The organism is Arthrobacter sp. 10T419, from assembly GCF_056394105.1.
This window is the reverse complement of record NZ_JBFTHF010000001.1, coordinates 277924-390070: the sequence shown is the minus strand read 5'-3', so window position 1 is coordinate 390070 and position 112147 is coordinate 277924. Positions and strand designations below refer to the sequence as shown.

Annotated in this window: 104 protein-coding genes and 1 pseudogene (2 of these 105 running past the window's edge); 45 read left to right on the top strand and 60 right to left on the bottom strand. The window is 68.4% G+C overall.

Annotated elements, in window-relative coordinates:
* Nucleotides 1–128, bottom strand: the 5' portion of a protein-coding gene (gene paaA, locus AC1DBD_RS01865) for a 1,2-phenylacetyl-CoA epoxidase subunit PaaA (RefSeq protein WP_476892031.1). Its footprint begins 916 nt before the window's first position; only the first 128 of its 1044 coding nucleotides appear in the window; its start codon is at nt 126–128; its stop codon lies beyond the left edge, outside the window.
* Between the two features lie 169 nt (nt 129–297).
* On the opposite strand from paaA, the gene AC1DBD_RS01860 reads away from it, so the two are divergent.
* From AC1DBD_RS01860 to AC1DBD_RS01845, 4 genes are all read left to right on the top strand, one after another.
* Nucleotides 298–1359: an LCP family protein gene (locus tag AC1DBD_RS01860; RefSeq protein ID WP_476981307.1), complete on the top strand. Its 1062-nt coding sequence runs from the start codon at nt 298–300 to the stop codon at nt 1357–1359.
* 29 nt (nt 1360–1388) lie between these two features.
* The gene (locus AC1DBD_RS01855) at nt 1389–3605 is read left to right on the top strand and encodes a S9 family peptidase (RefSeq protein ID WP_476981306.1); all 2217 of its coding nucleotides are present in this window, start codon (nt 1389–1391) and stop codon (nt 3603–3605) included.
* A 218-nt stretch (nt 3606–3823) separates the two neighbouring features.
* Nucleotides 3824–4588, top strand: coding sequence for a peptidoglycan-binding protein (locus AC1DBD_RS01850; protein WP_441417832.1), 765 nt, complete (start codon nt 3824–3826; stop codon nt 4586–4588).
* Between the two features lie 7 nt (nt 4589–4595).
* Complete coding sequence (locus tag AC1DBD_RS01845; RefSeq protein WP_476981305.1) at nt 4596–6977, top strand: hypothetical protein; 2382 nt, start codon at nt 4596–4598, stop codon at nt 6975–6977.
* Nucleotides 6978–7174: 197 nt separating this feature from the next.
* On the opposite strand, the gene AC1DBD_RS01840 is transcribed toward AC1DBD_RS01845, so the two are convergent.
* The 3 genes from AC1DBD_RS01840 to pta all read right to left on the bottom strand — a co-directional run bounded on the left by AC1DBD_RS01840 (nt 7175) and on the right by pta (nt 11191).
* Nucleotides 7175–7747 (bottom strand): GNAT family N-acetyltransferase, encoded by a 573-nt coding sequence (locus AC1DBD_RS01840; protein ID WP_476981304.1) that lies wholly within the window; start codon nt 7745–7747, stop codon nt 7175–7177.
* A 124-nt stretch (nt 7748–7871) separates the two neighbouring features.
* On the bottom strand, nt 7872–9041 hold the full coding sequence (locus tag AC1DBD_RS01835; RefSeq protein WP_441416873.1) for an acetate kinase: 1170 nt from the start codon (nt 9039–9041) through the stop codon (nt 7872–7874).
* Between the two features lie 8 nt (nt 9042–9049).
* Complete coding sequence (pta, locus tag AC1DBD_RS01830) at nt 9050–11191, bottom strand: phosphate acetyltransferase (protein ID WP_441416872.1); 2142 nt, start codon at nt 11189–11191, stop codon at nt 9050–9052.
* 91 nt (nt 11192–11282) lie between these two features.
* On the opposite strand from pta, the gene AC1DBD_RS01825 reads away from it, so the two are divergent.
* The 3 genes from AC1DBD_RS01825 (at nt 11283) to AC1DBD_RS01815 (ending at nt 13864) form a co-directional block, all read left to right on the top strand.
* Nucleotides 11283–11804 carry a hotdog fold thioesterase gene (locus AC1DBD_RS01825; protein ID WP_441416871.1) on the top strand — a complete coding sequence of 174 codons (522 nt, stop codon included), beginning with the start codon at nt 11283–11285 and terminating at the stop codon, nt 11802–11804.
* Nucleotides 11805–11818: 14 nt separating this feature from the next.
* Nucleotides 11819–13156 (top strand): phenylacetate--CoA ligase PaaK, encoded by a 1338-nt coding sequence (paaK, locus tag AC1DBD_RS01820; RefSeq protein ID WP_441416870.1) that lies wholly within the window; start codon nt 11819–11821, stop codon nt 13154–13156.
* A 96-nt stretch (nt 13157–13252) separates the two neighbouring features.
* A complete protein-coding gene (locus AC1DBD_RS01815) occupies nt 13253–13864 on the top strand; it encodes a TetR/AcrR family transcriptional regulator (protein WP_441416869.1) in 612 nt (203 codons plus the stop codon).
* A gap of 70 nt (nt 13865–13934) precedes the next feature.
* Here the strand turns inward: AC1DBD_RS01815 and AC1DBD_RS01810 are convergent, their stop codons facing one another.
* The 4 genes from AC1DBD_RS01810 to paaZ all read right to left on the bottom strand — a co-directional run bounded on the left by AC1DBD_RS01810 (nt 13935) and on the right by paaZ (nt 17509).
* Entirely contained in the window at nt 13935–14306 is a 372-nt protein-coding gene (locus tag AC1DBD_RS01810; protein WP_476892026.1) for a hypothetical protein, read from the bottom strand.
* Nucleotides 14303–14644, bottom strand: a complete 342-nt coding sequence (locus tag AC1DBD_RS01805; RefSeq protein WP_476892025.1) for a hypothetical protein — start codon at nt 14642–14644, stop codon at nt 14303–14305. Before AC1DBD_RS01805 ends, AC1DBD_RS01810 begins: the two co-directional genes overlap by 4 nt.
* 205 nt (nt 14645–14849) lie before the next feature.
* Nucleotides 14850–15257, bottom strand: a complete 408-nt coding sequence (locus AC1DBD_RS01800; RefSeq protein WP_476892024.1) for a VOC family protein — start codon at nt 15255–15257, stop codon at nt 14850–14852.
* Between the two features lie 140 nt (nt 15258–15397).
* Nucleotides 15398–17509: a phenylacetic acid degradation bifunctional protein PaaZ gene (gene paaZ, locus AC1DBD_RS01795; protein ID WP_476892023.1), complete on the bottom strand. Its 2112-nt coding sequence runs from the start codon at nt 17507–17509 to the stop codon at nt 15398–15400.
* Between the two features lie 161 nt (nt 17510–17670).
* On the opposite strand from paaZ, the gene AC1DBD_RS01790 reads away from it, so the two are divergent.
* Together AC1DBD_RS01790 and AC1DBD_RS01785 are read left to right on the top strand one after the other, a co-directional pair.
* Nucleotides 17671–18099, top strand: coding sequence for a PaaI family thioesterase (locus tag AC1DBD_RS01790; protein ID WP_441416864.1), 429 nt, complete (start codon nt 17671–17673; stop codon nt 18097–18099).
* A gap of 112 nt (nt 18100–18211) precedes the next feature.
* Complete coding sequence (locus AC1DBD_RS01785) at nt 18212–18937, top strand: DUF4397 domain-containing protein (protein WP_441416863.1); 726 nt, start codon at nt 18212–18214, stop codon at nt 18935–18937.
* A gap of 36 nt (nt 18938–18973) precedes the next feature.
* On the opposite strand, the gene AC1DBD_RS01780 is transcribed toward AC1DBD_RS01785, so the two are convergent.
* Genes AC1DBD_RS01780 through AC1DBD_RS01760 form a run of 5 tightly spaced genes read right to left on the bottom strand, consistent with a single transcriptional unit; the run spans nt 18974 to nt 24726 of the window.
* A complete protein-coding gene (locus AC1DBD_RS01780) occupies nt 18974–20026 on the bottom strand; it encodes a LacI family DNA-binding transcriptional regulator (RefSeq protein ID WP_441416862.1) in 1053 nt (350 codons plus the stop codon).
* 43 nt (nt 20027–20069) lie between these two features.
* Nucleotides 20070–21521: a glycoside hydrolase family 1 protein gene (locus tag AC1DBD_RS01775; RefSeq protein ID WP_476981303.1), complete on the bottom strand. Its 1452-nt coding sequence runs from the start codon at nt 21519–21521 to the stop codon at nt 20070–20072.
* Complete coding sequence (locus AC1DBD_RS01770) at nt 21518–22444, bottom strand: carbohydrate ABC transporter permease (RefSeq protein WP_476981302.1); 927 nt, start codon at nt 22442–22444, stop codon at nt 21518–21520. The genes AC1DBD_RS01775 and AC1DBD_RS01770 overlap by 4 nt, the downstream gene beginning before the upstream one ends.
* Complete coding sequence (locus AC1DBD_RS01765; protein WP_441416859.1) at nt 22441–23430, bottom strand: carbohydrate ABC transporter permease; 990 nt, start codon at nt 23428–23430, stop codon at nt 22441–22443. Before AC1DBD_RS01765 ends, AC1DBD_RS01770 begins: the two co-directional genes overlap by 4 nt.
* A gap of 3 nt (nt 23431–23433) precedes the next feature.
* Nucleotides 23434–24726, bottom strand: a complete 1293-nt coding sequence (locus tag AC1DBD_RS01760) for an ABC transporter substrate-binding protein (RefSeq protein ID WP_476981301.1) — start codon at nt 24724–24726, stop codon at nt 23434–23436.
* Nucleotides 24727–25128: 402 nt separating this feature from the next.
* Between AC1DBD_RS01760 and AC1DBD_RS01755 the strand changes: the two genes are divergently transcribed.
* Nucleotides 25129–26952 (top strand): adenylyl cyclase, encoded by a 1824-nt coding sequence (locus AC1DBD_RS01755; RefSeq protein ID WP_476981453.1) that lies wholly within the window; start codon nt 25129–25131, stop codon nt 26950–26952.
* An 82-nt stretch (nt 26953–27034) separates the two neighbouring features.
* Here AC1DBD_RS01755 and AC1DBD_RS01750 read toward each other — a convergent pair whose 3' ends face one another.
* From AC1DBD_RS01750 to AC1DBD_RS01720, 7 genes are all read right to left on the bottom strand, one after another.
* Nucleotides 27035–29722, bottom strand: a complete 2688-nt coding sequence (locus AC1DBD_RS01750; protein ID WP_476981300.1) for a S1 family peptidase — start codon at nt 29720–29722, stop codon at nt 27035–27037.
* A gap of 9 nt (nt 29723–29731) precedes the next feature.
* Nucleotides 29732–30520, bottom strand: coding sequence for a tyrosine-protein phosphatase (locus AC1DBD_RS01745; RefSeq protein WP_476981299.1), 789 nt, complete (start codon nt 30518–30520; stop codon nt 29732–29734).
* Nucleotides 30513–31148, bottom strand: coding sequence for a GNAT family N-acetyltransferase (locus AC1DBD_RS01740; RefSeq protein ID WP_441416856.1), 636 nt, complete (start codon nt 31146–31148; stop codon nt 30513–30515). Before AC1DBD_RS01740 ends, AC1DBD_RS01745 begins: the two co-directional genes overlap by 8 nt.
* A gap of 75 nt (nt 31149–31223) precedes the next feature.
* Nucleotides 31224–32111, bottom strand: a complete 888-nt coding sequence (locus AC1DBD_RS01735; protein WP_476981298.1) for a 3-hydroxyacyl-CoA dehydrogenase family protein — start codon at nt 32109–32111, stop codon at nt 31224–31226.
* Nucleotides 32112–32163: 52 nt separating this feature from the next.
* Complete coding sequence (locus tag AC1DBD_RS01730) at nt 32164–32976, bottom strand: enoyl-CoA hydratase/isomerase family protein (RefSeq protein ID WP_476981297.1); 813 nt, start codon at nt 32974–32976, stop codon at nt 32164–32166.
* Nucleotides 32976–34187 (bottom strand): thiolase family protein, encoded by a 1212-nt coding sequence (locus tag AC1DBD_RS01725; protein ID WP_476925416.1) that lies wholly within the window; start codon nt 34185–34187, stop codon nt 32976–32978. The genes AC1DBD_RS01730 and AC1DBD_RS01725 overlap by 1 nt, the downstream gene beginning before the upstream one ends.
* A 124-nt stretch (nt 34188–34311) precedes the next feature.
* Nucleotides 34312–34980: a pentapeptide repeat-containing protein gene (locus AC1DBD_RS01720; RefSeq protein ID WP_441417829.1), complete on the bottom strand. Its 669-nt coding sequence runs from the start codon at nt 34978–34980 to the stop codon at nt 34312–34314.
* Between the two features lie 205 nt (nt 34981–35185).
* Here AC1DBD_RS01720 and AC1DBD_RS01715 point away from each other — a divergent pair, with 205 nt between their 5' ends.
* Both AC1DBD_RS01715 and AC1DBD_RS01710 read left to right on the top strand, forming a co-directional pair.
* Nucleotides 35186–35362 (top strand): CsbD family protein, encoded by a 177-nt coding sequence (locus AC1DBD_RS01715; protein ID WP_138768393.1) that lies wholly within the window; start codon nt 35186–35188, stop codon nt 35360–35362.
* Nucleotides 35363–35477: 115 nt separating this feature from the next.
* Nucleotides 35478–36248: a dienelactone hydrolase family protein gene (locus AC1DBD_RS01710; protein ID WP_476925417.1), complete on the top strand. Its 771-nt coding sequence runs from the start codon at nt 35478–35480 to the stop codon at nt 36246–36248.
* A 144-nt stretch (nt 36249–36392) separates the two neighbouring features.
* Here AC1DBD_RS01710 and AC1DBD_RS01705 read toward each other — a convergent pair whose 3' ends face one another.
* Entirely contained in the window at nt 36393–37853 is a 1461-nt protein-coding gene (locus AC1DBD_RS01705; RefSeq protein ID WP_441416851.1) for an amino acid permease, read from the bottom strand.
* Between the two features lie 380 nt (nt 37854–38233).
* On the opposite strand from AC1DBD_RS01705, the gene AC1DBD_RS01700 reads away from it, so the two are divergent.
* The 7 genes from AC1DBD_RS01700 to AC1DBD_RS01670 all read left to right on the top strand — a co-directional run bounded on the left by AC1DBD_RS01700 (nt 38234) and on the right by AC1DBD_RS01670 (nt 44833).
* Nucleotides 38234–38665 (top strand): hypothetical protein, encoded by a 432-nt coding sequence (locus tag AC1DBD_RS01700; RefSeq protein WP_476981296.1) that lies wholly within the window; start codon nt 38234–38236, stop codon nt 38663–38665.
* Nucleotides 38662–40386 carry a hypothetical protein gene (locus AC1DBD_RS01695; RefSeq protein WP_476925420.1) on the top strand — a complete coding sequence of 575 codons (1725 nt, stop codon included), beginning with the start codon at nt 38662–38664 and terminating at the stop codon, nt 40384–40386. Before AC1DBD_RS01700 ends, AC1DBD_RS01695 begins: the two co-directional genes overlap by 4 nt.
* Before the next feature lie 91 nt (nt 40387–40477).
* Nucleotides 40478–41227 carry a lysostaphin resistance A-like protein gene (locus AC1DBD_RS01690; protein WP_476925421.1) on the top strand — a complete coding sequence of 250 codons (750 nt, stop codon included), beginning with the start codon at nt 40478–40480 and terminating at the stop codon, nt 41225–41227.
* A gap of 76 nt (nt 41228–41303) precedes the next feature.
* Entirely contained in the window at nt 41304–41744 is a 441-nt protein-coding gene (locus tag AC1DBD_RS01685) for a VOC family protein (protein ID WP_476917015.1), read from the top strand.
* 21 nt (nt 41745–41765) lie between these two features.
* A complete protein-coding gene (locus AC1DBD_RS01680) occupies nt 41766–42719 on the top strand; it encodes a 1,4-dihydroxy-2-naphthoyl-CoA synthase (RefSeq protein ID WP_476908389.1) in 954 nt (317 codons plus the stop codon).
* A 10-nt stretch (nt 42720–42729) separates the two neighbouring features.
* Nucleotides 42730–43893 carry an AMP-binding protein gene (locus AC1DBD_RS01675; RefSeq protein WP_476925422.1) on the top strand — a complete coding sequence of 388 codons (1164 nt, stop codon included), beginning with the start codon at nt 42730–42732 and terminating at the stop codon, nt 43891–43893.
* Nucleotides 43894–43951: 58 nt separating this feature from the next.
* Entirely contained in the window at nt 43952–44833 is an 882-nt protein-coding gene (locus AC1DBD_RS01670) for a 1,4-dihydroxy-2-naphthoate polyprenyltransferase (protein ID WP_175321447.1), read from the top strand.
* Nucleotides 44834–44918: 85 nt separating this feature from the next.
* Here AC1DBD_RS01670 and AC1DBD_RS01665 read toward each other — a convergent pair whose 3' ends face one another.
* Entirely contained in the window at nt 44919–45227 is a 309-nt protein-coding gene (locus tag AC1DBD_RS01665) for a DUF4229 domain-containing protein (RefSeq protein WP_476925423.1), read from the bottom strand.
* 183 nt (nt 45228–45410) lie between these two features.
* On the opposite strand from AC1DBD_RS01665, the gene AC1DBD_RS01660 reads away from it, so the two are divergent.
* Both AC1DBD_RS01660 and AC1DBD_RS01655 read left to right on the top strand, forming a co-directional pair.
* Nucleotides 45411–45836 (top strand): PLD nuclease N-terminal domain-containing protein, encoded by a 426-nt coding sequence (locus AC1DBD_RS01660; RefSeq protein ID WP_441416843.1) that lies wholly within the window; start codon nt 45411–45413, stop codon nt 45834–45836.
* 225 nt (nt 45837–46061) lie between these two features.
* Nucleotides 46062–47060: a hypothetical protein gene (locus AC1DBD_RS01655; RefSeq protein ID WP_476981295.1), complete on the top strand. Its 999-nt coding sequence runs from the start codon at nt 46062–46064 to the stop codon at nt 47058–47060.
* 211 nt (nt 47061–47271) lie between these two features.
* On the opposite strand, the gene ccsB is transcribed toward AC1DBD_RS01655, so the two are convergent.
* Genes ccsB through AC1DBD_RS01630 form a run of 5 tightly spaced genes read right to left on the bottom strand, consistent with a single transcriptional unit; the run spans nt 47272 to nt 52246 of the window.
* Nucleotides 47272–48372, bottom strand: a complete 1101-nt coding sequence (ccsB, locus tag AC1DBD_RS01650) for a c-type cytochrome biogenesis protein CcsB (protein WP_441416841.1) — start codon at nt 48370–48372, stop codon at nt 47272–47274.
* Nucleotides 48372–50201 (bottom strand): cytochrome c biogenesis protein ResB, encoded by a 1830-nt coding sequence (resB, locus tag AC1DBD_RS01645; protein ID WP_476925425.1) that lies wholly within the window; start codon nt 50199–50201, stop codon nt 48372–48374. The genes ccsB and resB overlap by 1 nt, the downstream gene beginning before the upstream one ends.
* On the bottom strand, nt 50201–50956 hold the full coding sequence (locus AC1DBD_RS01640; protein WP_476925426.1) for a cytochrome c biogenesis CcdA family protein: 756 nt from the start codon (nt 50954–50956) through the stop codon (nt 50201–50203). Before AC1DBD_RS01640 ends, resB begins: the two co-directional genes overlap by 1 nt.
* A gap of 10 nt (nt 50957–50966) precedes the next feature.
* Nucleotides 50967–51578, bottom strand: coding sequence for a TlpA family protein disulfide reductase (locus tag AC1DBD_RS01635; protein WP_441416838.1), 612 nt, complete (start codon nt 51576–51578; stop codon nt 50967–50969).
* 2 nt (nt 51579–51580) lie between these two features.
* Nucleotides 51581–52246 carry a histidine phosphatase family protein gene (locus AC1DBD_RS01630; protein ID WP_476981294.1) on the bottom strand — a complete coding sequence of 222 codons (666 nt, stop codon included), beginning with the start codon at nt 52244–52246 and terminating at the stop codon, nt 51581–51583.
* A 214-nt stretch (nt 52247–52460) separates the two neighbouring features.
* Here AC1DBD_RS01630 and AC1DBD_RS01625 point away from each other — a divergent pair, with 214 nt between their 5' ends.
* From AC1DBD_RS01625 to AC1DBD_RS01615, 3 genes are all read left to right on the top strand, one after another.
* Complete coding sequence (locus tag AC1DBD_RS01625; protein WP_175321455.1) at nt 52461–53009, top strand: YceI family protein; 549 nt, start codon at nt 52461–52463, stop codon at nt 53007–53009.
* A 209-nt stretch (nt 53010–53218) separates the two neighbouring features.
* On the top strand, nt 53219–53803 hold the full coding sequence (locus tag AC1DBD_RS01620) for a hypothetical protein (RefSeq protein WP_441416836.1): 585 nt from the start codon (nt 53219–53221) through the stop codon (nt 53801–53803).
* A 214-nt stretch (nt 53804–54017) separates the two neighbouring features.
* Nucleotides 54018–54875, top strand: coding sequence for a GtrA domain-containing protein (locus AC1DBD_RS01615; RefSeq protein ID WP_441417889.1), 858 nt, complete (start codon nt 54018–54020; stop codon nt 54873–54875).
* A 47-nt stretch (nt 54876–54922) separates the two neighbouring features.
* Here the strand turns inward: AC1DBD_RS01615 and AC1DBD_RS01610 are convergent, their stop codons facing one another.
* Both AC1DBD_RS01610 and AC1DBD_RS01605 read right to left on the bottom strand, forming a co-directional pair.
* A complete protein-coding gene (locus AC1DBD_RS01610; protein WP_441416835.1) occupies nt 54923–55618 on the bottom strand; it encodes a redox-sensing transcriptional repressor Rex in 696 nt (231 codons plus the stop codon).
* 103 nt (nt 55619–55721) lie between these two features.
* The gene (locus tag AC1DBD_RS01605; protein ID WP_441416834.1) at nt 55722–55994 is read right to left on the bottom strand and encodes a glutaredoxin family protein; all 273 of its coding nucleotides are present in this window, start codon (nt 55992–55994) and stop codon (nt 55722–55724) included.
* Between the two features lie 121 nt (nt 55995–56115).
* On the opposite strand from AC1DBD_RS01605, the gene AC1DBD_RS01600 reads away from it, so the two are divergent.
* Nucleotides 56116–56934 carry an HAD family hydrolase gene (locus tag AC1DBD_RS01600; protein WP_441416833.1) on the top strand — a complete coding sequence of 273 codons (819 nt, stop codon included), beginning with the start codon at nt 56116–56118 and terminating at the stop codon, nt 56932–56934.
* 163 nt (nt 56935–57097) lie between these two features.
* Here AC1DBD_RS01600 and AC1DBD_RS01595 read toward each other — a convergent pair whose 3' ends face one another.
* The 3 genes from AC1DBD_RS01595 to AC1DBD_RS01585 all read right to left on the bottom strand — a co-directional run bounded on the left by AC1DBD_RS01595 (nt 57098) and on the right by AC1DBD_RS01585 (nt 58908).
* Nucleotides 57098–57196, bottom strand: a complete 99-nt coding sequence (locus AC1DBD_RS01595; RefSeq protein WP_003792170.1) for a 30S ribosomal protein bS22 — start codon at nt 57194–57196, stop codon at nt 57098–57100.
* 194 nt (nt 57197–57390) lie between these two features.
* Nucleotides 57391–57603, bottom strand: a complete 213-nt coding sequence (locus tag AC1DBD_RS01590; protein ID WP_346957799.1) for a helix-turn-helix domain-containing protein — start codon at nt 57601–57603, stop codon at nt 57391–57393.
* 192 nt (nt 57604–57795) lie between these two features.
* The gene (locus AC1DBD_RS01585) at nt 57796–58908 is read right to left on the bottom strand and encodes a 3-deoxy-7-phosphoheptulonate synthase (protein WP_441416832.1); all 1113 of its coding nucleotides are present in this window, start codon (nt 58906–58908) and stop codon (nt 57796–57798) included.
* Nucleotides 58909–59198: 290 nt separating this feature from the next.
* Between AC1DBD_RS01585 and AC1DBD_RS01580 the strand changes: the two genes are divergently transcribed.
* Nucleotides 59199–60569: an alpha-hydroxy acid oxidase gene (locus tag AC1DBD_RS01580; protein ID WP_476892018.1), complete on the top strand. Its 1371-nt coding sequence runs from the start codon at nt 59199–59201 to the stop codon at nt 60567–60569.
* An 87-nt stretch (nt 60570–60656) separates the two neighbouring features.
* On the opposite strand, the gene AC1DBD_RS01575 is transcribed toward AC1DBD_RS01580, so the two are convergent.
* Entirely contained in the window at nt 60657–61199 is a 543-nt protein-coding gene (locus tag AC1DBD_RS01575) for an ArsR/SmtB family transcription factor (protein WP_441416830.1), read from the bottom strand.
* Nucleotides 61200–61288: 89 nt separating this feature from the next.
* Nucleotides 61289–62512 carry an acetoin utilization protein AcuC gene (locus AC1DBD_RS01570; RefSeq protein ID WP_476892016.1) on the bottom strand — a complete coding sequence of 408 codons (1224 nt, stop codon included), beginning with the start codon at nt 62510–62512 and terminating at the stop codon, nt 61289–61291.
* Nucleotides 62513–62614: 102 nt separating this feature from the next.
* Between AC1DBD_RS01570 and AC1DBD_RS01565 the strand changes: the two genes are divergently transcribed.
* Together AC1DBD_RS01565 and AC1DBD_RS01560 are read left to right on the top strand one after the other, a co-directional pair.
* Nucleotides 62615–64048, top strand: coding sequence for a TrkH family potassium uptake protein (locus AC1DBD_RS01565; protein ID WP_476908383.1), 1434 nt, complete (start codon nt 62615–62617; stop codon nt 64046–64048).
* A 40-nt stretch (nt 64049–64088) separates the two neighbouring features.
* Nucleotides 64089–64727 carry a potassium channel family protein gene (locus AC1DBD_RS01560; RefSeq protein WP_175321539.1) on the top strand — a complete coding sequence of 213 codons (639 nt, stop codon included), beginning with the start codon at nt 64089–64091 and terminating at the stop codon, nt 64725–64727.
* A 34-nt stretch (nt 64728–64761) separates the two neighbouring features.
* Here AC1DBD_RS01560 and AC1DBD_RS01555 read toward each other — a convergent pair whose 3' ends face one another.
* The 9 genes from AC1DBD_RS01555 to AC1DBD_RS01515 all read right to left on the bottom strand — a co-directional run bounded on the left by AC1DBD_RS01555 (nt 64762) and on the right by AC1DBD_RS01515 (nt 75045).
* The gene (locus AC1DBD_RS01555) at nt 64762–66279 is read right to left on the bottom strand and encodes an FAD-dependent oxidoreductase (protein ID WP_476981293.1); all 1518 of its coding nucleotides are present in this window, start codon (nt 66277–66279) and stop codon (nt 64762–64764) included.
* Between the two features lie 75 nt (nt 66280–66354).
* Nucleotides 66355–66939, bottom strand: coding sequence for an HhH-GPD-type base excision DNA repair protein (locus tag AC1DBD_RS01550; protein ID WP_476981292.1), 585 nt, complete (start codon nt 66937–66939; stop codon nt 66355–66357).
* Between the two features lie 56 nt (nt 66940–66995).
* On the bottom strand, nt 66996–67829 hold the full coding sequence (gene proC / locus AC1DBD_RS01545; protein WP_441416825.1) for a pyrroline-5-carboxylate reductase: 834 nt from the start codon (nt 67827–67829) through the stop codon (nt 66996–66998).
* A gap of 247 nt (nt 67830–68076) precedes the next feature.
* Nucleotides 68077–68418 (bottom strand): YciI family protein, encoded by a 342-nt coding sequence (locus AC1DBD_RS01540; RefSeq protein ID WP_476981291.1) that lies wholly within the window; start codon nt 68416–68418, stop codon nt 68077–68079.
* Between the two features lie 199 nt (nt 68419–68617).
* Nucleotides 68618–69637, bottom strand: a complete 1020-nt coding sequence (locus tag AC1DBD_RS01535) for a Ppx/GppA phosphatase family protein (protein WP_476981290.1) — start codon at nt 69635–69637, stop codon at nt 68618–68620.
* A 92-nt stretch (nt 69638–69729) separates the two neighbouring features.
* The gene (locus AC1DBD_RS01530; protein ID WP_476892010.1) at nt 69730–70179 is read right to left on the bottom strand and encodes an SseB family protein; all 450 of its coding nucleotides are present in this window, start codon (nt 70177–70179) and stop codon (nt 69730–69732) included.
* A 130-nt stretch (nt 70180–70309) separates the two neighbouring features.
* Nucleotides 70310–71335, bottom strand: a complete 1026-nt coding sequence (locus AC1DBD_RS01525) for a type IV toxin-antitoxin system AbiEi family antitoxin domain-containing protein (RefSeq protein WP_476981289.1) — start codon at nt 71333–71335, stop codon at nt 70310–70312.
* Nucleotides 71336–71474: 139 nt separating this feature from the next.
* Nucleotides 71475–74213 carry a type I DNA topoisomerase gene (topA, locus tag AC1DBD_RS01520; RefSeq protein WP_441416820.1) on the bottom strand — a complete coding sequence of 913 codons (2739 nt, stop codon included), beginning with the start codon at nt 74211–74213 and terminating at the stop codon, nt 71475–71477.
* Between the two features lie 169 nt (nt 74214–74382).
* Nucleotides 74383–75045, bottom strand: coding sequence for an ArsR/SmtB family transcription factor (locus AC1DBD_RS01515; protein WP_441416819.1), 663 nt, complete (start codon nt 75043–75045; stop codon nt 74383–74385).
* A 78-nt stretch (nt 75046–75123) separates the two neighbouring features.
* On the opposite strand from AC1DBD_RS01515, the pseudogene AC1DBD_RS01510 reads away from it, so the two are divergent.
* Nucleotides 75124–76365 (top strand): annotated as a pseudogene (locus AC1DBD_RS01510) (MFS transporter); the annotation flags it as partial.
* A gap of 69 nt (nt 76366–76434) precedes the next feature.
* On the opposite strand, the gene AC1DBD_RS01505 reads toward AC1DBD_RS01510, so the two are convergent.
* Together AC1DBD_RS01505 and AC1DBD_RS01500 are read right to left on the bottom strand one after the other, a co-directional pair.
* Complete coding sequence (locus AC1DBD_RS01505) at nt 76435–78072, bottom strand: DUF7059 domain-containing protein (protein ID WP_476981288.1); 1638 nt, start codon at nt 78070–78072, stop codon at nt 76435–76437.
* Nucleotides 78073–78145: 73 nt separating this feature from the next.
* Nucleotides 78146–78901, bottom strand: coding sequence for a MerR family transcriptional regulator (locus AC1DBD_RS01500; RefSeq protein WP_476892007.1), 756 nt, complete (start codon nt 78899–78901; stop codon nt 78146–78148).
* 198 nt (nt 78902–79099) lie between these two features.
* Here AC1DBD_RS01500 and AC1DBD_RS01495 point away from each other — a divergent pair, with 198 nt between their 5' ends.
* Both AC1DBD_RS01495 and AC1DBD_RS01490 read left to right on the top strand, forming a co-directional pair.
* Entirely contained in the window at nt 79100–79555 is a 456-nt protein-coding gene (locus tag AC1DBD_RS01495) for a hypothetical protein (protein ID WP_476981287.1), read from the top strand.
* A 647-nt stretch (nt 79556–80202) separates the two neighbouring features.
* A complete protein-coding gene (locus AC1DBD_RS01490; RefSeq protein ID WP_476981286.1) occupies nt 80203–80745 on the top strand; it encodes a hypothetical protein in 543 nt (180 codons plus the stop codon).
* Between the two features lie 52 nt (nt 80746–80797).
* Here AC1DBD_RS01490 and trhO read toward each other — a convergent pair whose 3' ends face one another.
* Nucleotides 80798–81694, bottom strand: coding sequence for an oxygen-dependent tRNA uridine(34) hydroxylase TrhO (gene trhO, locus AC1DBD_RS01485; protein ID WP_476917001.1), 897 nt, complete (start codon nt 81692–81694; stop codon nt 80798–80800).
* 211 nt (nt 81695–81905) lie between these two features.
* On the opposite strand from trhO, the gene AC1DBD_RS01480 reads away from it, so the two are divergent.
* Together AC1DBD_RS01480 and AC1DBD_RS01475 are read left to right on the top strand one after the other, a co-directional pair.
* On the top strand, nt 81906–82598 hold the full coding sequence (locus tag AC1DBD_RS01480; RefSeq protein WP_441416812.1) for a GNAT family N-acetyltransferase: 693 nt from the start codon (nt 81906–81908) through the stop codon (nt 82596–82598).
* A 71-nt stretch (nt 82599–82669) separates the two neighbouring features.
* Complete coding sequence (locus tag AC1DBD_RS01475) at nt 82670–85084, top strand: DEAD/DEAH box helicase (RefSeq protein ID WP_476981285.1); 2415 nt, start codon at nt 82670–82672, stop codon at nt 85082–85084.
* Here AC1DBD_RS01475 and AC1DBD_RS01470 read toward each other — a convergent pair.
* From AC1DBD_RS01470 to ssd, 7 genes are all read right to left on the bottom strand, one after another.
* A complete protein-coding gene (locus AC1DBD_RS01470; RefSeq protein ID WP_441417828.1) occupies nt 85068–85493 on the bottom strand; it encodes an Rv3654c family TadE-like protein in 426 nt (141 codons plus the stop codon). The genes AC1DBD_RS01475 and AC1DBD_RS01470 overlap by 17 nt on opposite strands.
* Nucleotides 85493–86008, bottom strand: a complete 516-nt coding sequence (locus AC1DBD_RS01465) for a TadE family type IV pilus minor pilin (protein ID WP_476981284.1) — start codon at nt 86006–86008, stop codon at nt 85493–85495. Before AC1DBD_RS01465 ends, AC1DBD_RS01470 begins: the two co-directional genes overlap by 1 nt.
* The gene (locus AC1DBD_RS01460) at nt 86005–86304 is read right to left on the bottom strand and encodes a DUF4244 domain-containing protein (RefSeq protein ID WP_441416809.1); all 300 of its coding nucleotides are present in this window, start codon (nt 86302–86304) and stop codon (nt 86005–86007) included. Before AC1DBD_RS01460 ends, AC1DBD_RS01465 begins: the two co-directional genes overlap by 4 nt.
* 141 nt (nt 86305–86445) lie before the next feature.
* Nucleotides 86446–87060, bottom strand: a complete 615-nt coding sequence (locus AC1DBD_RS01455) for a type II secretion system F family protein (RefSeq protein ID WP_476981283.1) — start codon at nt 87058–87060, stop codon at nt 86446–86448.
* Nucleotides 87057–87698 (bottom strand): type II secretion system F family protein, encoded by a 642-nt coding sequence (locus tag AC1DBD_RS01450; RefSeq protein WP_476981452.1) that lies wholly within the window; start codon nt 87696–87698, stop codon nt 87057–87059. Before AC1DBD_RS01450 ends, AC1DBD_RS01455 begins: the two co-directional genes overlap by 4 nt.
* 197 nt (nt 87699–87895) lie before the next feature.
* Entirely contained in the window at nt 87896–89107 is a 1212-nt protein-coding gene (locus AC1DBD_RS01445; protein WP_476981451.1) for a TadA family conjugal transfer-associated ATPase, read from the bottom strand.
* A gap of 56 nt (nt 89108–89163) precedes the next feature.
* The gene (gene ssd / locus AC1DBD_RS01440) at nt 89164–90327 is read right to left on the bottom strand and encodes a septum site-determining protein Ssd (protein ID WP_476981282.1); all 1164 of its coding nucleotides are present in this window, start codon (nt 90325–90327) and stop codon (nt 89164–89166) included.
* A gap of 202 nt (nt 90328–90529) precedes the next feature.
* On the opposite strand from ssd, the gene AC1DBD_RS01435 reads away from it, so the two are divergent.
* Together AC1DBD_RS01435 and AC1DBD_RS01430 are read left to right on the top strand one after the other, a co-directional pair.
* Complete coding sequence (locus AC1DBD_RS01435; protein WP_476981281.1) at nt 90530–92239, top strand: bifunctional 3'-5' exonuclease/DNA polymerase; 1710 nt, start codon at nt 90530–90532, stop codon at nt 92237–92239.
* Nucleotides 92240–92406: 167 nt separating this feature from the next.
* Nucleotides 92407–92667, top strand: a complete 261-nt coding sequence (locus tag AC1DBD_RS01430) for a YegP family protein (protein WP_476916997.1) — start codon at nt 92407–92409, stop codon at nt 92665–92667.
* 13 nt (nt 92668–92680) lie between these two features.
* Here the strand turns inward: AC1DBD_RS01430 and AC1DBD_RS01425 are convergent, their stop codons facing one another.
* From AC1DBD_RS01425 to AC1DBD_RS01415, 3 genes are all read right to left on the bottom strand, one after another.
* Nucleotides 92681–93361 (bottom strand): NUDIX hydrolase, encoded by a 681-nt coding sequence (locus tag AC1DBD_RS01425; protein ID WP_476916996.1) that lies wholly within the window; start codon nt 93359–93361, stop codon nt 92681–92683.
* Nucleotides 93358–94128, bottom strand: coding sequence for an endonuclease III (gene nth / locus AC1DBD_RS01420; protein ID WP_441417826.1), 771 nt, complete (start codon nt 94126–94128; stop codon nt 93358–93360). Before nth ends, AC1DBD_RS01425 begins: the two co-directional genes overlap by 4 nt.
* 106 nt (nt 94129–94234) lie before the next feature.
* Nucleotides 94235–95674 (bottom strand): hypothetical protein, encoded by a 1440-nt coding sequence (locus tag AC1DBD_RS01415; RefSeq protein ID WP_476981280.1) that lies wholly within the window; start codon nt 95672–95674, stop codon nt 94235–94237.
* 442 nt (nt 95675–96116) lie between these two features.
* Here AC1DBD_RS01415 and acs point away from each other — a divergent pair, with 442 nt between their 5' ends.
* From acs to AC1DBD_RS01390, 5 genes are read left to right on the top strand one after another with little or no spacing between them, the layout of a single operon-like run.
* On the top strand, nt 96117–98153 hold the full coding sequence (gene acs, locus AC1DBD_RS01410) for an acetate--CoA ligase (RefSeq protein WP_476892284.1): 2037 nt from the start codon (nt 96117–96119) through the stop codon (nt 98151–98153).
* A 43-nt stretch (nt 98154–98196) separates the two neighbouring features.
* Nucleotides 98197–99438: a protoporphyrinogen/coproporphyrinogen oxidase gene (locus AC1DBD_RS01405; RefSeq protein WP_476981279.1), complete on the top strand. Its 1242-nt coding sequence runs from the start codon at nt 98197–98199 to the stop codon at nt 99436–99438.
* Nucleotides 99435–99857, top strand: coding sequence for an SRPBCC family protein (locus tag AC1DBD_RS01400; protein ID WP_441416800.1), 423 nt, complete (start codon nt 99435–99437; stop codon nt 99855–99857). Before AC1DBD_RS01405 ends, AC1DBD_RS01400 begins: the two co-directional genes overlap by 4 nt.
* 57 nt (nt 99858–99914) lie before the next feature.
* Complete coding sequence (gene aroQ, locus AC1DBD_RS01395; protein WP_441416799.1) at nt 99915–100388, top strand: type II 3-dehydroquinate dehydratase; 474 nt, start codon at nt 99915–99917, stop codon at nt 100386–100388.
* Nucleotides 100389–100390: 2 nt separating this feature from the next.
* A complete protein-coding gene (locus tag AC1DBD_RS01390) occupies nt 100391–101437 on the top strand; it encodes a DUF2332 domain-containing protein (protein ID WP_476981278.1) in 1047 nt (348 codons plus the stop codon).
* 40 nt (nt 101438–101477) lie between these two features.
* On the opposite strand, the gene AC1DBD_RS01385 is transcribed toward AC1DBD_RS01390, so the two are convergent.
* Complete coding sequence (locus AC1DBD_RS01385; protein ID WP_476925445.1) at nt 101478–102659, bottom strand: MarP family serine protease; 1182 nt, start codon at nt 102657–102659, stop codon at nt 101478–101480.
* Nucleotides 102660–102852: 193 nt separating this feature from the next.
* Between AC1DBD_RS01385 and AC1DBD_RS01380 the strand changes: the two genes are divergently transcribed.
* Nucleotides 102853–103530, top strand: coding sequence for a Crp/Fnr family transcriptional regulator (locus AC1DBD_RS01380; RefSeq protein ID WP_011693220.1), 678 nt, complete (start codon nt 102853–102855; stop codon nt 103528–103530).
* Nucleotides 103531–104047: 517 nt separating this feature from the next.
* Here AC1DBD_RS01380 and AC1DBD_RS01375 read toward each other — a convergent pair.
* From AC1DBD_RS01375 to AC1DBD_RS01365, 3 genes are read right to left on the bottom strand one after another with little or no spacing between them, the layout of a single operon-like run.
* A complete protein-coding gene (locus AC1DBD_RS01375) occupies nt 104048–104959 on the bottom strand; it encodes an NUDIX hydrolase (RefSeq protein ID WP_441416796.1) in 912 nt (303 codons plus the stop codon).
* A gap of 17 nt (nt 104960–104976) precedes the next feature.
* Nucleotides 104977–105546, bottom strand: coding sequence for a RidA family protein (locus tag AC1DBD_RS01370; protein ID WP_476981277.1), 570 nt, complete (start codon nt 105544–105546; stop codon nt 104977–104979).
* Between the two features lie 2 nt (nt 105547–105548).
* Nucleotides 105549–105704: a DUF4177 domain-containing protein gene (locus AC1DBD_RS01365; RefSeq protein WP_175321496.1), complete on the bottom strand. Its 156-nt coding sequence runs from the start codon at nt 105702–105704 to the stop codon at nt 105549–105551.
* A 37-nt stretch (nt 105705–105741) separates the two neighbouring features.
* Here AC1DBD_RS01365 and AC1DBD_RS01360 point away from each other — a divergent pair, with 37 nt between their 5' ends.
* The 4 genes from AC1DBD_RS01360 to AC1DBD_RS01345 form a co-directional block, all read left to right on the top strand.
* A complete protein-coding gene (locus AC1DBD_RS01360) occupies nt 105742–108096 on the top strand; it encodes a transglycosylase domain-containing protein (protein WP_476981276.1) in 2355 nt (784 codons plus the stop codon).
* On the top strand, nt 108096–109043 hold the full coding sequence (locus tag AC1DBD_RS01355) for a metallophosphoesterase (RefSeq protein ID WP_476981275.1): 948 nt from the start codon (nt 108096–108098) through the stop codon (nt 109041–109043). The genes AC1DBD_RS01360 and AC1DBD_RS01355 overlap by 1 nt, the downstream gene beginning before the upstream one ends.
* 534 nt (nt 109044–109577) lie before the next feature.
* Nucleotides 109578–111395 (top strand): ABC transporter ATP-binding protein, encoded by a 1818-nt coding sequence (locus tag AC1DBD_RS01350; RefSeq protein ID WP_441416792.1) that lies wholly within the window; start codon nt 109578–109580, stop codon nt 111393–111395.
* Nucleotides 111392–112147 carry the beginning of an ABC transporter ATP-binding protein gene (locus AC1DBD_RS01345; RefSeq protein ID WP_476981274.1) on the top strand. 1077 nt of this gene lie beyond the right edge of the window, so only the first 756 of its 1833 coding nucleotides appear in the window; it begins with the start codon at nt 111392–111394; its stop codon lies off the right edge, out of view. The genes AC1DBD_RS01350 and AC1DBD_RS01345 overlap by 4 nt, the downstream gene beginning before the upstream one ends.

The following is a 112147-nucleotide window of genomic DNA, read 5'->3' as shown; positions in this document are numbered from 1 at the left end:
ACTTTGTCGAAGTAGGCCTGCCCCTCGGCATCACGGCGGGCCGCGTCCTCCGGGCTCATTTCATGCCGCGTTTCGTGCCGTGCCGGCGATGGCTCGGCGGGCACTGACTGCAGGGTCTGCGATGCCATGGTTGCTCCTATGCATTTCCGATAAATAATTACCGACCGTTCGTTCAGGATATGCGGAAGGCGGGAAGGGAGTCAAGCACCGCGGCGCTGGCCGCGGCAGCCGACACGCGGGGCACCGGCGGCCCGGAGGAGACGGACCAGCCATGGCCGCCGGTGATATTGTCCGGTCATGGCAACGCCGGAAGCAGCAGAACCACCAGCAGCACCACCCCCGCCACCGACGGGCCGGCGGCGCCGCCGGATCCTGTTCGCCGCCCTGGGGCTGCTGCTGACCGCCGGCATTGCCGCGGCGGCCTTCCTGATGACACCGCGGACGGAGAACGCGGCCCCGCCGCAGACCCCGGCCCCGAGCGCCACACCAACGGCGACCAAGAAGCCCAAGCCCACCCCGCCGCCGGAGCCTCCGCCCACCGCGCTGAACATCCTGCTGGTCGGCAGCGACAGCCGGGTCAACCAGCGGGGCGCGGCCGCTGCGGGCAAGCCGTCGACCCAACTGGCGGACAGCATCGTGTTCGTGCACATCCCTGCCAACCGGAAGCAGGCGTACGGCATCTCCCTGATGCGTGACCTGTGGGTGGACATCCCCGGCCACGGCCAAGCCAAGATCAACTCAAGCCTGCTGCTGGGCGGCCTCCCCCTGGTGACGCGGACCGTCGAGTCCCTGCTGGGCCAGCACGTCAACCACACCGTCATGGTCGATTTCCAGACTTTCGCCGCCCTGACGGACGCAGTCGGCGGCGTCGACGTTAATGTGAAGCTGCCCTTTGAGTCGACCATCGACCCGGGGGTCAGGTTTCCGGCCGGAGTGAACCGGCTCAACGGCGCCCGGGCCCTGGACTTCGTTCGCGAACGCAAAGCGTTCGTCGACGGCGACTACCAGCGCGTCCGCAATCAACAGACCTTCCTCAAGGCCGTGCTGACCAAGGTCGTCAAGCAGGGCGCAACCGACCGCGCCACCGCCCGCAAACTGGCGACCACTGCACTGCCCCGCATCACGGTGACCCCGGGACTGACCTTGGACGCCCTGGCACGCCTGGCGTTCAGCTTCCACACCACCCCGGCCAACGGCGCCGTGTTCTTCACGCTGCCGACGGCGGGGGTCGGAACCAGTGCGGACGGGCAATCCATTGTGCTCGAGGATCCCGCCGCCACCGCGGAGATCGCTGCGGCCCTCCGCGCCAACAAGCTCAGCAACTACGTGGCCGCCCATAAACTGCAAAACGGCAACTGACCGGCGCGGGGGTTGGGTAGATTGGGTCCATGACGCAGACTCCCGTGCAGCCTTCCCCGCAGCCCCCCGTCGCCAAGAAGGTCCCTGCCCCCCGCACCCACCACGGCGACGTGTTCGAGGACGACTACGAGTGGCTGCGGGACAAGGAATCCGCCGAGGTCGTGGAACTCCTGAAGGCCGAAAACGCGTACCAGGAAGCCGTGACCGCCCACCAGGAACCGCTGCGCGAGGCCATCTTCCAGGAAATCAAGGGACGCACCCAGGAGACCGACCTCTCCGTGCCGAACCGCAAGGACGGTTGGTGGTACTACACCCGCTCGGTCGAGGGCAAGGAATATGGCATCCAGTGCCGCGTCCGCGCGCAGGACAGCGGCGACCGCGTGGCGGACTGGACTCCCCCCGCCGTCGAGGTCGGCGTCGAAATCCCGGGCGAGGAAGTTCTCCTGGACGGCAACATTGAGGCCGAAGGCAAGCCGTTCTTCGCCGTCGGCGGCTCCGCGGTCACCATCGACGGGAACCTGTATGCCTACGCCGTGGACAACGCCGGCGACGAGCGGTTCACCCTGCGCATCAAGGACCTCCGCAGCGGCGAACTGCTCCCGGACGTGATCGAGAACGTCTTTTACGGCATCTCCTTCTCCCCCGACGGCAGCCGGATCTTCTACACCGTGGTGGACGCGTCGTGGCGCCCGTACCAGGTGAAGTCCCACGTCCTGGGCACGCCCGTCAGCGAGGACGACGTGATCTACCAGGAGGACGACGTCGCCCTGTGGCTCGGCTTCGAGCTCTCCGCGGACCGCCGGCACCTGGTCCTGGGCATCGGCTGCTCCGAGTTCAGCGAAACCCGCCTGCTGCGCTTCGATGACCCCGATGCCGGGCTGACAACCGTTATTTCCCGCGACGAGCGCATCCTGTACGAGGCCGAACCGTTCCTGCTGACCGGCCCGGACGGCGACAAGTCCGAAACCATCCTGCTGACCCACAACAAGGACGCCATCAACTCGATGGTCTCGCTCGTGGACCCGGCCGAACTCGCCAAGCCCGCCGCCGAGCAGCACTGGCTTACGGTTGTCGCGCATTCCGACCAGGTGCGCGTCAATGGCGCCGGCGTCACCTCCACCCATCTGGTGCTGTCCATCCGCAAGGACACGATCGAACGGGTGCAGGTCCTCCCGCTGGCGGGCCTCGGCACCCCGGACCAGGGCGCACCCGTGGAGCCGGCCTTTGACGAGGAGCTGTACACCGCCGGGGTGGCCGGCTCCGACTATGAGGCCCCCGTCATCCGGATGGGCTACACCTCCTACTTCACGCCCTCGCGGGTCTACGACTTTGTGCTCCCGACGGCGGAAGCGCCCCCCGGCGAGCTGCTGCTGCGCAAGGAGAGCCCAGTGCTGGGCGGCTACTCGTCCGCCGACTACGTCGCAACCCGGGAATGGGCGGTGGCGTCCGACGGGACCCGCATCCCGCTCTCGGTCCTCCGACACGCCTCGGTGCGGCAGGATTCGACCGCGGCCGGGCTGGTCTACGGCTACGGCTCCTACGAACTGAGCATGGACCCGGGCTTCGGCATTCCCCGGCTCTCGCTGCTGGACCGCGGCATCGTGTTCGTGATCGCGCACGTCCGCGGCGGCGGCGAGCTGGGCCGGCACTGGTACGACGACGGCAAGAAGCTGCACAAGAAGAACACCTTCACCGACTTCATTGCGGCCACCGACTGGCTCGCCGGATCCGGCTGGGTGGACCCGGCCCGGATTGCGGCGATGGGCGGCTCCGCCGGCGGCCTGCTGATGGGCGCCGTGGCCAACCTAGCGCCGGAAAAGTACGCGGCGATTGTCGCAGCCGTCCCGTTCGTGGATGCCCTGACCACCATCCTTGACCCGGAACTGCCGCTCTCCGCCCTGGAGTGGGAGGAATGGGGCAACCCGATCACGGACCCGGACGTGTACGCGTACATGAAGTCCTACACGCCGTACGAGAACGTCCGGGCGGCGGCGTACCCCAAGATCGCGGCCGTCACCTCGTTCAATGACACGCGGGTGCTCTACGTGGAACCGGCCAAGTGGGTGCAGCGGCTGCGCGAGGTGAACACCGGCAGCGAGCCGATCGTGATGAAGATCGAGATGGAGGGCGGCCACGGCGGCGCCTCCGGCCGCTACGTGCAGTGGAAAGAGCGCGCCTGGGACTACGCCTTCGTCGCGGACTCCCTCGGCGCCACGGAACTGCTGCCCGGCGCCGGGCTGAAGTAGGCGTCGCCTCTCCCCGTCGGCCGCTCCGTAACCGCCGTTTGAGCCTTCAAAAGGGCCGTTACGGAGCAACCGACGGAATATCCAGCCTCCCGTGTACCCAAATTTGATCATCATGCTTACTATTGACCTGCACTAGGCACGTAGTTGGAGACACTGCTCACTGGGGGCAGCAGGAAACCGTGCCGGAACTGGAGTCATTCGTGAGCACTGAACAAGCTATGAGCGGGCTGTCCGACGAGGAACTGATGGCCGAGGGCGCCACCGCCCTGCCGGACAAGGAAGTTGCCTCGGTCCTGGATCTGAACGCCGACCTCAATCTGGGCATCGAGGCCGCCGCGCCGATCGACCTCGCCGTCGCTGCCAACGCCAACGTCGCGGCCCCGATCGACGCCGCCGCATCGGCGAACATCCTCTCCGCTGGCTCGGAGGCGCAGGCCCTCTCCGACCAGGGCGTCATCATCGACCAGGGCATCACCGCCGACGCCAACGCCACCTCCGTCCAGGACAGCGGCATCGACCAGGCCGCCGACTCCACCGCACCCACCGCCGCCGGCGATGCCGGTACGGCCGCTCCCACGGCCGACGGCGGCACCACCGCGACGGTCGATGCCGGAGGGGTGCTTCCGGACGGAACTGTGGACGGCGCTGTTGGCGACGCCACGGGCGTCCTTCCGGACGGCACGGCACCCGACCTGGGCGGCGCCGTGGACGGCGCCGTGGGCGGAGCAACCGGAGCACTCAACGGCAACCTGCTGAACGTCGACGTCAACCTCGACGCCAACGCCGGCATCACCGCGCCGATCAACGGTGCGGTGGCCGCCAACGCCAACGTTGCGGCACCGATCGATGCCGCCGTCGCCGCCAACATCGGCTCGATCGACAGCAACGCGTTCGCCGTGTCGCAGCAGGATGCGATCATCACCCAGAACATCGAGGGCGAGGCAACGGCCTCGGCTGACCAGCAGTCGAACATCCAGCAGTAGCAACTAGATGACTACCTTGCATGGCGGGCCGTCCGCGCAGGACGGCCCGCCGGTCTCTGCCGCCCCGGGCACCCTGCCGCCTCCGGCCCTGGCCGACGGCGTCCAGCTGATCGGCGAGACGAAGGGCTCCGGCTACAAGCAGGCCCCGTCGTTGGTCCGGCGTGCCGACGGCCAGACGATCCAGCTGACTCGCCTGCTCTACTTGGTGCTCGAGGCCATCGACGGCCGCCGCAGCCTGGAGGAGATCGCGCAGCACGCCGGCAGCGCCTACGGCAAGCCAGTCAATGCGGGGAACGTCCAGACACTGATCGACTCCCAACTGCTCCCCCTGGGCCTCCTGCGGCTGGCCGACGGCTCGCAACCCGAAGTCAAGAAGTCCAACCCGCTCCTGGGCATGCGCTTCCGGTACTCCGTGACGGACCCGGAACGCACGCGGAAACTTACCGCCCCCTTCGCCACACTCTTCAACCCGCTGATCGTCGTGGCCGTGACCGCCGCCTTCCTGGCGACCTGCTGGTGGGTGCTGATGGTCAAGGGGCTCGCCTCGGCCACCCATGAGGCCTTTGCCAATCCGGGTCTGGTGCTGCTGATCCTGCTGGTCACGGTACTGTCGGCCGGCTTCCACGAATTCGGGCATGCCGCCGCGGCCCGCCGCGGAGGGGCCACGCCGGGCGCCATGGGCACCGGTCTGTACCTGATGTGGCCGGCGTTCTACACCGACGTCACGGATTCGTACCGGCTGGGCCGCGCCGGCCGGATCCGCACCGACCTGGGCGGCCTGTACTTCAACGCCATCGTGGCTGTGGCCATCATGGGTGTCTGGTGGGCCACCGGTTTCGACGCCCTGCTGCTGGTGGTGGTCACCCAGATCCTGCAAATGGTCCGGCAGCTGATGCCGATGGTCCGGTTCGACGGGTACCACATCCTCGCTGACGCCACCGGAGTCCCGGACCTCTTCCAGCGGATCAAGCCGACCCTGCTGGCGTTAATTCCCTGGCGCAAAACCGATCCCGAGGCCCGGCTCCTCAAGCCCTGGGCCCGGGCCGTGGTCACCGTTTGGGTGCTCGTCACCGTGCCCTTGCTGCTCTTCAGCCTGGTCACCATGGTGCTTACCCTGCCGCGGATCCTCGGCACCGCTTGGGACAACGGTTGGAAGCAGCAGGCCATGCTCTCGCACAGCGCCGCCTCGGGCGATTTTGCCGATGCTGCCGTGCGGGGGCTTGCGATCATCTGCATTGCGCTGCCGGTCCTGGGCATCTTCTATATCCTGCTGCGCCTGGGCCGGCAGTTCGTGACCGGCCTCTGGCAGCGGACCCGCGGCAAGGCACTGCAGCGCGGCGTCGCCATGGCCGCCATCGCAGCTGTCACAGCGGGCCTCGCCTGGGCCTGGTGGCCCGGCGCCGAGACCTACCGCCCGGTCCAGCCCTACGAACGCGGCACCCTCAGCGACATCACCACGGCCGTGTTCCCCGCCGCCTCGACCAAGGCGATGAAGGAAGGCCAGGCCGGCCGTACCGTGGCGCTCTGGCCGGCCGGCGCGAAGAAGCCCACCCGCGAGGACCCACAGCTGAGCATGGTGTTGGTACCCCGGGAAGGGTCTGCCCCAGCCGGCGGATCCGGCACCACGACGGCGGCCCCGTCCTGGGTGTTCCCCTTCGACAAACCGGCCGCACCGGAAGAGGGCGGCAACCAGTCGCTGGCCGTCAACACCACAGACGGTTCGGTCGTGTACGACGTCGCCTTCGCATTGGTGTGGGCCGACGACGGCGAAGACGTCCGCAACACCAACGAGGCGTATGCCTTCGCCAGCTGCAAGGACTGCGCCGCCGTGGCAGTCGGTTTCCAGGTGGTGCTGATCGTGGGCCAGGCGGATGTGGTCGTGCCGGAGAACCTCTCCGCCGCCGCCAACTACAACTGCCTCAGGTGCCTCACCTACGCCCTGGCCAGCCAGTTGGTCCTCACGCTGGACGGGCCGCTGAGCCCGGACGGCATGTCCAGGCTCACCGCGCTGTGGCAGCAGATCGCGGAGTACGGGCGGAACCTGCAGAACGTTCCGCTCTCGGAGATCCAGGGCAAGCTGAACGGGTTCAAGGAACAGATCATGGAGATCGTCCGGACGGACCCCAGCGCCACCCCGGGCGGGGCTGGCACGCCGACGGCGCCGGCAACGGCTTCGCCGGGCGCCACCCCCGGGGCCACACCCTCGCCGTCGCCTGCCACGACGGACCAGCCCGGCCCGGGTGCAACCGTCCCGCCCGCACCGGACGCCACGCTCGACCCGGAGCCCAGCCAGCCTGTGGACGGCGCCACCGAGCCGGCCCCCGCGCCGGTTCCCGGCGAAGACACCGCCTCGCCCGCCACCACGACGTCGGCTCCGCCGGCCCCGTAGGCCGCCGTCGGGAGTTGTCGGCCGCCGTCGTTGACGCTCCAGCCCAGTTCATGGCTGCATGAACCTGGCCGGGATCAGACGAGCCGCGGGACCTCGGGGGCCGCCGGAGTCCGGGGGCTGCGGGTACGGGAACAACTGGGCGGGAGCGTCGGGAGCTGTCGGCCGGAGCAATCGCCGGGTTGTAAGGGCCCGCGCACCTACCCAGGCTGGCGGGCCTGCCACTCCTCGGCGAGCATCGCGTAGACCACCTCGGTGGCCCACTGGCCCTTGTAGTGCCACTTGTCCACCTGGGTGGACTCCAGCCGCATGCCTAGGCGCTCACACAGGGCTGCGGAGGCGGTGTTCAAGGCATCCAGCTTGGCGTCGATCCGGTGGAAGCCAAGGTCCTCGAAACCCAGCTTCAGCATCGCCTGCGCAGCTTCGGCCGCGTAGCCTTTTCCGCGGGCTTCCGGCGCCAGGCTCCAGCCGACCTCGGCCTGGCCGCAGCCGGGGAGCCACTTGAGCACCACCTCGCCCAGCAGTCCCGGCGAGTCGGCAGCCTCGATTGCCAGCGCCACCCAGTCGCCCTCCTTTTCGAAGACGAAGTTGGCGTACTTACCCACGTACTCCATCGACTGCGTGTAGCTCTTGGCATCCCGCGGGAGGAAGCGGGCGGTTTCCGGCAGCGAGTGGTAGGCGTGGAAGGCGTCCAGGTCCCCGGCCTCGAAGCGGCGCAGCACCAACCGCCGAGTGCGGAGGGGAAGCCGGAAGGAAAGGTTCGGTTCGGTCATGCCCCCAGCCTAGGACCCGTTCCCCGCCGGTTGCTCGCCGCCGGCCCGCTCCCCTCGCAAGCTCGGTCAGGGAACCCTGCCGGCGTGGGCCCAGCAGTGCCGTTTTGAGCCGCCAGAAGGGCGGTTACTGAGCAACCGATGAGCGGGCGACGACGGCGGCGGTCGCCTCCGCGATCGCGCGTTCCTCGTCGGTGGGCACCACCAGCACCGGCAGGGCCGACTCGGGCGTGGAAATCACCCGGGGTTCCTTGGACCGCTCTCGGTTCAGCCCGGCGTCGAGCTCCACGCCGAGAGCCCCCAGCCGTTCCGCAACCAGGCTCCGGAACTGGTGCGAGTTTTCGCCGATCCCGGCGGTGAAGACCAGGGCCTTCGCGCCGCCGACGGCCACGTGGTAGCCGCCGATGTACTTGGCCAGCCGGTAGGAGGCCACCGCGAGGGCCATGGCGGACTTGGCGTCGCCGGCTTCGGCCGCCTCGACGACGGAGCGCATGTCGTTGTTCCCCGCGAGGCCCTTGAGCCCGGACTGGCGGTTCAGCATGGAATCGAGGTCCTCGGCGGACCAGCCGGCCCGGCCCAGGAACACCAGGATCGACGGGTCCAGGTCGCCGGAGCGGGTGCCCATCACGAGGCCCTCCAGCGGGGTGAAGCCCATCGAGGTGTCGATGGACTTGCCGCCGCGGATGGCAGTGACCGAGGCGCCGTTGCCGAGGTGCGCGATGACGGCGTCGAATTCGTCCACCGGCAGGTCCAGCAGCGCCGCGGCCCGGTGCGCCACATACTCGTGCGAGGTGCCGTGGAAGCCGTAGCGCCGGATGCCGTGGTTGGTGTAAAGCTCGTCCGGCACGGCGTAGCGCCAGGCGTGTTCGGGCAGGGTGCGGTGGAAGGCGGTATCGAAGACGGCCACCTGCGGCAGCTCCGGCCACTTCTTCGCGATCGCGCGGATGCCGAGGACGTTGGCCGGGTTGTGCAGCGGCGCCAGCGGGTTCAGCCGTTCGATGGCGCGGGTGATCTCGTTATTGACCAGCACGGGCTCGGCGAAACGCTCACCGCCGTGCACCACACGGTGGCCCACGGCGTCGAGCGGCCGGTCACCCAGTGCCTCGTGGATCGCCCCGTCCACTTGTTCCAGGGCCTCCGCGTGGTCGCGGGGGCCCTCAATCTCGCCGTCGCCGTCACCGCCGTTGCCCATCCCGATCTTCTCGACCAGCCCCTCGGCAAGGACGCTGCCCGCTTCGACGTCGCGGACCTGGTACTTGAGCGAGGATGAGCCGGAGTTGATGACGAGAACGAGCATGGGGCCTCCTAAGCCTTGGCTTCGACGGGCTGTACGGTTGCGTGTCCGGCGGCCGGCGCGGCGGCCTGTCCCGTGGCCGGCTGGGCCGACTGGGCCTGGATCGCGGTGATGGCGACGGTGTTCAGGATGTCATCCACCGTGCAGCCGCGGGACAGGTCGTTGACCGGTTTGCGGAGCCCCTGCAGCACGGGCCCGACGGCGACCGCACCGGAGGACTGCTGGACCGCCTTGTAGGTGTTGTTGCCGGTGTTCAGGTCCGGGAAGATGAAGACCGTCGCCTGGCCGGCCACGGACGAGCCGGGCATCTTGGACTCGGCGATGGCGGCGTCGACGGCGGCGTCGTACTGGATGGGGCCCTCCACCGCGAGGTCCGGGCGCCGCTGGCGCACGAGTTCGGTGGCCTGGCGGACGGCGTCGACCGCTTCGCCTGCCCCGGAACCGCCGGTGGAGTAGGAGAGCATGGCAACGCGCGGTTCGACGCCGAACTGGGCCGCGGTTTCGGCCGAGGCCAGGGCGATGTCCGCGAGCTGCTCCACATTGGGCTCGGGGTTGACCGCGCAGTCACCGTAGACCAGCACCCGGTCCGGCATCAGCATCAGGAACACGGAGGAGACGATCTTGACGCCCTCGCGGGTCTTCACGAACTCCAGCGCCGGGCGGATCGTGTGTGCCGTCGTGTGCGCGGCGCCGGAGACCATGCCGTCCACCACGCCGAGCTGGACCATCATGGTGCCGAAATAGCTTTCGTCCTGCATCACCTCGAGTGCCTTCGCCAGGTCCACGCCCTTGTGCGCGCGCAGCTCCGCGTATTTCTGCGCGAAACCCTGGCGCAGCTCGGAGGTGGCCGGGTCCACGATGTTGATTCCGGCGAGGTCGATCCCCTGGGTGGCGGCAAGTTCGCGCACGTCCGCCTCCCGGCCCAGCACGGTGAGCTCGCAGACGTCCCGGCGGTGCAGGATCTCCGCGGCCCGGAGGATCCGGACGTCCGTGCCCTCCGGCAGGACGATGTGGCGGCGCTGCGAACGGGCCCGTTCGATCAGGTCATGCAGGAAGCGCAGCGGCGTCATCCGCTCCGGCCGCGGCAGATGCAGCCGCTCCAGCAGTTCCGCCTCGTCCACGCGTTTGGCCCACAGGCCCAGCGCTGACGCCACCTTGCGGCGGTGGCCGGACCAGATTTCGCTGCGCACCTCGGAGACGCGTTTGGCGGTCACGTAGGTGTCGTCCGGGGCGGCGAAGATCGGGAACGGGGCCTGCGCCAGGAGCGAGTAGATAGTGGGGTCCGGGGCCAGTCCGCCGGTCAGGATCAGCGCCGACGGCACCGGGAATTCCGGCGAGAAGGAGGAGGCCAGGCAGGCCACCAGCACGTCCGCCCGGTCGCCCGGAACGATCACCAGCGCGCCGTCGTCGAGCACGTGCAGGAAGTTGGCCACGTTCATGGCCGCGACCTTGACCGAGTGCACATCGCGTTCCAGGTCCGGCAAGCCGGCCACCTGGCCGATGCCCAGCGCGGCGGCCACCTCGCCGGTGGTGGGCCGCGCGATGTCCTCCAGTTCGGGGAAGACGTATACCGGTCGGCCGGAGGCGCCCGGGCGGACCGCCGCGGCGATTGCCTCCAGGTCCTCGGGATTGGCACGGTTGACCATGATGGCCAGCAGGGTGCACCGCTCGGCCAGGAGTTCCTTGCGGGCCACCTCGACGGCGTCCGCGGTTTCGGCCACCGTGCGGCCCTTCGCCCCGACGACGGCGACCATCGGCGCCGCGAGGTTGTTGGCGAGCCGGGCGTTGAGGTCGAATTCGACGGCGGCGTCCTGGCCGGTCAGGTCCGTGCCCTCGATGATCACCACGTCGCAGTGCCGGGACATCTCCGCGAAGATCTCGACGCAGCGCGAGTCGATCTCCTCGCGGTTTCCCTCCGCGAGCAGGCCCCGGACCTCGGCGAAGGTCAGACCGCTGCGGCAGCGGTCGTCGTCGAGGTCGAAGCGGGACTTCATCAGCGCAACCATCGGGTCCGCGTCGGCGCGGCCGTGGACCACGGGCTTGAAGAAGCCGATGCGGTCCGCGTGCCGGTGCAGGGTGTCTGCCAGGCCCAGAGCAATGAGCGACTTCCCGGATCCCGGCGTCGTCGCGCTGACATATATTCCTTTGGCCATGTGTCCCAGCATACTTACACCCCTTGACAGCAGGCACCCGGATGGGATTACCTAATGAACATTCGGTAAATAAAGCTGGAGGCAATGACGCATGGCTGAACTGACGATTTCCGGTGACACCCACCCCATCCTGAAAGACGACTACGCCTCCGAATGGATGGGCATTGAAGTCCTGGCGCTCGACGACGGCCACGCCACCATCCGGATGCCGCTCCGCCAGGAGATGCTCAACGGTTTCGGCATGGCCCACGGCGGCATGATCTTCGCCTTCGGCGACACCGCCTTTGCCCTCGCCTGCAACCCGGTGAAGCCGGGCGTGGCCGAGGAAGGCACCATCACCGTGGCGTCCGGCGTCGACATCAACTTCATCAAGCCGGCCTTCCGCGGGCAGATCCTGACCGCCGTCGCCAACCACCGCGCCAGCACCGGCCGCAGCGGGCTGTACGACATCCAGATCTACGCCGCCGACCCCGCTGCCATCCCCGGCCCGGCAGGCTCCCCCGCCGGCTCCACACCGGCCACCACACTCCCGGGCGGGCTCCCCTCCGACATCGCCCCGGGCGAACTCATCGCCGAGTTCCGCGGCCGCAGCCGCACCATCTCCAAGAAATAGAAACAGGGACACAGATGACCACCCCCACCGCCGAATCTGCCCTCGCCCCCAGTGACGCCGTCCTGGACCGCGAAGAAACCATCTCCCGCGACGAGCTCGAGGCCTTGCAGCTCAGCCGCCTGCAGCACACCGTGGCGTACGCCTACGACCGAGTCCCGCTGTACAAGCGGAAGTTTGATGAGGCCGGTGTGCACCCCACCGACCTGCGCGAGCTCTCGGACCTGGGGAAGTTCCCTTTCACCACCAAGGAAGACCTCCGGCTCGAGTACCCCTTCGGCATGTTCGCCGTGCCGCAGCACGAGGTGGCCCGGATCCACGCCAGCTCCGGCACCACCGGCCGCGCCACCGTGGTGGGCTACACCAAGAAGGACCTCGCCGACTGGGCCAAGCTGGTCGCCCGCTCGCTGCGCGCCTCCGGCGTCCGGCCCGGCATGAAGGTCCACAACGCCTACGGCTACGGCCTGTTCACCGGCGGCATGGGCGCCCACGCCGGCGCCGAAGCGCTGGGCTGCACCGTCATTCCGATCTCCGGCGGCCAGACCGAGCGCCAGATCACGTTGATCCAGGACTTCAAGCCGGACGCCATCCTGGCCACCCCGACGTACCTGCTGACCATCGCGGACGCCATGATGAAGCAGGGCATCGACCCCGCCTCCACCTCGCTCAAGTACGCCGTGCTCGGGGCCGAGCCGTGGACCGAAGAAATGCGGCACGAGCTTGAAGTCACCATGAACATCAAGGCCTGCGACATTTACGGCCTCTCTGAGGTCATGGGCCCCGGCGTCGCCGGCGAGGCCGTGGAGACCCAGGACGGCAGCCACATCTGGGAGGACCACTTCCGGCCCGAGATCATCGACGCCTTTGACCCGTCCGTGGTCCTGGGCGACGGCGAGCCCGGCGAACTGGTTTTCACCTCGCTCACCAAGGAAGCCCTGCCGATCATCCGGTACCGCACCAAGGACCTCACCCGGCTGCTGCCCGGCACCGCCCGTCCGGCGCACCGCCGGATGGGACGCATCACTGGCCGCAGCGACGACATGATCATCCTGCGCGGCGTGAACCTGTTCCCCTCGCAGATCGAGGAAATCGCGCTCCGCATCCCCGAACTCAGCCCGCACTTCCAACTGGAGCTCACCCGTCCGGAGGGGCAGCGGATGGACCAGCTGACCGTCAAGATCGAACGCCGCGAGTCGGTCACGGTCGAGGGCAGCGCGACGGCGGCGAAGGTGCTGCAGCAGCAGATCAAGATCCACGTCGGCTCCTCCTGCACCGTCGACGTCGTCGAGCCCGGTTCACTGGAGCGCTCCAACGGCAAGCTGCGCCGGATCTACGACATGCGCCCCAAGGCCTGACCCGCCCCGTTTGTCCAGCCACCGGCCGGCCCGGCAGGAGTGTCCTTCGAGGCCACGCTGCCGGGCCGACCGACCGTTCATGAGAAACTAGCGAGTATGCCCAGCACAGCAACCACCACCAAGCGCGGCCGTCCCGGCTATGACCAGCAGTCGGTGCTGCTGATCGCCGTCGATGTCTTCAACCGCCACGGCTATGACGCCACCTCGATGGGCATCCTCGCCGAGAACCTGGGCATCTCCAAGTCCGCGATCTACCACCACGTGCCGTCCAAGGGCGATCTGCTCAAACTCGCCCTCGACCATGCCCTCGGCGGCCTCGAAGCCATCCTGGACCGGCCTGAGGCGCGGACCGGCTCGGCCGACGCCCGGCTGGAATTCGTGGTCCGCGAGACCATCTCCGTCCTGGTGGAACGGCTGCCGTTCGTCACCCTGCTGCTGCGGCTGCGCGGCAACACCGAGATCGAGCGGGACGCCCTGGAACGCCGGCGCACGTTCGACCACAAGGTGGCCGCCCTGATCTCGGCCGCCGGCGACGAGGGCTCGCTGCGCCAGGACATCGACCCCCGCACCGTCACCCGCCTGCTGTTCGGCACCATCAACTCGATCGTTGAGTGGTACAAGCCCGGCGGGTCCCTCTCCCCCGAGAAGCTGGCCGACGACGTCGTCGCCATGGCGTTCCACGGCCTCCACGTCCCCAGCAAAGCCTGACGCCGCCTCCGGGGGCACCGTTAACGGCCGCGGGCAGGCGGTGTCGCCCTCAAAGCCCGGCGGGTCCGTGTCAACCTGCCCCCGCAAGGCCGGGAAACCCGTTCACGGCCACGAACCAGCCCATGTACAGCAACACGGCGGACAGCGGAAGCACTGCCAGCCCAAGCAGGATCGAGTAGTCCTTGGCGCGGAGCAACGCTGCAAGGTTGACCACCAGCGTGCCGGCCACCACGAGGCCCTGGAAAACGCTGTTCGCGACCACCGCCCGGGGCGACTCGAACATGCCGCCGGCACCCACCAGTAACGTCACGAGGTACCAGGACGGCAGGACCCAGACCGGGAAAGCAGCCATCGCGAGGTCCAGGACCAGAGCCACATTGCCGATGCGGGTGCGTGGCAGCCAGGCAATCTTGCGGCCGCGCGCCTTGGAAGGCGACGTCACGGGGCCGCCCCGCCCGGGGTCGAAGTGAGCCAGCCAAGGAAATACATCAGCGCAGCCGACAGCAGCACGGTAAAGGCCGCGACCAGGAGGGAGCGTTCCTTCGCCCGGAGCAGGGCAGTCCAGAGCGCCGCGACGGAACCCACCAGCATGGCTACCACCACGTCGTCGGCGGCTCCCGCCCTGAACACGGCCTGCCCCAGGACCAGGAGCACCCAGACGGGCGAGAGCACCGTGAGGTAGGCCAGCGTCAGAGCCACCTTGCCGGCCCGGGTGGTGGGGAACCAGACGACGCGACGGACCAGGGTTTCGGATACCGGCCCGGAAGACGACTCAGTCATGTCTGCGCCTCGCCTCCGCCATCCGGGAATCTGGTCTCAAGCTACACCCGGGGTGCGTCCCGGGGACAGGACCGACCGGCCCTAGCCGCGGCCCCGGCCCGGGACATAGAACAGCGCCCCGGCAGGCCGGGGCGCTGTTCTATGATTCCGTTCCGCAATTCCGTTCTGCAGCGGGAGCCCGCAGCCGGGAGCCCGGAGCCGCCGCTCAGAGCTGGTAGTCGGCTGCCGTGGTGATGTTCTCGTGCACGCAGAGAATGTTGTGCTCGGAGTCCATGAACCAGGCGCACTTCTCGGAATCCGTTGTGCAAATGTGGTTCTCGGTCTTGAGATCAGGGAGGTTGTAGTCCTGGAACGTGACGCCCCTGGCTTCCATTTCCCTCACGGTGCGTTCGATCTCGCTGACTTCGAAACTCAGGGTGGTGTGCTCCGAATGCTTTCCATCCTTGACTGGCATCAGTTGCAGCATCGGGCCGCCTTCTGAACCAAATAGTTCACTTCCGTCGTCTGCCACGCCACGGTGCGGGAGCCCCAGGGTGTCCGCATAGAAATGCCGGGCACGCGCTACATCATCGACTGGCAGGACTGTTGTGGCTTTGTTGAGTGCTAGGGACATTTCGCCACCTCCTACGAGCACGATTTTACGCCGGGGCAAGGTGGAAAGACCCGCCCCTCCGCGGTTGCTCTATCACCTGTGGGTTGCCATTCGAACGTCGCGGCAGCCATAAGTGATAGAGCAACGGGCGGGGCGAGGGGTTACTTCTCGACGAGGGTCAGGACGTCGTAGGTGGCGACGATTTCATCGTTCTGGTTGGTCAGGACGGCGTCCCAGGCCACTTCGCCGTACTCGTCGGTCTCGCGCGGGGTGATCTTCTTGGCCGTCAGGGTGACGCGGATGGAGTCACCGGCCGCGACGGGCGTGATGAAGCGCAGGTTCTCCAGGCCGTAGTTGGCCAGGACCGGACCCGGCGCGGGCTCCACGAACAAGCCGGCACCCCAGGCGAGGAGCAGGTAGCCGTGCGCCACGATGCCCGGGAAGAACGGGTTGGCTGCCGCCGCTTCCTGGTTCGTGTGGGCGTAGAAGGTGTCGCCGGTGGAGTTCGCGAACTTGGTGATCTCCTCCAGCGAGACCTCGCGCAAATCGGAGCGGATGGCGTCGCCGATGTGCAGCGTGCTCAGGTGCTTCCGGAACGGGTGCTGGCCCTCGGTCTCGAGGGTGTAGTTGCGGTCCGCACCGGTGTGCCAGACGCCCGTGACGGCCGTGAGCATGTTGGGCGAGCCCTGGATGGCGGTGCGCTGCATGTGGTGCATGACCGAGCGGATGCCGCCCAGTTCCTCGCCGCCGCCGGCACGGCCCGGGCCGCCGTGGACCAGGTGCGGGACCGGGGAGCCGTGGCCGGTGGAGCTGCGGGCGTCCTCCCGGTTGAGCATGAGGACGCGGCCGTGGTGGGCCGCAATGCCGGTGACGAGCTCGCGGGCCACCGCCGGATCGTTGGTGCAGACCGAGGCGACCAGCGAGCCGCCACCGCGCGCGGCGAGGCGGACGGCGTCGGCGAGGTCCGTGTAGCCGATCACGGAGGAGACCGGGCCGAAGGCCTCGAGCGAGTGGACCTCCTCGGCTTCGGGGTCGGCCCAGCTCAGCAGCACCGGGGACATGAAGGCTCCGCCGTCGACGACGCCGACGCTCCCGTCCGCGCTGGTGACCTTCGGCGAGTCGAGGGTGCCATAGGCGAGCTCGCCCCCGGCGTCGAGCATCGACTGGACGGCGGCCCGCACGTCGGCGAGCTGCTCACGGGAGGCGAGGGCGCCCATCGTGACGCCCTCGGCGCGCGGGTCTCCCAGCACGACGCGTTCGGTGATCCGCTCCCCCACGGCGGCGACGACGTCTGACACCAGGTTCTGCGGCACGATCGCGCGGCGGATCGAGGTGCATTTCTGGCCAGCCTTGGCGGTCATCTCGGTGACGAGGGACTTGATGAAAGCGTCGAATTCCGGGGTCCCCTTGACCGCGTCCGGGCCCAGGATGGCGGCGTTGAGGGAGTCGGTTTCGGAGGTGAAGCGGACGCCACCCTTGACCACGTTGGGGTGGGACTTGAGCGTGTTGGCGGTGGAGGCCGAACCGGTGAAGGCGACAAGGTCGCGGTAGTCGAGGTGGTCCAACAGGGTGCGGACCGAGCCGGAGACCAGCTGCAGCGAGCCCTTGGGCAGGATGCCGGATTCATCGATCGCCTTCACCACGGCCGCGGCGACGTAGCCGGTGGGGGTGGCTGGCTTGACGATGGTGGGGACGCCGGCGATGAAGGCGGGGGCGAGCTTCTCGAGCATGCCCCAGACCGGGAAGTTGAAGGCGTTGATCTGCACGGCGACACCGGGGATCCGGGTGTAGATGTGTTCGCCGGCGAAGGAACCGTCCTTGGACAGCACCTCCATGGGCCCGTCCACCACCACCTGGGCGTTGGGCAGCTCGCGCCGGCCCTTGGAGCCGAAGGTGAAGAGCACGCCGATGCCGCCGTCGATATCGATCATCGAGTCGATCTTGGTGGCGCCGGTCTGCGCGGAGAGCGCGTAGAACTCGTCGCGGCGGCCGTTGAGGTACTGCGCCAGTTCCTTGAGCTTGAGGGCGCGCTGGTGGAAGGTCAGCTTCCCCAGTTCCGCTTGGCCGGTGGTGCGGCCATAGTCGACGACGGCGGCGAGGTCGAGGCCCTCGGTGCTCACCTTTGCCAGGAGTTCGCCGGTGCTGGCGTCCAGGACGGAGGCGGCTCCGGCGGCAGAGGCTGCGTCGGGGGTCCACCACGAGTTGCGGATGAAGCTGGGGACGATCTCGACGGTGCCCACTGAGGGTTCCGGAGCTGTTGCAGTGGTGGTCATCGTTGACGGGTCCTTCCAACGCGGGGCAAGATCAACACGGCCAGCGCATTACTGACCGTCCGTTCGGTAATATGTCTACAGTACATGAAGGAGCCCTGCGGCACACTAGTAGCGGCGGGCCCGACCGGCCCATGACAGGCCAGAGCCCCAGAGGAGACGCAATGACGCCCGACCCCCGCAACATTCAAAGTGGTACCGAGCTGTGGAAAATCACCCTCGGTGAACTTGACGAGAAGATGGGGGTCAAGATCGTTGAGCAGTCCGTGGAGCGCGTCGTGGCAACCATGCCGGTGGAAGGCAACCGCCAGTCCTTCGGCCTGCTGCACGGCGGCGCCTCACTGGCCGTCGGCGAGGCCGTGGGTTCGTGGGCCTCGGTGATCCACGCCAGCACCCTGGGCAAGACCGCCGTGGGCGTGGACGTTTCCGCCACGCACCACAAGTCCGCCCGCGAGGGGCTGGTCACGATAACCGCCACCCCGATCCACCTGGGCAGCACGGTGACCACCCACGAGGTGCTGATCACCAACGAGGCCGGGGAGCGGCTCTGCACACTGCGGATCACTAACCTGCTGCTGGACCGCAAGGGCTGAGCGGGCCCGGGCAAAAGGTCCGACCGGCTGCATCCAAAGAGGGGCGCCGGCCGGTAGTAACGGTGTAAGCAAATCACCGCCCGGATCCGGGCAACTCAATGAGGAGTTTGAAATGCGTAAAACCGTTTATGCCGCCGGTGCCGTGTCGATGGCGGCCGCCCTCGCGTTTGCCGCCCCGGCCCAGGCCGGCGGGAAGCACGACGGCGGCAGGCACCACGGCGACGATGCCGTCCTGTCCGTCCTGCACGGAGTCCCCGGCCTGACCGTGGACGTATGGGTGAATGGCAAGCTCACCTTGGACGACTTCAAGCCCGGCAAGCTCGCGGGCCCGCTGAAGCTCGAGGGCGGCAATTACAAGATTGCTGTCACGGCCGCCAACGCCAAGAGCGCCGACGACGCGGTGATCGGCCCGGTCGAGGTCAAGCTCAGGGAGGGCCGGAACTACACCGCCGTGGCCCACCTGGATGAGGACGGCGATCCCACCGCCACCCTGTTCAAGAACGACACCTCGCCCAGCCCTCGGGGTGAGGGGAAGCTGACGGTCAGGCACGTGGCCGCGGCGCCCGCCGTCGACGTCCTTGCCGGCAAGACTGCCGTGATCGAGGACCTGACAAACCCGGACCAGGAAGTGCTGACGCTGAAGGCCGGGAAGGTGTCCGCCTCGGTCGCGGCCGCCGGGACCACCAAGCCCCTGATTGGCCCGGCGGACATTCCGGTCGCCGCGGGCAAGAACACGATTGTCTACGCCTGGGGCAGCCTCAAGAAGGGCAACCTCGGCGTAGCGGTCCAGGTAGTCGACTCGGACAAGTGGCGGGATCACGGCCGGCACGGCCGCTAAGCGGCCGGTCCTGCCTGCCCGCTGGAAATTCCCGGCCTAGCCGGGGGTGCTGCTTTCCCTGACGACGAGGCGGGCCGGGAATATCAGCGGGTCCCGGCCCGTCCCCGGATCTTCGATGTCCGCAAGAAGCAGGCGGCCCGCCTGGGCGGCCATTTCTACCGTGGGCTGGTTGATCGTGGTCAGGGGCAGCTCGCCCGGCGCGGCCAGGTGGTCATCGAAGCCGACGACGGCGACATCCCCGGGCACCGTGCGCCCGGCGGCCAGCAGGGCCGTTATGGCACCGCGGGCCATGAGGTCGGACGCAGCGAAAATGCCGTCCACACTGCTGTCCTCGGCCAGCAGCCGTTCGGCCGCTTCGGTGCCGCCGGCAGGGGTGAAATCCCCCTGCGCGACCGGCCCCGGCGGCAGCCCGGCCTCCCTGAGGCCCGCTTGCCATCCCTCCAGCCGGTCCGCGGCTGCCGTCATATCGAGCGGTCCGGTGATGGTTGCCAGCCGGGTGCGCCCGGCCGCCGCAAGGTGAAGCGCGGCCAGGCGGCCGCCTTCGAAGCTGTCCACGTCAACGTAGTGGATCCCCAGCCCGGTATCCCACGGCCTTCCAATGAAGACTGTGGGCAGCCCCGCGGCGGCAAGCTCCTCGGTCCAGCCGTCGGCTTTATGGTGCGAGACGACAATGGCACCGTCCACGTGGCCTCCACGCAGGTACCGAAGCGTCCGGGAGGGATCGCCGCCGGCCCGGGACATCAGCAGGACCAGCTGCATTTCGGTCTCACGCAACGCCTCCGTCACCCCGGTGATGACGGCCGCGAAGAACGGGTCCATCATGACCCGGGCATCGGGTTCGTTGATCACCAGGGCGATCGAGGAAGTCCGGCGGGTGACCAGGCTGCGCGCGGCCCGGTTCGGGGTGTAGCCCAGCGAGATGACCGCAGCGTCCACCGCGGCCTGAGCTTCCGGGCTGACCCGGGAGCCGCCGTTGATGGCCCGGGAGGCGGTGGAGCGTGACACTCCCGCCGCCGTCGCGAGGTCTTCAAGGGTGGGGCTAAGTCTCGCCGGTCCGGCCCGGAGACCCGCGTGCTTCTGTTCGCTCATCACTTTGAGAATACGACATGCCCGGTCTCCGCAGGGACGGGCCCTACCGTGCCGGCAGGGCGTTCGCCGCCGCCACCCCCGAGTACCAGAGTCCGCTGGCCTTCGGGATCCGCTGCTGGGTTTGATAGTCCACCCGGACCAGACCAAAACGCTGGTGATAGCCGTACGCCCACTCGAAGTTGTCCAGCAGCGACCAGGCGAGGTAGCCGCGGACGTCGGCGCCGGCGTCGATCGCGGAGCGCACTGCGCGCAGGTGCGCGTCGAAAAAGGCCAACCGCTCCTGGTCGTCGACGAAGCCGTCGGCGTCGGGAGCGTCCGGGTACGCGGCGCCGTTTTCCGTCATGTAGATCGGGATGCCGGCCGGGCCGGTGTACTCAAGCTGCAGCCGGGTCAGCAACCGGTACAGCCCCTCGGGCTGCACCTCCCAGCCCATCCCCGTCACCGGCAACCCGCGCGGCACGGAGTGCACGTCCTCCGCGGAAACGAACGGCGTTGCCTCACGCCTGTCGGCCGACGCCGGGGCGGCCTGCGCCGTGGTGGTCACGGTGTCCGGTTGGACCCGTTCTTCGGCTGCCGCCGCCTTGGTCAGCGCCTCGCCCTGGTAATAGTTGACCCCCAGCAAATCCACGGGCGCCGAGATGACAGCCAGATCACCGTCCTGCACCACGGTGCCGAAGCCGAATCCGGCGACGTCGTCCAGCACGTCCGCGGGGTACTGGCCACGGAAGATCGGGTCGAGGAAGATCCGGTTGTGCAGCCCGTCGATCCGGCGGGCCGCATCGCGGTCCTCCGCGGAGCCGGGGTCGGCAGGATCGGCGACAGTGAGGTTCAGGGTGATGCCAAGGCTCGCTGCCGGATCACGCCGGCGCAGTTCCCTGGCGGCGAGCCCGTGCCCGAGCAGGAGATGGTGGGCAGCGGCGAGGGCTGCCCGCGGTTCCTGCCGTCCCGGGGCGTGGACGCCCGCGGCGTAGCCGAGGAACGCCGAACACCACGGCTCGTTGAGCGTGGTCCAGATGCGGACCCGGTCGCCGAGGGCCTCGTGCATCACGGCCGCGTAGTCCGCAAACAGCCGGGCGGTCTCGCGGTTGGCCCAGCCTCCCTCATCCTCCAGGGCCTGCGGCAGGTCCCAGTGGTATAGCGTCAGCCAGGGTGTGATGCCTGCGGCGAGGAGTTCGTCCACCAGACGGGAGTAGAACGCGATCCCCTCGGGGTTCGGCGTCCTGCCGTCGGGCATGCACCGTGCCCACGACGTCGAGAAACGGTACGCCTTTAGGTGCAGCGACGTCATCAACTCCACGTCCTGGCCCGAGCGGTGGTAGTGGTCGCACGCCACGTCACCGTTGTGGCCGTCTGCCACGGCGCCCGGAACCCGGGCGAAGGTGTCCCAGATCGAGTCCTTCCGCCCTCCGGTGTGGGCGGCTCCTTCGATCTGGTAGGCGGCCGTGGCCGCGCCCCAGAGGAATCCGTCGGGGAAAGTTAGCTCGGTGGTGCTCATCCTTTGACTGCTCCTTGCATAATTCCTGAAACGAGTTGGCGACCGGCGGCGATGAAGAGCAGCAGCAGCGGGACGGTGGCCAGGACGGCACCTGCCAGCACCACCGAATAGTCGACAAAGTGTGCGGCCTGCAGCAGCTGCAGCGCCACCGGGAGGGTCGGGTTGGAAGGGTCCAGCACAATGAAAGGCCAGAAGAAGTTGGTCCAGGTCGCGACGAAAGTGAAAAGCGCCAGCATCGCCGCGGCCGGTCGCGCCGCGGGGAAGCCGACATACCAAAAGGCCTGGATCATGGAGGCCCCGTCCACCCGGACGGCCTCAATGAGTTCGTCCGGGAGGGCGTCCCGTAGATACTGGGTCATCCAGAACACCCCGAAGGCCGTCACCACGCCGGGGAGGATCACCGCCCAGAGGGAACCGGTCCAACCCAGCTTGGCCATCACAATGAACAGCGGAACCACGCCCAGCTGGGTGGGCACCGCCATTGTGGCGATCACGAAGACCAGAAGCCCCTTGCTGCCCCGGAAGCGCAACTTCGCGAACGCGAAGCCCGCCAGGGTGGAGAAAACCACCACCGAGGCGGCCGTGACCGTGGACACCAGGACGCTGTTGCCCATGGCCTTCCAGAACGGGATGCTGTCGAAGACTTTCGCGGCGTTGGCCAAGAAGTTCCCTCCCGGCAGGACCGGGACACCGCGACTGAGCACCGTGCTGTCATGGCTGCCCACCAGGAACGACCAATACAGCGGGAACAGCGACGCCAGCAGGACCGTGCCGAGGACACTGTAGGTCAGCGCCCCGGGACGGCGCTGACCGCCTGCGCCGCCCCGGTTGCGCGGCCGGCCGGTTATGCGGTTCGGCCGCTTGGCCGCCGCCTTGGCCGCACCTTTGCCGGCGGTTTGCCGGATCATGGGGATGGAGCTCATTTGCGGCCTCCCTGGCTGGCGATACGCCGTGTGAGTAGATAGTTCAGGAGGGCAATCAGCACAATCATCAGGAAAAGCAGCCACGCGACCGCAGATGCCCTGCCGAAATTGCGCTGTCCCCAGCCCAGTTCCCAGATGTACATGGTCAGCGTCTGCCACTGCCGGTCGGCGCCGCCGAGCCCGGACTGGTCGAACACCCGCGGCTCGTCGAAAATCTGCAGCCCGCCGATCGTGGACGTGATGGCCACGAAAATCACGGTGGGCCGGAGCATCGGAACCGTCACGGACAGGAACTGCCTGACCCGGCCGGCGCCGTCGATGGTGGCGGCTTCGAAGACATCGCGGGGGATGGCCTGCATGGCGGCAAGGAAGATCAGTGCGTTGTAACCGATCCAGCGGAAATTCACCATCGTGGCGATGGCAATGTGGCTGGCGAGTTGCTCGGAGTGCCAGCGGACCGGGTCAAGGCCGACGAGTGCCAACAGCTCATTCACGAGGCCAAACTGGTCGGCGAACAGGTTGTTGAAGATCAGCCCGACCGCCACCGGGGCGACGACAAAGGGCACCAGGACGCCCATCCGCCAGAATGTTCTGGCCCGGAGGTTGGCGTCCAGCGCGGCCGCGATCAGCAGCGCCAGCACCACCTGCGGCACGGACGAAAGCAAGAAGATGCTCAGCGTGTTTCCTACCGCATTCCAGAAGTACGGCTGCGCGAGGACGAAGCCGAAGTTCTCCGTCCCGACGAACTTGCCCTGCCCGCCGATCAGGTTCCAGTTGTGCAGGGACACCCAGGCTGTGTAGAGCAGCGGAAAGAGTCCCGTGAGGGCAAACAGCAGGAAGAACGGCGAGATGTAGAGGTAGGGCGAAAGTTTGACGTCCCACCGTGACATCCGTTGCGAGAACGCGAGCCGCCGGACGCTCCTCTTGCCGGGTATCTCCTCGTCAGCCAGTTGGCTCTGGGGCCTGACCCGGTCCGTTACCGACATGACCTACAGGGACTTCACAGCGGTGAGGAACTTCGCCCAGGAGGACTCGGCGTCGTCCTTCTTGTCCACGTCCACGCGGGTGAGGGCCTGCTGCATGGCGTCGTTGATGGCAAAGAACTTCGGGCCCTTGAACGGGGTGGCGCCCACGGCCTTGGCCCGCTCGGCGAAGATCTTTCCGGTGGGGGCATTGTTGAAGAACTTGTTGGTCTGCCCCAGCAGAGCCTCGCTGTCGAGCGCCTTGACCTGGCTCGGGAAGTTGCCCTTGGCGGTGAAGGCCTTGATCTGCTGCTCCGGGGCGGTCAGCCAGGCGGCGAGCTTCTTGGCTTCGGCCTGGTGCTTGCCCTGCGCCGGCACGGTCAGGTACGAACCTCCCCAGTTTCCGCCGCCGCCGGGGAAGACGTTGGCGACGTCCCAGCCCTTGACGCCGGTGGCGTTGCCCTCGATCACACCGAGCATCCAGCCCGGGCAGAGGGTGGTGGCGAACTTCTGGGACTGGAAACCGGCCACCCAGTCGTTGCTCCACTGGCCCAGGTGCGCGGAGAGGTTGTCCTTCGTCGAGGCGTTGAGGACCTTGGTGTAGACGTCCTTGACGGCGGGGTTCTCGGCGGCAATGACAGTGCCGTCCTCGTTTTCGTAGGCCTTTTCCAGCTGGTTGCTCATGCCCTGGTAGATGGCTCCGGCGGAATCGAACCAGGCCGCGCCGGTCTTCGCGGCGACAAACTTCTTGCCGGCGTCGAAGTAGCTGTCCCAGGTGGTGCCGAGCATCTTGGCGACGGATTCGCGGTCCGTCGGCAGTCCTGCCGCCTTGAGCAGTGCCGAGTTGTAGCAGACAGCCTCGGGACCGGAGTCTGTGCCGTAGCCGATCAGGCGGCCGTCCTGCGTGGTCGCCGCCTCGGTCTTCCAGTCCAGCCAGCGGCCTTCGACGGCGGGATCCTTCAGGTCCACGAACTGGTCCGGATACTGCTTGAGTTCGGAGAGCCAGTCAACCTCGATAGCTTCGAGGTCCGAGAGGCCCGATCCCGCCGCCAGGCGGGTGGTCAGGTTGTCGCGCGCTTCGTTGGTGGTGGCGGCTTTCTTGTGCTGGATCTTGACGTTGGGGTTGAGTGATTCGTACTCCTTGAGCAAGCTCTCGTAGCCGAACTCGTTGAACGTGGCGAGGGTGAGGGTTACAGGCTCCTTCCCCGTCTCGCCGGTGGGTGCCGCGGCTTTGGGGGCGTCTGCTCCGCAGGCGCTCAGGGCAAGGGTGAGGCAGGCAGCCGACGCCGACAGGGCGGCGAGCTTGCGGGGAAATTTCACGCGGGGACTCCTTTGTCAGGGTATGGCACGAAGAGTGCGGGGCGATGCGCCCAGAGCTGGGAGCGCTCCCGTGACTCGCATGGGAGCGCTCCCACAAGCATGGTGTCGCACATCACAATGAATTGTCAAGGTGGCGCCCTTGGCGGAATCGGGGCCCTTGCCGGGCCTTGAGGCCGGTGTTAGGCTTCCCGGCGGGAGCGCTCCCACACCGTGCCCTTCCCGGCAGCGGGGCGCCTGATTCCCTTTTGCTCCACTCCACAGCCCGTGCAAAACCGCACCCCAACGAGAGCAGGACAAGCAATGCCGCTAGCCCACCTCCGCCGCCACCGCGCGGCCCAATCCACGTCGTTCCGGGCGCCAACGCACCACCAGAGACGGCTGCTGGCCGGCGCGGTAGCGGTGATGCTTGGCGTGCTGGGCGCCGCAGCCGCCCCCGCCGCCAACGCCGCTCCGCCCCCGGCGATGAACCCGGCAGTGAACCAGGCGAAGACCACGCCCGCGCCGCCCCCCGACTTCGGCCCCAACGTGCGGATCTTCGATCCCGGCATGCCGGTGGCCGCCATCCAGGCCGAGGTGGACGCCATAGCGGCCAAACAGGTCGACGACGAGATGGGCACCAACCGTTATTCCCTGCTGTTCAAGCCCGGCACCTATGGCAGCCCGGAAACGCCGCTGATCATCCAGGTGGGCTATTCGACCGAAGTGGCCGGCCTGGGCGCCTCACCCACGGACGTCACCATCAACGGCCATGTGGACACGTACAACCGGTGCCTGACCGCGGACAACTGCATCGCCCTGAACAACTTCTGGCGCTCCGTCTCCAACCTCACCATCAATGTCACCGGTCTGGAGGGCTGCCGCAGCTCGGCGAACTTCTGGGCGGCTTCGCAGGCATCGCCCATGCGGCGGGTCAACATCACCGGCGGCAACCTCTCCCTGATGGACTACTGCACCGCCGGCCCGCAGTACGCCAGCGGCGGCTTCATTTCCGATTCAAAAGCCGGCACGGTCATCAACGGTTCGCAGCAGCAATACCTGGTCCGCGACAGCAGCATTGGCAGCTGGTCCAACGGCGTCTGGAACCAGGTCTTCTCCGGGGTGAACGGGGCTCCGGCCCAGTCCTTCCCGAACCCGCCATACACCACACTGGCCAGCACCCCGGTCAGCCGCGAGAAGCCGTACCTGGTGCTGGATTCCGGCGGAGGGTACAACGTTGTTGTTCCCTCGGTGCGCAAGGATTCCGCAGGAACCACGTGGGAAAACGGCCCGACGGCGGGCCGCAGCCTCCCCCTGTCCGACTTCTTCGTGGCCAGGCCTACCGATTCCGTTCAGACCATCAACTCCCAACTGGCCCGCGGCAAGAACCTGCTGCTGACCCCGGGTGTCTACGACATTGATCGAAGCATCGAAGTCAAGCGTGCCAACACCGTCGTCCTCGGACTCGGCATGGCCACCCTCACCGCCGTCGACGGTTCCGTGCCGCTGACGGTCGCGGATGTCCCCGGCGTCGAAATTGCCGCCGTCACCGTGGACGCCGGCGAGAAGAATTCACCGGCACTGCTTCGCGTTGGCACCCAGCGTGCCGCAAAAGGCAACGCCCGCGCCCACAACGGCTGGAGCGATCCCGCCAACCCCACCACCCTCCACGATGTCTTCTTCCGGATCGGCGGGCCCCACCTCGGCAAGGCCTCGCTGAGCCTGGAGGTCAACAGTGACGACGTGCTCCTGGACCACATCTGGGCCTGGCGCGCCGACCACGGAAACGGCGTGGGCTGGACTACGAACACCGCAGACAACGGCGTCATCATCAACGGCGACAACGTCACCGCCACCGGCCTGTTCGTCGAGCACTACCAGCAGTACAACGTGATCTGGAACGGCGAACGCGGGAAGACGATTTTCTTCCAGAACGAACTGCCTTACGACGCGCCCAACCAGGCCGCCTGGCAGCACGACGGCGTGCTGGGCTGGGCTGGTTACAAGGTCGCCGACTCGGTTCGGACGCACGAACTCTGGGGCGGCGGCAGCTACGTCTACAACAACGTCGACCCCACGATCCACGCCACCCGCGGATTCGAAGTGCCGGTAACGCCCGGCGTGAAGCTGCATGGCCTGCTGACGGTCAACCTCGGCGCCGGGACCCTGGACCACGTCGTCAATGACACCGGCGCAGCCGTCTCGACAGACGCGGTGGGGGTGCCCAGCTACGTCGCCGATTTCGGTTAGGACGCCTGCGGGCGGGAGCCTTCCGGCCCCGCCCGCCGGCACCGGCGCAGCTAACGCACCGTCCGGCGTCGCCCTGCAGCGCTTAGCGGATGGTGCGCCGCCGCACACCGGCCACCTGGATTCCGACTAGGAGAACGGCGCCGACCAGCATCGCGCCGGCGGCAACGCCGACTGTCGTCAGGATTGTCCCGGCCCCGGTGTCCGCGAGTTGGCCGGAGCCGGCCGTCACCACCGTCCCGTCGGCGCCGTTCGCGGCCGCCGGGGCGGCAGCCTCAGCCGGGGGGCCGGGCTCGGCCGGGTCGGCGGGAGTTCCGGGCTCCGCCGTGGCCGCCGGTGCCGCCGGTGCCGCCGGTGCCGCCAGAATTGTGAACTCCACCTGCCGCGGCGCCGAGGTGACCCCGTCGACCGACTGGGTAACTGACAAGGTGTGGCGGCCGGGAGCCAGGTGGGCCGGGAAGGGTACGCTCCATCGCCCTTCCGACACCACCAATTGCGGCAGGGCCAGGGTAACGGTCCGGGAACCGGTCGCCGCTCCACCGCTGGCCTGAGCGGCCATAGGTGTTCCGTCAATCAGCGCTTTCACCTCGGCGCCCTCGACGCCGGTTCCTTGGATAGTCCACGGAGGGGTGTCGCTGCGGATCTGCGCGCCGTCGGCGATGCCGGAGACGGCCGGGGAGGGTGGCCGGACCGTAAAGGTTGCTGCGGCGGCGGGGCTGTCCGGCACCCCTGACGTCGAGAGCACGGCCGCTACGTCCACCCTGCCGTAGGGCGCCGGGTGGTCCAGACGCACCGTCCAGTGGCCGTCGAACGGCACTGTTCCGGCGCCGTCCACCTCTCCCGACAAGGTCACCGCGGCTCCGGGCATCCCGGTGCCGTCGATCCGGGTGAGCGACACAACAGGGTTGCCGGCTGGCGTCGTCAGCGTGGGGGCGTCAAGGGCGGCAGGGGCCACCGTCACTGTGAACGACGCCGGCGCGGACCGGCTGAAGCCGTTGAGCGTCGTAGCCGTGAAGGTGAGCGGCCCGGCGGGCAGCGGGGCCGGGAACGCCCAGTTCCCCGAGGGCCCCACCGGGACCTCAAGGGTCTGCCCGGCCAAGGTGTGGGGCGCCGTAATGGCGATGCGTACCTTGGTATCGGCCGGCAGCGAGGTACTTGGCTCGGCCGGAACGCGGCCCTTGACCAGGTCCCCGGCGACCACTTCCGCGCCGCCGGCTTCCCCGGTCCGCTCGGGCTTGTTCAAGAACAGCTGGAGCTGGACGGGGCCAGGAATGGAGCCCAGCGCATCGTCGAGCGTTGTCGCGACCGCAAAGTTCTGCGCCGCGCCCCGGGGTTCCCCGGCGGAGTGTGTGCCGACGGCAAAGTTTCCGCTGATCCAGGGCCCCCCGGAGTCTCCACCGCTGGATTGGACGTCATAGGACAAGAAGCCCTTGAAGGCCCTCAAATCTCCTGCCGCGGTGGTGCGTCCTCCCACCACGTAGACGCCGGTTTCCGCTACCTCGCCGCAGGACCATCCGGTGGTGCGGCCGGACCGGCAGACAGCCTGGCCCTGGTACGGCGCTGCGGTGCCAATGATCTTGACGGAGGTTTGTCCCGGGTTGGCCGGGGTCTTCCACGTAGTGGCGGAGGGCTGCACCTTGAGCCCGGGCCGCAAATCCTTGATCACGGCAATGTCGGTGCCGATGTTGCCCGGACTCGACTCTGCACCGGTGATCGGCGAGTTATCGGGTCCGCCGAACTGGCTGAACCCGAACGATCCCAGGGGTTCGAGAACGGCCGGCAGCGAGGTGGTCGCTCCGCCGGCCGGCGCCGCGGTGGGCGGCTCGACGTCGGCCTTTGCCGCCGTTCCATCTTCGGCGCAGTGCCCGGCAGTCAGCACCAGCGGCAGGCCGGCGGGATCAAAAGCCCCGAAGCCGGCAGAGCAGATCGTCATCTTGTCGATCACGTAACCCTGCCCGCCGAAGTAGTCGTCTTCGGTCTTGATCGGAGCGCCCTTTTCCAGTTTCACGTTGGCGTAGCGGGACACGAAAGCTGCGGCCGAGATCTTTCCGGGGGCGGGCGCCGGCGCCGGGTCGAGGCTGCCGGGCGCCAGGGCCGCCGAGGTCCACGCCTCGGCTGTGTTGGTGCCGCCGGTGCGGACTATGAAGTGGCCGTCGGCGTAAGCCACAGCCTGCAGCCCGGCAGGACCGACCTCACGGACATACGCCTGGAAGAGCTGCTCGGCACTGCCGGCGACGAGTTCCGGCTTCACGGCTGCGGCCGGCGTGGCGCCTGGTCCCGTGGGAGCGGCCAGCGCGGAAGTCTTCAGCGCGGGCGCCTCGAGCGCGAATTCCGCCGGGCCGGCCTGGTTCAGTTCGTCGATCCGGGCTTGGAGCTCCACGCCGGAGCCTTCGACCACGATTTTTCCGTCCCGCAGGACAATCCCGACATAGCCAGGCAGGCCGCGCAGGGAGGGTGCAGCCTCGGCGGCCCGCTTGGCCTGCGCTCCGGCGGCGTTGAACTCCGCCAGGGTCATGCCCAGGTCCCGTCGGATCGCCTCGGCGAGCCCGGCGTCGCTGATGCCCGGTTCTGGCGAGGACGCAGCGGGTTCAACCGGCGCCGTCGGCGCGAGGGCCGCCTCCGAAGTGGGGCTGGGCGAAGGGGAAGGGGACGCCGTAGCGGGATTAGGGGACCCGGCCTCTGCCAAGGCGGGGACAGCCACAGACGACCCCGCGAGCGCCACGGCGACAGCCGCAGCTGCCCGGATTACCAGCGCGTACGTGGGAGTCTTCACCCGGTTACTCTAGTGCCCCAATTTGCCCCGGATGGCAGTCAACTCAGGAACCGTTACCCCATTGTGGCCCAAAAATTCGGCAGTTTTCAGCTGCCGCACAAAGCGCAGGAGGCTTTCCTGGCGCGCCTCGATCAGTGGCGCGAGGATCTCCTCGGGCAGGTACCGCTCATGCGGATGCGGGGTTGCGGACAGCCGGTGGTGCTCGTTGATGCCCCGCATGGCGCGTGCGTAGGACAGGGCGATGGCGTCCTCCCCGGCTCCGGCGAGGTCCTGGAGCATGGCGGCGATCATGCCGCTGCGGTCCCGGCCGGCCGAACAGTGGATCACGACGCCGCCGGGGGCTGCCGCGACGGCCCTGAACACTGCGGCGAGCTTGCCGGGGAAGATCCTGGCGTTGTCCGGATAGGACGCCGGGTTGTTCAGGTAAGGAACGCAGAGCGCGCGGAATTCAGCGTTGCCGGGATCCTCGGTGGGGGCGTGCACGACGTCGAACGCCGCCAGGGTCGCCTCGCCCACCCGTGGATCGGTGTCGCGGCGGCGGATCTCATCCGGGTTGCGGAGGTCGATCACGGTCCGGATGCCGCCGTCGTATGCCTGCTGCCAGCCGGTCTCGGTGAGCCATTCGCGGCGGCCCATCCGGTACACGCTGCCCGCAACATGCCACGCGTTGACGGCCCCGTCCCAAGTGACAGACCCGTCGCTGTTGACGGCCCCGTCCCAAGTGACAGACCCGTCGCTGTTGACGGCCCCGTCCCAGTTCATGGGCTTCACGGTGCCGCCCTCCGGCCGGCTAGCCACGGGACTCGTCCCGCCGCTTCCCCAGCCGGAACTCCAGGCCGCTGCGTACCATCGGCCATTCATGTTCGAGGATGGAAAACACCACGGTGTCGCGCAGCACGCCGTCGGCCGTGCGGCTGTGGCTGCGCAGCACGCCGTCCTGTTTGGCGCCCAGCCGGGCAATCGCCTCGCGGGACTGGTGGTTGAGCCAGTGCGTGCGGAATTCGACGGCGGGGCAGCCGAGCGTCTCGAAGGCATGACGGAGCAGCAACAGCTTTGAGTCCGGGTTGCTGCCGCTGCCCTGCGCGGAGGCGGCGTTCCAGGTGGAACCGATCTCCACCCGGGGTGTGGCGGCGTCGATGTTCATGTAGGTGGTCATGCCGATCACTTTCCCGGGGCCGCCGGTGGCCGGGTCAAGCAGCCGGGTGGTGAACGGCAGCATCGAGCCTGCCTGCTGCAGGGCCAGCCGTCGATCGATCTCGGCCGCCATGGCCTCCGGGGCGGGGACGGACGTGTACCAGAGTTTCCAGAGCTCGCCGTCCCGGACTGCCTCCACCAGGCCGTCGTGGTGGGCATGGCTCAGCGGTTCCAGCACCACGTGCTGGCCGGTGAGGGTGATGGGTTCAATGCGCGGCGGGGCGGTAGTCACCGCACCATCCTAGGCATGCCGGCCCCTCGCTGGCGCCCGGACGGATCCCCCAATGAGCATCCGTCCGGGACCGGCTCAGGCGGTCCAGTCGAAGAAGCCCTGGCCGGTCTTGCGTCCGAGTTCGCCGCGGGCCACCTTGTCCCGGAGGATCTGCGGTGGCGCAAAGCGCTCGCCCAGGGTGGAGGCCAGATACTCGGCGATGCCGAGCCGGACGTCGAGGCCGACGATGTCGGTGGTGCGCAGCGGACCGGTCGGGTGTTTGTAGCCCAGGACCATGGCGTTGTCGATGTCCTCGGCCGAGGCGACGCCTTCCTCGACCATGCGCATCGCCTCGAGGGCGATTGCGACGCCCAGCCGCGAGGAGGCGAAGCCCGGGGCGTCATTGACGACGACGGCGGTCTTGCCGAGCGCTTCGACCCAGCCGCGGGCGGCCTGGGCGAGGGCCCCGCTTGTCTGCTCGCCGAGGACGACCTCGATCAGGGTGGACGCGGGAACCGGGTTGAAAAAGTGCAGGCCCAGGAAGTTCTGCGGGCGCTTCAGCTCGCGGGCCAGGCCGTTGACGGAGAGCGAGGAGGTGTTGGAGGCGAGGTACGCGTCCGTGGCGAGCCGCTCCTCGATCCCGCGCAGCGAGGCCACCTTCAGGTCCCAGTCCTCGGGTACGGCCTCGATGACCAACTGCCGGTCCTTGAAGTCCTCATAGTCCACGGTCACGGAGAGGCGGGAGACCATCTCGTCGAGGTTGCCGTCGGTGGCGCCGCGCTCGATACTCTTGGCCGCCGCGGACTCCACGCGCTCGCGGGCCGCCTCGGCGGACTCCTCGTCACGCTCGACGACGAGCACGTTGGCGCCGTTGATCAGGAAGGCATGGGCGATGCCCGCGCCCATCCGTCCGCCGCCGAGCACCCCAACAAAGTCGGGAAGGCCAGTTGCAGGCAGGTTGGCGGGGAGTACCGAGTTGCTCATATCTACTTCTTCCGGTCTGGATTGGGGCCTGGCGTGGCGGCTGGCTTCTTGCTCACTTCGCGGCCGACTCTTGGGCTGACTCTCGGGCTGATTTCTTGTCCGATTTCTTGTCCAGGAAAGCCTGCATACGGTCGAACTTCGCCTGCGATTCGAAGAGGATGCCCTGCGCCAGCTGGTCGATCAGCGGGTGCGCCTCAGCCGGGGCATGGAACACGGACTTGGTGATCCGCACCGCGAGCGGGTCCTGCTGCGCGATCCGGTCCGCCAGCGCGTGGGCGGCGTCCATCAGCTCCGCGGGTTCGTGCACCTCGGTGATGAGCCCGACCGCGAGCGCCCGGTCGGCGCGGAGTACTGCGCCGGCCAGGAGGATGTCCTTGGCCACCGGCTCCCCCACCAGCTCCTTGAGGCGCCAGCTGGCCCCGGCGGCGGCGAGGATGCCGAGGCCCGTCTCGGGGTTGCCGATCCGGACCCCCGGGGTGCCGATCCGGAAGTCGGCGGCGTAGGCCAATTCGGCGCCGCCGCCCAGGCAGAAGCCGTCGAGGGCCGCGATGACCGGCATCGGCAGCTTGGCGATCCGGACGAAGATGGTGGAGTTGATGCCCTGCAGGGCGTCGTCGCGGCGGCGTTCCCGCAGCTGCGCGATGTCGGCGCCGGAGGCGAATACGCCTTCCGTGCCGGCAAGGATCAGCACCTTGGGGGTCTGCTCGAGGTACGCGCAGACGCTGTGGAGCTCATCGACCATCTGCTGGTCGATCGCGTTGCGGACCTCCGGGCGGTTGAGCAGGACCACCAGCCGGTCCTCGCGCTCCTCGACCAGGAGCGTGCCGAAGCCTGCGGTGTCCAGACCGCCGGACCGGGCCGCCACTAGACGCGCTCCAGCAGCATGGCTGTGCCCTGGCCGACGCCGATGCACATGGTGGCGAGGCCGATTTTGGCGTCTTCGCGCTCCATCCGGCCCAGCAGGGTGATGGCAATCCGGGACCCGGACGAGCCGAGCGGATGTCCCAGGGAGATCGCGCCGCCGTCGCGGTTCACAATCTCCGGGTCGAGGCCGAGCCGGCGCATGCTGGCCAGCGACTGGGTGGCGAAGGCCTCGTTGAGTTCGACGGCGCCGAGGTCACCGACGTCGAGCCCGCTTCGGGCGAGGACCTTCCGGGTGGCCGGGACCGGGCCGATGCCCATGATCTCTGGCTCGCAGCCGGCCGAGGCGCCGTCGATGATGCGGGCCCGCGGGGTGAGCCCGAGCTTCTGGATCGCGGCCTCGGAGGCGACGATGATCGCGGAGGCGCCGTCGTTGAGCGTGGAGGAGTTGCCGGCGGTGACCACGGAGCCGCCCGCGACGACGGGGCGCAGCCCGGACAACACGTCCATGGTGGTGCCGGCGCGGGGGCCTTCATCGGTGTCCACGACCGTCTCGCCCTTGCGCGTCTTGACGGTCACGGGAACGATTTCGTCCGCGAAGCGGCCGGCGGCAATCGCGGCGAGCGAACGCTCGTGTGAGCGGACGGCGAACGCGTCGGCGTCCTCGCGGGAAATGCCGTCCACGCGGGCGACTTCCTCGGCCGTCTCCGGCATGGAGTAGGTCATCTTGCCGTCGCGGGAGAGCTCGCCCTTCTGGAACAGCGGGTTGGCGAAGCGCCAGCCGATCGAGGTATCGAAAATTTGGCCCGGCTTGGCGAAGGCGGTCTGCGGCTTTTCCTGCACCCAGGGGGCGCGGCTCATGGATTCGACGCCGCCTGCAATGACGATATCTGCGGCGCCGGCCTTGATCATCTGGCTGGCCATGATGATGGCGCTCAGGCCGGAGGCGCAGAGCCGGTTAACGGTAATGCCGGGGATGTGGAGCGGTAGTCCGGCCAGGATGGTGGCCATCCGGGCGACGTTGCGGTTCTCCTCGCCGGCTCCGTTGGCGTTGCCGAGGATGACCTCGTCGATGGCGTCCGGGTCGATCCCGGCACGGGCGACAGCTTCACGGACCACCAGCGCCGCCAGGTCATCGGGCCGGACCGCGGAAAGGGCGCCGCCGTACCGTCCCACGGGAGTGCGGGCACCGCCAACAAGAAAAGCCTCGACCATGAGAACATCCTTCACCAAGGGAGCAGGGCCGGCAGCAGAGTAAATTACCGACCGTTCGTTCTATAAAGATTACACAACGGGTCAAGGCGGTCAACCGGACGGCCCCGGATGACGTGGCGTCGACTCAGGCCACGGTGATGCCCAGGTGGCCGGCCAGCAGCGGGGCCAGCAGGCTGAGCTGGTGCTCGTCGACCACGATGCCGGCGAGGCTGCCGAGGCCGCTGAGGGACCGGAACTCCGTGCCGCGCAGGTCGAAGTCCTTCAGTCGCGCTCCACTGAAGTCCAGGCTGCCGATGGTGCAGTTCTTCAGCGCCACCCGGGTCGCCGTGCAGGAGCCAAGGTCCAGTTCGTTGATGATGCAATCGCTGATCTGCACGTCCACCAGCTTGGAGCCGCGGAGGTTGACGTAGTCCAGCTTGCCGCCGTCGATCCGCACCGACTGCCAGCCGCTTTCATACAGTTCCGCCGACCCCCAGCGGGGGTTGCGGAGTTCGACGTCGCGCAGGCTTGAGCGCGCCGCCGTGAAGACCGGGGCGTAGATCTCGGCCAGGACGCAGTCGCGGAAACTCGCGCCGCGCAGCTGGGTTTCATTAAAGGAGGCGCCGGAGAACTCGCACTCGGCGAAATCCGTGCCGCTGAGCTCCAGCCCGTCCGCGGCCGCGCGGGTGTACCGGACGCCGTCGTAGCGCTCCCCGCGGCGGAAATCGGGGGCAGGATCCTCCGCGAGGTCCGCCAGCTGGACCGGCGTGAGGCGCGGGGCGGTGACCTTGGCTGCGCCGGAGGGCTTGGCCATCACTGTAACTCCGCCTTGGCAGCGGTCTTGGCTGGGACAGGGGTGGTTGTGGGCTCCATGGTTTCGAGCCTAGCCGGGCGGATCGAAAACCCTGGGCACGGACCGAATCGAATGATCTCGCAAAAGGGCTTGAATTAGTAAGCATGCTTCGTGTTATGGTGAAACTGCGTTGAATTTCAACCGGAAACGAAAGGTGGAGTACACCATGGGTATCGGAGACAAGATTCAGAACGAGGCGGAGCACCTCGGCGGCAAGGCCAAGGAAGCTACCGGAAACGCCACGGACAACGACCGCCTGAAGGCCGAAGGCCAGAAGGACCAGGTCGTCGCCGACGCGAAGAAGGTCGGCGAAAACGTCAAGGACGCCGTCAAGCGCGACTAGTCCTAAAAATCGACGGCGTCGGACATTCCTTTGGGGGATGTCCGGCGCCGTTTTTTGTGCCCGGATGCAAGACTGTCCGAACACGACTCCCGCACGACCCGACCTAGGAGTGCCCATGGCCAGGAATGCCGCCAACCGGGGCGAAGACCCGGACCCGGCCCTGCATAACGTCGACCTCAGCGGGGCCAGCCTCGCCGCCGGCGGCTCCCCCCGGCTCCGCGGCTACCTGGCGGAACCGGAAGGGGACGGTCCCTTCCCGGCCGTGCTGATGATCCATGAGGCGTTCGGCCTGGATGGCATCACGGTCCGGCACGCAGAGCGGATGGCGGCCGCCGGCTATCTCACCCTGGCTGTGGACCTGTTCAGCGACGGCGGGGCGCGCCGCTGCCTCGTCTCGACCATGCGTTCCCTGGCTGCCGGGCAGGGGCGCGCGTTCACGGACCTGGCGACGGCGCGGCAGTGGCTGTTGGACTCCGGCCGCACGACCGGAAAAATCGGCGTCATCGGGTTCTGCATGGGCGGCGGCTTCGCCCTGCTGCTGGCCAATGACGGCTTCGACGCCGCGGCGGTGAACTACGGCAGGCTGCCCAAGGACCCGGAAACGGCGCTGGCGGGCGCCTGCCCGATCGTGGCCAACTTCGGCGCGAAGGACCGTTCCCTTTCCGGGGCGGCGGCACGGCTGACCTCCGTGCTTGAGTCCCTCGGCGTTGAACACGACATCAAGGAATTCGCGACCGCCGGCCACTCGTTCCTGAACGATGAGGAAACGGGACCCAGGCCGCTGCGTCCGTTGTTCCGCGTCCTCGGCGTCGGGCCCGATCCGCAGGCCGCACCCACGGCCTGGCGCAGGATCGAAGACCATTTCGCCCGGCACCTGAAGGACTAGGCGCCAGATCCCGCATCGGCTGCTCCAACGGTGCCTTTTGCAGCCCCGGAACGGCCGTTACGGAGCAGTCGATGGAACAAACGACGGCGGCGGCCACCTTGTTCGGGTGGCCGCCGCCGTCGTTGGTCATTCAGGACCGGAGCCCTAGCTGAAGAGCTGGCTCTTCGGTTCGTTGTTCTTGACCTTCTGCCAGCCGAGCCAGAGGACCACCGCGAAGAACGGGATGGTCGCCAGGGTCCACAGGCCCAGCGGGAAGACCTCCCCGGTCTTACTGGTCATCGTGTCGAAGCCGATCAGCACGGTGATGGCCAGCAAGGCCACCAGTCCGGCCCAGCTTGTCCACGGTGAGCCCGGCATGGGCAGGGAGGACACGTTGCCCTTGGTCTTGCGCAGCGCGATCTGGCTGGCGAAAATCGAGCCCCACGTGAAGATGACGCCGATCGAGGCGGTGTTGAGTGCGAGGTCGAAGGCGTGCGAGCCGCCAAGCCAGATGTTGAGCAGGATGCCGACCAGGTAGACCGAGCCGATCGCCAGGATCGCGGCGTAGGGGACGTGGCTCTTGGACATCCGGGTCAGCCACTGCGGGGCATGCCCGTTGTTGGCCATGGTGCGGAAGATCCGGCCAATCGAGTACAGGCCCGAGTTGCAGGACGACAGTGCGGCGGTGATCACGATCATGTTCATAACGTCGCCCATCCACGGCAGGCCCATCTGGCCGAAGACGGTGACGAACGGCGAGGTGCCGGCCTTGTACTGGTCCGAGGGCAGCAGCATCGCCAGGAGGGTCACCGACCCGACGTAGAACACGACGATCCGGATCACGACGGCGCGGATCGCCTTCGGGACCTCCTTGGCCGGGTCCTCCATCTCGCCGGCGGTGATGCCGACGAGCTCGATGGCGTTGTAGGCGAAGATCACGGCGTTCAGCACGAGGATCATCACGAGGGCGCCCTTGGGGAACATGCCGCCGTCCGCCGCGAAGAGGTTGTTCACCGAGGCGTGGCCGTCGCCGACCTTGGCGTTGGTGACCACCATGAAGGTGCCGACGGCCAGGAAGATCAGGATGGCCGCGACCTTGAGGACGGAGGCCCAGAACTCGAACTCGCCAAACGCCTTGACGCTCAGCAGATTCACTCCGACGAGGAGCAGCAGCGCCGCGATGGCGGTCAGCTCCACCGGCACGTTGGGGAAGAAGAACTGGAAGTACAGCCCGATCGCGATCAGCTCGGCGATGCCGGTCATGGCCCAGTTGATGAAGTACATCCAGCCGGACAGGTAGGCACCCTTCTTGCCGAACATCTCACCGGCGTAGCTGACGAAGGAGCCGGAGGTCTGGCGGTACATGATGAGCTCGCCAAGGGCGCGCATCAGCAGGTAGGCGATGACGCCCGCAATGGCGTAGGAGAAGATCAGCGCGGGGCCGGTCGAAGCCAGGCGGCCGCCGGCGCCCATGAAGAGGCCGACGCCGATTGCGCCGCCCATGGCGATCATGGTGACCTGGCGGCCGTTCAGGGACTTCTTGTAGCCCTCGGCGCTGAGGGTCGAGTCGACGACGGCGGATTGCGCCGGCGCGCTCTTAACGTCTGTGGAAGTACTTTGTGGCACAACAGTTCCTTGTAGGTCGGGGTATTGCCGCGACGGGAAGGCGGCTCCGGGAGCAGAAGTACGGACCCGGCCTGTGCCCTGAGCCCAGGAAACGGGCAGGGTTTTAGACCGAAACTCACAACGGGTCGCAGCGTCGCGCGGCACGTCCATAGTACTAGCTTTCGGCGCCGCACCGTGACGCGGGCTACACCCGGAACCGCCGAAAATACGAAATTAAAACAACGTTTTGGCGCAAAAGCGCTGGTCAGGCCGAGGTTTCCATTACTCTGAGCGAACCGGCGGGGACGTTCCCGCTGGTTCGCCTGCAACGTCACTGCAGGCCATGGCAGCAGTGCCGTGAGTCAGGGGGGACTATGAAACAGAGAGCGCTACTGCCCGCAGTGCTGCTTCTCGTACTGGCAGGGTGTTCGAGCGGCGGTTCCGGTCCGGCCACACCCAGCACCGGCAGCAGCACCGCAGAAACGCCGGCACAATCATCATCATCATCAGGATCTCCGGCGCCGAGCGCGTCCGAACCGGCCGATGTTTCCACTTCGCTTAACGCACCCGAGGCCTTGCGCGAGCCCATCTGCCGCGCGACGGCCGACGGGTCGTGGTCCTTCACGGGGACCCTGGTCAACAGCAGCGACAAGAACAAAGTGTTCACCGTGGCAATCGCGGTCACCGCCGGCCCTGCCGTGGCAGGGCACACGATCATCACCAAAACCGTCGCTGCCGGCAAGTCGGCCGAGATTGCAGCACCGAACTTTGCCAAGACCAAGGACAGCGCCGGGACCTGCACACCGGTCGTCTCCGTAGAGGATGCGCCATGAAAAAACTACTTGTCATCTCAGCGGTGGTGCTCGGGCTCGCGGCCGGACCGCTGGCGGTCGGACCGGCCTTCGCCGAGACCGCACCGCTGCCGCAGGACACAGCCAGCCCCACGGCAACGGACACGGCCGCGCCGACCGAGTCGGCGTCGACCCCCGCCATTCCGGGTCCGGAACTAAGCACGTCCCCGACAGCGACGGCGGAGCCCACCGTGGAGCCGACCTCCACTGTTGCGGAGCCAACGCCGACGCCGACGCCGACTCCGACGGAGGAGCCGACGTCGCCGTCAGTCGTTGTCCTGGGCGCCATCCAGGCGAAATGGACTGCGCTGAAGGGCGCAGCCGGTGCCCTCGGCGCACCGACCGCCAACCAGGCCTGCTCTCTCGACGTCTGCAGCCAGGTGTTCGAAGGCGGATCCGTCTTCTGGACCGCTGCAACCGGCGCGCACCCGGTGCTGCGGACGGCCGGCCACACGGGCCCCCGCTGGCACGCGCAGGGAGGCTTGGCGCTCTACGGCTATCCGGTCACGGACGAAACCGCGGTCACGGGCGGAACCATCCAGAAGTTTTCCAGTGGGCGGTTCCTCACCTGGACCACCAAGGGAATCCAGCAGATCTGGTCACGCGGCGCCATCGGCGCCCTGTGGCGGGCCCAAGGTGAGGCCGCCGGGCTCGGGCTGCCGACCACCGCCGAGGTCTGCGGGCTGACGGCGCGGGGCTGTTCTCAGTTCTTCGCCCATGGAGCGGTGTTCTGGTCCCCGAGGACCCCCGCCCAGGTTCTCAAGGGGACCATCTACACCAGGTGGAAGGCGGCCGGCGCGCAAGCCGGCGTCATGGGCTATCCCACCGGCCCCAGGACCTGTGGCCAGGCTGCCGGCGGATGCCTGCAGCGGTTCCAGGGCGGAACCGTCTACTGGTCCTCGGCAACCGGGTCCTGGATCTCCCGCGGCGGCCTCGGAGCCCGGTACGTCCGGGTGGGGGCCACCCGGAGCAGCCTGGGCTACCCGCTCGCCAACGAAAAGTGCGTTCCGGGGCAGTGCATCCAGGCCTTCCAGCGGGGGTTCATCGGCTGGACGGTGAAGCCGGGATACCGGGTCTTCGGGATGTCGGAGTGCCAGAACCTCAACAACGGCAAGTCCAAGTACCCCACCTACGGCGCGAACCGGGTCCTCCTCACGTGGACCCAGGGCTACGGACTGAACCATGCGACCAACCTGTACTGCATGAAGATCGCCGGGACGTACGTGCCGGACTGGCGGACTGACGGGTACGTCGGTAAGTCCGGGTTCAAGCCGCCGGGAGTTCCGTCCGGCCCCACCCGGAACCTGTTCTCCCCCACCGGATCGTTCTCCGTGACCGAGGCCTTTGGCCTGGGCAACCCCGGCACGAAGCTTTCGTACCGCACGCTCAACCCGCGCTCACGCTGGGGCGGCAACCCCTGGACGGCCACCTACAACAAGTACCACGAGTCCTCGTCCTGGGTTGGCTGGGACGAGAACATGTGGTGGTTCGCCAGCCTGGGCTACTACCGCCAGGGCGTGGTCATCAACTACAACCGGCCGAACATTGTCCAGGATGCGGGCTTCGCCATCTTCCTGCACATGAACAAGATCCCGACGGCCGGCTGCATCTCCCTGGATGACTGGGCGGTGGTGGACTACATCCGCAAGTCCACCCCGGGCGACCGGATCATCATGGGGACCTACGGGGCGCTGTTCCGATAGATTCCCGGCTCTGCAGCTACACGGCTAACGCCCGGCGCCCTCGGCCCGGGCGTTAGCCGTGTCCGCTCGGCGGCGGGGCTAGGCTGGTGGCATGGGTCCCGCTCTCCGTCAACCACCTGCGCAGCGTCCGGAACTGTACGCATTCTCCCGGCTGGACCTCATCACGGCGGGGATTTACGTGGCAGTGGGGGCGGTCTTCGCCACCGCCTCAGGCCTGCTGGCGCCGCTCGTGCTGCAGCTCTCGCCCAATCCGGCGGTGGCGTCCTACGCGGTGAACCTTCTGGTCTATGCGGTCATCGGCCTGCTCGCCCTGTTCGCGGCACGCCAAGTCGCGCGCCGGGATCTCCGCGTCCTGGCCACGAGACCCTGGTTCACCCTCCTGACGGTGCCGCTGGCCGTGGTGGCTGCGATGATCCTGACCGCCATCCTGGTGGCCGTGGCAGGGACCCCGCAAACCTCCGCCAACCAAGCCGGCCTGCAGGCACTCATGCAGCAGGTCCCGGCCTGGCTAATGGTGCCGCTGCTGGTGATTGTGGGCCCCTTCGTGGAGGAGTACATGTTCCGGCACCTGCTGATCGGCAAGTTGAGCCGGAAGCTGAACATCTGGCTCTGCTGCGCGCTCTCCGTCGTGCTGTTCGCGGCCATGCACGTCGTGGGCCAGGAGGCGCTGACGCTGCCCGTGCTGATGCCCTATCTCGCCATGGGCGCCACCCTGGTGTTCGTCTACGTCTGGACGGGCAAGAATGTGATGTTCTCCTACTTCGTCCATGCCTCGAAGAACCTGCTGGCCGTCATCTTCATCTACGCCATCCCGCCGGAAATCCTCGAGCAGCTGCAGTAGCGCCCGGAAAAACAACAGCGAAAGTTGCCCCGGCGGCACCCTAGCGCCGCGGGCGCCGTCGTCGTAGGTTTTTCCCATGGCACTGAACATCCAAATCGCTGTCGACTGCGTCGACCCGCACGCCCTTGCGGACTGGTGGGCCGAAACCCTGGACTGGGCCGTGGAGCCGCAGGACGAGGACTTCATCCGTTCCATGATCAAGCAGGGTTTCGCGACGGACGCGGAGACCAAGCGGCACCACGGAATGCTTGTCTGGCGGGACGGCGCCGCCATCCGGCCGCCCGAGGACCTGGGCGTCAAGCCCGCCTCACGCCGGATTCTTTTCCAGACCGCGCCGGAGGCGAAGACCGTCAAGAACCGCGTCCACTGGGATGTGAACCTGGCCGGCGCTGACAAGGACGAGGTCCGGGCCGCGCTCGAGGCCCGCGGCGCGACGTACCTGTGGACCGCCAACGAGGGCCCGCATTCCTGGCACACCATGGCGGACCCGGAAGGCAACGAGTTCTGTATCAGCTGAGCCGATTACTAGACTCGGACTGTGAGCAACGAAATCCCCGCCAAGGTATCCGACGTCTTTGACCCCACCCGCTGGCGCACCGTGACCGGCTTCGACGATTTCCAGGACATGACCTACCACCGGCAGGTGGAGCGCTCCGCGGACGGCACCGTGGTCCGGGACCTTCCCACCGTCCGGATCGCCTTCAACCGCCCGGAGGTGCGCAACGCGTTCCGGCCCGGCACCGTGGACGAGCTGTACCGGGCCATGGACCACGCCCGGATGACCCCCGATGTCGCCACGGTCCTGCTCACCGGCAACGGCCCCTCCGCCAAGGACGGCGGCCACTCCTTCTGCTCCGGCGGCGACCAGCGGATCCGCGGCCGCGACGGGTATCGGTATGCAGAGGGCGAAACCACCGAGACCATCGACCCCGCCCGCGCCGGCCGGCTGCACATCCTTGAGGTCCAGCGGCTCATGCGGACCATGCCCAAGGTGGTCATCGCCGTCGTGAACGGCTGGGCGGCCGGTGGCGGCCACTCGCTGCATGTCGTCTCCGACCTCACCATCGCCTCCCGGCAGCACGGCAAGTTCAAGCAGACCGACGCGACGGTAGGCAGCTTCGACGCCGGCTACGGCTCGGCCCTACTGGCCCGCCAGATCGGCCAAAAGTCCGCCCGCGAGATCTTCTTCCTGGCCCGCGAATATTCCGCCGAGGACATGGTCCGGATGGGTGCCGTGAACGAGGCCGTGGACCACGAGCGGCTCGAGGAGGTGGCGCTGGAGTACGCCGCGGACATCGCCCGGCAGTCCCCGCAGGCCATCCGGATGCTCAAGTTTGCCTTCAACCTCGCCGACGACGGCTTGGCCGGCCAGCAGGTGTTCGCCGGCGAAGCGACGCGACTGGCTTACATGACGGACGAGGCGGTGGAGGGCAAGGAGGCCTTCCTGGAGAAGCGTGATCCGGACTGGTCCAAGTTCCCGTACTACTTCTAAGGCTGCCGCGATGACTTCCGGAGCGGTGAACATCGAACCCGCCCTCGCTGCCCTCGCGGCTGCCCTCGGCGGGGAGGGTCCCGCCGTCGAGCTGTCCGCCGGCCCGGACGGCTCCCCCGTCGTCGGGCTGGTGGAAACCCCCGGCTTCGAGGACGCCGCCGTCGTGGTGCGGACCTCCGGCTCCACCGGCGTGCCCAAGGCCACGGTGCTGACGGTGGATGCCCTGGCGGCTTCCTCCATGGCAACGGCGATGGCGCTTAAGGGCGAGGGCCAGTGGCTGCTGGCGCTCCCGGTGCAGTTCGTGGCCGGCGTCCAGGTCCTGGTCCGGTCGCTCTTCGCCGGCACCCGGCCCTGGGCGATGGACCTCTCCGGCGGGTTCACCCCGGAGGCCTTCACCACCGCAGCCCTAGAGCTCACGGACAAGATCCGTTTCACCTCTCTGGTTCCCACGCAGCTGCAGCGGCTTCTGGAGCGGCCCTCGGCACAGACGCTGGCCATGCTCCGGCGCTTCAACGCGGTTCTGCTGGGCGGCGCCCCCGCCTCGGCGGAGTTGCTCGCCGCGGCCCGGGAGGCCGGCGTCCGGGTGGTGACCACCTACGGTTCCGCCGAGACCTGCGGCGGCTGCGTGTACGACGGCGTGCCGCTGGACGGCGTCGAGCTGAAACTCGCCGCGGACGGCCGGATCCTGCTCGGCGGCGCCACCATTGCGGCCGGCTATCTCGACGAGCCGGAGCTCACGGCCTCGGCATTTGTCGAGGACGACGGGATCCGCTGGTACCGCACCAACGACCTCGGCGCGCTGTCCGCGGACGGCACGCTGACCGTGCTGGGCCGTGCCGACGACGTCGTCATCACCGGCGGCGTCAAGGTGTCCGCCGCGCATGTGCAGGCGGAACTGGAGAAGCTCGACGGCGTGCGGGCGGCGTTCGTGGCGGGTGTCCCGTCCGCCGAGTGGGGCCAGGCGCTGGCGGCCTATGTGGTGCTGGCGGACGATTCGACGGAGGCAGCCGAGGCCTTCACGGCGCGTTTCACCGCCGGCGGCGCGGGGGCGTTGGCGGGGGCCTTGGTTCCTAAAACAGTGCTCACCGCCGCGGAACTGCTGATGCTTCCGAACGGAAAACCGGACCGAATGGGCATGACCGTTCGGCTGGACACCCGTCATCAGGGAAAATAGAAAAGCTTCAAGCAACCCTTTCCACTAGATCAACACCCAAACCAACGAGGTACTGAACGTGGCCACAGCGGCACAATGGATCCAAGGCGCCCGTCTGCGCACCCTGCCGGCCGCAATCGCGCCGGTCCTGATCGGGACTGCAGCCGCCTATGAGATGAACGCGTTCCGGCCCGTCAACGCCCTGCTGGCCGCCATGGTGGCCCTGCTGCTCCAGGTCGGCGTGAACTTCGCCAACGACTACTCCGACGGCATCCGCGGCACCGATGAGGACCGGGTGGGCCCGCTCCGGCTGGTGGGTTCCGGGGTGGCGAAGCCGGAGCACGTCAAGCGGGCAGCGTTCGCGGCGTTCGGCCTGGCGATGCTGTTCGGACTGATCCTGGTCATTATCACGCAGGCCTGGTGGCTGATCCTCGTGGGTGTGGGCTGCGTACTTGCCGCGTGGGGCTACACCGGCGGCAAGAACCCCTACGGCTACCTGGGCCTGGGCGACCTGTTCGTGTTTGTGTTCTTCGGGCTGGTGGCCACGCTTGGCACCACCTACACGCAGGCCGGCCAGCTCAGCCTCGCGGCCATCATCGGTGCGATCGGCACGGGACTCATCGCCTGCGCCCTGCTCATGGCCAACAACGTCCGGGACATTCCCACCGACCGCGTGGCCGGGAAGAAGACGCTGGCTGTCCGGCTGGGCGACAAGCACGCCCGGGAAAGCTACGTGCTGATGCTCGCCGTGGCGATCCTGCTGGTGATTGTGCTTGCGCCCGGTCGGCCTTGGATGCTGATTGTGCTGCTGCTCATCCCGGCCATCCTGATGCCGTCCTGGCTGATGATCGCGGGCCGGCGCCGCAAGAGCCTGATCCCGGTGCTGAAGCAGACCGGGCTGATCAACCTTGGCTACGCCGTGCTGTTCTCGCTCGGCCTGGTGCTGAGCCGCGGCTTCTAGGGCGGGTTCCGGGGGTCCGGCTGGTTCCGCTGGTTCCAGCGGGTTCCAGCGGGTTCCGTCTGGTTCCAGGGGGTGCTGACGGGCTCTAGGAGTCCTTGGGCCGGGTGTCGGTGCGCACGGTGACGTCCGGGTGTTCGTCCACCAGGCGGTCTTCGGCGTGGGCGTCGTCGATCTCCCCGGCACTGCGCAGCGGCTTGGCTTTGCCGGAGAAACGCTGGTGGATCGAGGCGGTGGCCGCGTCGCGCTGCTTCTGGAAGAACAGGAAGCTGATGGCGAAGGCCATCATCCCGGCGCAGAGCGCGGCCAGCAGCCAGCCAAGCTGCAAATAGACAAACAGGGCGAACAACGGCACAAACAGTGCCAGACGGATCAGGGAGTATTTCAGGAAAGCCACGCTCCCAGTTTAGCCGTCCCGGCCGGGGCGGGGACCCGGCGGTCCGTCTGCTGCTGAGTGCGGGCACCAGCGCGGCGGCCCGGCGCCGGGCCGCGGGGTTGCGGGCGGCGGGCGGCGGGGTTCCGGGCGGCTGCCGTGCGGGTGCCGGGCGCCGGAAGCTCGCGCGGAGGCTAAACTGAAGCTATGCTCCGTGTCGTGGTACCAATCGTTGTACTGGTCGTCTTTGTCTACGGACTGATCGACCTCATCAGGACTGACGCACGCCTGACCAAGGGCATTTCCAAGCCGGCCTGGATCGTGGTGCAGATCGTTCTCCCGGTGGTCGGCGCAATCCTCTGGTTCCTCATCGGCCGGCCCCGCGGCGAGGCCGCGGCGGCTCCGGCCACGTACCGCCACCCCACCGCCCCGGACGACGATCCCGACTTCCTCCGCAACCTGGAGCTGCGCCGCCGCAACCAGGCGGAGGCTGACCGGCTCAAGAAGCTGAAGGACGAGCTGGACGCCAAGGAGCGCGAGCTGGGCAGCGGCACCGGAGACGCCCGCGGCACGGAATCCGGCGAAGCCCACGGCAGCGGCGACCCCACGCAGGGCACCGACGAGGTCAAGTAGCCGCTCTGCCCCCTGGCGCGCAGACGCGCCCTCTCAGCCGGCGCGTTCCCCTTCCCATTTGCCAGAAATGGCCTGAATCCGGACCCTCGTAGCGGCCATAGCCGGCAAATCGACGCCGCGCACCCGGACCTGCAAACCAGCCTCCACTGGCCCGCTCTTCCCCCACACCCTGCCCGGGCTGTGGACAACGTCAAATCCCGCTCCAGGCGGGCGCAGAATGCTCTTATGCGCCAGCCCAGCGAGCTTCCCCCACAGCTTCACGACAAACCATTCACGCTCGCGGACGCCCGCGCGGCGGGATTGAGCCGGCGTCGAACCCGGTGCCGGGATCTTGTCAGCCCCTGTCACGGAGTGCGCACCGCCGCCACGACGCCGGGCACCCTCCTTGACCGTATGCATGCCCTGGTTGCTGTGACGTGCGCGGTGGTGAGCCATGCAACTGCTGCCCTGCTGTGGGGCTTTCCCCTGCCGGCGTCCGTGGCAAACGTCGACGTCGTTCATCTCACCAGCCGGCCGGGCAATCGGGCTGCGCGTCGAAAGAACGTCGTGGGCCATCAACAGTCGTTTGAACCCGAGGAGATCGTGGCGGGCTCCAGGGTCCACTGCACGTCACCGCTGCGGACGTGGTTCGACCTGGCCAGCATGCTTAGCCTCGACGATCTTGTGATTGCCGGAGACTTCCTGCTCCGCCGAAGGAACCCTTTGTCCACCCTCGACGAGCTAGACGCCTACCTTCAAGGACGAAAAGGAAAGCCGGGCTACCAGAAGGCCGCGCGGGCTCGGATCCTGATGCGCTCAGGCACGGACTCCCCCAAGGAGACCGAACTCCGGTTGCTTCTTCTCCGCCATGGCCTCCCCGAACCCGCAGTCAACGTGCCCATGTTCGACGAAACCGGCCGCTGGATCCAGGACCCTGATTTGTCCTATGAAGTGGAACGGGTCGCAATCCAATACGACGGCGGGCATCATGCCACTCCGGCGCAACGGCGCAGCGATATTTTCCGGGACGAAAACGCGCGGGATACCGGGTGGCGGGTAGTCGTGCTGACCCAGTGGGACTTGACCCCGTTGGGCCCGGGCATGGAGCCAACAGCGGTCACCAGGGTACGGGCGGCGCTCGTGGAGCGGGGCTGGATGCCCGATCGTGGCCCGGCCCGGAGGCGACGTTCCGCACGCACCACGGCGTCCATCGGACAGGAATGGCCGCTAAGCGGGGTGGCTTAGCGGCCATTTGTGGCGAATCGACGATTCAGGCCCGAGGGTTAGCGGCCATTTGTGGCGAATCGCGGCGGTTCGGGGTGCGGGCCTGGTTGGTGCGGCGTCGTTTGGCCGATCTGACAGGAATGGCCGCTAAGCGGGGTGGCTTAGCGGCCATCTGTGGCGAATGGACGAGGAATCTAAGCGCCCAACCCTGGCGAAGCGAACTCCCGGCGCCTTACAGCCCCGAGTAGGAGTGCAGTCCGTTGAAGAACTGGTTCACGATGGTGAAGTTGAAGACCACGCACAGGTAGCCGACGATCGAGAGCCAGGCCGCGCGGGTTCCGGTCCAGCCGCGGGTGGCGCGGGCGTGGAGGTAGCCGGCGTAGACCACCCAGATCACGAAGGTCCAGACTTCCTTGGTGTCCCAGCCCCAGAAGCGGCCCCAGGCCTTCTCGGCCCAGATGGCGCCGAACATCAGCGTGAACGTCCAGCCGACGAAGGCGATCGCGTTGATCCGGTAGGACAGGTTTTCCAGGCTCAGGGCGTTGGGGACCAGGCGCATGAAGCCCAGCTTGTCTGCCCCGCCCGCGGCAATGGTCTTCTGCCGGTGCGACTGGACCAGCTGCAGCGCGGACATCGCGAAGGTCAGGGTGAACAGGGCTGAGGACATCACCGCGATGGAGACGTGGATAATCAGCCAGTAGCTCTGCAGCGCCGGCACGAGGTGGCCCACGGGCGTCCAGAACGCGACCGAGGCCGCGACCAGCATGATGATGGCCAGGCCGATCACAAAGGTACCCAGGAACCGCAGGTCGCGGCGGATCAGCACCAGAAGGAAGACCGCCACCGCCACGAACGCGCCGGTGGTCAGGAACTCGTACATGTTGCCCCACGGCACCCGGCCCGCGCCGATCGCGCGGGTGATGACGCCGGCGGCGTGGATGGCGGCGCCCAGCACGGCGAGGGCGACGGCGACCCGGGCCGGAACCCGGCGTTCGGCGCCGTAGCGCATGCCGCCGTCGGCGGTCACGCCGGCTCCGCTTGCCCGGCTGCCCGAGACCGACGACGTCGGGCGCTCGGCCCGTCCGACAGGGCCGCTGACGTCGGAAGCGGCGCGGTCAACGGCGGCGGAGGAGCCACCGACGCCGGCGCCCACCGGGACACGGACCGTCTCGGCTCCGGACAGCTCTGCCGCCTTCAGGTCCACCGCGCGCAGGGTCTTGCTGCTCTTGGCCAGGTCCCAGGCGAAGGCGATGAAGGCCACCGTGTAGGTGCCGGCCGCGAGCAGCATAAAGAGCTCGCTGTACTGGCCCATGGTTTCGTTGATGGGGAACATTACTGATCCTTCTTTGACTCAGGAGAGCCTACTGTGGACTGGATGAAGTCTGCTGCGGGTTGGTCCGTGGAGGCCTGCGCGCCGGCGTCGGCGCGTGCGCCGGTGTCCGCCCGGTCATTATCCGCTGTCGCGCTGGGAACAGGCTGGGAATCCTCCCCCGAATCGTCCGCGGCCCCATCATCGAGCGGCCAGGCTGCCGACAGCAGGGCCCGGATGGCGGCGGCTTCCCCGGCCAGGCGGTGGTCCTCGCCGCGGGCCAGGAGACCGTACTCCACCATGGTGCGGCCGTCCTCGTGGGTGCCGGTGCGGACCCAGACGCGGCGGCGGTTGACGTACAGCGACGTGACCAGGCCGGCGACGGCGAGCAGGGCGAAGAACAAGGCGTAGCCCTGGCCCGGGTTGTGGTGGATGTCCACGCCGATGTAACGCTTCACGCCGTCGAAGCTGATGGTGCCCTTGCCGTTGGGCAGGGTGTGAGTGGTCCCGGGGGTCAGCACGATGCCCTTGGTGGGCAGGTTGCGGGCGTTTAGCGGCGTCAGTTTCTTCACATCGAGTTCGAACACGTTCTGCGGCGAGCCGCTGTTCAGTCCGAGGTCGCCGTAGTACGAGTTCAGCGTCAGCTGCGGGTTGAACAGTTCAGGATCGCCGCTGAAGGAAACTCCTTCCTTCGTGATGAACGCGGTAGGCAGGAAGAAGCCCGCGAAGGCCAGCTGCTCCGGCTTGGCATCGGGGACCTTGATGACCACGGAGGAGTAGTAGTTGTCGCCTTGCAGCTTGGCCACCACCGGTCCCTGCATGGCGATGTTGCCGGCGCCGTCGCGCACCGTGACCACCGGGGCGTAGCCGTTGCCGGTCAGGTAGACGCTGGTGCCGCCCAGGCTGAGCGGGTCATTGACCTTCAGCACCTCCTGCTTGGCAGGCGCGCCCGGGTTCTCCTTGGTGGTGACGTCAGCCTTGAAGTCGATGGGCTGGCCGAACTTGCCCTTCGATTCGCGGTCGAAGGTGATGTGGAACTTGTCCAGCTGGATGGAGTAAGGCTCCAGCTGGCTGCTCTGGAAATTGGTGCCCGGGGTGAACTGGTCGTAGCCCACCAGGGTGTTCACGAAGGTGTCCCCCTCGACCAGGATCCGTTGGCCGCTGTAGCCGAACAAGCCGCCGGCCGCGACGGACACCAGGACACCGATCAGGGCGGTGTGGAAGACAAGGTTGCCGACCTCCCGGAAGAAGCCGCGTTCCGCGCCGAGCGAGGGCCGTTCGCCGTCGCGGTCCCGCACGTCGACGCGGTAGCCGCGCTTCCTCAGCAGGGCGGCGGCGTCGTCAATGGCGCGCGACGCCGGGATCCCGGCGTCGGCGGGGACCACCATGGTGCCGTACTCGGGCAGCCGGGACAGCCGTGCCGGGGTGCGCGGGGGCTGGGAACGCATGGCTTTGTAGTGCACGATGGCGCGGGGCACCACGCAGCCGATCAGCGAGATGAACAGCAGGATGTAAATCGCGGAGAACCACGCCGAGGAGTAGACATCGTAGAGCTGCAGGGAGTCCAGGATCTTGCCGTAGTCCGGGTGGTCCTTGATGTACTGGGTGACCACCGCAGGGTTAGCGGGCCGCTGCGGGAAGAGCGATCCGGGCACCGCGGCGACGGCGAGCAACAGCAGCAGGAACAGCGCGGTACGCATGCTGGTCAGCTGCGTCCACGCCCAGCGGAGCATGCCCACCGGCCCCAGCGAGGGCAGCACAGCGCCTGCCTTCGCGGCTTCGACGGGACTGGTTCCGTGATCGGGCGTGCCGGGGGACGGGGATTTCTTCTCTACGTTCACTCGCTCGCTCATCAGATCGGCAATTTCACATCGGTTTGGAACCAGTACTGCAGCCCGGACACCCAGGCACCCCACACCCCGCTGGCCATCAGCACGCCCAGCGCAATCAGGATTCCGCCGCCGGTGCGCTGGATGGCGAGCCGGTGTTTGCGGAAGAAGGAGAGCACCCCGACGCCGCGGCGGACGGCCAGGGCGATCAGCAGGAAGGGAATGCCCAGCCCAAGGCTATACACGAAGGCCAGCAGGGCGCCCTTCGCCGCGGACGATCCCCCGGAAAGGCTCAGCAGCTGCACCGCCGAATAGGTCGGGCCGATGCACGGGGCCCAGCCGAGGCCGAACGTGATGCCCAGCAGCGGCGCACCCCAAAGCCCGGCTGGCGGCTTGGCGTGGATCTTCGCGTCGCGCTGCAGCCAGGAGAAGCCGCCCATGAACACGACGCCCATCACGATCACCAGCACGCCGAGCAGTTGCGTAATCCAGGCGTTCTGGGAGCCGGTGATCAGCGTTCCCAGCTGGCCGAAGGCCCCGCCGAGGAGCACGAAGATCACCGAGAAGCCGAGGACGAACAATCCGATCCCGGCCAGCATCCGGCCCCGCTTCTGCTTCTGCAGGTCGACGCCTGTCAGGCCCGTCACGTACCCGAGGTATCCGGGCACCAACGGCAGCACGCAGGGCGAGAGGAAGGATACGAGTCCGGCCAGCAGCGCCACCGGGATGGCGAGCAGCAGCGAACCGTTCAGGATGGCTTCGGCGAAGGGGCTGTTCACGGCGCCGGCCTTACTCGGCCACGGCTGCGGCGATGAGGGACTTGAGGGTGCCCTTCTGGATTTCGCCAAGCACCCGGGAGGCGACTCGGCCCTGCTTGTCGAGCACCAGCGTGGTGGGGACCGCGCCGGGCGGAACCAGCCCGGAGACGGCCAGCAGCACCGCGCCGTCCTTGTCGTTGAAGCTCGGGTACGTCAGGTTGAAGGTCTTGTCGAACGCTTCAGCCGTCGGTTTTTCGTCCCTCAGGTTGACGCCGAAGAACTGGACGCCCTGGCTCTTGAACTCCTGGTGCAGGGCCTCCAGCGACGGCGCCTCGACCCGGCACGGCGCGCAGGCGGCGAACCAGAAGTTGAGCACCGTCACCTTGCCCTGAAACTGCGACGCCGTGACTTCGGTGCCGTCGAACAGGGTGCCCTTGATCTCCACCGGTTTTTTCCGGTCGGCAGCGGCGAATTCGGTCACCGAGCCGTCGCCGGCGACGTAGTTCTTGTTATCCCCCGCCTTGGCCTGCTTGGCGAGGTCGTCCTCCTGGGCGCAGCCGGTCAGGCCCAGCATGGCGGCCAGGGCCGCACCGCCGGCGGTGAGGACGCCGCGGCGGGACAGACGGGAGTCGTCGTCGAACATGTTCAGGCTCCCGGGGTGCTGGAGGCACCGGGCAGGAGGACGGCGGCGGGCTCGCTGTAGTCGATGCGAAGCAGCGTCCCGTCGTCGTTGAATACGAGGGAGGTCACGGAGGTGAGCGTGCATTCGCGCTTGCGCGGGTCGTGCCACAACGGCCTGCCCTCGGCGCTGAGCCGGGTGGCCCAGATGGGCAGCTGGTGGCTCACCAGGATGGCCTCGGCGCCGTCGCCGCCGAGCTCGACGGCCCGCAGGCGTGCGTCCTGCACCGCGGCGGTCACGCGCGCGGCCTGCTCTTTGTACGGCTCGCCCCAGGACGGCCGGAGCGGGTTGCGGAGCATCGGCCAGTGCTTCGGTTTGAAGATCTCGCCTTTGGACACCTGCATCCCCTGGAAGTAGTTGGCGGCCTCGATGATCCGCTCCTCGGTGGCGATTTCAAGGCCGAGGGCCTCGGAGATCGGCTGCGCCGTTTCCTGCGCACGGGTCAGCGGGGACGCCGCGAGGTGCACGATCTTCGCCCCCTGCGCGGCGCGGTCACTGAAGTGCTCGGCAAGCATCCGGGCCATCTGCTGACCCAGTTCGGAGAGGTGGAACTCGGGCAGCCTGCCGTACAGGACGCCTTCGGGATTGTGGACCTCGCCGTGGCGGAGCAAGTGAACAGTGGCTTGGGGCATGTGTACCAGTTTCTCAAAGGGCAGGGGCAATGACGAAATCTTCTACAAGAGGTAGAACTGAAACTTTTTGGGAAATGTTCCCCGGGGGTGGAATAAAAGATGCAAATGCATGTTTATACTGGGTGAAGCAGTTAGTTGAGACTTCAACCAATGAAGTGAAGACCGACGATCAGATGAACTTCCGCACGACCCACCCGACTCAAGGAGAATCACCATGGCACTTCCCGCCAACCTCACCACCGGCACCTGGACCCTCGACTCCTCGCACAGCGAAATCGGCTTCACCGTCCGCCACGCGGGCATCAGCAAAGTCCGCGGCCAGTTCAAGGAAGCCGACGCAACCCTGGACCTCGCCGAGAACGTCGCCGACTCCAAGGTGAACGCCACCATCAAGACCGCGAGCTTCGACTCCGGCGACGTCAACCGCGACGGCCACGTCCGCGGCGAAGACTTCTTCGACGTCGAGAAGTTCCCGGAGATCTCCTTCGTCTCCAACGCCATCGTCCCCAAGGGCGACGCCTACGAGCTCCAGGGCGACCTCACGATCAAGGGTGTCACCCGTCCCGTAGCGCTGGAAACCGAGCTCAACGGCGTGGCCGTTGACCCGTTCGGCAACACCCGCGCCGGCCTGACCGCCGAGACCACAATCAGCCGCAAGGACTTCGGCCTGACCTGGAACGCCGTCCTCGAGGCTGGCGGCGTGCTGGTCAGCGACAAGGTTGCCATCAACCTCGAACTGGCCTTCATCGCCCCCGCAGCGTAGTCCGCGCCGCCCCGAGCGGCGGACAGGGCCCGTCCACGCGACGCCCTCTTCAACACCCCGCGCCATCCCCGGATGGCGCGGGGTGTTTGGTTTAACCGGGGCCGCTTCGGGGGCTGACTTGGGCGCGTTCCACGAGCGCGCCGGGCGGCCTCCGCTCCCGCCCCGGAGTCAGCTAGGAACCACCGGTTTCGCGGTCTAAAGTGAAATCCATGAGCAATACCGGCGACGTCCCCGAGCCCGATCAGCCAGGCGCCATTCCGCCGGAACCGGGCAGCGTTCCGCCGGTCGGACCGGGTCAGCCCGGGCGGTTCGGCGGGTTCCGGATCGAGTGGCCGGCCGACCGGCCGCGGAACTTCCGGGACGCGCTCCCCCTGGGCGGTTATTCCGGGATCCTCAACCTCCCGGCCATGCCCACGGAGCTGAAGATCTCCTACTGGGTCTGGGTGATTGGCGGGTTACTCGGCCTGCTCGCAGGCGTGATCGGGCTCTTCGGCACCCTGGTCCTCTTTGTGGTCTCGCCCCCGGCCGGCATCCTGCTGCTATTGCTGGTGCTGGTGGCGGTGGCCCTGGCCGCGGCACAGGTCACGCTGGCGATGAAGATGAAGGAGGGCTGGGAATGGGCCAGGTTCGCCCTCACCATCGCCGCCGGCGTCAGCCTGGTGCTCGCCCTGGCCAGCATCGGCGTCGCGGGAGGCGGAAGCTGGCCCGGCTTCGTCATCAGCCTGGTGGCGACCGTGCTGATGTGGCTGCCGAAGTCGCAGGCCTGGTTCGACGCGTTCAAGGGCCGTTCCTGACCTTCCTCGGCACCAGGCTGCTCCTCGGTGGCTTTGCCTCCGGAAACGCGGATACCCGCGTGCCGGCGGCTCCAAAAATGCCCCTCAGAATACCTCCGCGGAATGACCCAAACCGCCGCGAGCGCGGGGTACGGTGTAGTTAAACCATGCTGGGGGCAGGGTGAAGACACTGGTCCCGGTAGCCCATCCCGTCATCGAAATGCAAAGGACCGCCATGAGTAACCCGCCAGTCGAGCCTTCCAGCCCGGACGGACCCGAGTCGGGCAAGCAGGCTCCGCAGTACGGCCAGAATGCTCCCCAGTTCGGACAGCAGCCGCCGGCTCCGCAGTATGGGCAGAATGCCCCGCAGGCGCCCCAGTACGGCCAGCAGGCTCCGCAGTATGGCCAGAACGCCCCGCAGGCGCCCCAGTACGGGCAGCAGGCTCCGCAGTACGGGCAAAACGGGCCCCAGTACGGGCAGCAGGCTCCCGGCTATGGCCAGCAGCCGCCGGCCTACGGGCAGGCCCCGGGCCAGTTCGGCCAGAGCCCCTACGGCCAATCCCCTTACGCGCAGTATCCGTCGGAACTCCCCACCGGTGGAGCCGGGACCAGGCCGCCGCAGCTCGACCTCGCCTTCTGGCTCATCATCGGTGCGGGCATCCTGTCCCTCATCAGCAGCCTGGTTGTGTCCTTTACCGGGGCGGACTACTTTGAGACCGCGATGCAGCAGGCCGGCGCCCAGCAGGGCAGGAGACTCTCAGCGGACGAACTCAATGCGGTGCGGGCAATCGTCCCCATCAGCGGCATCATTGGCGGCCTCATCTCCTTCGGGCTCTACGCACTGGTCGCATTCCCGGTCCGCAAGGGCAAGAATTGGGCCCGCATCCTGGGAACGGTCTTTGCCGCCCTGTCGCTGTTTGGCCTGTTCGGCGGCGTATTCGCCTTCGGCGCCCTCTCCGGCGTGCTGCAGATCATCGTGATCCTGATGGGCGTGGCCGGCATCGTGATCCTGTACCTGCCGACGGTTTCCCCCTACTTCCAGAAGCAGCAGCCGTTCTCCAACCCGTACGCGCAGAACCCCTACGGCCGCTAACCAAGCACCGCTGCAGAGGGCGCGGGAGCCGGATGGGCCGACTGAAGTCAGTCGGCGTCTTCCGGGTCCTGCGCCCTTTGTGCGTGGTAGGCGAGAATCTGCAGTTCGGTGGCCATATCCACCTTGCGGAGATTGACTCCCGGCGGGACCTGCAGCATGACCGGGGCGAAGCTCAGGATGCTGCGCACGCCTGCGGCCACTACCCGGTCGCAAACGCTTTGCGCCACGGCCGCGGGCAGCGCCAGGACCACCATGTTGGTCCCGGTGCGGCGCAGCACGGCTTCCAGATCTGCGGCGTCGCTCACCCGCAGCCAGCCAACCTCGCTGCCCACCACCATCTGGTCGGCGTCGAAGATCGCCACGATGTCAAAGCCCCGGGACTCGAAGCCGCCGTACCGGGCGAGGGCCTTGCCGAGGTTGCCGGCGCCGACGATCGCAACTTTCCAGTCGTGGGTCAAACCCAGGGCCGCGGCAATGTGCCGGTTCAGGTACTGCACCTCATAGCCCACGCCCCGCGTCCCATAGGACCCCACATAGGAGAGGTCCTTGCGGAGGGTGGAGGAACTGACGCCCGAAGCCTCGGCGAGCGATTCAGAGGAAACCCGGTCCACCCCCTCGGCCAGCAAAGTGGTCAGGGCGCGCAAATAGATCGTCAGCCGCGCCACGGCCGCGGGCGGGATCTGCTTGGCAGCAGGTCCGGCCGCCCCGGGCAGGGCGTCGGGTGAAGAATCCAGCGAAGTCACTATCTGCTCCATTGCGTCGCGTTGTGACTCCACTCTAGAGCCCCCGCAGTTCGGGCCACAAAGCCGGGGACCGCGTCGCCTCAGCCGCTTGCCCGGGGTGCACTCAGGCTGACTGGCCGAGGGCGCGGCGCAGGGTTCGGGCCAGCCGAACCTCGTCGATCCGCCAGAAATCCCGCTGGACCCCGTCCACCAGCAGTACCGGGATCTCCTCGGCGTAGCGCTCGCGCAGGACATCGTCGTCGTCGATGGACCGCTCGGACCAGCCGAGTCCCAGCGCAGCGGTGACCCGGCCGACGGCGTCGCGCGCGTCCGCGCACAGGTGGCAGTCAGCTTTGGTGATGAGTACGACATCGGGAAGGGGCGCGGGTATGGCCATGGTTCCACGGTAGCCCGGCGCCCGGCCCGGCGTCGACGCGACCTGGTGTTCCAGCCGGGCGGCCGGTGCGGCGGGGCCCTTTCTGCGCGTGGGATCCCCCGCCATTGACTAGACTCGTGGCATGCCCGAGGAGAAGATCGTCGCTGTGGCCACGCGGCCTGTTGCGTCACCGCAGCACGGCGAAGCCGCCTTCTTCGACGTTGACAACACCCTTATGAGGGGCGCCAGTCTCTTCCACGTGGCCCGCAAAATGCATCAGCGCGGGGCGTTCACCATTCCCCAGGCGGCGGGCTTTGCCTGGAAGCAGCTGATGTTCGTGTTCCGCGGCGAGAACATGGACGACGTCCACGCCGTCCGCGACACCGCCCTGAGCCTCGCCTCGGGTTTCACCGTGCAGGACATCGAAGCCCTCGGCGAGGAAGTCTACGACGAGATGATCGAGTCCCGGATCTGGCCCGGCACCAAGGCCCTGGCCGAACAGCACCTGCGGGTGGGCCGCCGGGTCTGGCTGGTCACGGCCACGCCGATCGAGGTGGCCACCGTCATTTCCACCCGGCTGGGCCTCACCGGCGCCCTCGGCACCGTGGGCGAGATCCACGACGGCTCCTACACCGGACGGCTGGTGGGCGAGATCCTGCACGGCCCTGCCAAGGCCGTCGCAGTCCGCGGCATTGCCGAGGCGGAGGGCCTGGACCTGAACCGCTGCTGGGCCTACAGCGACTCCCACAATGACATTCCGCTACTCAGCATGGTCGGGCACCCGGTGGCCATCAACCCCGACGCCCGGCTGCGCCGCCACGCCCGCGAACACAACTGGCCGGTCTACGACTTCCGGTCCGGCCGTCGCGCCGCGACCCTGGGCCTGAAGGCCGCAACCGTCGGCGGGGCCATCTACGGTCTCTGGCGGGGCTTCTCCCGCTTCCGCGGCCCCACGGCCTAAGCGCACTCCGGGGCCAGCCCGCTACGCGTTCGGACGGGCGCACCCCGGATCCCGGGTGCCCCTGTCCGCATCCGCCCCGTATTGCCGGATCCGCCGCGCGTTGCCGAAAAGAAAATGCCCGCCGCCGAAAAGGCAACGGGCATTGACGCTGTTCGAAGTATCTCTACTTCTTGTTGCGACGCTGGTGGCGCGTCTTGCGAAGCAGCTTGCGGTGCTTCTTCTTGGCCATACGCTTGCGACGCTTCTTAATAACTGAACCCACGAAAGTTCCTTACCGGCTAGATGCAGTACCTGCCCGTTGGGAAGGGTCCGCGGGCTAAGCAAGCAGACTGAACAACTGACAGGTTCTTACAATGACGTAAAACGTTCCTTAACAGGGTACCGCCTATCCGGGGCACACCACGACCGCAGGCCCCGCGAAGGGGTCTGCCGCGGCCCGGTGCGACAGCGGAAGACTCAGGCCGTCTCAGTACGTCCGTCAACAACAGCACCCTTGAGATACTGTTCGACGGCATTTTCCGGAACCCGGTAGGAGCGGCCAAAGCGCACCGCCGGCATTTCGCCGGAGTGCACCAGGCGATACACGGTCATCTTTGATACCCGCATTACATCCGCGACCTCGGCCACGGTGAGAAAGCGCGCGTTGGAGAAGTTGGCCTCCGAAGACATTTCCCTATTCCTTTTGCTCAAGCGAACGGCTGCCCCGTCTGAACGACATGGCGGTGTGCCGATGCTGAGCCATCAAACAACCATGTGCTAGATACTCTAGGGGTTCATGGTGCCAATGTGAAAGGTTTCCGCAGGATTCTGCGAAGGATTTCCGCAGGATTTTCCCGCTTGGCCCCTCCTGCGCCCCCGCGTTCAACCCCGGACCCGCCGGGTGCGTGCCGACGCCGCCAGCTGGCCGAGCAGCGACGCCGTCACGTCCCAGTCCATGCAGGCATCCGTGACGCTCTGGCCATACAGCAGCTGGTCGGTTCCCGCGGCGTGTTCGGCAACGTCAAGGGACTGCGCCCCGCCCACCAGGAAGCTCTCCAGCATGACGCCGGCGATGGCGGACGCAGAGGCCCCGCCGTCCTCGAGCTGGGCACCGATCTCCAGCGCGACCTCGGCCTGCCGGTGGTGGTTCTTGCCGCTATTGGCGTGGCTCGCGTCCACGATCAGCCGCGGGTTCAGCTGCCTGGCGGCGAGCCGGGCGGAGGCGGCTTCGACGTCGGCGGCGGAGAAGTTCGGGCCGTCGCTGCCGCCGCGCAGGATGACGTGGGTGTCCGGGTTTCCGGCGGTGCTGACCAGCGCGGCCCTTCCGTCGCCGTCGATCCCCAGGAAGGCCTGGGCGGCACCCGCAGCACTGCAGGCGTCAAGCGCTACCTGCAGGCCGCCGTCGGTCCCGTTCTTGAAGCCGATCGGCATGGACAGCCCGGACGCCAGCTGGCGGTGGATCTGGCTTTCCGTGGTGCGCGCCCCGATGGCACCCCAGGCGACGAGGTCCGCCATGTACTGCGGGCTGATGGGCTCGAGGAATTCCGTGGCGGTGGGCAGTCCCAGCGCGGTGACCTGGCGCAGGAACTGGCGGGCGGCGCGCAGGCCCGCGGCAATGTCGTGGCTGCCGTCGAGCCGCGGATCGTTGATCAGGCCCTTCCAACCGACCGTGGTGCGCGGCTTCTCGAAGTAGGTGCGCATGACGATCAGCAGGTCTTCGCGGTGCTTCTCGGCCTGGCTGACCAGCCGGCGGGCGTATTCCAGTCCGGCCTTGGGATCGTGGATGGAGCACGGGCCCACGATCACCAGGAGCCGGTCGTCGACGCCGTCCATGATCGCGCGGACCTCGTCCCGGCCGCGGCCGACGACCTCGGAGCCGCGGGCATCCAGCGGGAGTTCCGCGATCATCTCCTGTGGGGTGGGCAGCGCGGTGAATTGGCTGACGCGCAGGTTGGACGTGGTCTGCTGGCTGTCAGGGGCTGCTTCGATGCTCATGGTGGGTCCTGTTCCGGGTGCGGAGCGGGCCCTGATCAGAACCCGCCGGAGAAATGGCGAAGGGCAGAGGATGATCTCTGCCCTGTTGGCTCTGAAGGTGTGTTGGATGCGTGTCAGTTAGACGCGGGCCCCTCCAGAGCCAACGAAAAATACGCATACCAACGGTTAGTCATGCCACCGACCATAGCTCCGTCAACAGCCGGAGGGCAAAGCGGCGCCGTAATATTCCGACGGCGTCCCTTAGAGTGTGGTTGGACCACAGACTGTGACGAGACGCACCGGAGGCAGCAATGACGCAACCCCCCATCATGGGCAACCCCGAGGCCCCGACGACGGCGGAGGACACCGCCACCAGCCATCACACCGGCGGGACGTCCGCCAACGGGACGCCCACCGCCGGCAGGGGCCCGGTGCCGCGCGGGGGCGGACTGCCTGCCGCCCTCAAGCGCCGGGTGCCAAAGTACGCTGACCTCGCACCGCTGATGCAATTCCAGAAGCCGGACTTCGGCCGCGAGGCGAAGCTGCGCCGGGCCAGCACCATCTGGGATCTGCGGGACATGGCCAAGCGTCGCACCCCGAAGGCGCCGTTCGACTACACGGACGGGGCGGCCGAGGCCGAGATCACCCTGCGCCGGGCCCGCCAGGCCTTCCTGGACATCGAATTCCGTCCCGGCATCCTGCGCGACGTCTCCAGCGTGGACCTCGGCACCGAGATCCTGGGCAAGGCCGCCCGGCTGCCCTTCGGCATCGCGCCCACCGGCTTCACCCGGATGATGCAGTCCGAGGGCGAGTACGCCGGTTCCCGGGCCGCCGCGGCCGCCGGCATTCCGTACACGCTCTCCACCATGGGCACCGCGTCGATCGAGGACGTGGCCGCCGCGGCCCCGGACGGCCGCAACTGGTTCCAGCTGTATCTGTGGACGGACAGGGACCGTTCGCTGGAACTGATCGAACGCGCCGCCCAGGCAGGCAACGACACGCTCATGGTGACGGTGGATACCGCCGTCGCGGGCGCCCGCCTGCGCGATGTCCGCAACGGCATGACCATCCCTCCGGCGCTGACGCTCAAGACCGTGCTGGACGCTTCCTACCGGCCCGCGTGGTGGTTCAACTTCCTCACGCACGAGCCGCTGACCTTCGCCTCGCTGTCGCGCTACACCGGCACCGTGGCGGACCTGATCAACTCCATGTTCGATCCCACCCTGACCTTCGCGGACCTCGACTGGCTGCGTGAAACCTGGAAAGGCAAGCTCGTGGTCAAGGGCATCCAGACCGTCGACGACGCGCGCAAGGTCGTGGACCACGGCGCCGACGGCATCGTGCTCTCCAACCACGGCGGCCGCCAGCTGGACCGGGCCCCCATCCCCTTCCACCTGCTCCCGGAGGTCTCCGCGGCGCTCAAGGCGGACAACAGCGACGCTGCAGTCATCCTGGACACCGGCATCATGAGCGGCGCGGACATCATCGCGGCACTGGCGCTGGGTGCGGACTTCACCCTGATCGGCCGCGCCTACCTTTACGGCCTGATGGCCGGCGGCCGGGCCGGGGTGGACAGGGCCATCCAGATCCTCGAGACGGATATGCGGCGCACCATGGCGCTGCTGGGCGTCAGCCGGATCTCCGAGCTCACCCCGGACCACGTCCGGCTCCTCGCCAGATAGCCCACGGTTCCGCGAGAGGGCAGTTCGCGGCAGTGTTTGTGCCGAACACTGCCGCGAACTGCCATCTGGGCGCGGCAGTGGGGCCTGCTACTTTTTCCGGCCGAATTTTGGCAGGTTCGCCAGCAGGTCCGCGGCGCGGGTGGCGGCGCGGCCAACGGTCCGGCCGATCTGCTGCGGCCGTTTGTCCTCCCCGGCGGTGCCGACGGGGAGGGCGACGGCGGGGCTGAGCGTGCTGCCCGCGGTACGTTCGGCCAACGCCGCTGCGGCCGGTTCCGCTGCAGTCGGCGGGGTAGTCACGGCGGCGGCAAGACTGTCCGGGCCGGGTGCCGGGGTGGCGGGCGGCGTCGAGGGCTCGGCAGCGGCAGCGCGGCCGACGTCGAACGTCTCGAGCCAACTGGCGACGCCAGCCAGCGGCTTGGGGTTGAGCGCGTAGTATCGCTTCTGGCCTTGGGCGCGCATGCTGACCAGGTCGGCTTCGCGCAGGACCTTAAGGTGCTTGGAAATGGTGGGCTGGCTCGCCTCGAGCTCCTGGACCAGCTCCCCCACCGCTTTGTCCCCGTTGCGGAGGGACACCAGAATGTCACGCCGGGTTGCCTCAGCAATGACGGCAAATACGTCGTCTGTCACCATGCCCTCCACCCTAGCGACATATACGCCGGATGGCATCCACTAATTACGGGCGTCTGCGCAGCCCTCGCCCGGCAGCCCGGAACCGCAGCCTAGTCGAACCAGGGATCCAGTCCGTAGAGCGGGAAAACTTCCTTGCGGGTGGCCATCACGGTGCGGTCCACCTCGTCGTTGGGGTCGAACCCGACCTCCCAGGAACGCCACCAGAGATCGACGTCGTCGCCCATCACCGTAGGCGGTTCGACGCCGTACTTGGCTCCATATTTTTCTTGCACATATTGCCGCCAGTCCTCGGGGACGGCGGTCCGCAGCGGGACCGGGCGCCCGGCGGCGATCGCGATCAGGTGGCTCCAGGAGCGCGGGACCACTGTGATCACGTTGTAGCCCCCGCCGCCGGTGGAGATCCAGCGGTTCTCGCAGTAGCGGGCCGCGAGGTTGCCGATCGCCGTGGCGGCCTCCCGCTGGCCGTCCACGCTGATGTTCAGGTGCGTCAGCGGATCCAGGCGGTGCGAGTCACAGCCATGCTGGCTGACGATGACCTCCGGCTCAAAGGCTCCCACCAACTGCGGAACGATCGCGTGGAAGGCCCGCAGCCAGCCGGCATCTCCGGTCCCGGCCGGGAGCGCCACGTTCACGGCGCTGCCCTGGGCGTTCGGGCCGCCGATCTCGTTGGCGAACCCGGTGCCAGGGAACAGCGTCAGCCCGGTCTCGTGCAGCGAGATCGTCAGCACCCTGGGATCGTCCCAGAAAATGCTCTGCGTTCCGTCTCCGTGGTGCGCGTCGACATCGACATACACCACCCGTTGCACGCCGCCATCGAGCAGCCGCTGGATGGCCAGGGCGGCGTCGTTGTAGATACAGAAGCCGCTGGCCCGCTCGCGGGAGGCGTGGTGCATGCCTCCGCCGAAGTTCACGGCCCGGACCGCGCTGCCGTCCAGGATGGCGGCGGCGGCCAGCAGGGAGCCGCCGGCCAGCCGCGCGCTGGCCTCGTGCATGCCGGCGAAGGCCGGGTCGTCTTCGGTGCCGAGGCCGCGTTCCAGATCCGGGGTGTCCGGGTCGGCACTGACGCGGCGGACGGCGGCGACATATTCCGCGCTGTGCACGGCACCCAGTTCCTCGTCGGTAGCCACCGAGGGTGCCGCCACGCTGACATGGTCCAGGTCCAACAGTCCAAGGCTCCGGGCCAGCCGCGCGGTGAGCTCCATACGTTCGGGCGCCATCGGGTGGCTGTGGCCGAAGTTATACGCCGTCATGGCGGAGTCCCACACCACCGTCGTCGGCAGGGCGGTCTGGGCGAGTCCGGGCAGGAAGGTCATCAATCACAGGCTACCGGAGCGCACCGCCCCGATCCCCGTCGTTGCGCGGAATATAGTGGTTTACTACTGAAGGACGCCGTTTCAACCGAGGACAAGCCGCACATGACGCAAAGCCAGTCGAGGTCACCGAGCCCGGCCAGCTGGCACCCCGGCCAGCCGGAGCGCGAGGGCCTGTGGATCTTCACCCGGCTGCGCGACTTCGTCGACGACATCGCCAACACCTCCCCGGCCCGCCTGGCCGTCTCCGCCTTCGCCGTGGTCGTCCTGATCTTTACCGTCCTGCTCACCCTGCCCGTGTCCTCGGCGACCGGGCAGGTGACCCCGCTGCACCAAGCCCTCTTCACGGCGGTGTCGGCGGTATGCGTGACGGGGCTGACCGTTGTGTCCACGGCGGCGCACTGGTCCTTCTTCGGCCAGCTCGTGATCCTGGTCGGCATCTTCGTCGGCGGCCTCGGGACCCTGACCCTGGCGTCGCTGCTGGCACTGATGGTCAGCAAGAAACTCGGTGTGCGCGGCAAGCTCATCGCGCAGGAGGCCATGAACAACGCGGGCCGCCTCGGCGAGGTGGGCACGCTGCTGCGGATCGTCATCGTCACCTCCGTGGTCATTGAGGCGGCCCTGGCCGCTGCCCTGGTTCCGAGGTTCCTGGCACTGGGCGAAAGCGTCGGCCAGTCATTCTGGCACGGCGTCTTCTACTCCATTTCGGCGTTCAACAACGCCGGCTTCACGCCCCATTCGGACGGCATCGTGCCGTACGAAACCGACCTGTGGATCCTGATTCCGCTGATGATCGGCGTCTTCCTTGGCAGCCTCGGCTTCCCGGTCGTCATGGTGCTGCAGCAGAACGGCCTGAACTGGAAGAAATGGAACCTGCACACCAAGCTGACCATCCAGGTCTCGCTGATCCTGTTGGCCGCGGGCACCGTGCTCTGGGGGCTGATGGAGTGGGAGAACATGCGCACCATCGGCGGCATGAGCCTGGGCGACAAGATCACGCACTCGCTTTTCGCCTCCGTGATGACCCGCTCGGGCGGCTTCAACCTGGTGGACCAGAACCAGATGGACTCCACCACCATGCTGCTGACCGACGCGCTGATGTTTGCCGGCGGCGGCTCGGCCTCGACCGCCGGCGGCATCAAGGTGACCACCATCGCGGTGATGTTCCTGGCCATCATCGCCGAGGCCCGCGGCGACGCTGATGTGAAGATCTACGGCCGCACCATCCCGGAGGGGACCATGCGGGTGGCCATTTCGGTCATAGTCGCCGGCGCCACCCTGGTGGCGGTCTCGGCCCTGCTGCTGCTGCAGATCAGCGGCGCATCGCTGGACCGGGTGTTGTTCGAAACCATTTCAGCGTTCGCCACCGTGGGTCTGAGCACCAACCTCAGCGCAGAGCTGCCCCCGGCCGGCGTCTATGTCCTCACCGTCCTGATGTTTGCCGGCCGCGTCGGCACCGTCACCCTCGCCGCTGGGCTGGCCCTGCGCCAGCGCAGCCAGTTGTACCACTACCCGGAAGAGAGACCGATCATTGGCTAGTTCCTCAGGCGCCGTCAACCGTCCCGCCCACAATGCGCCCGTGCTGGTCATCGGGCTGGGCCGCTTCGGCGCGTCCACCGCAGAGCAGCTGGTGAAGCAGGGCCGCGAGGTGCTGGCCATCGAACGCGACCGGAACCTCGTGCAGAAATGGGCCAGCGTGCTGACCCACGTGGTGGAGGCCGACGCGACCAACATTGACGCCCTCCGCCAGCTCGGCGCGCAGGAGTTCAGCTCCGCCGTCGTGGGCGTGGGCACCTCCATCGAGTCCTCGGTGCTGATCACGGTCAACCTCGTGGACCTCGGCATCGAGCACCTCTGGGTCAAGGCGATCACGCCCTCGCACGGCAAGATCCTGACCCGAATCGGCGCCAACCACGTGATCTACCCGGAGGCCGACGCGGGGGTCCGGGCCGCGCACCTCGTGTCCGGCCGGATGCTGGACTTCATCGAGTTCGACGACGACTTCGCGATCGTAAAGATGTACCCGCCGCGCGAGACCGTGGGCTTCACCCTCGACGAATCGAAAGTGCGCTCGAAGTACGGCGTCACGATAGTGGGCGTGAAATCCCCGGGCGAGGATTTCACCTACGCCCGGCCCGAGACCAAGGTTTCCGCGCGGGACATGCTCATTGTCTCCGGTCACGTGGACCTGCTGGAACGGTTCGCCGCAAGGCCGTAGCAACGCTCCCCCGTGCCGGCGGCCGTCGCCGGGCCTAGAGGCCTCGGTGGCTGGAAGCAGTGACGTCCGGGGCGGGGCCGGCGGCCAGGTTCCTTGTGGCCGGCCCCTGGATCACGGTGCCGTCAGTGCTGAACCGGGAACCGTGACAAGGGCAGTCCCACGTCACGTCCGTCCGATTGAACTCCACGGTGCAGCCAAGGTGCGTGCAGACGGCCGAGACCGCCTGGACGCCCCCCGTGGGACTGACGTACACGGCAGTTTTGGCGCCGTTGACGTCCACCACCTTCCCCTCTCCCGGGGCCACCGACGCCGGAACAGCGTCGGCGCCGGAAACCTCCTCCGCCGGGCTCGGCGGCGCCGCCTGCGCGGCGCCGCCGCTTCGGTTGCTGTCGAACACCGCGGCCCACTGGTTGGCGGTGCCGCCCAGTGTGTCCCGGAGGATCAGGGCGGCGGCAGTGCCGTTGGTGAGGCCCCACTTCCGCAGCCCGGTGATCACGTGGACATGCCGGGACTCCGGAGCCATGCGGCCCACGTACGGCAGCCCGTCGGCAGGCATGGCGTCCTGGGTGGACCAGCGGAACGCAATCTCCCCGGCGCCCAGGCGGTCGCGGGCAAACGCCGCCAGCCGCCGGTATCGTTCGGCGGAATCAACGCTTTCGGTGGCCGGGTGTCCTTCGCCGCCGGCCAGCACGTAACTGGTACCTTCGACGTCGACGGTCAGGATCGAGCGCATCGGCTCATCAACGCTGACAAAGGTTGCGTCCAGCGGAGCAACTGGGCTCTTGCCGGCGACGACATACGAGCGGTGCGCGTAGCATCGCCCGGCGTAGAGCCCGCCGTCCCCGAACGGCAGGTTGGTCGCCACGATGATCTCCTTGGCCCGGACTGATCCCCGTTCCGTAACTACCACGGCCGGAGCGCCGTCGCGGAAGCTCGTAGCAGGCGACTGCTCAAAGACGAAGCTGCCGTTCCCGTCCACCGCACGGGCCAGACCCTGCACATACCTGAGCGCGTGGATCTGGGCCTGGCCGTCGAACCGGACGGCGCCCCGGACCGCGAAGGGCAGCGGCACCTCTGTCGTGAAGGATGCCGGCAGCCCCAGCCGCGCGGCCAGCGCCGCTTCCTCCCGGACCAGCGCAAAGGCCTGCACGGATTCGGCGTAGGTGTAATTGGCCACCCGCCGGAAGCCGCAGTCGATTCCCTCCGCTGCCACAACGGCCGCGACGTGTTCAATTGCCGCCTCGTTGGCCTGCCCATAGATGCCAGCCGTGGAATCGCCGTGGCGGGCCGCAAGGTCGGAGTAGGCAAGCCGGTGCAGTGAGGTGACCTTGCCCGTGGTGTTCCCGGTGACGCCGGTGCCCACCCGCGCCGCCTCGAGCACGGCCACCGACTGGCCCGCCCGTTTCAGGGCCAGCGCGGTGGTCAGTCCTGCAATGCCGCCGCCAATCACGGCAACGTCCACGTCCAGGGACGCGTCGAGGGGCGCGTACGTTGCGGTTCCGCCGGTGGCAGACCAAAGGGAGAGTAGCCGTCCTGCCGCCTGTTCAGTCACGGTCCCGACCTCCACGCACTAGGTTCCCTCCGCCGTCGGGCGCGTCCCGGCGTCGCTGGCTGAGCTACCGCGGGGTCAGGGCCCGGCGGTCTTCGCAGTCTTCGCGGCGGCCTTGGCTGCCTGCTTGCTGGCCCGCACCTTGCTCAGCGACTCCGGATCCACGATGTCAGCCACGGACAGGAAGGCGTTCTCCTGTCCATAGTGGCCGGCGGCCTCGCGCCAGCCTCCGGCCTGGAGCCCGCACTGCTTTCCCAGCAGCGCCAGGAAGATCTTCGCCTTCTGCTCGCCGAATCCCGGCAACGCCTTGAGCCGGCGCAGCACCTCTTTCCCGTCGGGCCCGCCCTGCGTCCAGATGGCCGTGGCGTCGCCGTTCCAGTCAGTCTGTACCGTCTCAGCAAGGGCCTGGACGCGGCCGGCCATTGATCCGGGGAACCGGTGGACGGCCGGGCGCTCCTTGAACAACTCGACGAACCCTTGCGGATCGTAACCGGCGATCGCGGCGGGGTCCATGGACCCGAGGCGCGTCCGGATCTTTTCCGGGCCGGCAAAGGCCGACTCCATGGTCACCTGCTGGTCCAGCAGCATGCCGGTGAGCAGGGCAAACGCGTCGTCGCTGAGGAGTTTGTCCGCTGCGGGGTCCCCTGTGATGTGCAGTTCCATGGGTCCTATCCTGCCACCCGGTCCGGGCTGAGTCATGGGTTGCGCCCGCGTTCCGGCTAGCCGAGCTGCCTGGTGATTTCGGCGGCCCGCTCGGCGGCGGCCCGGGCGCCGTCGGCGATGATCGCCGGGAGTCCGCGCTCGTCGAAGGTGGCGATCGCCCGTTCCGTGGTGCCGTTCGGGCTGGTCACTGCCTTGCGCAGCGCCGCGGGGTCGGCACCCGGCTCGGCCAGCATGAACCCGGCGCCGGCGACAGTTTCGCGTGCCAGCAGCAGCGAGAGCTCGGCGTCCAGTCCCAGTTCGGCCCCGGCGGCCGCCATTGCCTCGGCCAGGTAGAAGGCGTAGGCCGGGCCGGAGCCGCTGATCGCGGACAGCGCGTCCACCTGTTCCTCGGGAATCTCGACGACGGTGCCGACGGCCGCGAAGATGTCCTTTGCCTGCTGCAGTTGCTCCGCCGAGCAGTGCTTACCGGCCGAGACGGAGACGACGCCGCGGCCAAGCCGAGCGGGCGTGTTCGGCATGGCGCGGATCACCGGCTGTCCGGCCGGGAGCGCCGCTTCCAGCTGCTCCAGCGACACCGCAGCGGCAACGCTGACCACGATAGCGTCCGGCGAGAGCGAACCGCTGATCTCCCGGGCCAAAGCGGCGATTCCCACCGGCTTGACGCCCAGCACCACGACGGCGGCGCCGGTGGCGGCCTGCGTGTTGTTCTCCGGCTCTTCTTCGCCGGCGATGGCCGTGATGCCGTGGTGCCGCTCGGCCAGTTCGGCCGCCCGACCAGCCCGGCGCACCGTGGCGACAATGTCCGCGGGGTCCGTGCCGCCCGCGATCATGCCGCCCATGATTGCCTCGTTCATTGACCCACAGCCCAGGAATGCGATTCGGTTGCTCATTCCCCCATCATTGCAGTCCGGCCCGATTCACAGCCAGCTCACATCCTGGGCGCAGCTTGCTCACAAAATCGGGGATTAGCGTAGGTACTACCTCATTGAGGGTGCGAGTGATGATAGGCAGTCATGCGGATGTCTGCCCGGCACCGGTGGGCTGTAGCGGGTTTCCCCCATTTTCCCGTTCCAGCCCGCCGGTGCCTTCGCCGTTTAACAGCCCCGTAAGCAGCACACCGGTCCGGCTGGTGCTGGGCTAGTGCTGGATAGGCCGCACTTCGATGGGAAGGGTGGTGGCTCGGGTCAGCCGCCCGGCCCAGCCGAGGGCGGCGTCGAGGTCCGGTGCCTCAATAACGGTGAATCCGCCAAGGTGTTCCTTCGCTTCAACGAATGGACCGTCAGTGATGAGCAGCTCGGTGCCCTCCGGTCGCACGACCTTTGCGGTGTCGGTGGGGTGGAGCCCCGCGGCGAACACCCAGGCGCCGGCCGCCTTCATTTCGCGGTTCAGGGTTTCCAGGTCCCGCATGATGGGTTCCAGGACTTCCGGGGCGGGGGCCGGGCCGACGGGCTGGTAAACGCTGAGCAGGTACTGGGCCATGGTGCTGTCCTCCTTGACGATTGGGCCGGTTCCTTACCGGCCTCTCACCTTGTAGACGAACGGCGTGCGTCCGGTTCGACACCTTGCTGCCGCAATTATCGGTTCGGAGCGAAAACCGTCCACCCGTCACCGGCCGACCGATGTTGCGTTGCGCCTGTCACGTGGCGCCTGTTCCGGAGCGCTTGTTACGTGGCGCTCGTTACGTGGCGCCGGGCCCGTCCGCGTCCGGTGTCTGCGGCTCGGCGGGCTCGTCGGCCCGGGCTACGTGGGGCGCGGGCTGCAGCGGCCCCTCAAAGACCAGCTGATCCAGCCGGCGGAGGATCAGACCTTCGCGGAGGGCCCAGGGGCAGATCTCCAAGCTTGGAAACTCAAACATTTCGAGGGCCGCTTCCGCCACCAGCGCGCCGGCCAGAAGCTGGTGGGCGCGGGCTTCGGAGACACCGGGAAGATTCAACCGGTCCTCCACCTCCATGGCCGAGATGCGCTGCGCCCACAGGCCCAGGTCCGTGGCAAACAGTTCCCGTTTGACGTACGGCCCGGCCCCGCTGGGGGCGGCCCCGGCAATGCGGGCCAGCGAGCGGAAGGTCTTGGAAGTGCCGGCCACGTGGTTGGCCTTGCCCAGCTTCGCGAAGTCCCGCACCACGGGCTTCAGGGTGGTCCGGATATAACGGCGAAGCTCCTTGACGCTTTTGGCCGAGGGCGGGTCCTCCTGCAGCCAGTCACGGGTGAGCCGGCTCGCACCGAGCGGGACCGACGTCGCCAGTTCGGGCAGCTCGTCCTCCCCGTAGGCCATTTCGAAGGAACCGCCGCCGATGTCCAGGTTCAGCACGGGACCCGCGCCCCAGCCGTACCAGCGGCGGACGGCGAAGAACGTCATCGACGCCTCTTCGCTGCCGGTCAGCTCCCGGAGCGTCACGGTGGTTTCATGCTTGACCCGGGCCAGGACGGCGGACCCGTTGGTGGCCTCGCGGATCGCGGAGGTGCAGAACGCCAGCAGGTCCTCGGCCTTGTGTTTAGCCGCGAACTCCCAGGCTTCGAGGACGAACTCGATCAGTTCATGCTGGCCGGCGTCGTTGATGTTGCCGTCCGCGTCGAGGAACTGCACCAGGGAGAGCGGGCGCTTGTGCGAGGCGAACGGGACCGGTCGCGCGCCGGGGTGGGCGTCCACGAGGAGGAGGTGGACAGTGTTGGACCCGATATCGAGGACGCCTAGCCGCATGCTGCCATTATTCTCCCCGGAGGGGCTGTGCCCTAACCGGGCGCAGTGGCGAGACCTCGCGCCGTGGCCCGTCCCGCTTAGGCCCGTCCCGCTTAGGCCTGGCTGTCGTCCTGGGCCGAGTCCGGCTCCTGCTCGGACGGCTTGAAGTCCCGGCGGATGTTCGCCACGCCCTCCGGGTCGATTTCGAAGCCGTAGACGGCGCCGGGGTTGATGACCATACCCAGCTGGTCGCCGAGGTTGCCGATGATTGCCGAGCCCTGGGTGCCGAGCACGTTCGGCGCGGCGGCGAGGAACTGTTCCGCCACACGGCTCGGGTGCGAGAAGACGGCCAGCACGGGCTCTCCCGCAGCGTTGGCGAGCACCAGCGGCTCCACCTGGGAGTCCGGGCCGTCGATCGTGTCGGAGCTGACGATGTAGACCTCGTTGTTGAGGAAGGACAGGATGACCTCCACCGGGTTGGCGTCCGGCTGCTCCCCCCGGGCGAGCTTCTCTTCGAGGTCGTTGAGCGGCTGGAGATCCATGGGTTCTGGCTGTTCAGTCATGTTCCTACTCGATCACGTCACGCCCCGGTCCGCAATTCCTTCCTGGGCGCCCGGCCGGTTCGCGGTCTCCGTCCACGCTCGCGGTACTGACACCGCGAGCCCGGCTCAAAGCCGCGAGCAGACGGCAATCTCAGCGCCCGAGCACCTGAAGCAGCCTCGTCTTCAGCTCGTGCTCGCGGAACAGGTCCCGCCATTCGACCCGGATGAACTTCCAGCCCAGCTCCATCAGTGCCTTCTCGCGGCGCCGCTCGGCAAAAATGGCCTCGGCAGTGGGGTCATAGTCGAAGTATTTGCCGCGGCCATCAAACTCCAACGCCACCAGCCGCTCCGGCCATGCGCAATCCAGCCTGTACGTCCCGAGCCGCGTCCGGACCTCGAACTGGAGCTGCGGAGCAGGAAGCCTCAGCCGCCGGACCAGATCGCGGAGTAGGGTTTCACCCGGCGACTCGGACAGCGGATCCGCATGGGCGAGCACCTTCTTCAACGTCGAGACGCCCGGCGCCCCGCGGAGCCGGGCGCACTCCAGCTCCACCGCCTCCCGCCCGGCACCGAGTCGCAGGGCATGGTCCATCAGAATCAGCCCCTGCGCATAGTTCAGGACGAGGCAGCTGTCCGCGGCCGTTCGGGCCAGCGACGTAACGCGATGCCCGGCCACGTGCACGACGTCGGCGGGAGTCAGCGCACGGGTATGCGCCCGCACGTCGCCCGCGTGGCCACCGGTCGACGGGAGGAACGGCACCGTGAGGTGGATGGTGTCGTCTACTTGCCACAGAAAGAGGCCGTGGAGCCGGGCTGCCGTGGTGTGGCTGAACACGTAGGCTCCCGTTGAGCTTGTCAGGCAGCGGTGGGCGTAGGCCTCGATCCGGCAGCGCGAGGCACCGTTCGCGTCGAGTGCTGCCCAGAAGGAGCGGCGGACATAGCAGCCGCGGCGCAGCTTGAGGAGGGCGCCGCCGGCAGCCAGCTGCCGAATTTTCCGTGCGGACAGGCCCCGGTCCAGCAGTTCCTCGGTCCGCCACAGGTTGACGGCTTCGGGAAGCTTTGGGTCCAGGGCTGCTGCCGAAGGTCCCGGGCCCGGCGTCAACGGACGGGCCGACTCAGCGGAACCGGCCCATACAACAGCGAGGGGGTCCTCAGGCTGGGTGGCGGGGTATTCCATGGCGCCAGCCTGCCGCCACCGCTCCCCTTCCGAAAGTCCGCGATGGACCTATGTGCACAACGACTCGCGGGTTCCGTCCGCCGTCGGCGTCTTCTGACGTCGAGCTGGGAAGGAACCCGCGAGCGGGGGCGAAGTGCACCTACTTCTTGGCGGCGGCCTTGCGGGCGGGGGCCTTGCGGGCCGTCGTCGTTCGCTTGACCGGGCCCTTGGCCCGCTTCTCGGCGAGGAGTTCGACGGCGCGTTCCCGGGTCAGTTCCTCGATGGCGGTGCTGCGCGGCACCGTGATGTTGGTGACGCCGTCGGTGATGTACGGGCCGAAGCGGCCTTCCTTCACCACGATGTTCTTCTCCGAGACCGGGTCCGGGCCGAACTCCGCCAGCGGCGGGACGGCGGCGCGGGCGCCGCGCTGCTTGGGCTGCGAGTAGATCTCCAGTGCCTGTTCCAGCGTGATGGTGAAGATTTCCTCCTCCGAGCCGATGGAACGGGAGTCCGTGCCCTTCTTCAGGTACGGGCCGAAGCGTCCGTTCTGCACCGTGATGGGGTTGCCCTCGGCGTCCTGGCCGAGCACCCGCGGCAGGCTCATCAGCTGCAGCGCCTCATCGAGGGTCACGGTGTCCACGCTCATGGAGGCGAACAGCGAGCCGGTGCGCGGCTTGGCCTTGACCGGCTTCTTCGGCGGCTTTGGCTTGCCGTTCTTGTAGTACTCCACCGGCTGGTTGGCGAGCTGCTCCTCGGTCATCTCCGGGATGATCTCGGTGACGTAGGCGCCGTAGCGGCCGTTCTTGGCCACAACGGTGTGCCCGGTGTGCGGGTCCGTGCCCAGCACGCGCTCCTCCGGGGCGGCGGTCTCCATCAGCTCGACTGCCTTGGCGGCGGTGAGCTCGTCCGGAGCCAGGTCCTCGGGGACGTTGGCGCGGGCGGACTCGATGACTTCGCCGGTCTTCGGGTCCACGGTGGGGACGGAGCTCTCCAGGTACGGGCCGAACTTGCCGACGCGCAGCGTGATGCCGTCGGTGATCGGGATGGAGTTGATTTCGCGGGCGTCGATCTCGCCAAGGTTGTTGACGATGCTCAGCAGGCCGGGCTCGGAATCCTGACCGAAGTAGAAGTGCTTGAGCCAGGCGGGTCCGGCTTCCTGGCCGTTGGCGATCTTGTCCAGGTCGGCTTCCATGTCGGCAGTGAAGTCGTAGTCCACGTAGTCGTGGAAATGCTGTTCGAGCAGCCGGATCACGGAGAACGCGATCCAGCTCGGGACCAGCGCGGAGCCTTGCTTCCGGACGTAGCCGCGGTCCTGGATGGTGGAGATTGTGGAGGCGTAGGTCGACGGGCGGCCGATGCCTTTCTTTTCCAGTTCCGCGGTCAGGGACGCTTCGGTGAAGCGCGGCGGCGGCGAGGTTTCATGCCCGACGGCGACGATCTCCGAAGCGGTCAGCGCGTCGCCCTTGGCCACGTTGGGCAGCCGGCGCGCTTCCTCGGAGTCCTCGTCTCCGCGGCTCTCGTCCTTGCCTTCCTCATAGGCGGCGAGGAAGCCCGGGAAGGTGATGACGGTGCCGGAGGCGGAGAACTCGGCATCCCGGCCGTCCGCCGCGCCACCCACGGTGACGGCGCCCAGTCGGATGGTCGCGGTGGAGCCCTTCGCGTCGGCCATCTGGGAGGCGACGGTGCGCTTCCAGATCAGCTCGTAAAGGCGGAACTCGTCGCCGGAGAGCTGCTTGGCGACCTGTGCCGGGGTGCGGAAGGAGTCGCCGGCGGGGCGGATGGCCTCGTGGGCTTCCTGCGCGTTGGCTGCCTTGCCGCTGTAGACGCGGGGCGAGGCCGGGACGTACTCGGGGCCGTACAGCTCGGAGGCCTGGCGCCGCGCGGCGGTGATGGCCTCGTTGCTCAGCGCATTCGAGTCCGTACGCATATACGTGATGTAGCCGTTTTCGTAGAGCCGCTGGGCCACCTGCATGGTGCTCTTGGAGGAGAAGCGCAGTTTGCGGCCGGCCTCCTGCTGCAGCGTGGAGGTGGTGAACGGCGCCGCGGGACGGCGGGTGTAGGGCTTGGTGTCGACGGAGCGGACGCGGAAGTCCGCCTCCTGCAGGCCGGCGGCCAGGGCGCCGGCGAGTTCCTCGTTCAGGTGCACGACGCCGCGCGAGGTGAGCTCGCCGGCGTCGTTAAAGTCCCGTCCGCTGGCGACCTTGGAGCCATCGACAGCAGCCAGCTTGGCCTTGAAGGAGCCGGATTCCGCGCCGAACTGGCCGGTCAGGTCCCAGTAGGACGCCGACTTGAACGCCATCCGCTCCCGTTCCCGGTCCACCACCATGCGGGTGACGACGGACTGCACGCGGCCGGCGGACAGGCCGCGGGCCACCTTGCGCCACAGTACCGGGGAGATTTCGTAGCCGTAGAGGCGGTCCAGCACGCGGCGGGTTTCCTGCGCGTCCACGAGGTCCTGGTCCACGTCGCGCAGGTTGTCCATCGCGCGGTGGATGGCTTCCTTGGTGATTTCGCCGAAGGTCATCCGGTACACGGGGACTTTGGGCTTGAGGACTTCCAGCAGGTGCCACGCGATGGCCTCGCCCTCGCGGTCCCCATCGGTTGCGAGGTAGAGGGCGTCAGCGCCCTTGAGCTGGGCCTTGAGTTCGGCGACCTTTTTCTTCTTGTCCGGAGACACCACGTAGTACGGCTTGAAGTCGTGTTCAATGTCGACGGCGAACTTGCCCAACGGCGTTTTCTTCAACTCTGCGGGGAGCTCCGAAGGCTGCGGCAGGTCGCGGATGTGACCGATGGAGGCCTCAACGATGAAACCTTCGCCCAGGTACTTGGCGATGGTCTTGCTCTTGGCGGGAGACTCCACAATCACGAGTTTCTTGCCGGTGGGGGCCTTGCTTGGCACGGTGCTCCTACAGAAAAAGGTTGCTCGGGCAGATGCGCCCATACCCGCCTAGTTCACCATATTTTGCAGATTCCCGCGCATCCGGGTGGAAAAGTCAGTCTCCCGGGCACGTCTTGCAAACGTAACGAAGCACCCGCAGTTGCGGCCTTCGGGAGCGCCGCGCTGCCGCTTAGGAGGCCGGCGCGGCCTTGCCCCGGTCGTCCGGAATCATCGACCACATGGTGGCCATCCGGACAGCCCCCTCGGGCACCCGGTCCGGGTCCTCGAGCTCGTAGTCCCTCAGCAGGTCGAAGAGCCTCTCGTTCAGCTCTCCGGCCTGGGCCGGGGTCAGGTACAGCAGGTTGCTGGCCAGCACCACGGAGGAGGTGCCGTCCACGGCTTCGCCGCGCTGGCGCCGCTCGTCCCGGGTCCTGGCGTAAGCGTTGACGCGCCGGCGGTAGGCGTCCAGCTCCAGGTCCAGCACGGCGAATTCCGGACTGGCCACTCCCCCGCCCGAATTGATGGTGAAGTCGGTGCCGGCGGCTTTCCAGCGGCGTTCGCGGGCATCGCCGGCGGTGGCCGCGGGCACCACGATGCCCCACTTCTGCAAAGCGCGCAGGTGGTAGCTCATGGCGCTCGGGGTGAGGCCGGTCTGGGCGGCAAGTTCGGTGGCGGTCCGGCTCACCTGGGTGGAATACAGCTCGGAAATGACCTCGAGCCGGGCGGCGTGGGCCAGCGCCCGGATCGCCTTCGGGTCGGTGATTTCGACCTTCTTTTCCGGACGCGGCCTGCGCTTGGCGGCCGGAGCGGCGGTCTCGGCGGGGCCGACCGACTTGGGAGTTTCTGCATTCACGCTTTCAGTCTACCGACGCCTGCCAAACTATGAAAGAAATGCTTGACACTACCTGCAGGGGCGGGATACCTTGCGGTTATGAAACACATACTTCATAAAGTGCGCGGCGCATCCGGCGAGCCTTCACTTTGGCGCAACCGCGACTTCCTGCTCGCCAGCAGCTCCCGGTTCCTGGCGACCGGCGGCATGGGCGCCGTCGTCGTCAGCGTCATGCTGCACCTGCAGAACGTCGCGGCGGACGGTGCGGCACCGGCTGCCGGCCCATGGCTCGTGGCGGCTTACCTGCTGTGCTCGGCGCTGCCGCTGGTCCTGCTGGCGCCGTGGGCGGGCCGGCTCGCCGACACGCGTGATTCCCGCACGCTTGCGACGGCGTCGTCCGTGGTCAGCGCCGTGGCCGTGGCGGGCATGGGCGTAAGCCTGCAGTACCTGGACAACCACATCCCCGTGCTGTTCGCCATGACGTTCCTGTTGGACGCCGCGCAGGCCGTGGCGGGGCCGACCTGGCAGGCGCTGCTGCCCCGGATCGTCGGCGAGGAGCGCACCCCGAGGGCGATGGGCACCATGCAGGCCACCATCATGATCGCTGGAATGGCGGGCCCGGCCGCGGGGGGCCTGCTCAGCGGCTGGGGCGGCTCGGGGCTGGTGTTTGCGGTCGCGAGCGGCTGCTATCTGGCCATGGGCGCCGGTGCCCTGCTGATCCGCACCCGACGCGGGACCGCGGCCGAGCTGGCCGGCCGGGACGCACCGGCGCTGCTGGATGGCCTGCGGCTGATCCGCCGGGACAGCCTGGTGTGGGCGCTGGTGCTCGGCGCGCTGTTCTTCATTGTCGTCGGCGAGGCCACCAACGTGCTGGAAGTCTTCCTGGCCCGGGGCGAGCTCGGCGCCACCGAGACCCAGTACGGTCTGCTCGCTGCGGCCTTCGGGCTCGGCATGGCGGTGGGCGCGGCGCTGGCCGGACGGATCAAGACGCCGCCGGCCCGGCTGCGTGTGCTGCTCGCCAGCATGGCCCTGACCTCGGCTTTTCTGGCAGTGATGGGGCTGGTGCCCAGCGTGGGGCTGCTGTTCGTGGCCTACACGGCGATGGGCACGGCCTGCGGCGCCCTGAACGCCTGTTTCGGTGCGATCGCGATCCTGCGCATCCCGGAGAGCGGGCGGGGCCAGGCGATGGCGATCATCGGCGGCATGACCCGCGCCGTCTCCATTGCCGCCCTGGCCATCGGCGGCCTGCTCGGCGCACTGCTGCCGGTCCGGCTGAGTTTCCTCATCACTGGGGCGGGCGGCGTGCTCGTGGCCCTCGCCGTCGCCGCCTACGTGCTGCCTCGCTTCGGCCGCGAAGGCGCGGTGCCGCTCGTGGTCCCGGTGCCGGTCGCGGTGCCGCCGTCGTCCGTCTCAGGCGGGGAGCAGGAAGCCGTCGCGCACCAGGTTGGCCACCTCGTCGAGGAGCCCCTGCCGGAACGCCGCGCTGTCATATCCCTCGTAGCCGCCCAGCAGGGCGTCAAGGGCGCCGATGATCTGCCCGACGGAGAGCTCGCCGTCGCACGCTGAGACAAAGCCGGCCAGCTCGGTGCTGAGCAGGTTGGTGCGGCGCAGCCCCGCGCCTTGGCGCAGCAGGATCACGCCGGGGTGTTCGGCGCCGGGACGCTGGTGCCGCTCCTCGGTGACATCGTCGGCCACCAGCAGGTGCGCGGATTCCAGCTCGTGCGCGGCCAGCCAGTCGGCGCGCTCGACGGCGGCGCCCAGGTGCGGGCCAACGGGCTGTTCGATCGGGTAGGTAATCTCCTCAAACCGGGACATCACCGGCCGGGCGCCGGCCGCGGGTCGCCGCAGCCAGATCATCCCGAAGCCGATGGCCTCCACGTTCCGGGACGCGAAGTCGTCCAGGTAGGCGGCATAGGAGTCCTGGTAGAGCCGCCGGTCGCGGGTCTCGGAGGCGTCCCGCAGCCAGGTCTCTGCGTACTCTTCAGGGCTGACCTGCTCGCGCTGGATGAACCAGACGTCTGCGTCCGGGCTGGCCCAGCTTCGCGGCCGGTCGGCCCATGCGGCGCCCGCCGGGATCTCCCAGTTGCCCAGCAGCTGGGCTGTCCCTCCGGGGGCGAGGACCGAGGGGAGGTCCCGGACAAGCGCGGCGACGATGTCATCGCCCGGCAGGCCGCCGTCGCGGTAGGTGAACTGGTCCGAGGCGGTTTCCCCGGCCCCTCGCGGAGTGATGACGAACGGCGGATTGGAGACCACCAGGTCGAATTCCTGCCCCGCCACCGGATCCAGCAGCGAGCCCAGCCGCAGGCTCACCCGGCTTTCCGGCTCGGCGGGGTCCAGGTGCAGCGCCGCCGCGTTCAGCATCAGGTTGAAGCGGGTGAACGCCAGCGCCCGCTCCGAGATGTCGGTGGCAGTGACGTGCTCGGCGTGGTGCAAGAGGTGGAAGGTCTGGATGCCGCAGCCGGTGCCGAGGTCCAAGGCGCGGGCCACGTGCTGGCGGGCGGTGACCTGCACCAGGGTGGTGGACGCCTGACCGATCCCCAGCACGTGGTCATGGCGCAGCACGCCCGGGCGCTGGTGGGCGGCCAGGTCGCTGGCCACCCACAGCTCGGCCCCGCCGCTGCTGATTGTCTCTTCACCGGCGGCGCCCTCCCAGCCGTACGGCCGCAGATCCACCTTCGCCTGGACCAGGCCCTCCGGGGACGGCTCCACGAGGCCCAGTTCCACCAGGCCCGCCGTGCGGATGCCGGGCAGTGCGGCGTCAAGGGTCCCGGCCGGCTGCGGCTCGGCCAGCAGCCACAGGCGGACGACGGCGGCGAGCGCCGACGTCGTCGTCCCGCCACCGACGGCGGCCTCGGTGGCGATCAGGGCGGGGATGAGCTGGTCCCGACCCAGGGCCGCGTGGGCGGCCGGGCCCAGGAGTTCGGCCACGCCGTCAACCGTGTAGCCGATGGCGCGCAGGTCCGCGGCGAGCGCCTGGAGCAGGTCCGGGAAGTCGCTGCGGGGAGCGTCGGGGGTGTTGCCGGCCGTGAAAAGCGTAGAAGGAGTCACCGGACAAGTTTAGGCGTGGCACAGGTTTAGGTGCGGGCCCGCCGGCCCCCGCCGAAGCGGAGGTGCTGCCGCGTCAGAGGTTCTTGCTCGCGTAGGCCCGCAGCGCGTCCCGCACGAACGCGGCGCCGGCGGCCCCACCGTAGTTCGCGGCGAAACGCGGATCTGCCACGTACATGTCACCGAGACCGGACACGTATTCCCTCACGTTCCCTCCGCCGGCCGCCGGGGTCCCCGGAATACCGGTGAGCCATTCGACCTGGCGCCGTGCGAGGTCCTGCGCTTCCGGACCGTCCGGGGCGGCACCCGATTCAGCCGCGGCAATCCAGTCCCGGCCCAGCTGCTTGGACCGCTGTTTCCAGGCGTCCTTTTCGGCGGCGCCCATGCCGCGCCACCAGGCGTCGCCCTGCGCATAGGCGGCCGTGCCCCAGCGCCCCTCCACCTCGTCCTTGTACTGCGTATGGTCGAAGCCGTCGAACATTTTCTCTGCCATGGGTTCCCTTCCTGCCTTGACTTCCCTGAGTGTGTGTTGGACCGAGGCGATCTGCCGCGCCAGCCGGTCCTGCTCCTGGCGCAGCCACTTGAGGTGGCCGGCCAGCGCGCGTTCGGCCTCCCCCTCGCGGGCGAGCGCCTCGGCGATTGCCGGCAGGCCGAGGCCCAGTTCCCGCAGCAGCAGGATGCGCTGCAGCCGGAGCAGTGCGGCCTGGTCGTAGTACCGGTAACCGTTGTCCCCGGTGCGGCTGGGCTTGAGCAGCCCGACGGCGTCGTAGTGGCGCAGCGTCCGGCTCGTGGTGCCCGCGATCTTCGCGATCTGCTGCACGGACCAGTCCATGGCTGTCGTTCTCCTCAACCCTGGAGCGCCCGGACTATCCGGCCGCTACCCCGAGCCTAAATGTTGACGCGGCGTCAAGGTCAAGGCTTCTTCTCGCCTGGCCCGTGCCGGGGACGAGCGCGGGATTTGATTGCCGGCTAGCGGCCAAGGGCCGACGGCGGGGCAGGGACGGCACGCCCCAGCGGGTAAGTTGGAGGCATGCTTTTCGCTCCGCCCTCACCCTCCCGCCCTCGCGCTCTCGGGCGCCTCTTCGCCGCCGCGGCCGGCGTCGCCGTCGTGCTGGGAGCCTCGGCGTGCTCCGCCGGGGCTTCTATCGAATCCGCCGACGTGAACGCTTGGAAGGCCACCGCGCTGCCGTCGGCCAGCGGGATCGTCCTGGCGGACGCCGGCAAGATCCTTAACCGCGACCCGGTCGCCAAGGACGCCAGCGTCCCGGCCGGCAACTACACCTTAATGATGAGTTGCGACGGCGGCGGCAAGGAATTCTTCGAGGTCACCCTCGACGGAAACCACCTCACGGAAGCCGGGGCCGCCTGCAACGGCAGCCGGGAGACCGCCAGGATCAAGGTGCCCGCGGCGGGCACGCTGAAGATCAGCGCTTCGAGCGTGGACGCCCCGCTCATCTTTGCCTACCAACTGGTGGCCGCAGCCTGATGTGACTTGCGCCGGCCGGAAGCGTGGCTAGGCTCGGGGCATGGTTGCTACTGGGGGTAGGCAAGGGGTCCGTGTTTGGGCGCCGACGTTCGCGCTGGCGCTCTGCGCGGCGGTAGCGCTGGCCGGCTGTGAAGTCGCGGACGACGTCGGGCTCCCGGCGACCGACGCCGGGCCATCGGTCCGGTCCGCTGCGCCGCGGCCGCCACTGCCAACGCAAGACGCGGAGCTGGCCGCCGAAGCGGCCAAGAACCTGACGGAAGTTCAGCGAATCCTCGGGCCGCCGCCCAAGACCGAACTGATGTCGGCTCTAGGCGGGATCGGCTTCCGACAGACCACGCCGGGCGCAGCCAAGGGCCCGTATACCGTGACAGTGGCCTGCGCCGGTACACGAAACGTACTCCTCACCGTTTCACAGCCTGACCGCCGGCCCGGAACCAGACTGCAGCTCAACGTCAGGTGCGGGCGCAGCGTCCAGAAAGCCGTGAAGCTCGAATCGGGGCCGACCATGGTGCAAATCGCGCCGAATTCAACCGGGTCCGGTCCAGGCGCCGCCGTCGGGTTCCGGCTCGAGCGCCGCCCTTCCGCTTAGCAAGCGCACCGGGCCCCGGGCTCTGGCCCGCCGCCGCGGCCGGGCTTAAAGTCGGAGTATGCCCACCGCGCAGGCAACCCTGCCGCTGCGGTCGCGCGGCACGCTCACCGCCGTCGTGCTGGCCGCTGCGCTGTCCTGCGCCACCGGGCTGGCCGGTTGCGAGTATGAGTACGACGACCGGCTTTCCGCACGTGATGCGCCGTCGCAGGCGACCACGTTCAGCGACGCCGCCCTCCCCCAGGACCCCGGCCTGAACCGGCCGGTGACCGGGCCGGAACTCAAACACTGGGTGACGGAAGTGTTACCGGAAACCCAGGGCCAGGTCTTCCATACCGGCTACGGGCTGCTGGACGCCGGCGCGACGCGCAATGAGACCACCACGCAGCTGCCGAGCGGAACCTATGCCCTGACCCTGGTCTGCCGAAGTACCCGGCGGGTGTCGTTCACCATCGTGGACAAGGCGAGCATTCTGGTGGACTTGAGCCTGCGGTGCGGCACGCCACGGGTCAACGTGGTGCAACTCGGCGCGGACACGGTGCTGAGGGTCCGGATCGGGTCCCTGGCGCCGGCGAATTTCGCCTACCGCGTGAGCCGGATCTAGGTCAGCGACCAGCCGGCCCTCCGATTGCTACCTCAGGCGGCGGAGCGCGTCCTCAGGCGGCAGCGCAGCCGTCCGGGCAGCGCAGCGTCGCCGGGTCCGAGGCGCAGTCAGCACAGTACAGCGTCAGCGTGCGGCAGCTGGGGTTGGAGCAGTTCTCGAACTTGCTGGTGGGCGCCGCGCAGCGGACGCACTGGCCGATGGTCTTTGCGTCCTCGCTGAACTCCAGGTGCATCCGCTTATCGAAGACGTAGAGGGAGCCCTCCCACAGCCCCTGGTCCTTGAACGCCTCCCCGTAGCGGACGATCCCGCCGTCGAGCTGGTAGACCTCCTTGAAGCCGCGGTTGACCATCAGGCTCGAGAGGACCTCGCAGCGGATGCCGCCGGTGCAGTAGGTGACCACGGGCTTGTCTTTGAGGGCGTCGTACTTGCCGGAGTCCAGTTCCTTGATGAAATCGTGGGTCGTCGCGACGTCGGGGACGACGGCGTCCTTGAATTTTCCGATCTGGGCTTCGAAGCCGTTGCGTCCGTCGAAGAACACCACTTCGTCCCCGGCCTGCTTCTTCGCTTCCACGAGCCGGTGCAGTTCCTCGGGCGCAAGATGCGTCCCGCCGCCGACGACGCCGTTTTCGTCCACCTTGAGCTCCCCCGGGGCGCCGAAGGAGACGATCTCGTCACGTACTTTGACGCTCAGCCGGGGGAAGTCGGCGGCACCGCCGTCGGACCACTTCACGTCGATGCCGCGGAAGCCCTTGTATTCGCGGGTCGTCTTGACGTACTGCTTGACGGCGCCGATCTCGCCGCCTACGGTCGCGTTGATGCCGTCCTTGGAGATGATGATCCGGCCGGTCAGCCCGAGCTTTTCGCAGAGGGCGCGCTGCCAGAGCCGGACGGCGTCCGGGTCCGCGATCGGGGTAAAGCCGTAAAAGAGCACAATTCGATTCAAAGCCACGTATTTAAGCGTACTGGGCGGGGCAAAACCCGGCGCCGGGCGTTGCGGGATGGAGGCGCCACGGATGCCCCACCCTCCGGGGTCCGCCGCGGACGCCATACGCCCGGGCGCCGCGGCGTGCGACCGGCCTGACTGTCACAATTGCGTAAGCAAGCGGCCCCGCGGATCCCGGCCCCTGTTGCTTGCGGCGGGGCTGGAATACGCTCATCTCATGAGCCTTGACGCCATGGTTGACGACACCACCCACCTCCTTGAGGTCTGGGTTGCCGGGTGGGCCGGTTGCCGGGGTTATGAGACCCGCAGGGAGGGCCGCTTTCCCGCCGCGCTGAGGGCGGACACGACCCACGAGTGGGAATATTTCGCCCATGACCCCTCGGATTCCGAGTTCGAGGAGCTGGCCGCCAAGACCGCCGAGGTCCCGGCCCGGATCCTTACGATCCTCACCAACGACGTGGCTCGCTACTCAGCCCTGGCCGAGAAGAACGGGCTGAACGTCACCTCGGCGTCGCAGACCATGATGATCGTGGACATGGAAACCCAGGACGCCGAGGACCCCTGGCTTCCGGACGACGATCTGCGCTGGGTGCCGTCGACCACGGGCGGTGTCCACCATGCCGTCGTCTATGCCGGCGAAGAGGTGGCCGCCAGCGGGCGGGTGTTCGTCGCGGACCACACCGCCGTCTTCGACAAGATCGTCACCGAGCCCGGGTTCCAGCGGCGCGGACTCGGCAGCTTCATCATGCGGGCACTGGCGGCCCAGGCGTTTGAACACGACGTCGAAGGCGGGCTCCTGCTGGCCTCCCTGGACGGCCAGCAGCTGTACTCGCATCTCGGCTGGACCACGGTGTGCCATGTGCTGATGCTTTCCGCCTCGGACGAGGGCGCCGACCTCTCCGTGGGATGAGCGGGTTCCCTGCCCCGGCGTCGGTCCGTGAAGCCGCGGGTCGATTTGAGCCCGGGTGAAACAATGTTGGAGTGAATCCACATGAGTCTCTGATCCCGTTGCTGGGCCGCGGCCCGGACCCGGAACAGCTGCGGCATGTGCGCACGATTCCCGCCCGGAAGGCCGTCAATGAACCGTGGCCGGAGTGGGTGCACCCCGACTTGGTGCAGGCCTACGGCTCTCTCGGCATCCACGAGCCCTACCGTCATCAGGTGCAGGCCGCCGAACTGGCGCACGCAGGCGAACATGTGGTGATCGCCACCGGCACCGCCTCCGGCAAGTCCCTCGCCTACCAGCTGCCGGCGCTGGATGCGGTCCACCGCTCCGAGCTGCGCGTCCTCGCCGACCCGGGCAAGATCCACGACGACGGCGCCGTGACCCTCTACCTCTCCCCCACCAAGGCCCTGGCCGCCGACCAGCTGGCCGCCATCCGCTCGCTCAAGCTCCCCACTGTCCGCGCGGAAACCTACGACGGCGACACCGACCCTGCGTCCCGCCGCTGGATCCGGGACCACGCCAACGTCATCTTGGCCAACCCCGACATGTTGCATTTCGGGATCCTGCCGAACCACGCCTGGTGGGCGCGGTTCTTCCGCCGGCTCCGCTACGTGATCGTGGACGAGGCACACAGCTACCGGGGCGTGTTCGGATCGCACGTGGCCAACCTGATGCGACGGCTGCGACGGATCTGTGCCTACTACAGCCCCGGCACGTCCCACCCCGGACCGGTGTTCATCGCCGCATCGGCCACCGCATCCGACCCCGGCACCTCCTTCGGCCGGCTCATCGGCGCCCCGGTCCGGGCGGTGTCCGAAGACTGTTCGCCGCACGGCGCCACGACCGTGGCGTTCTGGGAACCCGCACTGACCGAGCTGCGCGGCGAAAACGGCGCCAAGGAACGCCGAACCGCCGTCGCCGAAACCTCGGACCTGCTGGCCAACCTGGTCTCCTCCCGGATCCGGACCATCGCGTTCATCAAATCGCGCCGCGGCGCCGAGACGATCGCCTCCATCACCAAGCGCCTCCTGGACGAAGTGGACCCCAGCCTGCCGCAGCGGGTGGCGGCCTACCGTTCCGGGTACCTGCCGGAGGAACGGCGGGCACTGGAAAAGGCGTTGCGCTCCGGCGAGCTGCTGGGTGTATCGAGCACCTCCGCGCTCGAACTTGGCATCGACATCTCGGGGCTCGACGCGGTTCTGGTCGCCGGCTGGCCGGGAACCCGGGCGTCGCTGTTCCAACAGATCGGCCGGGCGGGCCGCGCCGGACAGGACGCCATTGCCGCCTTCGTCGCGAGCGACGATCCGCTCGACACCTATCTGGTGAACCACCCGGAGGCGATCTTCGACGTCTCGGTAGAGGCGACGGTCTTCGACCCCTCCAACCCGTACGTTCTGGGCCCCCACCTGTGCGCCGCCGCGGCGGAACTTCCGCTGGGCTATGCGGAGCTGGAGCTGTTCGGCCCGACAGCCGAGAAGCTGCTGGACCAGCTGGTGGTCCAGGGCTACCTGCGCAAACGCCCCGCGGGCTGGTTCTGGACCCACCCCCAGAGCGCCGCGGCCATGGTGAACCTGCGGGCCGACGGCGGCGGTCCGGTGAGCATCGTGGACGCTGACACCGGCTCCCTGCTCGGCACCATGGATTCACCCCAGACCCACTATCAGGCGCACACCGGCGCCATCTACGTTCATCAGGGCGAGAGCTACGTCGTCGAGGATTTGAACGAAGGCGAGCACTGCGTCGTGGTGCGCCGGGCCAACCCCGACTACTACACGACCGCGCGCGACGTGACGCAGATCGAGGTCCTGGAGACACTCCGCACCACGCAGTGGGGGGACGTCGCGGTGCACTTCGGTGACGTGAAAGTGACGACACAGGTGGTCTCCTTCCAGCGCAAGGCGCTGATTTCGAACGAGATCCTCGGCGAGGAACCGCTGCAACTGGGCGCCCGGGACCTGTTCACCAAGGCGGTGTGGTTCGTGATGGACAACCGCTCCCTGACGGGCGCGGGGCTGATCGAGGCGCAGTTCCCGGGGGCTTTGCACGCGGCCGAGCACGCGGCCATCGGGCTGCTGCCGCTGGTGGCGTCCAGCGACCGGTGGGACATCGGCGGAGTGTCCACGGCCATCCACGCCGACACCGGGCTGCCTACGATCTTCGTGTACGACGGCCACCCCGGCGGGGCCGGCTTCGCCGAGCGCGGCTACGACAAGGCCAGGGTGTGGCTCTCCGCGACGCGCGACGCCATCAAGGCCTGCGAGTGCGAGTCCGGCTGCCCGTCCTGCGTGCAGTCCCCCAAGTGCGGCAATAAGAACAACCCGCTGGACAAGCACGCCGCCGTCACGCTGATTGAGATGCTGCTGACCGACGCCACCGATCTTATGGGCGGCCCTGCCGAGGAGCAGGGGGCAGCCCCGGCCGCCGGGCACGTCATCAGCCAGCCGGGTTAGTCCGGCGCCCGCTTACCGGATCCCGGATCCCGGACGCCGGTCCGGGGTCCTCTGCCGGCGGAGGTCCGGCCCTCGCCAGGCCGGTGGCCGGACCGAACACCGTGCGGGATCGCAGTTCCGTGCGGACCCGGACGGTGTCGCCGGGTTCGACCAAACAGCCCACCAGCCGCGCATCATGGCGGCCGGCGACGTCGGCGGCGACGGCACACGGCTCGCCGGCGGAGAGTCCACGGGCTGCATCCGCGGCTGCGAGTGCCGCCAGATCCGCCGCAGCCGCGGCTTTCGACGCCATCACCGCCGCCTGGCCCAGCAAGACGACAGCGGTCATAGCGAGCAGCAGCACCATCCCCAGGCCCAACGCCACGGCGCTGCCCGCACCCAGTTCAGGGTCCCGCACCACGGGCGGCATCACGCGCGCCAGCCCAGGGCAAGATCCGCCGTCGCGGGAGCGGAGAGGGCAGGCGCGTCAGAGGATTCACTCCTCGCCCACGCTTTCGCGGTAAGGGTCCACGGAACCAGCGGACCCATCGCACCGCTGACGGTTCCGGACACCGTGACGCTGAGCCAGACCCCGTCGGAGGCCACAGCGGCCAGCGCCGAATCACCGGCCAACCGCCGGACGATTCCGCCGACGGCGGCGGCGTCCTCACCGCGCGCGAGCGCCCTCGCACCGGCTCGCGCGGCTTCCTCCAGCCGGAGTTGCGTCAACCCCGCGGCGGAACCCGCCAGCAACAACCCCAGCAGCAGCACAACGGCTGGCAGCGCGACGGCGAACTCGGCCGTTACCGCGCCCCGGGCGGCTGCTGCGGCTTGGCCCGCACGGGATCCCCGCTTCGCTGCGTCCAGGTGCTTCGGAAGGCACCATCCCGGTTGTGCGGGCGCCTTGGCCGGGGCCGCCGGCGCACTCGGGGATCCCAGGGTCACGGCAGTGCCAGCGCCGTGCGGATAAGGTTCAGCAGGAACCCCCGGACCTCGTCGCTGCGCATGATCAGCACGAGCAAGCCGGCGAAGCCGACGGCGGCCAGCGTGGCAATGGCATATTCAGCCGTGGCCATTCCCGCTTCGGAGCCGGGGAGCTTTTTCCAGCTGCGGGCCGGCCGGGAAGAGTCCCGCACCGGCGGTGCCTGCCGGGCGCCGGGGTAGATCTCCCGCACCTCCGCAGTTCCGGTGTCGGCGTCCGCGCGGTCGGAGCCGGCGGGGGCGTTTCGGTGGAGTGTCATGAGCTTTCCTCTCAGGCGATGCCGGCGCAGTTGCCGGCTGATTCCAATGTCGCGCCCGCGCCCGTCGCCGGTAAGGGCGATGCATGGCCAAGTGGACAACTTCGGCTGTGGAGGACGAGTCGGCGCGCCGGGCGGCAGCCGTCAGGAGCCATGCGGCACCATCGCGAGCAATACCGGCACAATGCCCAGGCACACGAAGGCGGGCAGCGAACACAGCCCCAGGGGGATGACCAGCTTCACGCCCAACGCAGCGGCCCGCTGCTCGGCGGTCCGGAACTGCTCGCGGCGGAGCCGGGCGGCCTGCGCATAGAGGATGGCCGAGGACGGCACGCCGGTCAGCGCGGCGAAACCCAGGGCATCGCGGAGGGCCTGCAACTGGGCGGGGATCGCGCCGGAACTACGCCATGCAGTCTCCCAGTCGGCGCCGATCGCGAGGGCGGAGACGACCGGAGCCAGCGGACGCCTGATCGCGGGGTCGGCGTGGACGGCGATCAGCTCCAGCGAGCGCCCCAGCCCGGATCCGGCGTCCAGCATGGCACCGATCAATTCCAACATCATGGCCGGATCACGAAGACCGCCTACGTAGTCCGCCGCAGCGCCTGTGCCGTCCGGTCGGGCACCCGCGGGAGCCCGACCAGGCGGACGCCGGCCCAGCCGCCTCCAGCGCAGGCCCGCGCACCGCTGGTCTGCGAGCGCCACGATCACTGCAGCCGCCAGCAGGCCGGCCACAGCGAGACCGCCAGCCTGCGGTATCACCACTGCCGCCCGGCAGCGGCCCGGACGAGACGGGCGGACCAGATCCGGCCCGCGGCCGTAAGTGCCAGCCCAGCAACGAGGGCCGCCATGCCTAAAGGGGTGCCGAGCAGGATGGTCGACGGATCCACGCCGAGCAGGACACCGAGGACGAGCCCCAGGAAGGGCAGCCAGGTCAGGATCCGGACGGTGGCCTTGGGCCCGGCCAGTGCGGTCTGCCGTGCGGCTTCGGCGTCGTCCTGGGCCTCCAGGTGAGCGGCGAAGCGCGTCAGGACCTCGGCGAGGGGACAGCCGGTGGCCTCGGCGATGTCGAAGCAGGCCGCGAGTTCCACCCAGATCGCCCACTCCCTTCGGCCGGGTCCGCGGCGCGCAGCACTGCCGGTGCCGGTCCCGGCGCCCTTCCGGATGGCCGCGGCGACCGGGGAACCCCTCAAGGCCGCAGCCCGGGCTGCGGCCAGGATCGCAAGCGACGTCGCGCCCAGACCATGAGTGGGCGCGGCGCAGTTCGGGCGCCCACCCCCGCCCTTCGCCCGGTCCGGCTCCCGCAGGTCACCATAGAGAAACCAGAGTTCCTCCCACAGCCGCGCAGGAGTCCGGCCGCCCTTCAGCAAGGCGGCCAACTGCTGCACCACCACAGTCATGGGGACCACCGGCTCGGCTCTACCCGTCCCGCGCCACAGCGCTAAGCGCCCACGCCGTCCTTGTCCCGGCCGCCCGAGGGCCGGTGCCCCGGCGGCGCCCACGGAGCGCAGAGCCCGCCGGAGGCGCCGGCCGGACGCCCCCGGCGGCGCGAACGCCAGCCAAGACGCGAGGGCCAGAATTCCGGCCAAGACGGTCGTCATGGCGGGCCGGCCGCCAGGCTGGGCACGCCGGTCCCGGGGCCAGCAGCCGGGTCCAGGCCCAGACGGGCCGCCAGCTCGGGCCACGCGGGCCCGACGCGTACCTCGCCGCCCACCGTTGCCAGCGCCACGGCTACGGCCAGGCCTGACACGCCTTCTCCGACCAGTCCCACGCACGCCACCTGACGGCCTAACCGTGTACGTTCCAGATGGACGACGGCGTCGAGGGCGCTGGCTGCCTGAAGGCGCACGGCGTCCGGCCCCATCCCCGCGAGCGCGCCGAGCGCCGTCAGCCGGGCCGGGACCGCGGCGGCGGTGTTGGCATGGATGGTGCCGCCGGCTCCAGTGTGCCCGGTGTTCATCGCGGAGAGCAGCTCCCGGACCTCGGCGCCGCGGCACTCCCCCACCACGAGCCTGTCGGGCCGCATCCGCAGGGCCTGCCGGACCAGCTCGCCGAGATCAACGGCGCCGCCGCCCTCCAGGTTGCTGTGGCGCGATTCGAGGGACACCACGTGCGGATGCACCGGGTTGAGCTCCGAAGCATCCTCGATCAGGACCAGCCGCTCCCCAGGTCCGCAGAGCCCGAGCAGCGTGGCAAGCAGCGTTGTTTTTCCCGAGCCCGTCGCGCCGCTCACCAGAAAGCTCAGGCGGCGCGCCACCATTCGCGTGAGGACGTCCTGGATGAACGGGCCGAACATACCGCCACGGGAGAGCTCGTCCAGCGAGAAAACGGACTCACGGCGGATCCGCACGCTCAGCAGCGTTCCGGTCGTGGAGATCGGCGGCAGCACTGCGTGGACCCGGTAGCCGCCGTCGAGCCTGACATCCACGCAGGGCGAGCTGTCATCCAGCCGCCGGCCGCCGGCGGCCACGAGTCGGGCGGCGAGGGCTCGGACCTGGGCCTCGTTGGCAAAGGCGACCGGGGCGCGTTCAAGCCCGCGGCCACGGTCCAGCCACACCGAGTCCGGACCGTTGACGAAGATGTCCGTCACGAGCGGGTCGCGCGCCAGCGGCTGCAGCGGTCCCAGCCCATTCAGTTCCGCGCTGATGCTTTCGACGGCGGCCAAGGCACCCGCTGTGCCAAGGAGCTTGCCGCTGGCCTGCACGGCCGCCGCCACCCTTGACGGGGTGACCGGGCCGGCGTCGGCCATGACCGATTCGCGGACCGCCTCGAGCAGCCGCGCATCTACCCGCCGCTGGGGCGCGCGCAGTTGCCTGCGGAACCGTGGACGCTCCGGCTCCGGCGGGTCCGCGGCCAGATGCGAACTCACGGGAACCCCTCCGTGCTGAAGGCCAGAACTCCTTCGGTGAAGCGTTGAACGCTCCGCCGTCCCCCGGCGTCCAGCAGGCGCCCGAGTTCGGTGGCGGCGGCCGTCCCCCGGACCTCGGGCATAATGCCCTGCACCGGGAGCCCCACGGCTTGGGAAATCAGCTGGTAGTCGAACGCGACCCCGGGTTTCGTCCGGATCACCAGTGCGGTCTCTACAGGCGGTAGCTCCGGCACCAAACGGGCGGATGCCACCGCCGCCCGGAGCTGGGCGGGCAGCACCACGACGACCCGGTCGCATTCCCAGCCGAAGGTCCGCAGTGCCTCGCGTCCGCGGCCGACGTCCAGCACCACCAGCTCGTAGCAGCGACGCGCGGCGTCGAGCACCCCGACGACCGCGGCCGTGTCGATGGCCTGCGGCCGCTCCCGGCTGCCCGGCCAGGACAGGAAAGAGAACCCGCCCGCTTCGGGCAGCGCCTCGTGGAGCTGATCCGGATCGATGCTGCCGCTGGCCTCGGCGAGGTCCGGCCAACGGAGCCCGGGTTCTTCTTCGGCGGCGAGGGCCAGTTCGAGGCCGCCGCCCCAGGGGTCTCCGTCGATCAAAAGGACTCTGACTCCCAGCCCCGCGGCGGCCTGGGCCAGCCAGATCGCGGCGGTGGTTGCCCCGGCGCCGCCGCAGCCACCAACCACGCCGAGGACATGCCCGCCCGGATCCGGGGCGTGCGATCGGCTGAGGTACTCGGCGAGCCAGGGTCCGCCCTCGGGGAGGACGGCCACCCGTTCGGCACCCATGGCCGCGGCCAGCTGCCAAAGCCTGTCGCCCTCACCACTCAGTCCTACAAGAACGGCCGGTGCACGACGCCGGATCGGGAGTTCCCGGACGTCACTGCCCACGAGCACTGCGCCAGCAGAGTCCCAGTACGGGACCGCTTCCGCGGCATCCCCCGCCAGGCTAAGCTGCCGGCCCGCCGCGGCCACAATCCGTTCCACCTCCCCCCGCAGGACCTCGGACCCGGTGACCAGCAGCGTCTCCGCCGCCCCGTCGGGAAGCCACGAACCGGGGTCTGGCCCCGGGTCCGGTACCGCTGGGGGCCCGGCCCTGGACACGGGCTGTCGGGACGGCGCCTTACTGGTAACTGGCTCGGGTAATTGATGCCTGCTCATGCCTCCACTTTCGGCGCTGCGGACGCCGCAGCCGCCCGCCGTCTTCGGCTATGTGGAAAACCGGGCCGCCTTCGGCTTGGCCCGGCGCTGCCCGGCCCGACTTGGGCGCGGCCCGGCCCCGCCCGGCTTGTCCCGGCGGGCCGGTACGACCCCCGCCCGGGCCGGTCCGCCGGAAGCACAACGACAGGGCAGAATTGAGCCTATGCATCTGCTGCTCGCCGCCCACGCCGACGGCGCAGCCCTACAACGACTCACGCCGTCGGGCGCTCCCGATCCCGCCGCCCCGGAACCACGCATCGTCAGCGCCGCCGAGCTGCCCGGCGTCGTGCGGCAGCTGGAGCTGCAGCGGCCGCGCTGGATCTGGCACCGCACGCAGGACTGGTACCCGGCGCTGCTGGCCGCAGGGGTCGAGCTGGAACGCTGCCATGACCTGACGCTGTGCGGCGCCATCCTGGCCCATTCGGAGTTCACTGCGCACACCGAGTACGCCCGGAACGCGGAGAAGCTCACCCAGGACGACGACGTCCAGCAGCCGCCACGGGCCCTGCAGCCGCCTCCGCCGCCCGCGGACCAGGGCGCCCTGTTTGAGGACCCGGGCCTGCGCGCTGCGCCGCGGCACTCCCCCGAGGAACTGCGCGCCGAGTACGCCGCGCAGCAGGAAGCACTGGCCGGCGTCGCTCTGGACGGGGACCGCCGAAAGCAAAGGCTCCAGCTCCTTCTGGCCGCCGAGTCCGCCGGGGCCATGATCGCCGCCGAGATGCAGCACACCGGCGTTCCCTGGCGCGAGGAGCTGCACGAACAGATCCTCGCCGACTACCTCGGTCCGCGTCCGCCGCAGGGCCACCGTCCGGCCAAGCTCGAGGCCCTCAACAGCGAACTCCGCCGGCTGCTGCAGTCCCCGGCACTGAACCCCGACTCCCCGCAGGAACTGATGCGGGCCCTGCACCGGAACGGCATCGAGGTGAAGAGCACGCGCCAGTGGGAGCTGAAGGAATCCAGCCACCCGGCGATCGAGCCGCTGCTGGCCTACAAGAAGCTCGCCCGGCTCCACGCCGCGAACGGCTGGGCGTGGCTGGATGCCTGGGTCAAGGACGGCCGCTTCCAGCCCGAATACGTGGTGGGCGGGGTCGTGTCCGGACGCTGGGCCTCCCGCGGCGGCGGGGCGCTGCAGATCCCCCGCCAGATCCGAGGCGCCGTCCACGCCGACCCTGGCCACAAACTGATCGTCGCGGATGCCTCGCAGCTCGAGCCCCGCGTACTGGTGGCGCTGGCACAGGATTCCAAGATGGCGGAAGCCGCCCGCGACAAAGACCTCTACGCCGGCATCGCCGCTCAGGGTTTCGGCGGCGACCGGGCCAAGGCCAAGGTCGCGCTGCTCGGCGCGATTTACGGCGCCACCACCGGCGAATCCGGCCGGCTGATGCCGCAGCTGGCCCGGACCTATCCGCGCGCCGTCGGCTTCGTGGAGCAGGCAGCCCGCGAGGGCGAGGCGGGTAAGACCGTCACCTCCCGGCTGGGCCGCAGCAGCCCGCCGCCTTCGGAGCGGTGGCTGCACAGCCAGCAGTCCGCCACCGCGGAGGAACAACGCCGGGCCGAGTCGCTGGCGCGCTCTCGCGGAAGGTTCACGCGCAACTTCGTGGTGCAGGGTTCCGCGGCCGACTGGGCGGCCTGCTGGCTGGCGGAACTACGACGGCGGCTGCGGAGACTGCGCGCCGACGGCTCACCCGCCGGGGAACTGGTCTTCTTCCTGCACGACGAGGTCATGGTCCATTGCCCTGCCGACGCCGTCGATGCCTGCATCCGGGCGATCGAGGAATCCGCGGCAGCCGCCAAGGAGCTGCTGTTCGGCAGGATCCCGGTGGAATTTCCGGTCAGCATCGCCGTCGTGGACTCCTACGACAACGCCAAATAGCTGCCCTCAACCGCTGCCCGACGCCGGGCCGGACACCCCGGGTAACGTACCCGCCGGTAGCGTTGCGCCTGCTCCGTGGGCCCCGTTACAGTCGAAAAAGGCCGGCGATGATCCCGAGTGATCCGCCGGCGCAAATGCAACGAGGCAGGGAACCGGGGAGGCAGACAGTGGCTGGCGTATTCGAGATTGCAGCGGCCGGAGACGAGTCGTATTTCTTCAAGCTGACGGCACCGGACGGGACAGTAGTTGCCGTTTCACCGCTTTTTAACACCATCAAGGGAGCGGCCGCCGGCATCACGGCAGTGCGCGAGAACGCCGCGACCGGGCTGGTCGTTGACCGCTCCGCCCGGAAGGCCGTCACCCAGTCCGCGAGCAAGCCCGCCGCGACGTCGTCCTCGCGGCCTGCGCCGCTGCTGACAGCGCGCTAGCGAAGGCGCGCCGCTACCCGTCGATCCCGTGCAGGCGCCTCCGGTCCCATGGGACTGACCAGCCCAGCTGGTCGAACAGCTGGTTGAGGATCATGCCGGTGAAACCCCAGACCACCACGCCGTTGACGGTGAAGGCCGGGCTCTGAAAGGTCTGGCCGGCCCGGCTGACGGTTGCCATCACCCTGTTGTCGGGGTCGAGCAGGTCCCGGACGGGCACCCGGAAGACCTGTGATGACTCGCCGTAGTCCACTACCCGGACGGGTGACTGGGACGCCCACCAGCCAAGGACGGGCGTGACCAGGAAGTTCCCGCGGGGCAGCGCCAGTTCGGGCATGACGCCGAGGACCTCAACGCCCTGCGGATCCAGTCCTGTTTCCTCTTCGGCCTCGCGCAGGGCGGCCTCGACCACGGTTTCGCCGGGGTCGATGCCGCCGCCGGGGAACGCCACCTGTCCCGGGTGGTCGTCGAGGGTCTGCGCGCGCTGGAGCAGCAGCACGTCCAGGTCCGCCGGCGCCAGCAGCTTCACCGACGTCGCCGGGACATCGTCCAGCGAGCCGAACAGCATCAGCACGGCGGCACGGCGCACCCGTTCGCCCGGCTCAACGGCCAGTTCGCGCCAGCGCGGATCCGGCGACGGGGCCGTCCCGGCCTGCACCGCGGCTACAAGGTCAATCAGGTCCTGGCGGGCGGTCATTGCGGCCTTCTCTGCGATTCCATCCGGATTTCCGCGGCCCGGTGGGTTTCGGCCAGCAGCTTCGCCAGCAGTTCTTCCTGGCCCGGGGCCAGTTCGTACTTCAGCAGCTTCCTGGCCTTCTCCGGATCGGTCTCGCCGGCTCCGTAGCTGGGGCACCAGTTCGCCACGGCGCAGGCGCCGCAGGCCGGTTTGCGGGAATGGCAGACGCGCCGGCCGTGGAAGACGACTCGGTGCGAGAGCATGGTCCAGTCTTTCGGCTCGAACAATCCGGCGACGTCGGATTCGATCCGGACCGGATCGTCCGAGTCCGTCCAGCCGAAGCGGCGGGCCAGCCGGCCGAAGTGGGTGTCCACCGTGATGCCGGGGATCCCGAACGCGTTGCCCAGGACGACGTTGGCGGTCTTCCGTCCGACGCCGGGCAGCTTCACCAGGTCTTCCAGCCGGCCGGGCACCTCGCCGTCGTAGTCGTCGACAAGCTTGGTGCCCAGCGCCATCAGGTTCCGCGCCTTGGCCCGGAAGAACCCGGTGGGTTTGATGATGGCTTCCAGGTCGGCGGGCTCGGCCTCGGCCATGCTGCGGGCATCCGGGTACCGGGCGAACAGCAGCGGCGTGATCTGGTTGACCAGCACGTCCGTGGTCTGGGCCGAGAGCACCGTGGCCACGACCAGTTCGAACGGGCTGCGGAAATCCAGCTCAGCATGCGCATAGGGATACTGCTCGGCCAGTGCCTTGTTGATCCGGCGGGCGCGGCGCTTGAGCCCCAGCAGCGTCTCCCCGCCAGCCTGCGCACGGGGCTTCGCTGTGCCGGTTTTGGCTGTGCCGGTTTTCGCCCTGCCGGGTTTCGCGTTGCCGGGTTCGGTGGCCACGGTCCGGCTAGCCGCGTTCGATGTTGCTGAGGTCCCGGAGCACGCCGACGCGGCCGTCCGTGTGCTGGACCAGGAACTCGTGGCCGCGGTCCTCAAGGGCGAGGACCCAGCCGCCGGGTTCGACGACGAACGCCGGGGCGCCGCTGCGCTCGTCCACCGCGGTGCGGGGCTGGGCGACGGCGAACCAGAAGGCCTCGTAGGCAGGCTGGGCCGCCTCGCTCTCGGGACGGCTTGCGGGGTCCACGGTGGCGCCGATCGGTTCCTGCGAACGGACCTGCGGGGTGAGGGCGGTGGGGGCTTCATGGCTTGCGGCGGAAGGTGCCGCGGCCGATGCCCCCGCCGGGATGCTGGCCGCCTGGGTCGCTTCCAGACCCGCGCCCTGCGCGGCGGAGGCCGGAGAGGTGACCGGAGAGGTGACAGGGGACTCTGCCGGAGCGGACGCGGCGGGCGCCGTGGCAGCCTGGGTCTGCTCGGCGGCAGAAGGCACCGCTTCTCCTGCGGCAGACGGGGCGTACGCCGCAGTCGGGGACGGGGAGGCGGCAGCGGTCGGCGCCGGGGACGCGGAAGCGGTCTGCTCCGGTGAGGCGGAAGGAACGACGCCGTGCGCCTGGGTGGCCGGCTCGGCAGCCGCGGGACGGGCGGACGCGGCAGCGGCACCGGCGGCACCTGCAGCAGCACCGGCCGCGGTGCCGGCAGCGGCACCCGTCGATGCCCCGTGGGCTTCGTGGGCCTGCGGCGCGACCTGGGCCTCGCCCCCCTGCTTGCCGGGGGCTATGCGCCTGGCCCAACCGGCCAGCGCGCCGCCTCCCTCCTTGGGAGTCTTGGCGTCGCTGGCAGCCTTTGGGGCCTTGGGGGCACGCGGCTTGCGGACCGGCTCCGCGGCTTCCCGTGCCACAACGTGGGCGGGGACTTCGGCGCGGTGCAGGAAATCACCGGCGAGGCTGGGAATCAACCGCGCCAGTACGGTCGCGGTGAAGAGGCCGAGAGCGCCGACGAGGCCCAGCAGGAGGCTCGGCACGAACGCGCCGGCGGTCGCCAGGAAAAAGAAGGCCAGGCTGAAGGACGCCACAACGGAGGCGAACTGGTCAATCGAGAGGGAGCCGATCCGGATTTTCGTGCCCGGGCTGACCCGTCGCGCCACGAAAAGCGCAGCGACAATCACCGGCAGCAGCACGCCGAGGCCGAGGAAGAAGAGGCTGCCCAGGTTCCACAGGTTGTAGCGCTCGGCGAACATCGGAATCAGGGAGGCGATAAAGAGCACCAGCGTGGAGCCGAAGACGGTGAGGTCGCGGACCGTGAAAGGCCCCAGGACGGCCTCGTTGTTCTTCGAGTTCGGCTTGTCCACCGTAAAGCGTGGCTGTTCCCCCCGCCCGCTGGACTGCGCCGGCCCTGTCTGGCCTTCGGTGCGGGAGGGCGCATGGAGCTGCCCGTTGCTTTGCTCGTTCATTCTGTTCTCCTTAGCATGGCCGCACTCTGGACAGTGCCGCCTAACGGCAGGCAAAAACAGGACCGCCAGCGGTCCTGTTGCCCCCATCGGATGTCACAACTCCATCTCAGCCTAGCCAAGTGCAGGACCGATCACTACTGCCCGGACGTCACTCCAGCACCAGTGCGCGGCCCCTTTCGCCCTGCGCGTAAACCGGGGTGCGACGCCGATCCGGGCCGGCCGTGCCCGCACCCGGACCACTCGGCGCTTAATAAACACCGCTCACGGCGCCCTTTGTGACGGGGCACACGTTCTGTCGCAGCCGGGCGTTAGTGTGTATTTCGGAACAGCTCTTTGCGGTACGCCCGTGACCAGCCGATGCCCGATGCCGCGCAAGCGGCCCGGCGCCGCGGCGGCCACGGACGTTCCGTGCAGCACGGATCGATGAATGATGAGGTTCACCATGTCCCAGCAGACCCCCGGCTCCGCCACCACGACTCAGACGCCCCGGCACGGCGATGCGTTCGAAAACCTGTCGCAGGAGAACCGCAGGTTCGCCCCCTCGGCCGAATTCGCAGCCAACGCCGTGGTCACCGCCGCCGACTACGCCGAGGCCGACGCGGACCGGCCGGCCTTCTGGGCCAAGCAGGCCCGCGGGCTGCTGAGCTGGAGCAAGGACTTCACCCAGACGTTGGACTGGTCCGACCCGCCGTTCGCCAAGTGGTTCGTCGGCGGCGAGATCAATGCCGCGTACAACGCCCTGGACCGGCACGTCGAGGCCGGCAACGGGGACCGGGTTGCCATCTATTTCGAGGGCGAGCCCGGCGACACCCGCAGCTACACCTACGCGCAGCTCACCGAAGAGGTCAAGAAGGCCGCCAACGCGTTTGAATCCCTCGGCGTGGCCAAGGGTGACCGCGTGGCCGTGTACCTGCCGATGATCCCCGAAGCCGTCATCACCCTGCTGGCCTGCGCCCGGATCGGCGCGATCCACTCGGTGGTGTTCGGCGGCTTCTCCGCCGAGGCGCTCCGCTCCCGGATCGACGACGCCGAGGCCAAGCTCGTGGTCACCGCCGACGGCACCTACCGCCGCGGCAAGCCCAGCGCCCTCAAGCCGGCCGTCGACGAGGCGCTGGCCCACGAGGGCGACGGTTCCGGGCACACCGTCCAGAACGTCGTGGTGGTCAAGCGCAACGGCCAGGACGTCGACTGGCACGAGGGCCGGGACCACTGGTGGTCCGACACGGTCGGCGCCGCGTCCGCCGAGCACACCGCCGTCGGCCACGACGCCGAACACCCGCTGTTCATCCTCTACACCTCCGGGACCACCGGCAAGCCCAAGGGCATCCTGCACACCACCGGCGGCTACCTCACCCAGGGCGCCTACACGCACAAGGCGGTCTTCGACCTGCACCCGGAAACGGATGTCTACTGGTGCACGGCCGACGTCGGCTGGATCACCGGCCACTCCTACGTCGCCTACGCGCCGCTCATCAACGGAGCCACCCAGGTGATGTATGAGGGCACCCCCGACTCCCCGCACCAGGGCCGCTGGTGGGAGATCGTGGAGAAGTACAAGGTCTCCATTCTCTACACCGCCCCCACCGCCATCCGCACCTTCATGAAGTGGGGCAAGGAAATCCCGGCGAAGTCGGACCTGTCCTCGATCCGCGTCCTGGGCTCGGTGGGCGAACCCATCAACCCCGAGGCGTGGATGTGGTACCGGGAGGTCATCGGCGCCAACGCCGGGAAGAACGGGGAGAAGAAGGAGAACCCGGCCCCGATCGTGGACACCTGGTGGCAGACCGAAACCGGCGCGCAGATGATCGCGCCGCTTCCCGGAGTTACCGCGACCAAGCCGGGCTCCGCCCAGGTCCCGCTGCCCGGCATCGCCGTGGACGTCGTCGACGAAGCCGGCGAGTCGGTGCCCAACGGCGCCGGCGGCTACCTCGTCATCCGCGAGCCGTGGCCGGCCATGCTGCGCGGCATCTGGGGTGATCCGGAGCGGTTCAAGGACACCTACTGGTCCCGCTTCGAAACGATGTACTTCGCCGGCGACGGCGCCAAGAAGGACGACGACGGCGACATCTGGCTGCTCGGCCGGGTGGACGATGTCATGAACATCTCCGGCCACCGGCTCTCCACCGCCGAGATCGAATCCGCCCTCGTGTCCCACCCGGCCGTGGCGGAAGCCGCCGTCGTGGGCGCGGCGGACGAGACCACCGGTCAGGCCGTCGTGGCGTTCGTGATCCTGCGCGGGGACGCGGTCAACTCGGGCGACGCGATCGTCCAGGAGCTCCGCAACCATGTGAGCAAGGAGATCGGCCCGATCGCCAAGCCCAAGACCATCCTCGTGGTGCCGGAGCTGCCCAAGACCCGCTCCGGCAAGATCATGCGCCGGCTGCTGAAAGACGTGGCCGAGGGCCGCGAGGTGGGCGATGCCACCACCCTGGCCGACAACACCGTGATGGCACAGATCGCGCACTCGCTCAAGAAGTGAGCACGGACCCGGGCCGGGCTGCACGGAACGGAATCATGCGGCCATGACGGATTCGTGCGAGGTGCTGGTGGTCGGGGCCGGCCTGGCCGGGTTGCAGTGCGCCCGGGAACTGCAGGCCGCCGGGCGCGAGGTCGTGGTTTGGGAGGCCTCCGACGCCGTCGGGGGCAGGATCCGTACGGACCGGGTGGACGGTTTCCTCGTGGACCGCGGCTTTCAGGTCCTGAACCCCGCGTACCCGGCGGTCCGGCAGTGGGTCGACGTGGACGCCCTGGCGCTGCAGGCCTTCGGTGCCGGCCTCCGGGTCCGGCTGCCGGACAACCTGGCGGTCCTGGCCCACCCCCTGCGGGAGCCGGGGCTCATCCTGCAGACCCTCCGCAGCGGAATTCTCAGCCCCCGCGCCGTCGTGGGGCTGCTGCGCTGGGCCGTCCCGGCCTTCGCCGGGCCCCTTCGGCGGAGCGGCCAGGATGTTGCGTTGCGCGACGCCCTCGACCGGGCCGGCTGCTCGGGCGAACTGCGCACCGTGGTGGAGCGGTTCCTCGCCGGCGTACTGCTGGAGGACGAGGGCAGCACCTCCAACAACTTTGCCTTGCAGCTGTTACGCGTCTTCGCGGCCGGGGTTCCCGGACTGCCGCGGGAGGGCATGCAGGCCCTCCCGCGGCAGCTGGCGGATGCCCTGGCCGCCCCGGTCCGCACCTCCACCCGGGTGGAGAAGATCACGCCGGACGGGAACGGGGCCCTGGTCATCGCCGCGGGGACCGCCATCCGGGCCCGCCACGTCGTTCTCGCCGCCGATCCGGTCGACGCGGCCAGGCTCGCCGGGAGCGAGGCGCCCGCCATGAAGGGAGTGCTCACACACTGGTTCGCCGCCGACTCGGCACCCACCGACGCGCGCATGCTCTGCATCGACGGCCGCACCCGCCCCGGCGGACCGCTGCTCAACGCGGCCGTCATCTCCAACTCGGCACCAAGTTACGCGCCTGCCGGCCGGCACCTGATCCAGACCTCTGCCCTGTTCGGCGCGGGCCGGCCGGTTCCCAGCGACGCGGACGTCCTCCGGCACGCCGGGGACATTTTCGGTTGCTCCACGGCCGGCTGGGAGCTGGTGGCAAGGCACGAAATCGCGCACGCCCTGCCCGTCCAGCCACCGCCGCCGCGGACCCGGCAACCCGTGGAGGGCCCGGACGGGATCACCGTCTGCGGCGACCACCGGGAGACGGCTTCCATTCAGGGCGCGCTTGTCAGCGGCCACCGCGCCGCGCTGGCCGTCCTGGGCCCGCCCGGGTGACATTCTCCGTTTCGCGCCGGGTTGCCGCGCCCGCCGGCGTGGTGTGGAAGCTGCTCACTGACACCGGGAAGTGGCCGGCGTGGGGGCCATCGATCACCGGCGTCGAACCTGCCACCGATGCGGGTGCCGTCCCGGGACTCGCGCCCGGCAGCCGCGGAAAGGTACGCACCGTCCTGGGGCTAGCGCTCCCGTACACCGTGACAGGGTTTGACGCCGGCCGGTACTGGTCATGGTCCGTTGCGGGCATCCCGGCCACCGGCCACCGGGTAACCCCGCAGGACGACGGCTGTCTGCTCACCTTCACCGTGCCCTGGTGGGCCCCGGCCTACCTGCCGGTCTGCGCCCTGGCAATGCGGCGGATAGAACGGCTCGCAACCGGTCCGGGGACCCCTGCCGGGCGCGGACCTGACCGTGATTGATGAACTCCGCAAGAAACATCAGGGTACGGTCCGGCCCAACGCGATACATTGGCAGGCATGAGCGAAGCCACCCCCTCGGACGCCCGTCGCGGCACCATCCTGGTCCTGAACGGGCCCAACCTGAACCTGCTCGGCACCCGTGAGCCCGAAAAGTACGGCACGGCCACACTGGCCGACGTCGAACAGCTCGCCAAGGACACCGGGGCGGCGCACGGGCTCGACGTCGAGTGCTTCCAGTCCAACCATGAGGGCGCCCTCGTGGACGCCATCCACGCCGCCCGCGGGAAGGCGGTGGGCATCGTCCTGAACGCCGGCGCCTACACGCACACCTCGGTGGCGATCCGGGACGCAATAACGGCCGTGCAGCTGCCCGCCGTCGAGGTGCACATCACCAACGTGCACGCCCGGGAAGCGTTCCGGCACCATTCCTATCTTTCGGACATCAGCAAGGCCGTGATCGCCGGCGCGGGCATCCTCGGGTACCGCTTCGCCGTCGAGTACCTCGCCGAGCTGAACGCGGGCCGGGGCTGATCATGTCCCCCGCGCCGGAGCCCCCGGGGACAGCCGACTGGTACCGCCATTTCGGCACCATTGACGCGCCCGGCAACTCCGCGTGCTATGCGGAGTGGTCCACGGCCATCGCGGACGACCCCGAGCTGATCCGGCGCATCGACGAGTGGCCGCACAACAAGCGCCAGCCGCTGCTGATGCTGGCCGCCGCCCGATTCCTCGGCGCCCGGATCGGCCCCTACGCCGGGTTCCGGGACTTCCTGGATACCCACTGGGACGGGGTCTCCCGGATTGTCCTCTCCCGGTCCACCCAGACAAACGAGGCCGGCCGTTGCGCCGCCCTGCTTCCGTCCCTGGCCCGGATCGCCGCCGCGGAGGGACGCCCGCTCGCCCTCATCGAGGTCGGCGCTTCGGCAGGACTGACGCTGTACCCGGACCGCTACGGCTACGAGTTCGACGACGGCTCCGGCGCCGTGACGCGGCTGCTCCCCGCCGGTGCCGCGCCCGGGACTTATCCCGTGCTGCGGTGCGCCACGGCCGGCCCGGTGCCGCTGCCGGCCGCGCTGCCCGCGGTGGTGTGGCGCGCCGGCATCGATTTGAACCCTTTGGACATCCGGGACCCCGACGACGTCGCCTGGCTGGAGGCGCTGATCTGGCCGGAGCAGGACTTCCGCCGCGAGCGGCTGCGCCAGGCGATCGCCGTCGCACGGACGGATCCGCCGCTGCTGGTGGCCGGGGACCTCAACGAACAGCTTGTGTCATTGGCACAGCAGGCGCCGCCGGAGACCGCCCTGGTGGTCTTCCACAGCGCCGTCATGGCGTACCTCGACGCCGCCGGCCGCGAACGTTTCCGCGACACCATCGCCCTGCTGGCCGCGGACCGGGGCTGCCACTGGATCTCGAACGAGGGCCACACGGTCATCCTGCAGGCGGACGGCTCCAGCGTGGTTCCGGAAATGGACGAATCCCGACTCCGCGGCCGCTTCCTGCTGCTGGAGGACGGCCTGCCCGTGGCCATGGCCGGCCCGCACGGCCAGAGCCTGGAGTGGATCGAAGTGGCCCCGGCCTGACGGCGCCAGCCGGCGGTTCCCGCCGGTTTCCTGCCGCCGGCTATTTCTTAATGCACTGGCCCGGCGAGACGGCGTCGCCCAGCCCGGGGGCCTTTGCGGCCACCGGGCCGAGGTCGTTCATGGTGATGGCGAAGCCCAGCGAGGGCTCGGAGGTGGATTTCGCGAAGACGACGCCGGCCACCTGGCCGCCCGTGGTCAGCAACGGACCGCCGGAGTTCCCCGGCTGCACGTCGCCCGCGAGCCGGTAGACATCCTCGGCAGCGGCGTTGTTGCCGTAGATGTCCGGGACCAGGACGGTGGTGATGTCCCGCACCGTGGCCGGCTTGGACTGGAACGGACCGCCGTGCGGGTAGCCCGCGAACGCCGCCGGGCTGCCGGCCGGAAGGTCGCGGCCCAGCGACAACGGCGCGGCGCGCAGCCCGTCCACGGCCAGGACGGCGAGGTCATGCCGGCTGTCGAAGTAAACGACCCGGCCGGGGAGGGCTCCGCCGCCCGGGACCTCGACAACGGGCTCCGGGACGCCGGCCACCACGTGGGCGTTCGTCACGACCCGGCCGGGCGAGACCACAAAACCCGTTCCGGTCTGGTTCTGGCCGCACTGGTAGGCCGTCCCGGCAATCTTGAGCACGGAGGCGGCGGCCTTGTTCAGCGGAGGGGTGTCGGTGCTGGCGTCGGGCACGGGCACGGCCCGTCCGCCGACACCCTCGAACAGGGTCGGGATGCCATCGCCGATCACGGCCGAACGCAACTGCGCCATCGACGTCTTCAGCGGCGTGGGGGTGACGCCGTCGATGAAACCGATCACCTTGGAGTCGGCCAACTGTTGGGAAACAAAGGGAACGCCGAGGGCGCTGATACTGAAGGCCAACATGGACATCACGAGGGCGGACACGGCGAGATTGACCCCGCCGCCCACCACCCGGTCGGCAAGTCGGAGCGGACTGATTTTGACGACGCTGCGGATGCGCCGCCCGATCATGGTGCCGAGGCCGTGCCCCAGCATCATCAGCAGCACGGCCGTGGCAATGATCGCGGTGAGCCGCCAGCCGGGATCGTCGACGAGGTCGCTGACGATCGGGACAGACAGGAAGGCGGCCACGGCGCCCGCCGCGAACCCGGCGATTCCGCCCAGCGTCACCAGGAAGCCGTTGCGCAGGCCATAGATCAGGTAGGACAAGAGCGTCAGAATCAACGCCAGGTCCAAGATGGTCAAGCCGAACACCGGGGCTCCTTAGTGACTGGTAGGAACCCCATTCTACCGGCGCGGACTGACAGTTTGCCGGGGGCCCAAGGCGGCCCGGACCGTCACCCGCCCGGCGTTTCACGCGTTTCGGTGCCAAGTACGTCACAGAAGCCTCAAAATTCTGAAACAATGGCTGAAGCGCCCCAGCCGACACAGTAAGTCAGGAGATTTCATGGATATCGAGGTATTGCGCCGCGCACCCCTTTTCGCCACGCTCGACGACGAGGCGTTCCGTCTGCTGACGGACGAACTCACCGAGGTGGACCTCTCACGCGGAGCCTCGGTATTCCGGGAAGGCGACCAGGGTGACCAGCTCTACTTCATCGTCTCCGGCAAAGTGAAGCTCGGCCGCACGTCCCCCGACGGCCGCGAGTCGCTGCTCGCCATCCTCGGCCCGGGCGAATTGTTCGGCGAAATGGCGCTGTTCGACCCGAGCCCGCGCACCGCAACGGCCACCGCCGTCTCCGAGACCCGCCTGGCCGGGCTGAAGAACGAGAGCCTCAACGCCCTCCTGCGCACCCGCCCCGAGGTCTCGGCCCAGCTGCTCCAGGCCCTGGCACGGCGCCTGCGCCGCACCAACGATTCGCTGTCCGACCTTGTCTTCTCGGACGTCCCGGGCCGCGTGGCCAAGGCGCTGCTGGACTTGGCCGACCGCTTTGGCCGCCCGGCGACGGACGGTGTCCTAGTGGCCCACGAACTCACCCAGGAAGAACTGGCCCAGCTGGTCGGCGCCTCCCGCGAGACCGTCAACAAGGCCCTGGCCGAGTTCGTCCAGCGCGGCTGGCTGCGCCTCGAGGCGCGCGCCGTCGTGATTCTCGACATGCAGCGCCTCCGCCAGCGCTCCCGCTAGGCACAGCCGCCGCAACACAAGCCTTAGACACAGAGGGCCGGCCCGTTTTCMCGGGCCGGCCCTCTGCGGTTTTAGGTGTTGTTCTCGGCTTCTTCCGGCGTTACGGAATCTGGGTCTGGCCGGCGGGACATGTCCATCCTTCGCCAACGCTCCCGCGAGACATGTCCATTCTTGGATGCCACGAGTGGGCACATACCCACTATGTCCAATGCCCAACCGGCGCAATAGACATGTCCGGTGGTCGAGGCGAGGCTCCAGCTGGCATGTCCTGCCCTTGAGCGAAGGCCCGGCGGACATGCCCATCCCTGCACGCCAGGGATGGACATATACCCAATATGCCCATTCCTCAGCGCCAACTATGAGCATGTCCAGCCATGGGCTCAGGTCCGGGCGGATATGTCCATTGCCCGGCGCCAACGATGAGCATGTCCAGCCATGGGCTCAGGTCCGAACGGGTATGTCCATTGCTCGGCGCCAACGATGGGCATGTCCAATGGTCGGGCCGAAGCGGCCGACCCTACCGTTCCCGCTGCGGTTCCCCGGCGACGGTCTTGGCGGCCTCGACTTCCAGCATGAGCCGGCCGTCTTCCTCCACCAGGGCCGGCTGATAGGCGTGGGCCTTGCGCTTGTAGCTGAGGTAGGCGATGCAGCCGTTAGCGGCGGCCATCTTCTCCAGCATGATCTCCGAGCCCGGGACCAGCAGCTGGCCGAGCTTCAGCCCCACGGTGTTGGGCTGGCCCACCTCATCGCCCAGCGCCGTCGTGTCGCGCTCGGCAATGACCTTGCGGACGCACACCCAGCGCGCCCAGACACCCTTGCTGGCCAGCAGCGAGGGCTGCTGGTTCATCGGGATGGTCGCGGCAAAGTACCGGGTGTTGAAGCGTCGGTGGGCGAAGTCGGGGCTGAGCCAGTTCACCAGCGGCTTGAGCAGATCGGTCCGCACCGAAAGCCCGCGCTTGGCGAGCACGTCGGTGAAGGACTTTTCCTGGTCGGCGACGGCCTCCCGGGCGCGCATCCACTCGGCCGTGGACGTCGCCTCCACCGTGGTCGACAGGTCCGGACCGGCCAGCAGGACTCCGGTCTCCTCGAACAGCTCACGGATGGCGCCCACCACGTGACGTCGCGCCAGGCCGACGTCGGACGTGCCCATCTGCTCGGCCCACCACTGTGGCGAGGGGCCAAGCCAGCCCACGGCGTCGTCGTCGGACGTCTCGAGCGAGCCGCCGGGAAAGGCGAGGACGCCCAGCGGCGAGGACCCCGGCCGGTAGCCCAGCCAGGTCTCCAGGCCGGTGGGCGAATCCCGCAGCAGGACCACGGAGGAGGCGTAGCGGGGGGCACGGGGGGTCCGCTCGCCGTGTTCAAGCCAGCTGCGGGCTGCCCCCTCAAGATCCGGGGGAAGGCTAAACAGGCGTCGTGCTAAGTGCGGCAAGGGAAGCGACCGGCCCTCTAGGCGAATTCAGCGATCAGTTCGACCTCGACAGGAGAGTCGAGCGGCAGAACTGAAACGCCGACGGCGGAACGTGCGTGCTGGCCGGCGTCGCCCAGGACCTTGCCCAGGAGCTCGGAGGCGCCGTTGATGACACCGGGCTGGCCGGTGAATGAGGGATCGGAGGAAACGAAGCCGACCACCTTGACGATCCGGGTGATCCGGTCCAGGTCGCCAATGACGCTCTTCACGGCGGCCAGCGCGTTGACGGCGCAGACCTCGGCGTAGCGCTTGGCCGCTTCCGGGGACACGGTCGACTCGTCCGAGGTCCCTTCGGTCCCGGAGGAGACCTTGCCGGTGGCTTCAAGTTTGCCGTTGATGAAAGGCAGCTGGCCGGAGGTGTAGACGTGGTTACCGGAGATGACGGCCGGAACGTAGGCGGCCACCGGGGCGGCAACCTCGGGAAGGGCCAGGCCGAGCTCGGCCAGGCGCTGCTCGACGGCGGACGACGCGCCGGTGCCGGCGTCGCTTTGGGCCGTGCTGGCGGGGCTCGTGGCCTGTGCCGGAGCCGCCGTTTCGGGGGTGCTCATGGCTAGTTCTTCTCCCGCTTCAGGTAGGCAACCAGGCCGTTTCCATCGGGACCCGGAACAACCTGGACGAGCTCCCAGCCGTCGTCTCCCCACTGGTCCAGGATCTGCTTCGTCGCGTGGATAATGAGCGGAATCGTGGCGTACTCCCATTTGGTCATGAAGTAAAGCCTAGTCCTTGCCGGTAAAGTGGAAAACATGGCGACTGGTAAGAACCCTTTATTCGACACGGCCACCACCCTCGGAAAGCTCATCCTTTTCCTGGGAGTGAGCGCGATTTGTGGTGTCCTGATGGCGGGCCTGCTGGTCCCTGCGGCGGCCGTCTCCGGCAACGCCGCAAGCGGTTCGATCAAGTTCTTCGAAACCCTGCCGGCCGAACTGAAGGTTGACCCGCCGAGCCAGTCGACCAAGATCCTGGCCTCGGACGGCAGCGTCATCGCCAACCTCTATCTTGAGAACCGCACCCGCGTGTCGCTGGACCAGATGTCGCCGTACATCAAGGACGCGGTGATCGCCATCGAGGACAGCCGCTTCTACGAGCACGGCGGCGTCGACACCACCGGTATTCTCCGCGCGCTCGTCGCCACCGCGCGCGGGAACAAGCAGGGCGCCTCGACCATCACCCAGCAGTACGTGAACAACGTCATCAACTCCTCCCTGGAGTCCGAGGGCAAGGGCGACCAGGTCCTGCTGAACGGTGTCAACAAGGGCGTCGGCGACAAGCTCCGCGAGATGAAACTGGCAATCGCGCTGGAGAAGAAGTTCACCAAGGAACAGATCCTTGAGGGCTACCTGAACATCGTCTTCTTCAACCGCGACGCCTACGGCATCGAGGCGGCCTCCCGGCTGTTCTTCAGCACCTCGGCCAAGAATCTGACGCTGCCGCAGGCCGCGCTCCTGGCCGGCGTTGTGAACAGCCCGTCCTTCTATGACCCGATCACCAACCCGGACAACGCGAAGGTCCGCCGCAACCTGGTCCTCAAGGCCATGCTCTCGCAGGGCAAGATCAAACAGGCGCAGTACGACGCCGCCGTCGCCACCCCGGTCAAGACCAAGGTGACCCAGCCGCGCCAGGGCTGCGCCTACTCGCCGACGTCGCCGTACTTCTGCGATTACGTGCTGCACCTCCTGCTCAACAACCCGGCGTACGGGGCGGACACCAAGGAACGCGAGCGCAAGATTTTCCGCGGCGGCCTGACCATCAAGACCACGCTGGAGCCCAAGGCACAGAAGGTCGCGCAGGCGCAGGTCGACGCCGCTGCCGGTGCGAACCCGAACAAGTGGGGTGCAGCCCTGGTCTCCGTGGAGCCGGGGACGGGCAAGATTACCAACATGGCCCAGAACACGTCCTGGCTGCCGGGCAAGGGCAAGTTCGACACCCAGCTGAACTTTAACGTCGACAAGTACGACGACAAGGGCAATGACCTTAATGGCCTCGGCGGCGCCCAGCCGGGCTCCACTATGAAGCCGTTCACTTTCGCCGAATGGCTGGACGAGGGCAAGTCCATGAATACCGTGGTGGACGGCTCCGTGCGCCGATACCCGTTGGACTTCCAGTGGCGGAACTCCTGCGGCGTCACCACGGGCGCCTACAGCACCCCGGAACACGACGCGCAACTGGGTGCCGCCGAGGACCTCCAGAACGCGGAGCCGGACTACTACAGGCCCATGACGGTGCTGAAGGGTCTCTACAACTCGATCAACACCATTACCTTCGCCTCGGCCGCGCAGCTCGACTTCTGCGGGATCCAAAAGATCGTGGACGCGGCAGGACTGCACTCCGGCCTGCCCACCCGTGACCAGAACCAGAAGATTGTGTTGGATGCGAACGGGAGGATCAAGGAACCGAACCCGAAGATCAACATGTCGATGCTGTCGAACCTCCTCGGCTCCACCCAGACCGCGCCGCTGACCATGGCCAGCGCCTTCGCCACCTTCGCCAACGACGGCCGCTACTGCGAGCCGATCGCCATCACCTCCGTGACGGATGCGACCGGGGCCAAGCTGCCCGCCCAGGCCACGAACTGCCGGGACGCCCTCAAGCCCGAGGTTGCGCGCGGTGTGAACTACGCGCTGCAGGAAGTCTTGAACCGGGGCTCCGGCTCGCTCATCCAGCCGCGCATTTCCACTGTGACAAACTTCCCGATCGCGGCGAAGACCGGTACCTCGAACAACAACGGCTCCACCTGGGTGGTCGGGCACACCACCGGTCTGGCGACGGCGGCCTGGTTTGGCGACCCGCTCGGCGACCAGGGACGCTCCGGGCAGAACATCACTGTCAACGGCCAGTTTTACGAAGGCATCGACGGTTACATGATCGCCGGGCCGATGTTCTCCAAGTTCATGGCCGAGATCGCCCCCTCGCACGGCGCCGAGCCGTTCCCGGAACCGCCGTCGAACCTGCTGTCCGAGCCGTACCAGCAGCCGACCAACAACGACGCGGGCCGGAACAACAACTTCATGCCGCCGGCGACGCAGAACCCGGCACCGGCGCCGTCATCCCCCGCGCCCAAGGCCCCGGCCAAGCCCGTCGACCCCCCGAAGAACAAGTAGTGACCGCCGGAACCACCCTGGCCAGCCGCGCCCGAAGCATCGGGCGCGGCTTTGCCGTAACCACCGCCGTCGGCGCCGCCGCGGGAGCCGCCGCCGCCGGCTACGGATTGTGGGAGAAGAACCAGTTCGTGCTGCGGGAGGAGTCGCTTCCCATCCTGCCGGCCGGGTACGGGCCGCTCCGCGTGCTGCACCTGAGCGACATCCACTTCGTCCCCGGCCAGAGCCGCAAGGCCGCGTGGCTGCGCTCCCTCGCCGGGCTGGAGCCGGACCTGGTGGTGAACACCGGCGACAACCTCAGCCACGCCAAGGCAGTCGATCCCCTGCTGGAGGCGCTGCGGCCGCTGATGGAGTTCCCGGGAGTCTTCGTCCCCGGCTCGAACGACTACTTCGCGCCGCGGCTGAAGAACCCGGCATCCTACCTGCTGGGGCCGTCCAAATCGCGCCCCGACCCCGTCGAGCTCGACTGGCCGCGGCTCCGGTCAGGCTTCGGCATGGGCGGCTGGGTGGATCTGACCAACCGCTGCCAGTCGCTCGTGATCAAGGGCCTGCGCGTGGACTTCTCCGGCGTCGACGACCCGCACCTTCGCCTCGAGCGCTACGCCGGCTGGCCGCGCGGCACCAAGGGCCAGGACGCCAAACCGCACCTGCGGATCGCCGTCGCGCATGCCCCCTACCAGCGGGTGCTGGACCACTTCACCGAGGACGCCGCGGACCTGCTGCTGGCCGGCCACACTCATGGCGGCCAGATCTGCGTCCCCGGCTACGGCGCCCTCGTGGCCAACTGCGACCTGCCCACCTGGCGTGCCAAGGGACTGCACGACTGGGAAAGCAACGGACGCACGACGCCGGTCAACGTCTCCGGCGGAATCGGCACCTCACGCTTCGCCCCGGTCCGGATCGCCTGCAAGCCCGAGGCCGTGCTGCTCACCCTCACCGCCCGGCCCTGAGCCCGTCGGCCCCTCCCCCGCGCCAGCTCCGGAGGGACATGCCCAATGTTCGCGCCCTGACTCTCCGCGGGACATGCCCAATCCCGGCACTTGCTCCCCGTGGGACATGCCCTGTCTTCCCGCCCAGGGATGGACATAACGGCATCCTGCCCACTCCCGGCGTCCAGGGATGGACATGTCCCCCAGGGGCGGTCGCGAAGAATGAGCATGCTCGACTGAGCGGCCGCGGAATGGGCATGTCCCGAACCCGTGTGCTCGAGGAGCGGGCATGCCTCGAACTCGTGCCATCGAAAAACGGGCATGTCCCGCCGAGCCGCCGAGGAATGGGCATGTCCCGCTGGCATGCCGAGCGATGAGCATGTCCCCAGGGAAAGCCCGCACCTCCCCGTGCCATTGCGGAACATAATTACTGGGACAGATTCCGGAACGGCCCGATATCCTGTGAACCGGGTCACGCGATGGCCTAGGGTAGTTGCTACAGGAAACTACATCCAGTTGCGTAATCCATTTCGCAGTTGCAGTTAAGAAGCAGGCATGGCCAAGCAGACTCCGTTTTTCTCATCAATCAGCCGTCTCTATCCGCACGTCAGACCGATCATGCCGCGGCTGGTCATGGGCCTGCTGTCCGCCCTGCTGGCCAGCGTCGTCGCCCTGGCCATCCCCCAGGTGCTGCGCGTACTCATCAACGACTGGCTGAGGCCCGGCGGCAGCAGCCAGGCCGTCTGGATCGCCTCGACCGTGATCCTGCTGCTGGGCATCGCCGAAGCCGGGCTGGTGGCACTGCGCCGCCAATTCGTCATCAACCCGGCCACCACGGTGGAAACCCGGATGCGGGTGTCGCTCTACGACCATCTGCAGGACCTGACCGTCTCCTTCCATGACCGCTGGGGTTCCGGTCAGCTGCTCTCGCGCGCCATGACAGACCTGAACTTCCTCCGGCGCTGGATGGCGTTCGGGGCGATCATGCTCGTGGTCACCACGCTGACCGTGGTGATCGGCGTCGTCGTGATGTTCTCCATGAGCTGGCAGCTGGCCCTGATCTTCCTGGCCGCCGCCGTGCCGATCATGATCTACGGCTTCCGGTTCCGGACCCGCTTCAGCAAGGTGGCCCGCCGCAGCCAGGACCAGGCCGGAGACCTCGCCACCACGGTCGAGGAGTCCGTCCACGGCATCCGCGTGCTCAAAGCCTTCGGACGCAGCCGCGAGGCGCTCGAAAATTTCAATGAACAGGCCGAGGAACTGCGCCAGACCGAGATCGCGAAGGCCAAGCACCTGGCCGCCTTTAGCCTCGTCGTCACCTTGCTGCCAGAACTCGCCCTCGGTGCCGGGCTCGTCGTCGGCGTCATGCTCGCGGCCGACGGGCAGCTGAGCATCGGCTCGCTCGTGGCCTTTTTCGCCACCGCCGCCGTGATCGCCGCACCGGTGGAGTTCTGCGGCATGCTGCTGGCGATGGCGCTCACCGCCAAGTCCGCCGTGGACCGGCACTTTGAGGTAATGGACTCGGTCAACACCATCACCAGCCCGCCGCAGCCGCGCCGGCCTGCCGAGCTCAAGGGCGCCCTGGGCTTCCACAACGCCACCTTCGCCTTCGAGGACGCACCGGACAAGCCGATCCTCAAGGACATCAGCCTTGACATCCGCCCCGGCGAGACCATGGCCCTGGTGGGCATCACCGGCAGCGGCAAGAGTGCCCTGCTGCAGCTGGTGCCGCGCCTGTTCGAGGTCACGGCGGGCTCCGTCACGATCGACGGCGTGGACCTGCGCGACTTCAGCGTGGAGGAGCTGCGCACCGTCGTCGCCGTCGCCTTCGAGGACACCACCCTGTTTTCCAACTCCGTCCGGGACAACGTGCTCCTCGGCGTGCAGGGGCACGAGACGGAGGAGCGCCGGGAGCAGATTCTGGCCGAGGCGCTGGACACCGCCCAGGCCCACTTCGCCTACTCCCTGCCGGAGGGACTGGACACCCTGATCGGCGAGGAGGGCCTCAGCCTCTCCGGCGGCCAGCGGCAGCGCATCGCCCTGGCACGGGCCGTCGCGGCCCAGCCGAAGGTGCTGGTCCTGGACGATCCGCTCTCCGCGCTGGACGTGAACACCGAGGAACTCGTCGAGGCAAGGCTCCGTGAGGTGCTCGCTGACACCACCACCCTGATCGTGGCCCACCGTCCCTCCACCGTGGCCCTGGCCGACCGCGTGGCCCTGCTGCAGGACGGCCGGATCTCCGCCGTCGGCACCCACACCGAACTGCTCGCGGAGAACAGCCACTACCGCTACGTGATCGCCAGCCTGGACCCGGAACCTAGGGACCTGGACTCCGAATTGTCCGCCCTCGAGGCCGAGGAGGTGTCGCGATGAGCACGGCCACCTTCGGCACCGCCAACGAGGACAACGCCCACCTTTCCAAATCCGAGAGCAAGGCCGTCCGGCGCCGCTCCCTGGCCCTGCTCGGCTCGCTGATCCGTCCCGTCCGCCTGCGTTTCTGGCTGACCATCGCCGCCGTCGTGCTGTCCCAGGCCGCCCGCGTCGCCGGGCCGGCCCTGATTGCCTTCGGCATTGACCACGCCCTGCCTGCCCTGCGCGCCGGGGACAACCTCCCGCTGGTGCTGGCCGGCGTCGCGTACCTCGCCGCGGCCGTCGCGACCGCCGGGCTCACCGCCCTGTACGTGACCTCGACGGCGCGCCTGAGCCAGGCGATGCTGCTGGACCTGCGCGTGCGGGTCTTCCGGCAGACCCAGCGGCTGAGCCTGGAATTCCACGAGAAGTACACCTCGGGACGCATCATCGCCCGGCAGACCTCGGATCTTGAGGCCCTGCGCGAACTCCTCGACTCGGGGGTCAGCTCGCTCGCCTCCGGGATGCTGTTCATGATCTTCACCGCCGTCACGGTGTTTGCCCTGGACTGGCGCAGCGGGCTGCTGGTGCTCGCGGCCGGCGTGCCGATGTACTTCCTGGCCCGCTGGTACCAGAAGCACTCGCAGATAGCGTTCCGCGAATCCCGCGTCGTCTCGGCCCGGCTGATTGTGCACTTCGTCGAGACCATGACCGGTATCCGTGCGGTCAAGGCCTTCCGCAAGGAGCGCCAGAACGCCGAGCGCTACGCCGAACTC

Bases quoted from the DNA above. Each gene is read 5' to 3' on its own strand.
- AC1DBD_RS01860 (WP_476981307.1), top strand. From the start codon at position 298: ATGGCAACGCCGGAAGCAGCAGAACCACCAGCAGCACCACCCCCGCCA.
- AC1DBD_RS01855 (WP_476981306.1), top strand. From the start codon at position 1,389: ATGACGCAGACTCCCGTGCAGCCTTCCCCGCAGCCCCCCGTCGCCAAG.
- AC1DBD_RS01850 (WP_441417832.1), top strand. From the start codon at position 3,824: ATGAGCGGGCTGTCCGACGAGGAACTGATGGCCGAGGGCGCCACCGCC.
- AC1DBD_RS01845 (WP_476981305.1), top strand. From the start codon at position 4,596: ATGACTACCTTGCATGGCGGGCCGTCCGCGCAGGACGGCCCGCCGGTC.
- AC1DBD_RS01840 (WP_476981304.1), bottom strand. From the start codon at position 7,747: ATGACCGAACCGAACCTTTCCTTCCGGCTTCCCCTCCGCACTCGGCGG.
- AC1DBD_RS01835 (WP_441416873.1), bottom strand. From the start codon at position 9,041: ATGCTCGTTCTCGTCATCAACTCCGGCTCATCCTCGCTCAAGTACCAG.
- pta (WP_441416872.1), bottom strand. From the start codon at position 11,191: ATGGCCAAAGGAATATATGTCAGCGCGACGACGCCGGGATCCGGGAAG.
- AC1DBD_RS01825 (WP_441416871.1), top strand. From the start codon at position 11,283: ATGGCTGAACTGACGATTTCCGGTGACACCCACCCCATCCTGAAAGAC.
- paaK (WP_441416870.1), top strand. From the start codon at position 11,819: ATGACCACCCCCACCGCCGAATCTGCCCTCGCCCCCAGTGACGCCGTC.
- AC1DBD_RS01815 (WP_441416869.1), top strand. From the start codon at position 13,253: ATGCCCAGCACAGCAACCACCACCAAGCGCGGCCGTCCCGGCTATGAC.
- AC1DBD_RS01805 (WP_476892025.1), bottom strand. From the start codon at position 14,644: ATGACTGAGTCGTCTTCCGGGCCGGTATCCGAAACCCTGGTCCGTCGC.
- AC1DBD_RS01800 (WP_476892024.1), bottom strand. From the start codon at position 15,257: ATGTCCCTAGCACTCAACAAAGCCACAACAGTCCTGCCAGTCGATGAT.
- paaZ (WP_476892023.1), bottom strand. From the start codon at position 17,509: ATGACCACCACTGCAACAGCTCCGGAACCCTCAGTGGGCACCGTCGAG.
- AC1DBD_RS01790 (WP_441416864.1), top strand. From the start codon at position 17,671: ATGACGCCCGACCCCCGCAACATTCAAAGTGGTACCGAGCTGTGGAAA.
- AC1DBD_RS01785 (WP_441416863.1), top strand. From the start codon at position 18,212: ATGCGTAAAACCGTTTATGCCGCCGGTGCCGTGTCGATGGCGGCCGCC.
- AC1DBD_RS01780 (WP_441416862.1), bottom strand. From the start codon at position 20,026: ATGAGCGAACAGAAGCACGCGGGTCTCCGGGCCGGACCGGCGAGACTT.
- AC1DBD_RS01775 (WP_476981303.1), bottom strand. From the start codon at position 21,521: ATGAGCACCACCGAGCTAACTTTCCCCGACGGATTCCTCTGGGGCGCG.
- AC1DBD_RS01770 (WP_476981302.1), bottom strand. From the start codon at position 22,444: ATGAGCTCCATCCCCATGATCCGGCAAACCGCCGGCAAAGGTGCGGCC.
- AC1DBD_RS01765 (WP_441416859.1), bottom strand. From the start codon at position 23,430: ATGTCGGTAACGGACCGGGTCAGGCCCCAGAGCCAACTGGCTGACGAG.
- AC1DBD_RS01755 (WP_476981453.1), top strand. From the start codon at position 25,129: ATGCTTGGCGTGCTGGGCGCCGCAGCCGCCCCCGCCGCCAACGCCGCT.
- AC1DBD_RS01735 (WP_476981298.1), bottom strand. From the start codon at position 32,111: ATGAGCAACTCGGTACTCCCCGCCAACCTGCCTGCAACTGGCCTTCCC.
- AC1DBD_RS01725 (WP_476925416.1), bottom strand. From the start codon at position 34,187: ATGGTCGAGGCTTTTCTTGTTGGCGGTGCCCGCACTCCCGTGGGACGG.
- AC1DBD_RS01720 (WP_441417829.1), bottom strand. From the start codon at position 34,980: ATGGCCAAGCCCTCCGGCGCAGCCAAGGTCACCGCCCCGCGCCTCACG.
- AC1DBD_RS01715 (WP_138768393.1), top strand. From the start codon at position 35,186: ATGGGTATCGGAGACAAGATTCAGAACGAGGCGGAGCACCTCGGCGGC.
- AC1DBD_RS01710 (WP_476925417.1), top strand. From the start codon at position 35,478: ATGGCCAGGAATGCCGCCAACCGGGGCGAAGACCCGGACCCGGCCCTG.
- AC1DBD_RS01695 (WP_476925420.1), top strand. From the start codon at position 38,662: ATGAAAAAACTACTTGTCATCTCAGCGGTGGTGCTCGGGCTCGCGGCC.
- AC1DBD_RS01690 (WP_476925421.1), top strand. From the start codon at position 40,478: ATGGGTCCCGCTCTCCGTCAACCACCTGCGCAGCGTCCGGAACTGTAC.
- AC1DBD_RS01685 (WP_476917015.1), top strand. From the start codon at position 41,304: ATGGCACTGAACATCCAAATCGCTGTCGACTGCGTCGACCCGCACGCC.
- AC1DBD_RS01675 (WP_476925422.1), top strand. From the start codon at position 42,730: ATGACTTCCGGAGCGGTGAACATCGAACCCGCCCTCGCTGCCCTCGCG.
- AC1DBD_RS01660 (WP_441416843.1), top strand. From the start codon at position 45,411: ATGCTCCGTGTCGTGGTACCAATCGTTGTACTGGTCGTCTTTGTCTAC.
- AC1DBD_RS01655 (WP_476981295.1), top strand. From the start codon at position 46,062: ATGCGCCAGCCCAGCGAGCTTCCCCCACAGCTTCACGACAAACCATTC.
- ccsB (WP_441416841.1), bottom strand. From the start codon at position 48,372: ATGTTCCCCATCAACGAAACCATGGGCCAGTACAGCGAGCTCTTTATG.
- resB (WP_476925425.1), bottom strand. From the start codon at position 50,201: ATGAGCGAGCGAGTGAACGTAGAGAAGAAATCCCCGTCCCCCGGCACG.
- AC1DBD_RS01635 (WP_441416838.1), bottom strand. From the start codon at position 51,578: ATGTTCGACGACGACTCCCGTCTGTCCCGCCGCGGCGTCCTCACCGCC.
- AC1DBD_RS01630 (WP_476981294.1), bottom strand. From the start codon at position 52,246: ATGCCCCAAGCCACTGTTCACTTGCTCCGCCACGGCGAGGTCCACAAT.
- AC1DBD_RS01625 (WP_175321455.1), top strand. From the start codon at position 52,461: ATGGCACTTCCCGCCAACCTCACCACCGGCACCTGGACCCTCGACTCC.
- AC1DBD_RS01620 (WP_441416836.1), top strand. From the start codon at position 53,219: ATGAGCAATACCGGCGACGTCCCCGAGCCCGATCAGCCAGGCGCCATT.
- AC1DBD_RS01615 (WP_441417889.1), top strand. From the start codon at position 54,018: ATGAGTAACCCGCCAGTCGAGCCTTCCAGCCCGGACGGACCCGAGTCG.
- AC1DBD_RS01605 (WP_441416834.1), bottom strand. From the start codon at position 55,994: ATGGCCATACCCGCGCCCCTTCCCGATGTCGTACTCATCACCAAAGCT.
- AC1DBD_RS01600 (WP_441416833.1), top strand. From the start codon at position 56,116: ATGCCCGAGGAGAAGATCGTCGCTGTGGCCACGCGGCCTGTTGCGTCA.
- AC1DBD_RS01590 (WP_346957799.1), bottom strand. From the start codon at position 57,603: ATGTCTTCGGAGGCCAACTTCTCCAACGCGCGCTTTCTCACCGTGGCC.
- AC1DBD_RS01585 (WP_441416832.1), bottom strand. From the start codon at position 58,908: ATGAGCATCGAAGCAGCCCCTGACAGCCAGCAGACCACGTCCAACCTG.
- AC1DBD_RS01580 (WP_476892018.1), top strand. From the start codon at position 59,199: ATGACGCAACCCCCCATCATGGGCAACCCCGAGGCCCCGACGACGGCG.
- AC1DBD_RS01575 (WP_441416830.1), bottom strand. From the start codon at position 61,199: ATGGTGACAGACGACGTATTTGCCGTCATTGCTGAGGCAACCCGGCGT.
- AC1DBD_RS01570 (WP_476892016.1), bottom strand. From the start codon at position 62,512: ATGACCTTCCTGCCCGGACTCGCCCAGACCGCCCTGCCGACGACGGTG.
- AC1DBD_RS01565 (WP_476908383.1), top strand. From the start codon at position 62,615: ATGACGCAAAGCCAGTCGAGGTCACCGAGCCCGGCCAGCTGGCACCCC.
- AC1DBD_RS01550 (WP_476981292.1), bottom strand. From the start codon at position 66,939: ATGGAACTGCACATCACAGGGGACCCCGCAGCGGACAAACTCCTCAGC.
- proC (WP_441416825.1), bottom strand. From the start codon at position 67,829: ATGAGCAACCGAATCGCATTCCTGGGCTGTGGGTCAATGAACGAGGCA.
- AC1DBD_RS01540 (WP_476981291.1), bottom strand. From the start codon at position 68,418: ATGGCCCAGTACCTGCTCAGCGTTTACCAGCCCGTCGGCCCGGCCCCC.
- AC1DBD_RS01535 (WP_476981290.1), bottom strand. From the start codon at position 69,637: ATGCGGCTAGGCGTCCTCGATATCGGGTCCAACACTGTCCACCTCCTC.
- AC1DBD_RS01530 (WP_476892010.1), bottom strand. From the start codon at position 70,179: ATGACTGAACAGCCAGAACCCATGGATCTCCAGCCGCTCAACGACCTC.
- AC1DBD_RS01525 (WP_476981289.1), bottom strand. From the start codon at position 71,335: ATGGAATACCCCGCCACCCAGCCTGAGGACCCCCTCGCTGTTGTATGG.
- AC1DBD_RS01500 (WP_476892007.1), bottom strand. From the start codon at position 78,901: ATGGACTGGTCCGTGCAGCAGATCGCGAAGATCGCGGGCACCACGAGC.
- AC1DBD_RS01495 (WP_476981287.1), top strand. From the start codon at position 79,100: ATGCTTTTCGCTCCGCCCTCACCCTCCCGCCCTCGCGCTCTCGGGCGC.
- AC1DBD_RS01490 (WP_476981286.1), top strand. From the start codon at position 80,203: ATGCCCACCGCGCAGGCAACCCTGCCGCTGCGGTCGCGCGGCACGCTC.
- AC1DBD_RS01480 (WP_441416812.1), top strand. From the start codon at position 81,906: ATGAGCCTTGACGCCATGGTTGACGACACCACCCACCTCCTTGAGGTC.
- AC1DBD_RS01470 (WP_441417828.1), bottom strand. From the start codon at position 85,493: ATGCCGCCCGTGGTGCGGGACCCTGAACTGGGTGCGGGCAGCGCCGTG.
- AC1DBD_RS01460 (WP_441416809.1), bottom strand. From the start codon at position 86,304: ATGACACTCCACCGAAACGCCCCCGCCGGCTCCGACCGCGCGGACGCC.
- AC1DBD_RS01450 (WP_476981452.1), bottom strand. From the start codon at position 87,698: ATGACTGTGGTGGTGCAGCAGTTGGCCGCCTTGCTGAAGGGCGGCCGG.
- ssd (WP_476981282.1), bottom strand. From the start codon at position 90,327: ATGAGCAGGCATCAATTACCCGAGCCAGTTACCAGTAAGGCGCCGTCC.
- AC1DBD_RS01435 (WP_476981281.1), top strand. From the start codon at position 90,530: ATGCATCTGCTGCTCGCCGCCCACGCCGACGGCGCAGCCCTACAACGA.
- AC1DBD_RS01425 (WP_476916996.1), bottom strand. From the start codon at position 93,361: ATGACCGCCCGCCAGGACCTGATTGACCTTGTAGCCGCGGTGCAGGCC.
- AC1DBD_RS01415 (WP_476981280.1), bottom strand. From the start codon at position 95,674: ATGAACGAGCAAAGCAACGGGCAGCTCCATGCGCCCTCCCGCACCGAA.
- acs (WP_476892284.1), top strand. From the start codon at position 96,117: ATGTCCCAGCAGACCCCCGGCTCCGCCACCACGACTCAGACGCCCCGG.
- AC1DBD_RS01405 (WP_476981279.1), top strand. From the start codon at position 98,197: ATGACGGATTCGTGCGAGGTGCTGGTGGTCGGGGCCGGCCTGGCCGGG.
- aroQ (WP_441416799.1), top strand. From the start codon at position 99,915: ATGAGCGAAGCCACCCCCTCGGACGCCCGTCGCGGCACCATCCTGGTC.
- AC1DBD_RS01390 (WP_476981278.1), top strand. From the start codon at position 100,391: ATGTCCCCCGCGCCGGAGCCCCCGGGGACAGCCGACTGGTACCGCCAT.
- AC1DBD_RS01380 (WP_011693220.1), top strand. From the start codon at position 102,853: ATGGATATCGAGGTATTGCGCCGCGCACCCCTTTTCGCCACGCTCGAC.
- AC1DBD_RS01370 (WP_476981277.1), bottom strand. From the start codon at position 105,546: ATGAGCACCCCCGAAACGGCGGCTCCGGCACAGGCCACGAGCCCCGCC.
- AC1DBD_RS01365 (WP_175321496.1), bottom strand. From the start codon at position 105,704: ATGACCAAATGGGAGTACGCCACGATTCCGCTCATTATCCACGCGACG.
- AC1DBD_RS01360 (WP_476981276.1), top strand. From the start codon at position 105,742: ATGGCGACTGGTAAGAACCCTTTATTCGACACGGCCACCACCCTCGGA.
- AC1DBD_RS01350 (WP_441416792.1), top strand. From the start codon at position 109,578: ATGGCCAAGCAGACTCCGTTTTTCTCATCAATCAGCCGTCTCTATCCG.